Annotated in this window: 103 protein-coding genes and 1 pseudogene (2 of these 104 running past the window's edge); 33 read left to right on the forward strand and 71 right to left on the reverse strand. The window is 72.0% G+C overall.

Going from position 1 to position 113739, the window contains the following annotated elements; all coding sequences use genetic code 11:
* The 3 genes in view from ACH4SI_RS06145 to ACH4SI_RS06155 are tightly spaced (at most 14 nt apart) and all read left to right on the forward strand, a layout consistent with a single transcriptional unit that may run on beyond the window.
* On the forward strand, positions 1–64 hold the 3' portion of the coding sequence (locus ACH4SI_RS06145) for a ferric reductase-like transmembrane domain-containing protein (protein WP_398293121.1). 1307 nt of this gene lie to the left of the window's left edge; only the last 64 of its 1371 coding nucleotides appear in the window; its start codon lies off the left edge, out of view; it ends in the stop codon at positions 62–64.
* 14 nt (positions 65–78) lie between these two features.
* Entirely contained in the window at positions 79–522 is a 444-nt protein-coding gene (locus ACH4SI_RS06150; RefSeq protein ID WP_398293123.1) for an FMN-binding protein, read from the forward strand.
* Entirely contained in the window at positions 519–1307 is a 789-nt protein-coding gene (locus tag ACH4SI_RS06155) for an FAD:protein FMN transferase (protein ID WP_398293127.1), read from the forward strand. The genes ACH4SI_RS06150 and ACH4SI_RS06155 overlap by 4 nt, the downstream gene beginning before the upstream one ends.
* 39 nt (positions 1308–1346) lie before the next feature.
* Here the strand turns inward: ACH4SI_RS06155 and ACH4SI_RS06160 are convergent, their stop codons facing one another.
* The gene (locus ACH4SI_RS06160) at positions 1347–1733 is read right to left on the reverse strand and encodes a DUF488 domain-containing protein (RefSeq protein WP_398293129.1); all 387 of its coding nucleotides are present in this window, start codon (positions 1731–1733) and stop codon (positions 1347–1349) included.
* Between the two features lie 51 nt (positions 1734–1784).
* Here ACH4SI_RS06160 and ACH4SI_RS06165 point away from each other — a divergent pair, with 51 nt between their 5' ends.
* Together ACH4SI_RS06165 and ACH4SI_RS06170 are read left to right on the forward strand one after the other, a co-directional pair.
* Positions 1785–2375: a pyridoxamine 5'-phosphate oxidase family protein gene (locus ACH4SI_RS06165; RefSeq protein WP_398293131.1), complete on the forward strand. Its 591-nt coding sequence runs from the start codon at positions 1785–1787 to the stop codon at positions 2373–2375.
* A gap of 72 nt (positions 2376–2447) precedes the next feature.
* A complete protein-coding gene (locus ACH4SI_RS06170) occupies positions 2448–3446 on the forward strand; it encodes a bile acid:sodium symporter family protein (protein ID WP_398293133.1) in 999 nt (332 codons plus the stop codon).
* 453 nt (positions 3447–3899) lie between these two features.
* Here the strand turns inward: ACH4SI_RS06170 and ACH4SI_RS06175 are convergent, their stop codons facing one another.
* The 7 genes from ACH4SI_RS06175 to ACH4SI_RS06205 form a co-directional block, all read right to left on the reverse strand.
* Positions 3900–4460, reverse strand: a complete 561-nt coding sequence (locus tag ACH4SI_RS06175; RefSeq protein WP_398293136.1) for an arginine repressor — start codon at positions 4458–4460, stop codon at positions 3900–3902.
* Positions 4461–4482: 22 nt separating this feature from the next.
* Positions 4483–5670 carry an acetylornithine transaminase gene (locus ACH4SI_RS06180; protein ID WP_398293138.1) on the reverse strand — a complete coding sequence of 396 codons (1188 nt, stop codon included), beginning with the start codon at positions 5668–5670 and terminating at the stop codon, positions 4483–4485.
* Positions 5667–6611: an acetylglutamate kinase gene (gene argB, locus ACH4SI_RS06185; RefSeq protein WP_398293140.1), complete on the reverse strand. Its 945-nt coding sequence runs from the start codon at positions 6609–6611 to the stop codon at positions 5667–5669. The genes ACH4SI_RS06180 and argB overlap by 4 nt, the downstream gene beginning before the upstream one ends.
* Positions 6608–7765: a bifunctional glutamate N-acetyltransferase/amino-acid acetyltransferase ArgJ gene (gene argJ, locus ACH4SI_RS06190; RefSeq protein WP_398293142.1), complete on the reverse strand. Its 1158-nt coding sequence runs from the start codon at positions 7763–7765 to the stop codon at positions 6608–6610. The genes argB and argJ overlap by 4 nt, the downstream gene beginning before the upstream one ends.
* Entirely contained in the window at positions 7762–8790 is a 1029-nt protein-coding gene (argC, locus tag ACH4SI_RS06195) for an N-acetyl-gamma-glutamyl-phosphate reductase (protein WP_398293144.1), read from the reverse strand. Before argC ends, argJ begins: the two co-directional genes overlap by 4 nt.
* A gap of 80 nt (positions 8791–8870) precedes the next feature.
* On the reverse strand, positions 8871–10271 hold the full coding sequence (locus ACH4SI_RS06200) for an ATP-binding protein (RefSeq protein ID WP_398293146.1): 1401 nt from the start codon (positions 10269–10271) through the stop codon (positions 8871–8873).
* A complete protein-coding gene (locus ACH4SI_RS06205; RefSeq protein WP_398293148.1) occupies positions 10268–10939 on the reverse strand; it encodes a response regulator transcription factor in 672 nt (223 codons plus the stop codon). The genes ACH4SI_RS06200 and ACH4SI_RS06205 overlap by 4 nt, the downstream gene beginning before the upstream one ends.
* 184 nt (positions 10940–11123) lie before the next feature.
* Here ACH4SI_RS06205 and ACH4SI_RS06210 point away from each other — a divergent pair, with 184 nt between their 5' ends.
* From ACH4SI_RS06210 to ACH4SI_RS06220, 3 genes are read left to right on the forward strand one after another with little or no spacing between them, the layout of a single operon-like run.
* Positions 11124–11801 (forward strand): DUF4956 domain-containing protein, encoded by a 678-nt coding sequence (locus tag ACH4SI_RS06210; protein WP_398293151.1) that lies wholly within the window; start codon positions 11124–11126, stop codon positions 11799–11801.
* Positions 11798–12673 carry a VTC domain-containing protein gene (locus tag ACH4SI_RS06215; RefSeq protein WP_398293153.1) on the forward strand — a complete coding sequence of 292 codons (876 nt, stop codon included), beginning with the start codon at positions 11798–11800 and terminating at the stop codon, positions 12671–12673. Before ACH4SI_RS06210 ends, ACH4SI_RS06215 begins: the two co-directional genes overlap by 4 nt.
* Positions 12670–13548: a phosphatase PAP2 family protein gene (locus tag ACH4SI_RS06220; RefSeq protein ID WP_398293155.1), complete on the forward strand. Its 879-nt coding sequence runs from the start codon at positions 12670–12672 to the stop codon at positions 13546–13548. The genes ACH4SI_RS06215 and ACH4SI_RS06220 overlap by 4 nt, the downstream gene beginning before the upstream one ends.
* Before the next feature lie 74 nt (positions 13549–13622).
* Here ACH4SI_RS06220 and ACH4SI_RS06225 read toward each other — a convergent pair whose 3' ends face one another.
* Together ACH4SI_RS06225 and ACH4SI_RS06230 are read right to left on the reverse strand one after the other, a co-directional pair.
* A complete protein-coding gene (locus tag ACH4SI_RS06225) occupies positions 13623–14906 on the reverse strand; it encodes an MFS transporter (protein ID WP_398293157.1) in 1284 nt (427 codons plus the stop codon).
* 4 nt (positions 14907–14910) lie between these two features.
* Positions 14911–15900, reverse strand: coding sequence for a helix-turn-helix transcriptional regulator (locus ACH4SI_RS06230; RefSeq protein ID WP_398293159.1), 990 nt, complete (start codon positions 15898–15900; stop codon positions 14911–14913).
* A 109-nt stretch (positions 15901–16009) separates the two neighbouring features.
* Here ACH4SI_RS06230 and ACH4SI_RS06235 point away from each other — a divergent pair, with 109 nt between their 5' ends.
* From ACH4SI_RS06235 to ACH4SI_RS06245, 3 genes are all read left to right on the forward strand, one after another.
* Entirely contained in the window at positions 16010–17536 is a 1527-nt protein-coding gene (locus ACH4SI_RS06235) for an MFS transporter (protein ID WP_398293161.1), read from the forward strand.
* Positions 17537–17693: 157 nt separating this feature from the next.
* Positions 17694–18050 (forward strand): YciI family protein, encoded by a 357-nt coding sequence (locus tag ACH4SI_RS06240; protein ID WP_398293163.1) that lies wholly within the window; start codon positions 17694–17696, stop codon positions 18048–18050.
* A gap of 83 nt (positions 18051–18133) precedes the next feature.
* Positions 18134–19369, forward strand: a complete 1236-nt coding sequence (locus tag ACH4SI_RS06245; protein ID WP_398293164.1) for an RNA polymerase sigma factor — start codon at positions 18134–18136, stop codon at positions 19367–19369.
* A 177-nt stretch (positions 19370–19546) separates the two neighbouring features.
* On the opposite strand, the gene ACH4SI_RS06250 is transcribed toward ACH4SI_RS06245, so the two are convergent.
* Complete coding sequence (locus ACH4SI_RS06250; protein WP_398293165.1) at positions 19547–19840, reverse strand: hypothetical protein; 294 nt, start codon at positions 19838–19840, stop codon at positions 19547–19549.
* Positions 19841–20355: 515 nt separating this feature from the next.
* Here ACH4SI_RS06250 and ACH4SI_RS06255 point away from each other — a divergent pair.
* The 5 genes from ACH4SI_RS06255 (at position 20356) to ACH4SI_RS06275 (ending at position 26077) form a co-directional block, all read left to right on the forward strand.
* Positions 20356–23166 (forward strand): AMP-binding protein, encoded by a 2811-nt coding sequence (locus ACH4SI_RS06255; protein ID WP_398293914.1) that lies wholly within the window; start codon positions 20356–20358, stop codon positions 23164–23166.
* Positions 23167–23182: 16 nt separating this feature from the next.
* Entirely contained in the window at positions 23183–24121 is a 939-nt protein-coding gene (locus ACH4SI_RS06260; protein WP_398293167.1) for an NAD-dependent epimerase/dehydratase family protein, read from the forward strand.
* Positions 24118–24558, forward strand: a complete 441-nt coding sequence (locus ACH4SI_RS06265; RefSeq protein WP_398293169.1) for a nuclear transport factor 2 family protein — start codon at positions 24118–24120, stop codon at positions 24556–24558. Before ACH4SI_RS06260 ends, ACH4SI_RS06265 begins: the two co-directional genes overlap by 4 nt.
* 71 nt (positions 24559–24629) lie before the next feature.
* The gene (gene pheA / locus ACH4SI_RS06270) at positions 24630–25490 is read left to right on the forward strand and encodes a prephenate dehydratase (protein WP_398293172.1); all 861 of its coding nucleotides are present in this window, start codon (positions 24630–24632) and stop codon (positions 25488–25490) included.
* 89 nt (positions 25491–25579) lie between these two features.
* Positions 25580–26077, forward strand: a complete 498-nt coding sequence (locus tag ACH4SI_RS06275; RefSeq protein WP_398293174.1) for a nucleoside deaminase — start codon at positions 25580–25582, stop codon at positions 26075–26077.
* Positions 26078–26083: 6 nt separating this feature from the next.
* On the opposite strand, the gene ACH4SI_RS06280 is transcribed toward ACH4SI_RS06275, so the two are convergent.
* From ACH4SI_RS06280 to ACH4SI_RS06290, 3 genes are all read right to left on the reverse strand, one after another.
* A complete protein-coding gene (locus ACH4SI_RS06280; RefSeq protein WP_398293176.1) occupies positions 26084–26578 on the reverse strand; it encodes a hypothetical protein in 495 nt (164 codons plus the stop codon).
* Positions 26579–26675: 97 nt separating this feature from the next.
* Positions 26676–27257: a histidine phosphatase family protein gene (locus ACH4SI_RS06285; RefSeq protein WP_398293178.1), complete on the reverse strand. Its 582-nt coding sequence runs from the start codon at positions 27255–27257 to the stop codon at positions 26676–26678.
* Between the two features lie 60 nt (positions 27258–27317).
* On the reverse strand, positions 27318–28763 hold the full coding sequence (locus ACH4SI_RS06290) for a PLP-dependent aminotransferase family protein (RefSeq protein WP_398293180.1): 1446 nt from the start codon (positions 28761–28763) through the stop codon (positions 27318–27320).
* Here ACH4SI_RS06290 and ACH4SI_RS06295 point away from each other — a divergent pair.
* Both ACH4SI_RS06295 and ACH4SI_RS06300 read left to right on the forward strand, forming a co-directional pair.
* The gene (locus tag ACH4SI_RS06295) at positions 28762–29697 is read left to right on the forward strand and encodes a DMT family transporter (RefSeq protein ID WP_398293182.1); all 936 of its coding nucleotides are present in this window, start codon (positions 28762–28764) and stop codon (positions 29695–29697) included. The two genes, ACH4SI_RS06290 and ACH4SI_RS06295, sit on opposite strands and share 2 nt — an antisense overlap.
* A gap of 112 nt (positions 29698–29809) precedes the next feature.
* Positions 29810–30010 carry a DUF1918 domain-containing protein gene (locus ACH4SI_RS06300; RefSeq protein WP_398293184.1) on the forward strand — a complete coding sequence of 67 codons (201 nt, stop codon included), beginning with the start codon at positions 29810–29812 and terminating at the stop codon, positions 30008–30010.
* Positions 30011–30028: 18 nt separating this feature from the next.
* On the opposite strand, the gene ACH4SI_RS06305 is transcribed toward ACH4SI_RS06300, so the two are convergent.
* Positions 30029–31276, reverse strand: coding sequence for a glycoside hydrolase family 10 protein (locus tag ACH4SI_RS06305; protein ID WP_398293186.1), 1248 nt, complete (start codon positions 31274–31276; stop codon positions 30029–30031).
* Positions 31277–31460: 184 nt separating this feature from the next.
* Here ACH4SI_RS06305 and ACH4SI_RS06310 point away from each other — a divergent pair, with 184 nt between their 5' ends.
* From ACH4SI_RS06310 to ACH4SI_RS06320, 3 genes are all read left to right on the forward strand, one after another.
* A complete protein-coding gene (locus ACH4SI_RS06310; protein ID WP_398293188.1) occupies positions 31461–33776 on the forward strand; it encodes a xyloglucanase in 2316 nt (771 codons plus the stop codon).
* A gap of 140 nt (positions 33777–33916) precedes the next feature.
* Entirely contained in the window at positions 33917–34783 is an 867-nt protein-coding gene (locus ACH4SI_RS06315; RefSeq protein WP_398293191.1) for a 3-hydroxybutyryl-CoA dehydrogenase, read from the forward strand.
* Between the two features lie 169 nt (positions 34784–34952).
* The gene (locus ACH4SI_RS06320; protein WP_398293193.1) at positions 34953–35210 is read left to right on the forward strand and encodes a hypothetical protein; all 258 of its coding nucleotides are present in this window, start codon (positions 34953–34955) and stop codon (positions 35208–35210) included.
* 50 nt (positions 35211–35260) lie between these two features.
* Here ACH4SI_RS06320 and ACH4SI_RS06325 read toward each other — a convergent pair whose 3' ends face one another.
* From ACH4SI_RS06325 to infC, 9 genes are all read right to left on the reverse strand, one after another.
* A complete protein-coding gene (locus ACH4SI_RS06325; protein WP_398293195.1) occupies positions 35261–35791 on the reverse strand; it encodes an NUDIX hydrolase in 531 nt (176 codons plus the stop codon).
* 94 nt (positions 35792–35885) lie between these two features.
* The gene (locus tag ACH4SI_RS06330; protein WP_398293197.1) at positions 35886–37223 is read right to left on the reverse strand and encodes a transcriptional regulator; all 1338 of its coding nucleotides are present in this window, start codon (positions 37221–37223) and stop codon (positions 35886–35888) included.
* A gap of 169 nt (positions 37224–37392) precedes the next feature.
* Positions 37393–39903, reverse strand: coding sequence for a phenylalanine--tRNA ligase subunit beta (gene pheT / locus ACH4SI_RS06335; protein WP_398293199.1), 2511 nt, complete (start codon positions 39901–39903; stop codon positions 37393–37395).
* Positions 39903–41024 carry a phenylalanine--tRNA ligase subunit alpha gene (pheS, locus tag ACH4SI_RS06340; protein WP_398293201.1) on the reverse strand — a complete coding sequence of 374 codons (1122 nt, stop codon included), beginning with the start codon at positions 41022–41024 and terminating at the stop codon, positions 39903–39905. Before pheS ends, pheT begins: the two co-directional genes overlap by 1 nt.
* A 160-nt stretch (positions 41025–41184) precedes the next feature.
* Positions 41185–42399, reverse strand: a complete 1215-nt coding sequence (locus tag ACH4SI_RS06345; RefSeq protein WP_398293204.1) for an ATP-binding protein — start codon at positions 42397–42399, stop codon at positions 41185–41187.
* A gap of 41 nt (positions 42400–42440) precedes the next feature.
* On the reverse strand, positions 42441–43274 hold the full coding sequence (locus tag ACH4SI_RS06350) for a TrmH family RNA methyltransferase (RefSeq protein WP_398293917.1): 834 nt from the start codon (positions 43272–43274) through the stop codon (positions 42441–42443).
* A 974-nt stretch (positions 43275–44248) separates the two neighbouring features.
* Positions 44249–44632 carry a 50S ribosomal protein L20 gene (gene rplT, locus ACH4SI_RS06355; RefSeq protein ID WP_009713826.1) on the reverse strand — a complete coding sequence of 128 codons (384 nt, stop codon included), beginning with the start codon at positions 44630–44632 and terminating at the stop codon, positions 44249–44251.
* 105 nt (positions 44633–44737) lie between these two features.
* On the reverse strand, positions 44738–44932 hold the full coding sequence (gene rpmI / locus ACH4SI_RS06360; RefSeq protein ID WP_361479148.1) for a 50S ribosomal protein L35: 195 nt from the start codon (positions 44930–44932) through the stop codon (positions 44738–44740).
* 153 nt (positions 44933–45085) lie between these two features.
* The gene (infC, locus tag ACH4SI_RS06365; protein ID WP_398293919.1) at positions 45086–45715 is read right to left on the reverse strand and encodes a translation initiation factor IF-3; all 630 of its coding nucleotides are present in this window, start codon (positions 45713–45715) and stop codon (positions 45086–45088) included.
* A gap of 420 nt (positions 45716–46135) precedes the next feature.
* Between infC and ACH4SI_RS06370 the strand changes: the two genes are divergently transcribed.
* Positions 46136–46495 (forward strand): DUF1844 domain-containing protein, encoded by a 360-nt coding sequence (locus ACH4SI_RS06370; protein WP_009713829.1) that lies wholly within the window; start codon positions 46136–46138, stop codon positions 46493–46495.
* Between the two features lie 22 nt (positions 46496–46517).
* On the opposite strand, the gene ACH4SI_RS06375 is transcribed toward ACH4SI_RS06370, so the two are convergent.
* Together ACH4SI_RS06375 and ACH4SI_RS06380 are read right to left on the reverse strand one after the other, a co-directional pair.
* Positions 46518–47315 (reverse strand): aquaporin, encoded by a 798-nt coding sequence (locus ACH4SI_RS06375; protein ID WP_398293208.1) that lies wholly within the window; start codon positions 47313–47315, stop codon positions 46518–46520.
* A 120-nt stretch (positions 47316–47435) separates the two neighbouring features.
* Complete coding sequence (locus ACH4SI_RS06380) at positions 47436–48170, reverse strand: SseB family protein (RefSeq protein ID WP_398293210.1); 735 nt, start codon at positions 48168–48170, stop codon at positions 47436–47438.
* Positions 48171–48476: 306 nt separating this feature from the next.
* Between ACH4SI_RS06380 and ACH4SI_RS06385 the strand changes: the two genes are divergently transcribed.
* Positions 48477–49271, forward strand: a complete 795-nt coding sequence (locus ACH4SI_RS06385; protein WP_398293212.1) for a serine hydrolase — start codon at positions 48477–48479, stop codon at positions 49269–49271.
* Between the two features lie 16 nt (positions 49272–49287).
* On the opposite strand, the gene mycP is transcribed toward ACH4SI_RS06385, so the two are convergent.
* Together mycP and ACH4SI_RS06395 are read right to left on the reverse strand one after the other, a co-directional pair.
* On the reverse strand, positions 49288–50508 hold the full coding sequence (gene mycP, locus ACH4SI_RS06390) for a type VII secretion-associated serine protease mycosin (RefSeq protein ID WP_398293214.1): 1221 nt from the start codon (positions 50506–50508) through the stop codon (positions 49288–49290).
* Positions 50505–51464: a hypothetical protein gene (locus ACH4SI_RS06395; RefSeq protein ID WP_398293216.1), complete on the reverse strand. Its 960-nt coding sequence runs from the start codon at positions 51462–51464 to the stop codon at positions 50505–50507. The genes mycP and ACH4SI_RS06395 overlap by 4 nt, the downstream gene beginning before the upstream one ends.
* 381 nt (positions 51465–51845) lie before the next feature.
* On the opposite strand from ACH4SI_RS06395, the gene ACH4SI_RS06400 reads away from it, so the two are divergent.
* The gene (locus tag ACH4SI_RS06400; RefSeq protein WP_398293218.1) at positions 51846–53042 is read left to right on the forward strand and encodes an amino acid deaminase/aldolase; all 1197 of its coding nucleotides are present in this window, start codon (positions 51846–51848) and stop codon (positions 53040–53042) included.
* 12 nt (positions 53043–53054) lie between these two features.
* Here the strand turns inward: ACH4SI_RS06400 and ACH4SI_RS06405 are convergent, their stop codons facing one another.
* From ACH4SI_RS06405 to ACH4SI_RS06415, 3 genes are all read right to left on the reverse strand, one after another.
* Positions 53055–54017 carry a DUF2510 domain-containing protein gene (locus ACH4SI_RS06405; protein ID WP_398293220.1) on the reverse strand — a complete coding sequence of 321 codons (963 nt, stop codon included), beginning with the start codon at positions 54015–54017 and terminating at the stop codon, positions 53055–53057.
* A gap of 67 nt (positions 54018–54084) precedes the next feature.
* Positions 54085–56913 carry an AAA family ATPase gene (locus tag ACH4SI_RS06410; protein WP_398293222.1) on the reverse strand — a complete coding sequence of 943 codons (2829 nt, stop codon included), beginning with the start codon at positions 56911–56913 and terminating at the stop codon, positions 54085–54087.
* 52 nt (positions 56914–56965) lie between these two features.
* The gene (locus ACH4SI_RS06415; protein ID WP_398293224.1) at positions 56966–57634 is read right to left on the reverse strand and encodes a TetR/AcrR family transcriptional regulator; all 669 of its coding nucleotides are present in this window, start codon (positions 57632–57634) and stop codon (positions 56966–56968) included.
* Positions 57635–57703: 69 nt separating this feature from the next.
* On the opposite strand from ACH4SI_RS06415, the gene ACH4SI_RS06420 reads away from it, so the two are divergent.
* Positions 57704–59182 (forward strand): MFS transporter, encoded by a 1479-nt coding sequence (locus ACH4SI_RS06420; protein WP_398293226.1) that lies wholly within the window; start codon positions 57704–57706, stop codon positions 59180–59182.
* A gap of 56 nt (positions 59183–59238) precedes the next feature.
* Positions 59239–59841 (forward strand): NAD(P)H-dependent oxidoreductase, encoded by a 603-nt coding sequence (locus ACH4SI_RS06425; protein WP_398293228.1) that lies wholly within the window; start codon positions 59239–59241, stop codon positions 59839–59841.
* A gap of 96 nt (positions 59842–59937) precedes the next feature.
* Here the strand turns inward: ACH4SI_RS06425 and ACH4SI_RS06430 are convergent, their stop codons facing one another.
* From ACH4SI_RS06430 to ACH4SI_RS06475, 10 genes are all read right to left on the reverse strand, one after another.
* The gene (locus ACH4SI_RS06430) at positions 59938–60675 is read right to left on the reverse strand and encodes a class I SAM-dependent methyltransferase (protein ID WP_398293231.1); all 738 of its coding nucleotides are present in this window, start codon (positions 60673–60675) and stop codon (positions 59938–59940) included.
* Complete coding sequence (locus ACH4SI_RS06435) at positions 60656–61891, reverse strand: flavodoxin family protein (protein ID WP_398293233.1); 1236 nt, start codon at positions 61889–61891, stop codon at positions 60656–60658. Before ACH4SI_RS06435 ends, ACH4SI_RS06430 begins: the two co-directional genes overlap by 20 nt.
* Complete coding sequence (gene ribD / locus ACH4SI_RS06440; protein ID WP_398293921.1) at positions 61888–62994, reverse strand: bifunctional diaminohydroxyphosphoribosylaminopyrimidine deaminase/5-amino-6-(5-phosphoribosylamino)uracil reductase RibD; 1107 nt, start codon at positions 62992–62994, stop codon at positions 61888–61890. The genes ACH4SI_RS06435 and ribD overlap by 4 nt, the downstream gene beginning before the upstream one ends.
* Before the next feature lie 14 nt (positions 62995–63008).
* Positions 63009–63974, reverse strand: coding sequence for a formylglycine-generating enzyme family protein (locus tag ACH4SI_RS06445; RefSeq protein WP_398293923.1), 966 nt, complete (start codon positions 63972–63974; stop codon positions 63009–63011).
* Between the two features lie 199 nt (positions 63975–64173).
* The gene (locus ACH4SI_RS06450; protein ID WP_398293235.1) at positions 64174–64875 is read right to left on the reverse strand and encodes an SAM-dependent methyltransferase; all 702 of its coding nucleotides are present in this window, start codon (positions 64873–64875) and stop codon (positions 64174–64176) included.
* A gap of 132 nt (positions 64876–65007) precedes the next feature.
* Positions 65008–66696, reverse strand: coding sequence for a WD40 repeat domain-containing protein (locus ACH4SI_RS06455; RefSeq protein ID WP_398293237.1), 1689 nt, complete (start codon positions 66694–66696; stop codon positions 65008–65010).
* The gene (gene ribA / locus ACH4SI_RS06460) at positions 66693–67361 is read right to left on the reverse strand and encodes a GTP cyclohydrolase II (protein WP_398293925.1); all 669 of its coding nucleotides are present in this window, start codon (positions 67359–67361) and stop codon (positions 66693–66695) included. The genes ACH4SI_RS06455 and ribA overlap by 4 nt, the downstream gene beginning before the upstream one ends.
* A gap of 367 nt (positions 67362–67728) precedes the next feature.
* Positions 67729–68517: a 3-oxoacyl-ACP reductase gene (locus ACH4SI_RS06465; RefSeq protein WP_398293239.1), complete on the reverse strand. Its 789-nt coding sequence runs from the start codon at positions 68515–68517 to the stop codon at positions 67729–67731.
* 1 nt (position 68518) lies between these two features.
* Entirely contained in the window at positions 68519–69916 is a 1398-nt protein-coding gene (locus tag ACH4SI_RS06470; RefSeq protein ID WP_398293241.1) for an aldehyde dehydrogenase family protein, read from the reverse strand.
* An 11-nt stretch (positions 69917–69927) separates the two neighbouring features.
* Positions 69928–71295, reverse strand: coding sequence for a glutamine synthetase family protein (locus ACH4SI_RS06475; protein ID WP_398293243.1), 1368 nt, complete (start codon positions 71293–71295; stop codon positions 69928–69930).
* A gap of 105 nt (positions 71296–71400) precedes the next feature.
* Between ACH4SI_RS06475 and ACH4SI_RS06480 the strand changes: the two genes are divergently transcribed.
* From ACH4SI_RS06480 to ACH4SI_RS06490, 3 genes are all read left to right on the forward strand, one after another.
* A complete protein-coding gene (locus ACH4SI_RS06480; RefSeq protein ID WP_398293245.1) occupies positions 71401–72135 on the forward strand; it encodes a FadR/GntR family transcriptional regulator in 735 nt (244 codons plus the stop codon).
* A gap of 120 nt (positions 72136–72255) precedes the next feature.
* Complete coding sequence (eat, locus tag ACH4SI_RS06485; protein ID WP_398293927.1) at positions 72256–73728, forward strand: ethanolamine permease; 1473 nt, start codon at positions 72256–72258, stop codon at positions 73726–73728.
* Between the two features lie 16 nt (positions 73729–73744).
* Positions 73745–74440 carry a gamma-glutamyl-gamma-aminobutyrate hydrolase family protein gene (locus ACH4SI_RS06490; protein ID WP_398293247.1) on the forward strand — a complete coding sequence of 232 codons (696 nt, stop codon included), beginning with the start codon at positions 73745–73747 and terminating at the stop codon, positions 74438–74440.
* A gap of 112 nt (positions 74441–74552) precedes the next feature.
* Here the strand turns inward: ACH4SI_RS06490 and ACH4SI_RS06495 are convergent, their stop codons facing one another.
* The 5 genes from ACH4SI_RS06495 to ACH4SI_RS06515 all read right to left on the reverse strand — a co-directional run bounded on the left by ACH4SI_RS06495 (position 74553) and on the right by ACH4SI_RS06515 (position 79969).
* The gene (locus ACH4SI_RS06495; RefSeq protein ID WP_398293249.1) at positions 74553–76382 is read right to left on the reverse strand and encodes a trypsin-like peptidase domain-containing protein; all 1830 of its coding nucleotides are present in this window, start codon (positions 76380–76382) and stop codon (positions 74553–74555) included.
* A 9-nt stretch (positions 76383–76391) separates the two neighbouring features.
* Positions 76392–76700, reverse strand: coding sequence for a trypco2 family protein (locus ACH4SI_RS06500; protein ID WP_398293251.1), 309 nt, complete (start codon positions 76698–76700; stop codon positions 76392–76394).
* 65 nt (positions 76701–76765) lie between these two features.
* Positions 76766–77629 carry a chitosanase gene (locus ACH4SI_RS06505; RefSeq protein WP_398293253.1) on the reverse strand — a complete coding sequence of 288 codons (864 nt, stop codon included), beginning with the start codon at positions 77627–77629 and terminating at the stop codon, positions 76766–76768.
* Between the two features lie 99 nt (positions 77630–77728).
* Entirely contained in the window at positions 77729–78955 is a 1227-nt protein-coding gene (locus ACH4SI_RS06510) for an MBL fold metallo-hydrolase (protein WP_398293255.1), read from the reverse strand.
* Between the two features lie 162 nt (positions 78956–79117).
* Complete coding sequence (locus ACH4SI_RS06515) at positions 79118–79969, reverse strand: GNAT family N-acetyltransferase (RefSeq protein ID WP_398293257.1); 852 nt, start codon at positions 79967–79969, stop codon at positions 79118–79120.
* An 87-nt stretch (positions 79970–80056) separates the two neighbouring features.
* On the opposite strand from ACH4SI_RS06515, the gene ACH4SI_RS06520 reads away from it, so the two are divergent.
* On the forward strand, positions 80057–82867 hold the full coding sequence (locus ACH4SI_RS06520; RefSeq protein ID WP_398293259.1) for a SpoIIE family protein phosphatase: 2811 nt from the start codon (positions 80057–80059) through the stop codon (positions 82865–82867).
* A gap of 79 nt (positions 82868–82946) precedes the next feature.
* Here the strand turns inward: ACH4SI_RS06520 and ACH4SI_RS06525 are convergent, their stop codons facing one another.
* Both ACH4SI_RS06525 and ACH4SI_RS06530 read right to left on the reverse strand, forming a co-directional pair.
* Positions 82947–83852 carry a glycoside hydrolase family 19 protein gene (locus ACH4SI_RS06525; RefSeq protein WP_398293261.1) on the reverse strand — a complete coding sequence of 302 codons (906 nt, stop codon included), beginning with the start codon at positions 83850–83852 and terminating at the stop codon, positions 82947–82949.
* A gap of 100 nt (positions 83853–83952) precedes the next feature.
* Positions 83953–84984, reverse strand: a complete 1032-nt coding sequence (locus ACH4SI_RS06530) for a DUF6745 domain-containing protein (RefSeq protein ID WP_398293929.1) — start codon at positions 84982–84984, stop codon at positions 83953–83955.
* A 138-nt stretch (positions 84985–85122) separates the two neighbouring features.
* Here ACH4SI_RS06530 and ACH4SI_RS06535 point away from each other — a divergent pair.
* Positions 85123–86004: pseudogene (locus ACH4SI_RS06535) on the forward strand (STM4011 family radical SAM protein).
* On the opposite strand, the gene ACH4SI_RS06540 reads toward ACH4SI_RS06535, so the two are convergent.
* The 3 genes from ACH4SI_RS06540 to ACH4SI_RS06550 all read right to left on the reverse strand — a co-directional run bounded on the left by ACH4SI_RS06540 (position 85977) and on the right by ACH4SI_RS06550 (position 87996).
* The gene (locus ACH4SI_RS06540) at positions 85977–86720 is read right to left on the reverse strand and encodes an SAM-dependent methyltransferase (RefSeq protein ID WP_398293931.1); all 744 of its coding nucleotides are present in this window, start codon (positions 86718–86720) and stop codon (positions 85977–85979) included. The pseudogene ACH4SI_RS06535 and the gene ACH4SI_RS06540 sit on opposite strands and share 28 nt — an antisense overlap.
* A 154-nt stretch (positions 86721–86874) precedes the next feature.
* Positions 86875–87126, reverse strand: coding sequence for a DUF397 domain-containing protein (locus ACH4SI_RS06545; RefSeq protein WP_398293264.1), 252 nt, complete (start codon positions 87124–87126; stop codon positions 86875–86877).
* A gap of 3 nt (positions 87127–87129) precedes the next feature.
* On the reverse strand, positions 87130–87996 hold the full coding sequence (locus ACH4SI_RS06550) for a helix-turn-helix domain-containing protein (RefSeq protein ID WP_398293266.1): 867 nt from the start codon (positions 87994–87996) through the stop codon (positions 87130–87132).
* 137 nt (positions 87997–88133) lie between these two features.
* On the opposite strand from ACH4SI_RS06550, the gene ACH4SI_RS06555 reads away from it, so the two are divergent.
* Entirely contained in the window at positions 88134–88577 is a 444-nt protein-coding gene (locus ACH4SI_RS06555) for an ATP-binding protein (RefSeq protein ID WP_398293268.1), read from the forward strand.
* A 44-nt stretch (positions 88578–88621) separates the two neighbouring features.
* Here the strand turns inward: ACH4SI_RS06555 and ACH4SI_RS06560 are convergent, their stop codons facing one another.
* Complete coding sequence (locus ACH4SI_RS06560; protein WP_398293270.1) at positions 88622–89419, reverse strand: SGNH/GDSL hydrolase family protein; 798 nt, start codon at positions 89417–89419, stop codon at positions 88622–88624.
* A 66-nt stretch (positions 89420–89485) separates the two neighbouring features.
* Positions 89486–91597, reverse strand: a complete 2112-nt coding sequence (locus ACH4SI_RS06565) for an alpha-galactosidase (RefSeq protein WP_398293272.1) — start codon at positions 91595–91597, stop codon at positions 89486–89488.
* Between the two features lie 172 nt (positions 91598–91769).
* Between ACH4SI_RS06565 and ACH4SI_RS06570 the strand changes: the two genes are divergently transcribed.
* Positions 91770–92588, forward strand: coding sequence for a tyrosine-protein phosphatase (locus ACH4SI_RS06570; protein ID WP_398293274.1), 819 nt, complete (start codon positions 91770–91772; stop codon positions 92586–92588).
* 6 nt (positions 92589–92594) lie between these two features.
* On the opposite strand, the gene ACH4SI_RS06575 is transcribed toward ACH4SI_RS06570, so the two are convergent.
* The 18 genes from ACH4SI_RS06575 to ACH4SI_RS06660 form a co-directional block, all read right to left on the reverse strand.
* Complete coding sequence (locus ACH4SI_RS06575) at positions 92595–93809, reverse strand: serpin family protein (protein ID WP_398293276.1); 1215 nt, start codon at positions 93807–93809, stop codon at positions 92595–92597.
* 18 nt (positions 93810–93827) lie between these two features.
* Positions 93828–95228: an aspartate aminotransferase family protein gene (locus ACH4SI_RS06580; protein ID WP_398293278.1), complete on the reverse strand. Its 1401-nt coding sequence runs from the start codon at positions 95226–95228 to the stop codon at positions 93828–93830.
* Positions 95225–97132: a 1-deoxy-D-xylulose-5-phosphate synthase gene (gene dxs / locus ACH4SI_RS06585; protein WP_398293280.1), complete on the reverse strand. Its 1908-nt coding sequence runs from the start codon at positions 97130–97132 to the stop codon at positions 95225–95227. The genes ACH4SI_RS06580 and dxs overlap by 4 nt, the downstream gene beginning before the upstream one ends.
* Positions 97133–97154: 22 nt before the next feature.
* Positions 97155–98171: an adenosyl-hopene transferase HpnH gene (gene hpnH / locus ACH4SI_RS06590; RefSeq protein WP_398293282.1), complete on the reverse strand. Its 1017-nt coding sequence runs from the start codon at positions 98169–98171 to the stop codon at positions 97155–97157.
* Positions 98122–98868 (reverse strand): 1-hydroxy-2-methyl-2-butenyl 4-diphosphate reductase, encoded by a 747-nt coding sequence (locus tag ACH4SI_RS06595; protein ID WP_398293285.1) that lies wholly within the window; start codon positions 98866–98868, stop codon positions 98122–98124. The genes hpnH and ACH4SI_RS06595 overlap by 50 nt, the downstream gene beginning before the upstream one ends.
* Positions 98868–100811, reverse strand: coding sequence for a squalene--hopene cyclase (gene shc, locus ACH4SI_RS06600; protein ID WP_398293287.1), 1944 nt, complete (start codon positions 100809–100811; stop codon positions 98868–98870). The genes ACH4SI_RS06595 and shc overlap by 1 nt, the downstream gene beginning before the upstream one ends.
* A 183-nt stretch (positions 100812–100994) precedes the next feature.
* Positions 100995–102092, reverse strand: a complete 1098-nt coding sequence (locus tag ACH4SI_RS06605) for a polyprenyl synthetase family protein (RefSeq protein ID WP_398293289.1) — start codon at positions 102090–102092, stop codon at positions 100995–100997.
* A complete protein-coding gene (gene hpnE, locus ACH4SI_RS06610) occupies positions 102089–103627 on the reverse strand; it encodes a hydroxysqualene dehydroxylase HpnE (RefSeq protein ID WP_398293292.1) in 1539 nt (512 codons plus the stop codon). The genes ACH4SI_RS06605 and hpnE overlap by 4 nt, the downstream gene beginning before the upstream one ends.
* A gap of 55 nt (positions 103628–103682) precedes the next feature.
* Positions 103683–104633: a presqualene diphosphate synthase HpnD gene (hpnD, locus tag ACH4SI_RS06615; RefSeq protein WP_398293294.1), complete on the reverse strand. Its 951-nt coding sequence runs from the start codon at positions 104631–104633 to the stop codon at positions 103683–103685.
* Positions 104630–105538, reverse strand: a complete 909-nt coding sequence (hpnC, locus tag ACH4SI_RS06620) for a squalene synthase HpnC (protein WP_398293296.1) — start codon at positions 105536–105538, stop codon at positions 104630–104632. Before hpnC ends, hpnD begins: the two co-directional genes overlap by 4 nt.
* Before the next feature lie 354 nt (positions 105539–105892).
* Entirely contained in the window at positions 105893–106585 is a 693-nt protein-coding gene (locus ACH4SI_RS06625; protein WP_398293299.1) for a TetR/AcrR family transcriptional regulator, read from the reverse strand.
* Between the two features lie 546 nt (positions 106586–107131).
* The gene (locus ACH4SI_RS06630; RefSeq protein ID WP_398293933.1) at positions 107132–107902 is read right to left on the reverse strand and encodes an ABC transporter ATP-binding protein; all 771 of its coding nucleotides are present in this window, start codon (positions 107900–107902) and stop codon (positions 107132–107134) included.
* 28 nt (positions 107903–107930) lie between these two features.
* Positions 107931–108866: an ABC transporter permease gene (locus ACH4SI_RS06635; protein ID WP_398293301.1), complete on the reverse strand. Its 936-nt coding sequence runs from the start codon at positions 108864–108866 to the stop codon at positions 107931–107933.
* Between the two features lie 79 nt (positions 108867–108945).
* Positions 108946–109818 (reverse strand): glycosyltransferase family 2 protein, encoded by an 873-nt coding sequence (locus ACH4SI_RS06640; protein WP_398293935.1) that lies wholly within the window; start codon positions 109816–109818, stop codon positions 108946–108948.
* A gap of 11 nt (positions 109819–109829) precedes the next feature.
* Complete coding sequence (locus tag ACH4SI_RS06645) at positions 109830–110621, reverse strand: CDP-alcohol phosphatidyltransferase family protein (protein WP_398293304.1); 792 nt, start codon at positions 110619–110621, stop codon at positions 109830–109832.
* Complete coding sequence (locus ACH4SI_RS06650) at positions 110587–111660, reverse strand: iron-containing alcohol dehydrogenase family protein (protein ID WP_398293306.1); 1074 nt, start codon at positions 111658–111660, stop codon at positions 110587–110589. Before ACH4SI_RS06650 ends, ACH4SI_RS06645 begins: the two co-directional genes overlap by 35 nt.
* A complete protein-coding gene (locus ACH4SI_RS06655; RefSeq protein ID WP_398293308.1) occupies positions 111648–112385 on the reverse strand; it encodes a sugar phosphate nucleotidyltransferase in 738 nt (245 codons plus the stop codon). The genes ACH4SI_RS06650 and ACH4SI_RS06655 overlap by 13 nt, the downstream gene beginning before the upstream one ends.
* Positions 112382–113739, reverse strand: the 3' portion of a protein-coding gene (locus tag ACH4SI_RS06660) for a DUF5941 domain-containing protein (protein WP_398293937.1). The gene runs 565 nt beyond the window's last position; 1358 of the gene's 1923 nt are visible here — the last part of the coding sequence; the start codon falls outside the window, past its right edge; the stop codon is at positions 112382–112384. The genes ACH4SI_RS06655 and ACH4SI_RS06660 overlap by 4 nt, the downstream gene beginning before the upstream one ends.

Raw genomic sequence — 113739 nt, forward strand, 5'->3', positions numbered from 1 at the left:
CGAGGCGCTGCACGACGCGGGGGTCCCGGACCGCCGTATCCATCATGAATCCTTCGAGCTGTGACCTGAGGTGGAGCCATGAAGAGGAAGCATCCGCTGCGCCGCATTCTGCTGGGTACGGCCGCCACCGTCGCCAGTGTCGTGGCGCTGCTCGCGCTGAAGCAGCCCGCCGGTGGCCAGAACGTCGCCGGACCGCCGGCCGGGCAGGCGCCGCCCGTCGCGGCCACCGCGCCCTCGGGGGCCGCCGGGGGGCAGACCGTCACCGGTGATGTCGTCGACACGCAGTACGGGCCGGTGCAGGTAAGCGTCACCATGAGCGGCGGGAAGATCACCGCCGCGCAGGCCGTCAAGACGCCGAACTCCGGACCGCGCAGCGACCAGATCGCCAAGGACTCCATCCCGAAGCTCAACCAGCAGGCGGTGTCCGCCGCGAAGGTCGACACCGTGTCCGGTGCGACGTACACCAGCGAGGGCTACTCCAAGTCCCTGCAGAGCGCTCTCGACAAGGCGGGTGCCAAATGACGTACGGCGATGACCAGTCCCTGCGCCATGTCGAGCACGTCATGGGCACCGTCTTCTCCTTCGACCTGCGCGAGGTCCACGACGCCGACCGGCCCCGGGTGCTGGCCGCGCTGGACGGGGCCGTGGTGGGGCTGCACCGGGTGGACGAGCTGTTCTCCACGTACCGCCGGAACAGCCAGATCAGCCGTCTCGCGCGCGAGGAGCTGACGCTGTCGCAGTGCGATCCGGAGGTACGGGACGTGCTGGAGCTGTGCGAGGAGTTCTCGTACCGCAGCGACGGCTGGTTCACCGCGCACTACGCCGGCGGGCGGCCCGATCCGACCGGGCTGGTCAAGGGGTGGGCGGTCGAGCGTGCCGCCCGGATGCTGGCCTCGGCGGGCGCCGGTTCGGTGTGCGTCAACGGCGGCGGCGACGTGCAGGTGCACGGCGGTCCGTGGCGGGTGGGCATCGCCGATCCGATGCGGCGCGGTGAGCTGCTCGCCGTGGTGGAGGCGCACGGCGAGCTGGCTGTGGCCACCTCGGGCCCGGCCGAGCGCGGATGCCACATCCTGGACCCCCACACCGGCCGCCCCCCGGCGGACGGGCTCGCGTCCGTGACGGTGGTCGGCACCAGCCTGACGGAGGCGGACGCCTGGGCGACGGCGGCCTGCGCGATGGGCGCCGAGCGCGCCCGGCCGTGGCTGCAGCGGCAGCCGGGCGCGGAGGCGTTCGTGGTGACGGCGGAGGGGACGACGTGGCAGACCAGCGGTTTCGCCCGTTTTTCGGCTGAGCTGTGCGTGTCGTGAGACGTCCGCTGCTCAGCGGTGGCCGCGTACGGCCGCCGTTCAGCGGTGGCCGCGTACGGCGTCGGCCAGGAGGCCCGCGTGGCCGTGGCTCAGGTCCTTCACGGCCGTGAGGAGGGTGAGGGTGCCCTGCCCGGCCAGCTCGCACAAGTGGTCCACGGCCTCACGGCGCTCCGGGTCGGCCAGCTCCGCCCGGTAGCGCCGGGCGAACTCCGCGAACCGCTCGGGCTCGTGTCCGTACCAGCGGCGCAGCTCGGTCGAGGGCGCGGCGGCCTTGGCCCATTCGTCCAGATGGGCGTCGGCCTTCGCCAGGCCGCGCGGCCAGATCCGGTCCACCAGGACGCGGGTGCCGTCGTCCGGCTCCGGGGTGTCGTACACGCGGCGGACCCGGATCCCGGGACGGGCCCGCCGACCGTTCTTGTCTGCCATGTCTCCATCGAACCATCCCTGTGGCGTCGACCTCGGCGGATAATGCGCCACATGGGTCAAACGTACGAACGTATCGACGGCAGACTTCGCACATTCATCGAACAGCAGAAGATCTTCTTCACCGCCACCGCCCCGCTCGCCGGGGACGGCACCGTGAACCTGTCCCCCAAAGGAGTGGCCGGTTCGTTCGCCGTGCTCGACGAACTGACCGTGGCCTACCTGGACTTCTCCGGGAGCAACGCGGAGACCATCGCCCATCTGCGGGAAAACGGCCGCATCACGCTGATGTGGTGCGCCTTTGACGGACCGCCGAACATCGTGCGGGTGCATGGGCGGGGTGAGCCGGTGTTCCGCGACGATTCGCGCTTCGCCGAGCTGGTCAAGCACTTTCCCGGTGTCGAGGTGCACTCGCACGGGCTGCGGGCGGTCATCGTGGTGACGGCCGAGCTGATCCGGGACACGTGCGGGTACGCGGTGCCCTTCATGGACTACCGGGAGGAGCGGACGCTGCATGCGCAGCGGTTTCGGCGGGAGGACGACGAGGAGAAGCTGACCGCCTACTGCGAGCGGAAGGACCATGTCGCGCGTAGTTTGGACGGGCTTCCGGGGTTGCCGCTTCCGTTGCCGCCTTTGTCGTTGTAGCGGCTGTCGTTGTAGCGACCAGATATCGAGACGGTCTTGCGTGGTGGGGTCTGCGCAGCGTTCGATCACGCCGTGCGATCCGAACCCAAGAGCCCTGTGGCGTCCTCGTCGTCCTCCTCCGACCCTGGGCCCGCGCCCGATGACCGGGCGGCCCGGCGGGCCGTCACCGTCTTCCCCCTGCTCGTCCTCGCCGCCGGGGCAGCGGGTCTGAGCACGCCCGGCACCTTCAGTGGGTGGGCGCCGAATGTGCCCTATCTACTCGGGGTCGTCATGTTCTGCATGGGGCTGACCATGACCCCTTCTGACTTCACCGGCGTGCTGAAGCGACCCTGGGCTGTCGCGCTCGGGCTGGTCGCGCACTACGTGATCATGCCTGGTCTGGGGTGGCTGATCGCTGAGGGGCTCGGTCTGTCGCCGCAGTTGGCGGCCGGTGTCATCCTGGTCGGCTGCGCGCCGAGCGGGACGGCGTCGAATGTGGTGACGTATCTGGCGCGGGGTGATGTGGCGCTGTCCGTCTCGGTCGCCACCGTCTCGACGGTGGTCGCGCCGTTGGTGACCCCGCCGTTGACGCTGCTGCTGGCCGGGGAGTTCCTGCCGGTGGACGCGGGATCCATGGTGACCGACATCGTGAAGACGGTGCTGCTGCCGGTGATAGGCGGCCTGGTGGTGCGGTTGGTGGCCGGGCGGTGGATCGGGCGGCTGCTCGGGGTGCTGCCGTGGCTGTCGGCCGTGACGATCGGGGTGATTGTCGCGATCGTCGTCGCGGGCAGTGCGGAGGCGATTCGGTCGGCGGCGGCGTTGGTGCTGCTGGCCGTCGTTCTGCACAACGGGCTGGGGCTGGCACTGGGGTATGCGGCGGGGAAGGTCGCGCGGCTCGGCGCACCCGCGAGCCGGGCGATGGCCTTCGAGGTGGGCATGCAGAACTCCGGCCTGGCGGCCTCTCTTGCGGCCGCCCACTTCAGCCCCCTCGCCGCCCTTCCGGCGGCCGTTTTCTCGGTGTGGCACAACGTGTCGGGGTCGGTGGTGGCGGCGTGGATGGCGCGGCGGGGGCGGCGGGCGGAGGCGGAGTAAGCTCCACCCCGCCCCTCCTCGCTCCTATCGATATGCGGCTCCGCCGCGTGGCGGGGTCCGCCCCGGCCCCGCTGGGGCTCCGCCCCAGACCCCGTTGCGGGGGCTCCGCCCCCTGCACCCCCGCTCCTCAAACGCCGGAGGGGCTGGGAAGTGGGCCATCTCCGCCCCTGGACCCCGCTCCTCGAACGCCGGTGGGGCTGGGAAGTGGGCCATCTCCGCCCCAGGCCCCACACGGCGGAGTGGCTGGCTGGTGGGCCAGCGCCCCCTACGGGCTGGGTCTCACCCGCCGGGCTCGTGGACCGGGTTGTGGGCAATCGTCCCGCGAAGGCGGCACCTCCCAGCGGTAGCTGGGGGAGGGACGGGGGTCACAACCCGGCCACCGGGCCGCACCCGGCGACGAAACCCCAGGGGGCAACGCCCCGAGCCGCACCCGCGCCGCCCGCCGCTGAGGCGTCAGCGGGCCTTTTGGGCCAAGCGGAGGAGGTGGTCGGCCAGGGCCTGGCCGCCGGCCGGGTCTCGGCTGATGAGGAGCACCGTGTCGTCACCCGCGATCGAGCCGAGGATCACGTGCAGCTCCGCCGAGTCGATGGCCGAGGCCAGGAACTGGGCGGCACCGGGCGGGGTGCGGAGCACCACGAGGTTGGCGGAGGCCTCGGCCGAGATGAGGAGTTCGCCCGCCAGCCGCGCCATCCGCGCCTCGCTCGCCGATTCGCCGAGCGGGGCGCGCGGCGTGCGGTCGCCGCCCTCGCTCGGCACCGCGTAGATCAGCTCACCACCCGTGTTGCGGATCTTCACCGCGCCCAGTTCGTCCAGGTCGCGGGAGAGCGTCGCCTGGGTGACGGAGAGTCCGTCGTCGGCGAGGAGCTTCGCGAGCTGGCTCTGGGAGCGGACCGGCTGCCGGTTCAGGATGTCCACGATCCGGCGGTGGCGGGCGGTGCGGGTCTGCGGCACGGACGGGCCGTTGTGGTTCCCGTCCGCGTCGTTCGCCGCGTCGGTGTGCTGCGCCTCGGTCATCGTCTCGTCAGTCTCCGGATCGTCATTCCCCACCACCCTCTTGCGCGGCGGTCAGGACGGCGGGCAGCTCCCGGAGCAGCGTGTCCACCTCGTCGTCGCCGACGACGAGCGGCGGCGCGAGCCGGACCACGCCCGGCCCGGTCGCGTTCACCAGGAGTCCCGCTTCCTGAGCCGCCTGCTGCACCTGCGGCGCGAGGGACTCTGTGAGCACGATACCGAGCAGCAGCCCCGCGCCACGGACCTCGCCGATCAGCGCGTGGTTGAGCGATGCGATTCCGTCACCCAGCCGCTCCCCCGCCCGCTTGACGCGGTCGAGGATGCCGTCGGCTGCGATCGTGTCGAGGACGGCGACGGCGGCGGCGCAGGCGACGGGGTTTCCGCCGAAGGTGGACCCGTGCTGACCTGGGGTCAGCAGGTCGGCGGCGGGGCCGAAGGCGACGGTGGCGCCGATGGGGAGGCCGCCGCCGAGGCCCTTGGCGAGGGTGACGACATCGGGTTCGACGCCCTGCGCCTGGTGCTCGAACCAGTGTCCGGTACGGCCGATTCCGGTCTGTACCTCGTCGACGACGAGCAGCGTGCCGGTGGCGCGGGTGATCTCGCGGGCGGCGGCGAGGTAGCCCGTCGGGGGGACGATGACGCCGTTCTCGCCCTGGATCGGCTCGACGATGACCAGGGCGGTGTCGGTGGTGACGGCCGCGCGCAGCGCCTCGGTGTCGCCGTACGGCACATGGGTGACGTCGCCCGGCAGCGGAAGGAAAGGTTCCTGCTTGGCGGGCTGGCCGGTCAGGGCCAGGGAGCCCATGGTGCGGCCGTGGAAGCCGCCCTCGGTGGCGACCATGTGGGTGCGGCCGGTCCGCCGCCCGATCTTGAAGGCGGCCTCGACGGCCTCCGCGCCGGAGTTGGAGAAGTACACCCGCCCGGGGCGGCCGAAGAGCTGGAGCAGCCGCTCCGCGAGCGCCACCGGGGGCTCGGCGACGAAGAGGTTCGAGACGTGGCCGAGCGTGGCGACCTGGTCGGATACGGCCCGTACGACGGCGGGGTGGGCGTGGCCGAGGGAGTTGACGGCGATACCGCTGACGAAGTCGAGGTATTCCTTGCCGTCCGCGTCCCACACCGTGGCGCCCTCGCCGTGGGTGAGCGGCACGCGCGGGGTGCCGTAGTTGTCCATCATGGCGCCCTGCCAGCGCTGCGTCAGTTCCGTGTTGCTCACTGGTGCTCCCCCTCCTGCTTCGCGTCCGGCACGACCATCGTGCCGATGCCCTCGTCCGTGAAGATCTCCAGCAGGATCGAGTGCTGCACCCGCCCGTCGATGACGCGCGCGGTGGTGACACCGTTGCGTACGGCGTGCAGACAGCCCTGCATCTTGGGCACCATGCCGCTGGCCAGCTCCGGCAGCAGCTTCTCCAGCTCGCTCGCGCCGAGCTGGCTGATCACCTCGTCGCTGTTCGGCCAGTCGGCGTACAGGCCCTCGACGTCGGTGAGGACCATCAGCGTCTCGGCGTTCAGCGCGGCGGCGAGCGCGGCCGCCGCCGTGTCGGCGTTGACGTTGTAGACGTGGCCGTCGTCGGAGCTGCGCGCTATGGACGAGACGACCGGGATGCGGCCGTCGTCCAGCAGCGCCTTGATGGCGCCGGTGTCGATGTCGGTGATCTGCCCGACCCGGCCGATGTCCACCTGCTCGCCGTCGATCTCGGCGAAGTGCTTGGTCGCGGACATGAGGTGGGCGTCCTCGCCGGTCATGCCGACGGCGAGCGGGCCGTGCTGGTTGAGCAGCCCGACCAGCTCGCGCTGCACCTGCCCGGCCAGCACCATCCGTACGACGTCCATCGCGTCGTCGGTGGTGACCCGGAGGCCGGCCTTGAACTCGCTCACCAGGCCGTGCCGGTCGAGCTGCGCACTGATCTGCGGGCCGCCGCCATGGACGACGACCGGGCGCAGCCCGGCGTGCCGGAGGAAGACGACGTCCTGGGCGAAGGCCGCCTTCAGCTCCTCGTCCACCATCGCGTTGCCGCCGAACTTGATGACGACGGTCTTGCCGTGGTGGCGGGTCAGCCAGGGCAGCGCCTCGATGAGGATGCGCGCCTTGGGCTGGGCGGTGTGCTTGCGGGCGGTCGGCTGCTCCGTCTTGTCCGACGGGCTCGGCTGGCTCATGAGGAATACGCGCTGTTCTCGTGGACGTAATCGGCGGTCAGGTCGTTGGCCCAGATGACGGCGGATTCGCCGCCCGCGGCCAGGTCGGCGGTGATCCGCACCTCGCGGTAGCGCATGTCGACCAGCTCGCGGTCCTCGCCGACCGAACCGTTCTTGCAGACCCATACGTCGTTGATGGCGACGTTGAGCTGGTCGGGCTCGAAGGTGGCGGAGGTGGTGCCGATCGCGGACAGCACCCGGCCCCAGTTGGGGTCCTCGCCGTGGACGGCGCACTTGAGGAGGTTGTTACGGGCGATGGAGCGGCCCACCTCCACGGCGTCGTCCTCGGTGGCCGCGCCGATGACCTCGATACGGATGTCCTTGGAAGCGCCCTCGGCGTCCCCGATCAGCTGCCGCGCGAGGTCGGCGCAGACCGTACGGACCGCCTCGGCGAAGTCGTCCGCGGCCGGGGCGACCCCGGAGGCGCCGGAGGCCAGCAGCAGCACGGTGTCGTTGGTCGACATGCAGCCGTCGGAGTCGATCCGGTCGAAGGTGGTGCGGGTGGCCTCGCGCAGCGCGGTGTCCAGCGCGGGGGCGTCCACGTCGGCGTCGGTGGTGAGGACGACGAGCATGGTGGCGAGGCCGGGAGCCAGCATGCCCGCGCCCTTGGCCATGCCGCCGACGGTCCACGACCCGTCCGGGCCCTGGGCGACGGCCGTCTTGTGGACGGTGTCGGTGGTCTTGATGGCGATGGCGGCCTTCTCGCCGCCGTGCTCGGTGAGGGCGGCGGCGGCCGTCTCGATACCGGACAGCAGGGGGGCCATGGGCAGCCGGATGCCGATGAGCCCGGTGGAGGCGATGGCGACCTCGCCCGCGCTGTGCCCGAGGACGTCGGCGGCCTTCTCGGCGGTCGCGTGGGTGTCCTGGAAGCCGAGCGGGCCGGTGCAGGCGTTGGCGCCGCCGGAGTTGAGGACGACGGCGGAGACCTGACCGCCCTTGAGTACCTGCTCGGACCAGAGCACCGGGGCGGCCTTGACGCGGTTGGAGGTGAAGACGCCCGCGGCGGCCAGCCGTGGTCCGTTGTTGACGACGAGAGCGAGATCGGGGTTCCCGTTCTCCTTGATCCCTGCCGCGACGCCGGAGGCGGTGAAGCCCTTGGCTGCCGTCACACTCATGGAGCGACTCCGATCGTGGAAAGTCCCAGCTCCTCGGGGAGACCGAGGGCGATGTTCATGCTCTGGACCGCGCCGCCCGCGGTGCCCTTGGTGAGGTTGTCGATCGCGCTGATCACGATGACCCGGCCGGCCGCCTCGTCGAGGGCGACCTGGAGCAGGGCGCTGTTGGATCCGTACACGGCGGCGGTGGAGGGCCACTGCCCCTCCGGCAGGAGGTGGACGAACGGTTCGTCGCCCAGCGCCTTCTCGTACGCGGCCCGCAGCGTCTCCCCCGTCACGCCGGGCTTCGCCGGGGCGCTGCAGGTGGCGAGGATGCCGCGGGACATGGGGGCGAGAGTCGGGGTGAAGGAGACCGAGACCCGCTCCCCCGCCGCGGCCGACAGGTTCTGGATCATCTCCGGGGTGTGCCGGTGGCCGCCGCCCACGCCGTACGGGCTCATGGACCCCATGACCTCGCTGCCCAGCAGATGCGGCTTGGGCGACTTGCCCGCGCCCGACGTCCCGGTGGCGGCGACGATCACGGCCTCTGGCCCGACCAGGCCCGCCGCGTACGCCGGGAACAGCGCGAGCGAGACGGCCGTGGGGTAGCAGCCGGGAACCGCGACGCGCTTGGACCCCTCCAGCGCGGCGCGCGCCCCCGGCAGCTCGGGCAGGCCATACGGCCAGGTCCCGGCGTGCGGCGAACCGTAGAACTTCTCCCAGTCGGCCGCGTCCTCCAGCCGGAAGTCCGCACCGCAGTCGATCACCAGCACTTGGTCGCCCAGCTGCTCGGCGACGGCGGCGGACTGCCCGTGCGGCAGCGCGAGGAACACCACGTCATGCCCGGCCAGTGCCTCGGCCCCAGTCGGCGCGAGCACCCGGTCGGCCAGCGGGACCAGGTGCGGCTGGAGGGAGCCGAGCGGCTGTCCGGCGTTGGCGTTGCCGGTCAGCGCGCCGATCTCGACCTCGGGGTGCGCGAGCAGCAGCCGCAGCACCTCACCGCCCGCGTATCCGCTCGCTCCCGCCACCGCTGCGCGTATCGCCATTGCCATCCTCCCTCACGGATGGCATGACTATACGTTTGACGGCAGTTTTATGCAAAGGTCCCCGGAGGGTCAGGCGGGACTCAGCAGGGAAGGTCCAGGGTTACGGCAGAGCCGGTGGGGGTGTTCTCGGCGTGGGCCGTACCACCGTGGGCGGCGGCTATGGCTGCGGCAAAGGCCAGTCCGAGGCCGGATCCTTCGCTGGTGCGGCTGGCTTCGGCGCGGGTGAAGCGGTCGAACGCGCGGGGCAGGAACTCGGGCGGGAATCCGGGTCCTTCGTCGGTGACGGTCAGCCGGAGTCTGCCTTCGGTGGCGGTCGCCGTGACGTGGACATCCCCTTGTCCGTGGCGCAGGGCGTTGCTGATCAGGTTGCCGATGGCGGGGCGGAGCCAGCGTGCGTCCACGTTCACGGTGGTGGAGGCGGCGTCGACGGTGAGGGAGCGGCCGGCGTGTGCGGCGGCTTGCACGTCTGCGGAGATGGCGGTGTCGACCAGTTCGGCCAGGTCCTCCGGGGCGCGGGTGATGTGCTTGCTGCTGCCGAGCTCTTCGAGGTCCAGCAGAGCGTTGGAGAGGTCGATGAGTCGCTGGACTTCGGCGTCGACCGAGCGGAGGGTCTCGATGAGTTCGTCCGCGCTGCGCGGGCGGTGCAGGGCGACGTCCAGTTCGGCGCGCAGGAGAGACAGGGGCGTGCGCAGTTCGTGGCTGGCGTCGGCGACGAAGCGGCGTTCGCGTTCGGCGGATGCTTCGAGGCGGTCGAGCATCTGATTGAGGGTGTGCCCGAGCCGGGTGATCTCGTCATCGCGGTCTTCAGGTACGGGAAGGCGTATGCGAGGCGCGCCGTCGGCCAGGGTCGCGGCCCGGTGCCGGTATCGCTCCACCGGGTCCAGTGCCGCGCGGGCGGTGCGGTAGCCGACGTAGGAGGCGGCCAGCAGGGTGAGGCCGGCGGCGATGCCGAGCTGGGCCAGCAGCTCGCGCAGGGCTTCGTCGCGGTGGCCGCGGCGCAGGGCCGCGACGGCGATGACGGTGCGCTGGTGGGACGGGCGGACCCGTTCCGCCGTCAGCCGTAGCGTGTGCGGATCGAGCGGCAGCAGCCCTCCGATGTCGCGGTGGATCGTGGCACCGTCGGTGGCGGCCTTGATCTCGGCTGCGGTGAGCAGCCGTTCAGTCCGCACGAGGCCACTGGCCGCGACGATTCGCCCGCGCCGGTCCAGGATCTGGTAGGCGCTGCCGTCGGGGCCGCTCAGCGACCGGCCGGCGCGCAGATCGCGCACCAGGTCGTGGTGGTAGGTGGCCAGGTCCGCGTCCAGTTGCTGGTCAAGGGCAGTTTCGACGCGCCAGTACACCAGGGCGGCGGCCCCGCCGAGGACCAGTGACATGGCGGCGGCGACGGCGATGACCAGGCGCAGCACGATGGGCAGCCGTTGCAGCAGCCGGGGGCCGCCGAGACGGCGGCCGGGTTCGTCCTCGACGACGGCGGGTGTCACTGTCGCGTATCCAGACGGTAGCCCGTGCCACGCAGGGTGGTGATGCTGTTCCGCCCGAAAGCCTTGTCGATCTTCGCGCGCAGTTTGGAGATGTGGACGTCGATGGCGTTGCTGCGCGGGTCGGCCTCGCCGTCCCACACCTCGTCCAGCAGTCGCGCCCGGCTGACGACGCGGCCGGCGTTGTCCATGAGCACTTCGAGTACGGCGAACTCCCGCCGTGACAGCTCCAGTTCGACACCTGCCCGCCAGGCGCGTTGCTGTTCGGAGTCCAGGGCCAGGTCGCCGGCCTCCAGGCGGCCGCCGGTTGCGGGCTTGCGCCGGGAGATGGCCCGCAGACGGGCGTGCAGTTCCTCCATGGCGAAGGGCTTGACCAGGTAGTCGTCGGCCCCGGCATCCAGGCCGGCGACGCGTTCGCTGATCGTGCCGCGGGCGGTGAGCAGCACGATGGGGATGTCGTTGCCCTCCCGGCGCAGGGTGCGGCAGACCTCCGTGCCGTTCATGCCCGGGAGCATCACGTCCAGCACGACGGCATCGATCCGGGGGGCGCGGGCGGCTTCGAGCCCGGCGGGGCCGTCGTGGCGGGCCTCAGCGGCGTGCCCGGACTCCCGCAGGTAGCGGACGATCAGCTCGGCCAGGCGGGTTTCGTCCTCGACGACCAGGTAGTGCACGGCGGAAAGGGTAACCCCACCGATGCCGGCCCACGGGCCGGCGGGGTACTACGGGGAAGGATTCCAGGATGGGCAAGCTTCATGCTCTCTTCATGCGCTTGTCCTAGCGTGCGTCGCCATGCAGGTGGTAAGCGGCCTCAGGTGAGGGGTCCGCGGGTGCCGCCGGGAATGGAGATCGACAACCATGATGCACGCCGCGATCAGCCTCGCGGGCAAGGGGCTCGCCGAGCACCTGACGGCCGGGGACCTGGCCGCCCGCACCGGACTGGACGTGCTCGCCGTACTGATCCTGGTCGGCTGGCTCTACCGGCGCCGCCGCCCTCTGCCGGAGATGCCGCTCACCCTCACCGCGCTCAACATCGGGCTCTTCGCCGCCATGACCGCGATCAGCGCGGGGAAGTTCCCGACCGGGGTCGGATTCGGTCTCTTCGGCATCCTCTCCCTGGTCCGGCTGCGCAGCGCCGCCTTCACCGTCAAGGACGTCGCCTACACCTTCATCGCGCTCGTGATCGCCCTGGTCAACGGGCTGCCGCAGCGGGAGACCTGGTTGATCGTCTTCCTCGATGTCTTCCTCCTGGCCGCCGTCCTGGTCGTGGACGACCCCCGCGCCGCCCCCCAGCCCACCCGCGCCATGAAGATCACCCTCGACCGCGTGTGCAGCGGCGCCGAGGACGTGCGCGCCGAGGTGGCCGCCCGGCTCGGGGCCGAGCCGCTGTGGGCCGAGGTCGACGAGGTCGACTACGTCCGCGAGACCACCCGCGTCACCGCCGGCTACCCCGTGCAGGAGAACACCGCGGGCATTCCCCGGCAGCGAGACGGTGCGGAGGATGGCTCATCCCTGTCCGGCGGGAGGTCCGCGTGAGTGCCGGGGCGGGCGTGCTGACGGGCACCGCCGTGGACGTGGCCTCGGAAGCCGGGTTCGCCGACCAGCTGGGGTTGGCCGGTCTGCGGGGAGCGTCGCTGGCCGAGGTCGATGCCGCCGCGTCGTTGCAGCACCGGGTGGACCGGAAGTACCTGGTACCGACCGCGGCGGCGGCCCGGCTGGTCGACTCGCTGGCCGGTAGCCACCGGATCCTGGAGATCCACGGTCGCCGCACCACCGAGTACCGGAGCACCTACTTCGACACCGTCGGCCTGGCCGCTTGGCGCGCGCACGTCCAGGGACGACGCCGCCGGTGGAAGGTCCGTACCCGGCTCTACACCGAGGACCGGCTGTGCCGGGTCGAGGTGAAGACCAAGGACGGCCGTGGGGCCACGGTCAAGCACGCGCTCGGCGTCGACGCCGACGCCTACGGCCACCTGGATGACCACGCCGCCGCGTACGTCGACGGTGTGCTCCGCGACAACGAGATCGCTGTCGGCGTCGCGGAGCTGGCCCCGGCCGGAGAGGTCTGTTACGTCCGCGCCGCCCTCGCCGACCTCGAAGCCGGCGTCCGGGTCACCCTCGACAGCCTGCTCGCCACCCATCGCGACGGCCGCACCGCCGCGCTGGACCCCGGATACGTACTGGTCGAGACCAAGGGAGGCCCCCGCCCGGCCGCCGCCGACCGGCACCTGCTGGGCCTCGGCGCCCGCCCCGTGTCCATCAGCAAGTACATCGTCGGCCTGTCGCTGCTCGTGCCCGGCCTGCCCGACAACAACATCCGCCGCCTCGCCCGCACCCGTTTCCGCCTCGCACCACGCAGCGAGGCGCCCTCCGCCCCCGACACGAGCGTAAGGAACACCTCCACATGAGCCAGTACCGTCTGAAATGGCAGTATCCGGTCATCGGCACCGTCGCCGCCGGTGCCGCGGTCTTCGGTCTGCTGCATACCTCGGCCGCCCCAGCCGGCTCGGCCACCGCGGCTGCCTCGGCCAAGAAAAAGCCCGGCGCGACGCAAGCCATCAAGCAGAACCCCCCGCCGAAGCTGTTCCCCGACGCCGACATCGCCGCCGTCTCGAAACAGATAGAAGCGCAGAAGAAGACCGCCGACAGCCTGTTCGCGCAGTGGAAGAAGGATCACGGCGCCGCGCGCGACGACCGCGCGTTCGCCGCTTGGGTGGTGAAGCACGTCCCCGCGCCGCCGAGCAAGGCCAAGCGCACCGACGAACTCCACCAAGTGCAGAAGCTCGCCAAGACCCGTACCGCGGCGGGCGAGAAGGCCGCCACCTGGCTGGAGCTCCATGGCAAGAAGGACATCTGGAAGCTGTACCTGCACGACCAGCGCGAACTGATCCCCCGCAACGAGGGCACAGCGGAGAAGGCCGAGCTGAAGAACGCGCTCAAGCTCTCCAAGAAGATCACCGAGGAGCTCGCGGCACGCTACAAGCAGCCCGCACCGTATGTCCTCGATCCGTCCCTGCGGCCCGAGAAGCACCTCAAACCCGGCCAGAAGGGGCCCTTCTCGTACCCCTCCCGGCACGCCGCCAAGTCCGGCGCCGCCGCCACCTACCTCAGCGCGCTCGCCCCGCGCCGTGCCGAGGACTACCGGTGGATGGCGGCCCAGATCGCCTACTCCCGCCTCTACATGGCCGGCCACGTGCCCAGCGACCTCCTCGCCGGGGCGCTGGTCGGCGACCTCGTCGGCGACTACGTCCTGACCACCAACGGCCACACGATGCCGAGGTAGTCCCGTCGTGGGCACCGGCAACGGTCTCACGTCCTCATCGCCAGGTACCCGGGGCTGCAGGACGAGGTCCGGGTTCACGGCGTCCGCCCCAGGCGGGCGAGCGGGGACAGGGCCATCAGTGCCGGTGACAGCAGCATCCCCGCGGCTGTCGCCAGGAGGCTGGTGCGGGTCCCCCACGCTTCGGCCAGAAAGCCGCCGAGCAGCGAACCGAGCGGGGTCAGCCCCATGCCGACGAAGTTGATCGTCGCGGCCGCGCGGCCTTGCATCCCGTCCGGGGTGACGGCCTGCCGGACGGCCATGACCGTGACATTCACCAGCTGGCTGAAGGTCCCGAAGACGAAGTTGACCGTAAGGAGCGCCGGAACCGTCACCACCGACGAGCCGTGCAGTGCGGGCACGACCAGGAACACGCCGTCGCCGAGAGCTGCCGCGGACACGAGCACGGCGCCGTATCCGAAGCGGTCCGGCAGGCGGGCGGCCAGCAGCGAGCCCAGGAGCGCGCCCGGCCCCGTCGCCGCGAGTGCCAGCCCGACGGCGGTGCCCGAGAGGTGCAGGTCCCGTGGCAGGAACAGCAGATAGCCGGTCATCACCGCCGCGAAGGAGAAGTTGAAGGCGGCTGCCGCGAGACACACCGTCCGCAGCGAGGTGTCGCGGGCGACGAAGCGGAGGCCCTCATGGATCCGCCGCCAGACCCGAGGAGGACGTTCGAAGCGTTCCGGGACGGATTCGCGGCGGCCGATCCGCCGGATCGACAGGAAAGACAGCGCGAAGAACACCGCGCTGGGGGCGGCAGCGATCGGCGCCGACACCAACGCGCCGCCGAGGGCGGGGCCGCCGATCTGCGCGACGGACCGACTGCCCTCGAGCGCACTGTTGCCCCGCACCAGCTGATCGCGTTTCACCAGCCGTACCAAGGACGTCTGGTATGCCATGTCGAAGAACACCGACAGGGCCCCGACGGCGAAGGCGACCACGAGCAGCGCCGGCAGGCCGAGCACACCGAGCAGGCCGGCCACGGCGGTGGCGCCCAGCGCCAGGGCCCGGCCGGCGTCCGTCAGCACCATCACCGTACGGGTCCGCCATCTGTCCACCCACGCACCGACGAAGAGCGACAGCAGCAGGATCGGCGCCTGCCCCACCGCGCGCAGGGCGCCCAACTGGCCGGCGTCGGCGTCGAGCGTCAGGACGGCGAAGAGCGGCAGAACCACCAGACTCGCGTGTTCGCCCAGTTGGGAGGCCGTCTGGCCCACCCAGAGCCTGCGGAAGTCGCCGTCCCGCCACAGGCTCGACGGAACAGGCCGACCGGAATCGGGTACGGCGGAGGAAGAGGAAGAGGACGGCAAGCCGCTTTCCCGCATGCGGTCAGCCCTGCCGTCCGGCGGAGTAGAGGGCCGCGGTCTCGGCGGCGATGCGGGCCAGCTCCTCGCGGAGTTCCTTCGGCGAGGTCACCTCGACGTCGGCGCCGAAGGCGAGCAGGGGGCGGGCCGCGTCCGGGGTGCGGTAGCGCAAGGAGAACTCCACCCACTCCGGGGCGCCGTCCGCGTCGGGCTCCGCTTCGGCGGGTGGCGGGGCGGACAGATCGGCGTGGCAGATGCCCAGGAAGCGGCGTACGGACGGCCGTCGGACCTTCACCACCACGTCCAACCCGGTGGGGAGGTCGTCGATCCGCCTGCGCAGGGTGTCCCACACGTCGGCCAGCTCCGCCCCCTCGCGGCGGCGTACGGGTTCGTCGGCGACCGACGCCGTCAGGATGCGGTCCACGCGGAACAGCTGGGGCCGGCCGCGGTGATCGGCCACCAGGTACCAGACGCCCGCCTTGTCGACCAGGCCGTACGGATCGACGGTGTACGACGCCTCGCGGTCGTCGCGGCCGTGCCGGTACCGCAGCCGCAGCCGCCGGTCGGTGAAGACGGCGTCCTGGAGCACTCCCAGGTCGGCCACCGGCCGGGGCCCGCTGCGCCAGCGGACCGGGTCGACCAGGATGCGGCGGCGGGTCAGCGCGGCGGCGTCGCGGTGCGGCGGTGGCAGGGCGGCCATGACCTTGCGCAGCGCCGAGCCGATGGCCGGGCCGAGCCCCAGATCGGCGTGGGCCCGGTCGGCGACGAGCACGAACAGCGCCCGCGCCTCGTCGGCGGTCAGCCCGGTCACATCGGTGCGGTAGCCGGGCAGCAGGGCGATGCCGCCGTTGCGCCCTCGCTCGGCGTAGACGGGCACCCCGGCCGAGGAGAGCGCCTCGACGTCGCGGAAGATGGTGCGTACGGACACCTCCAGGCGCTCGGCCAGCTCGGTGGCGGGCACCCGTCCGCGGGTCTGCAACAGCAGCAGGATCGACAGCATCCGGTCGGATTTCATGGTCCGAAGGATCGCTGAAAAACATGACGGCGGATGTCATGTATTGCGGGGAGTCTGAGCGCGCAGGCCGACGCAGGCCGCATCTCTGCTCATTCTTTGGAGACTTTCGATGTCCGCTGACACCACTGCCGTCGCCCCCGTGCGGCCGAAGCCCGGAGGGAAACCGGATGGAGGCCGCCGTCTCCGGCTGGCCCTGTTCGTGATCGCCGCGGCGCAGCTGATGGTGGTACTCGACGCCACGATCACCAATATCGCCCTGCCCAGCATCCAGACCGATCTGAAGGTGTCCGACGGCAACCTGGCGTGGATCGTCAACGCGTACGCGCTGGCCTTCGGCGGGCTGCTGCTGCTCGGCGGCCGGGCCGGGGACCTGTTCGGGCGGCGGCGGATGTTCCGTACCGGGATCGCGGTCTTCACGCTGGCCTCGGTGCTGGGCGGACTGGCCCCGGAAGAGGGGATGTTGATCGGCGCCCGGGTGCTGCAGGGCGTGGGCGCCGCGATGGCCGCGCCCAGCGCGCTGGCCCTGATCGCCACGACGTTCCCGGCGGGCAGGGCGCGCAACACGGCGATGGGCGTGTACGCGGCCATGGGCGGCGTCGGCGCCACGGTCGGTCTGCTGCTGGGCGGCACGCTCACCGATGTTTTCGACTGGCGCTGGGTGTTCTTCGTCAACATCCCGATCGGGCTGACCGTCCTCGCCGGGACCCGGACCCTGGTCGAGGCCGGGCGCGCCCCCGGCCGCCTGGACATCCCCGGCGCGATCACCGGTACGGGCGGACTGATCGCCCTGGTCCACGGCATCACCCGCGGCGGCGACCACGGCTGGACCGATGGCCTGACCCTCGGCTCGTTCACCGCGGCGGCCGTGCTGCTGGTCACGTTCCTGCTGGTCCAGGCCCGGACCGGGCACCCGATGCTGCCGCTGCGGCTGTTCCGGGAGCGCAGCCGGTGGGGCAGTTACGCCACCATGCTGTGCATCGGCGCGGGCATGTTCGCCACCTTCTATTTCCTGACGCTCTACATGCAGCTGATCCTGGGCTACAGCCCGGTGCGGACCGGCTTCGCGTATCTGCCCTTCAGCCTCGGCGTGGCCATGGCCGCAGGGCTGAGCTCCAGGTTGGCCGCCCATCTCGCCCCGCGGCTGATAGCCGGGCCGGGCCTGGCGGTCGCGGCGGCGGGCATGGTGTGGTTCTCGACCCTGGAGCCGGACTCCTCGTACACCGGGCATCTGATGCCCGCGATGTTCGTCACCGCGCTGGGCCTGGGCATGGGCTTCGTGCCGATGACGCTGGGCGCGGTCAGCGGGGTGCGGCCCGAGGACACCGGCATCGCCTCCGCGCTGCTGAACACCGCGCAGCAGGTCGGCGGCGCGCTCGGCCTCGCGGTCATGTCGACCCTCTCCACCTCGGCGGCCGACGACCGGCTGCCCGGGGCGGCCGCCGCCCTCTACCGGGGGCTGGCCACGAAGGACACCGCCCTGGTGGCGCGGGCCGGTGAGGCGCTGACCCACGGCTACACCCGGGCCTTCGCCGCCGCGGCCGTGATGTTCCTGGCCGGGCTGACGGTCACCGCGATCGCCATCAACGCGCGGAAGCAGCAGCACACCGAGGGCGCGGGCGCCGTGCACACGGGCTGACCGCACATAGGGGCTGACCAGCGCATATGGGCCCACGACACCCCCCCGGAAAAGTTGCTCGAAGATTTTTCCGGGGAGCTGTCGATCCGGGCGTCTCCCGTTCGACGTAAGGGTGAGAGGCGGGGAACGGCCCCGCCCCGGCGACCGAGGAGTCACCATGCCGCGCTTTCTCACCCTGATCCGCGTCGACGAGAAGAACGCCCCCGCCGAGGGCCCCAGCCCCGAGCTGATGGAGCGCATGGGCGCCCTGCTGGAAGAGATCACCAAGGCGGGCGTCATGCTCGACACGGCCGGGCTCAAGCCCACCTCCGAGGGCACCCGGGTCACCTGGTCCGGCGGCAAGATCAGCTACACCGACGGTACGTTCACCGAGAGCAAGGAGGTCATCGGCGGCTACTCGCTCATCCAGGCCAAGGACAAGGCCGAGGCGCTGGAGTGGACGAAGCGGTTCCTGGAGACCCACGAGGACTACTGGACCATCACCGCCGAGGTCCGCCAGATCGACGAGGGCTGAGCCGCCCTTCCGGACGGAACCGGATCCCGCACCGATCCGGTTCCGCTTGCCGCACCACCGGGCGGCTGCTCTGATGGGTGGCCGTGACGGCAGCAAACGCGACCGAAACGGTCGAAGCGGTCTTCAGGATCGAATCCGCGCGCATCATCGCCGGTGTCGCCCGCATCGTGCGGGACGTCGGCATCGCCGAGGAGCTGGCGCAGGATGCCCTGATCGCCGCGCTGGAGCAGTGGCCGGAGTCGGGCGTCCCGGACAAGCCGGGAGCCTGGCTCATGGCCACCGCCAAGCACCGCGCGATCGACCTCGTACGCCGCAAGGAGACGTACGCGCGCAAGCTGGCCGAGGTCGGGCGGGCGCTGGAGGACGTACCGCCGCCCGATCCGGCGGATCTCGGCGACCCCGAGGACATCGACGACGACCTGCTGCGGCTGATCTTCACCGCCTGCCATCCGGTGCTGTCGCCGGAGGCCCGGATCGCCCTGACCCTGCGGCTGCTGGGCGGGCTGACGACGGAGGAGATCGCCCGCGCGTTCCTGGCCTCGGAGGCGGCCGTCGCCCAGCGCATCGTCCGTGCGAAGCGGTCGCTGGCGAAGGCGCGGGTGCCCTTCGAGGTGCCGTACGGGGAGGACCGGGCCGCCCGGCTCTCCTCGGTCCTGGAGGTCATCTACCTGATCTTCAACGAGGGCTACTCGGCGACGGCCGGGGACGATCTGGTGCGCCCGGCCCTGTGCGAGGACGCGCTGCGCCTGGCGCGGGTGCTGGCGGCGCTCATGCCCAAGGAGCCCGAGGTGCACGGGCTGGCCGCGCTCCTGGAGTTCCAGGGCTCCCGCATCCCGGCCCGCACCGGCCCGGACGGCGCGCCAGTGCTGCTCGCCGACCAGAACCGGGCCAGGTGGAACCGGTTGCTGATCCGCCGCGGCGTCGAGGCCCTGCAGCACGCGGGCCACGGCCCGTACGCCCTCCAGGCGGCGATCGCCGCGTGCCATGCGCGGGCGGTCCGCTACGAGGAGACGGACTGGAGGACCATCGCCGCCCTCTACGACCGGCTGGCCGCCCTCACCCCGTCCCCGGTGGTGGAGCTGAACCGGGCGGTCGCCGTGTCGATGGCGGAGGGCCCGGCGGCCGCGCTGGAACTGGTCGACGCCCTGGTGGCGGACCCCGCGCTGCGCGACTATCACCTGCTGCCGAGCGTCCGCGGCGATCTGCTGGAGCGGCTGGGGCGGCGGGAGGAGGCCCGCGCCGAATACGAGCGCGCCGCCTCTCTGACCCGCAACGCCCCGGAGCGCCGGTTGCTGCGGGAGCGGGCCGAGCGGGTCTGAGAGGGCGGCTTCGACTTCAACGCATTCGCACCATGTCCTTGCGCATGTGCCAGCCTTGTTCTGTTCTGGTCAGCGTTGACGTGATGGCATGCGACATCAGGTTTCCGCGTCGGCGGGCCCCGACTGCCCGGGACCCGCCGACGTCACAACCGGTTTCCCGCCCGTGGCGGCGAAAACCTAGCCGCCGAGGGCCCCGGTGCCTGCCTCGACGATCGGAGACAGGGTGTCGTCCATCATCTTGCCGTGCACCTTGAGGTTCCCGGTGGGGTCGGTGAGCATGCTGGTCACCTCCCACGACGGGTCACTCAGGTGGTACATCTCGGTGTGGTGCCACAGTGCGCCCACCGACTCGCCCACGGGGCTGGTGAGGCTGGACACGGGTGCCGTCGCGTGGCCCGCGTGCGCGGTCGTCGTCGTTGCCGCCGAAGCCGTACCGGCACCGCCGACGCCCATGACCGCCACCGCAGCCACCAACGTTCCGGCATAGCCCACCCACCGCCGGCGTCCCGTCACACCTGATGCAGCGACAGAATCCTGGCCGACTCGGTTCTTGTGGCGGTAAACCTTCACGAATTATCCCTTCCTTGCAGCAAAGCAATCAGCCTGACGGCCTGATGCCCTTGGGTTGCGAGGAAAACCTCAACACGATCCCAACCCGACCTGGTTTCTCTCCGGTTGCCGACCTGATAACGGTGACTCACCGTCAAAGGGCCTGGGCTATCAGACCGATTTAACCGCTGAATGACTCACTGGAAATGACGGAGCAACTGGGACGACGTCTGATCTCAGCGCGGCACCGCAATTCCCTCGCCACCTGCTGGAGACGCTTCGCTCCGATGCCTTGCGAAGCGTTCGGGGAAACCGGATAAGTGAAGTTCGCGTTCTTTGCGGGCGTTCAGTACCTGCTCGCCCTGGGGCGGCCCCGCCGCCCCAGGGATCGCCTCGCCCGGTGCGGGTCTTTCCGTATATTCAGGAGAGGGACGATGATGACGATTCAGGAATCCGTGCCCACCACCTTCCGGACGGCTCCTCGGTCCCGGCCGGAGGCCACCCACCTCGCTGACCTGCTGCTCCAGGCCGCCGAACAGTACCCGGACAACGGGCTGCGGTACTGCAGGGCGGACGACGTGGCAGAGAGCCGGCTCCAGCGGTACCCCGAACTGCTGGGCGAAGCCTTCCGGATACTGGCGGGACTGCGCGCCCGTGGCGCGGAAGCAGGCCGCACAATCGCTCTGCTGCTGGAAAGGCCGGAGGACTTCCTGCCCACCTTCTGGGCATGTCTGCTCGGTGGTATGACCGCCTGCCCCCTTGTTCCCCTACGCAATGATCCGGAGCGGTGGAGCGCTCAGCTCGCGCACGTCGACGCCCTGCTCGACGGTCCCCTGCTGGTCACCACAGCCCGGCTGCGTGACGATATGCCGGAGGTCCCGGGCCTGGAGGTGGCGGTCCTCGACCACCTCACCCCCGATGCGTGCGATATCGCCCCCGCGGACGTGACGATCTCCCATGCCCGGCCCACGGACGTCGCCCTGCTGGTCCTCACCTCGGGGTCCACGGGCAGCTCCAAGGCCGTCATGCTCACCCACGCGAACCTGCTGGCCTCCATGGCGGCCAAGGCCGAGATGCAGGGCCTCACCTCGACGGACATCACGCTCAACTGGATCTCGTACGATCACGTCGCTGCCCTGCTGGAGGCACATCTGCTGCCGCTGTCGGTCGGCGCGAACCAGCTGCAGACCACCCCGGATACCATCCTGGGTGACCCGGTGCGCTTCCTCCGGCTCATCGACGCGCACCGCGTGACGATGACCTTCACGCCCAACTTCCTGCTCGGCCTGATCAACCAGGCCCTGGCGGAGATGCCCGGCGAACTGACCCTGGATCTGTCCGGACTGCGGCACATCGTCTCCGGTGGCGAGGCCAATCCGGTGGCCACCGGCGTGACCTTCCTGGACAACCTCGCTCCGTACGGACTCGACCGCAACGCGCTGTGGCCGGCGTTCGGCATGACGGAGACCTGCGCCGGCAGCATCTACAATCGCGACTTCCCCGACCAGGACCTCGACGCGGAGTTCGCGGCGGTGGGTCGCTCGGTGACGGGCCTGACCATCCGGATAACCGAGGACGGCGGGGACCGGGTGCTGGCCGACGGCGAGATCGGCGAGGTCCAGCTGAACGGACCGATGGTTACCAGCGGCTACTTCAACAACGCGCAGGCCACCAAGGACGCGTTCACCACCGACGGCTGGTTCCGCACCGGCGACCTCGGGTGCCTCCTCGACGGCAGGCTCACCCTCGTCGGGCGCAGCAAGGACAGCATCATCGTCAACGGCGTGAACTATTTCAGCCATGAGCTGGAAGCGCTCCTGGAAGACCTCGACGGGGTGTGCACATCGTACGTCGCAGCCTTCCCGACTCGCCCGGAGGGCAACGACACCGAGCAGCTGGTGGTGGCCTTCGCGACCACCCTGGACCCCGATGACGAGGCCGGTCTGCACCGCCTGCTGATCGCGGTACGCAACAGCACCGTCATGGCCTGGGGCTTCCGCCCGGCGCTGCTGCTGCCGCTGCCCAAGGACGCCTTCCCCAAGACCAGCCTCGGCAAGATCCAGCGTTCACTCATGCGAAAGCGCTTGGAGGCCGGCGACTACGCCGCGCACCGGGCAGCCATCGACGAACTGGTCACCCGCCACCTCGGCGGATACGACGCCCCCGCGGGCGAGACCGAGCAGGCCCTGGCCGGGATCTACGCCGAACTGTTCGACATGGCGCCCGAGACGGTCAGCGCCACGGCCAGTTTCTTCGACCTGGGCGGCACCTCGTTGGACATCCTGCGCATGAAGAGGCTGGTGGGCACCCGGCTCGGTGCCGCGGACCTGCCGGTTCTCGCCATCCTCACCGCGCCGAGCGTCCGCGAGCTCGCCAAGCGGCTCACGGTGGGCGAGGAGGAAGGTCCGGCCGGGTACGACCCGATCGTCCCTCTGCAGACCAGTGGCGACAAGACGCCGCTGTTCTGCGTCCACCCGGGAGTCGGCGAGGTCCTCGTCTTCGTCAACCTGGCCAAGTACTTCGTACAGGAGCGCCCCTTCTACGCGTTGCGGGCGCGCGGCTTCAACCCCGGCGAGAAGCCCTTCGAGTCCTTCGACGAAATGGCCCGTAGGTACGCCGCCGCCATCCGCGAGAGGCAACCGCACGGCCCGTACGCACTGGCCGGCTACTCCTTCGGCTCGGCGGTGGCATTCGAGATCGCCAAGATCCTGGAGGCCGAGGGCGAGCGGGTCGACTTCCTCGGCAGCTTCAACCTGCCGCCACACATCAAGTACCGCATGGACGAACTCGACTACATCGAGACCGCCGTCAACCTGGCGATGTTCCTGGAGCTGATTTCGAAGCAACAGGCTCTCGAGCTGCCCGCCCAGCTGCGTCCGCTCAGCAAGGACGAGCAGCTCAAGCACTTGATCGAGATCGCCCCGCCGGACCGGCTCGCCGAACTGGACCTCGATCTGCCCCGGTTCACGGCCTGGGCCGACCTCGCCGACGGCCTGACCGGTCTCGGCCGCACCTACCACCCGAGCGGCACCGCGCGCTCGATGAGCGTGTTCTACGCGATCCCGCTGCGCGGAACCAAGGAGGACTGGCTCAACAACGAGCTCCGACGCTGGGACGAGCACACCCGCGAGGAGAACCGCTACCTCGACGTGCCCGGTGAGCACTACACGCTCATGGGTCCCAAGCACGTCGCCACCTTCCAGGCCATCCTCCGGACCGAGCTCGACCGGTCCCTCAACGGCAAGTAATCGCAGGAGAAAAGCTGTGACACGCGGTAAGAAGATTCTGATCACCGGTGGCACCGGCCAGGCGGCCCGCCCGGTCGCCGAGGCCCTCGCCGCCGACAACGAGGTCTGGTGCCTCGGCCGCTTCGCCACCCCCGGCGTCGAGGACGAACTGCGTACCCAGGGCATCACGACGTATCGCTGGGACATGGGCGAGGACACCCTCGACTCGCTGCCCGACGACTTCACTCATGTCATGCACTCCGCGGTGCACCGGGGCCACGACGGCGACTTCGACACCGCCATCGAGGTCAACTCGGTCGCCGTCGGAAGGCTCATGACCCACTGCCGCAAGGCGGATGCCTTCCTGCACGTGTCGACCGGCGCCTTCTACAAGCGCCAGACACTCGACCACCAGTACAAGGAGACCGACCCGCTGGACGGCGTGGCCGACTGGCTGCCGGCGTACCCCATCTGCAAGATCGCGGCGGAGGGCGCCGCCCGCGCGTACGCCCGCACGCTCGGCCTGCCCACCACCATCGCGCGCCTGAACATCTCGTACGGCCCCGCCTCCTACGGTGGCGTGCCCGTCATGTACTTCAAGAAGATGCTGGCCGGCGAGCCCCTCCCGATCCCGCTCGAAGGCCAGAACTGGGCATCGCTGATCCACACCGACGACCTCGTGCACCAGGTCCCGCTCCTGTGGGGCATCGCGAGCACGCCCGCGACAGTCGTCAACTGGGGCGGTGACGAGCCGGTCGGCATGACCGACTGCGCCGAGTACATGGCCGCGATCACAGGTGTCGAGGCGAAGTTCGAGAAAACCGCCGTCACCCGTGAGACATACGCCTTCGACAGCTCCAAGCGGCGTTCCCTGATCGGCGACTGCACCGTCGAGTGGCACGACGGCATCCGCCGCACGCTACGGGCGCACTTCCCCGACATTCCTCTGAAGGACGCGCAGAAGGTTTCCGTATGAGCGCCACCCACGTGGAGAAGCGGATACGGGCCGCGTACGAGGCCTTCCACCGCCGTGACATCGACGCCCTCCTGTCGTGCTTCGCCCCCGAGGTCGTCTGGGTGCACCCCGACGGCATGCGCGAGGTGGGCCTCGGCGGACCCAAGCACGGACACGACGGTATGCGGAAGTTCCTCGCCCGAGTGCCCCAGGTACTGGGTGGGATGACCCTCGCCCCGCACGAGTTCCTGGTCGACGGCGACCGGGTGATGGTGCTCGGGGAACGGGAGGTCACCTCCCGCGACGGGCGGAAGGCGACCCTGCGGTTCGTCCACTCCTGGACGCTCGGCAAGGACGGCCTGGCCGTGCACTTCGAGGACTACTTCGACACCGTGGAGATGTTCCGACTGATCGACCCGGGCTCGGTCCGCAGCCCGCAGCCCCAAGCCGGTGCATGACGCCACGGTGTTTGCCCGGGGCCTCCTGGCCGGACCCATGGGATTCACCAACACCAAGGAGACTCCGTCCGATGACCACCGCCTATCTCGGCCCGTCCGGTTCGTTCACCGAAGCCGCGCTCGCCGGCCTGGGGGTACGGTCTGGCGCGGCCGCACCGTACCCGAGCGTCCGCCAGGCGCTCGACGCCGTTCGCGGCGGGACGGCGGAGGCCGCGGTAGTGCCCTGGGAGAACTCCGTCGAGGGGGCCGTCAACGCCTCCGTCGACGCGCTCACCCACAGCGAGAACCTGTGTATCACCGGCGAAACGCTGCTTCCCGTCCAATTCGCACTCGCCGTACCGCCGGGCGGCTCACTCTCCTCGGTACGCCAGGTGCTGACGCATCCGCACGCCCACGCACAATGCCGCACCTGGACCGACATCCACCTCCCGCACGCTGATTTCGTCGCGTCCTCCTCGACCGCGCAGGCCGCCCGCGAGGTGGGAACGTCACGTGCTCCGAGTAGTGCCGCCATCGCCTCGCCGAAGACGCTCGCGAGGTACGGACTTGATGTCGTCGCCCAGAGCATAGGAGCCCGGCCGGACGCGGTGACCCGATTCGTGAAGATCGCCCGACGCAAAAGGCCGTCCTTGCCGACGGGGTCGGACCGCAGCACCCTCGTCGTGCCATTGGCGGGCAAGGTGAGCGACCTCCACGACGTGCTACATGAGTTCGTCCGCACCTCCGTGCCTCTGACATCGGTGCTGTCCAGACCCAGCGGTGCCGGCTTCGGCGGCTATTCCTTCCTCCTCGAATGCGAGGGCCATATAGACGAGCCCCCCGTCGGATCGGTCGTCGCGGCCTTGCGCCGCCGCAACAGCCGGATCGTTTTTCTCGGCAGCTACCCCCGTGCTGAATCCGATAATTATCCTGCACGAGGCAAAACGCTTTGACTTCCGTGACGTCACTGCTCGCCCCCGGCGCGCAGGACCCTCTCTTCACCGATTTAAGATGCGGGCCTGATCACCACCGGGGAGGCATCGTGGCCGACAACGCGACCGAGGACGATCTGCGGCACCTGCGCCGCTGTGTGGAGCTGGCGGCCGAGGCGCTGGAGGCGGGTGACGAGCCCTTCGGCTCGGTACTCGTCGCCGCGGACGGGACCGTCCTCGCCGAGGACCACAACCGGGTGGCGGGCGGCGACCACACCCGCCATCCGGAGTTGGCGCTGGCCCGCTGGGCGGCGGCGCGGCTGACGCCCGCGGAGCGGGCCGCGGCGACCGTCTACACCTCGGGCGAGCACTGCCCGATGTGCGCGGCCGCGCACGGCTGGGTCGGGCTCGGCCGCATCGTGTACGCCAGCTCGTCGGAGCAGCTGTCGGGCTGGCTCGCCGAACTCGGCGTGGCCGCGCCGCCGGTGCGGACCCTGCCGATCCGGGAGGTCGTGCCCGGCGCGGTGGTGGAGGGGCCGTACGCCGGGCTCGCCGAGGAGGTCCGTACGCTGCACCGCCGCTTTCACGGGGTGACGGGCGCGGCCTGAGCGGGCTCAGAGGATGAGGTGCACGGTGAGGTCCGTGTCCGTCTCGCTGATGTTGTCGGCGTGGATGAATCCGTGGGCGGTGCGGTAGCGGCCCGTGCCCCCGGTGATCGCGACGTTGATGTCACCCGGACCGGCGGCGGTGATGGAGATCAGCCCCTGGAAGGTGATGTCGCCGCCGGGAAGGACGAGCGTGCCCACGCACTGCTGGTTGAAGGAGTCGGGGTCGGGGCCGACGCGGGTCAGCGTGCAGACCTCGTCGAACGTCCCGACGGTGGCGCTGTCCTTGAGGAGGTCCCCGGCGATGACGAACTCGTCCCCCTGACTGGCCCCGGGCGTGCCCACGTCAATAAAACTGGCCTGTGTCTCGTGTGCGACGAGTTCGAAGACTTGCTCCCGCCCGGTATGGTCCCCCGGATGTCCGGCGGCCGACGCGGGAGTGGCGCAGACGAGTGCGGTGGTCAAAGCGGCGGCGGTGAGGCCGAGGGTGGAGACGCGACGCATGACGGAGAGTCCTATCGGTGAGGAACGACTTCGGCATCAGCCTTGCGCCACGCGCCCGTCGCCGCGACCGGACAAGATCATCCGGGTGACGTCCCACTCACTTCGGCGCGTCCCCCTCCACCCGCAACCGCCACTGCCCGGCGCGGCCGGTGAGGGCGACGGTGGACAGCGGGGCCACGTCGACGTTCCAGTAGCAGTGCGGCGGCGCCTTGATGGCGTACGTCAGGGCGGCGCGTACCACCCAGGGGTCGGCCACCGCGAGCACCTTGGTGTGCTCCTCGACCGGCCGGGTGTCCAGCCAGCGGCCGACCCGGGTGATGAACGCCACCAGCGGTTCGCCGCCGTGCGGTGCCGAGCGGGGATCGGCGAGCCACGCGTCGGCCTGGCGCGGCTCGCGCGCCATCACATCGGCGAGGGTACGGCCGCTCCAGCGGCCCATGTCCCAGTCGCGCAGGGCGAGCTGGGCGAGCGGGGTGAAGCCGAGCGCGAGGCCGGTCTCCCGGCTGCGCGGCGACGGCGAGCAGTAGCGCAGCTCGGCCGCGGCCAGCGGCAGCAGGCCGGGCGCGGCGCGCTCGGCGGCGAGGCGGCCCGACGGGTCCAGCGGCCGGTCGTCGCCGAAGCGTTCCCCGAGCCGCCCGGAGGTCGCGGCGGCGACGACCAGCGTCAGCCGAAACGTCATTGGCGCATCGTACGGTTTGCCGGGCTCCCGGGGTGGGCTCCTGTATGAGAAGGGTGTCCGTTATCCGAGCACCTCGTCGCACGCGGTACGCAACCGCCGGGCGCCCTCGGCGAGTTCGCCGGTGCCCGCGACGGAGGCGAAACTCAGCCGGACATGGGGTGCGGGCGGCTCCGCGCTGAAGTACGGGCGGCCGGGGGCCACGGCGACCCCGGCGCGCAGCGCGGCGGAGGCGAGCGCGCCCTCGTCGGTGCCGTGCGGCAGGCGCAGCCACAGGTGGTAGCCGCCGGGCGGCACATGCGGCGGGGGCAGGTCGGGAAGCTCCCGCCGCACCGCCGTGACCAGCGCCTCGCGGCGGGTGCGCAGTCCGGCGGCGACGGTGCGCAGATGGCGGGGCCAGGAGGGCGCGCCGACCAGTTCCAGCGCGGCTTCCTGGAGCGGGCGGGGGACGAAGAAGCTGTCCACGACCTGGATCGCGCGCAGCCGCTCCAGCGCCGGGCCGCGGGCGGCGAGCGCGCCCACCCGGAGGCTGGGCGAGGTGACCTTGGTGAGGGAGCGGACGTGGACCACCACGCCGTCGGGGTCGTCCGCGGCGAGGGCCGGGGGCAGCGGGGGCGCGTCCTCGTGGACGAGGTTGCGCGCGAAGTCGTCCTCGATCACGAACGCGCCCGCCTCGCGCGCGATCCGGATCACCTCGCGGCGCCGCTCGGCGGAGAGCACGGCGCCGGTCGGGTTCTGGAACAGCGGCTGGCAGACGACGACGCGGGCGCCGCCCGCCCGCAGCGCCTCGGCGAGCAGATCGGTGCGGATGCCGTCGGCGTCGGCCGGGACGGGGACCGGGCGCAGCCCGGAGGCGCGGGCGGCGGCGAGCATGCCGGGGTAGGTGGGCGATTCGACCAGGACGGGCGCACCGGGCGGGGCGAGGGCGCGCAGCGCGCAGGTCAGCGCGGACTGGCCGCCCGCGGTGACCAGGACGTCGGCGGCGGCGACGGCACCGCCGCGGCCGCCGATCTCATGCGCGAACCAGGCGCGCAGCTCGGGCAGGCCCTCCATCGGCGGGCGGCCCCAGGCCCCCGGCCGGCGGCCGGCCCTGGCCAGGGCGGCTGCCAGGGCCCGTTCGGGCTGGAGCGAGGGGTGCAGATAGCCGGCGTTCAGCTCCAGGATTCCCGGCGGCGGGACGGCGAGGGTGGCCAGGACGCCCGAGGCGTCGACCGAGCGCGGGACCGATTCGCCCGGCGTCTCGACGCTCAGCGCGACCTCCTGCCAGGAGGTGTCCCCGGCCCGCGGTGCCTCGACGCGCGGCGCGGCCCGGAAGGCACCGGCGCCGGGCCGGGTGACGACCAGTCCCTCGGCGGCGAGCGCGGCCAGCGCGCGGGAGACGGTGACCGGACTCACCCGGTGGCGTTCGACCAGGGCACGACTGGAGGGCAGCTTCTCACCGGGAGAGTAGCGGTTCAGCTCGCGCCGGAGCGCTTCTGCCAGGTCGGCCACACTGCTACGCTCTTGCATGAGAGCACAGGATAGCGCTACCGCAGACGACACGATAGCGGTGAGCGGTGCCACCACCGCACCGACCGCTCCCGCCTCCGGCGCCGCCCTGAGCGGCGCGCTGCCGGCCGCCCTCGGGGTGGTCGCCTTCTCCCTCACCTTCCCCGGCACCGCCTGGGCGCTGGAGGGGCTCGGCCCCTGGTCGGTGGTCACCTGCCGGGTGGTGCTCGCCGCGCTGGTGGCCGGGGGCGCGCTGCTGGCGCTGCGGGTGGTGCCGCCGCAGCGGTGCCACTGGCCCGGGCTGCTGGTGGTCGCGGCCGGGGTGGTGGTCGGGTTTCCGCTGCTGACCACGCTCGCGCTGGAGACCGCCACCACCTCGCACGCCGCCGTGGTCGTCGGACTGTTGCCGCTCACCACGGCCGTGGTCTCCGCGTGGCGCACCGGGGCGCGGCCCTCGCGCAGGTTCTGGGCGGCGGCGCTCACCGGGGCCGCGGTGGTGATCGGCTTCGCGGTGCAGCAGAGCGGTGGCGCGCCGACCACCGGCGACCTGTATCTGTTCGGCGCGCTGCTGGTGTGTGCGGCGGGCTACGCCGAGGGCGGGCGGCTGGCCCGCAGCATGCCGGGCTGGCAGGTGATCGGCTGGGCGCTGGTGGCCTGTGTGCCGCTGGCCGTCCCGGGCGCGGCGTTCGCGCTGTACGCCGAGCCCGTCCGGCTCGGCGGCCACGCCGTGGCCGGGCTGCTGTGGCTGGCGGTGGGCTCGCAGTTCGTGGGTCTCGTGGTCTGGTACCGCGGCATGGCCGCCATCGGCGTGGCCCGGGCCAGCCAGCTCCAGCTGGCCCAGCCGCTGCTGACCCTGGTGTGGTCGGTGCTGCTGCTCGGCGAACACATCGGCCCCGCCGCGCCGGTCGCCGCCGTGGCGGTCCTGGTGTGCATCGGGGTGACGCAGCGCGGGTGACGGCCGATGTACGCGGCGAAGCCCGGCGGGCGCGATCCGGGTGGACCGGCCATAGACTGGCCACAGGGATCGCATCGCCCTCCGGGTAGCCGTACTACAGGAGGTCACGCAGATGGAGGCGACCGTAGGCGACAAGCTGCTGGTGCACGGCAGGGTTGTCGGAGTTCACGACCGGACCGCAGAGATCATCGAAGTGCTCGGGGACCACGGTGAACCGCCGTACCGCGTCCGTTACGAGGACGACGGTCATGAATGCCTGTTCTCCCCGGGACCCGACTCCGTCGTACGTCACCTGCCCGCCGGACGCCGGTAGCGGTAACGCGGGCCGGGCTCAGCGGGGCGGACGTACCCGGCACGGATAGTGGTCGGCGACCACGCGCGCCATGGCGCCGTTGCGGTCGGCGGCCACTTCCTTCGCCGAGAAGTACACGTTCCCCCGCACCTGCGGATGGTCGGCGCACAGGGTGAGGTGCCGGGACAGCTCCGCCGGGTCCTGCCAGGGCGCGGGCTGCGCCGGATCGCCCGCCTTGTAGAGGGCCTCGCCGATGAAGAGGTCGACGCCGGTGCCCCGCACCACCTCCGCCCACCAGGGCACGAGCGTGGCGTAGTCGGCGGCCGCGAAGCCGATGTTCCAGTAGACCTGCGGGACGACGTAGGAAATCCAGCCCTCCCGCACCCAGCGCCGGGTGTCCGCGTACAGATCGTCGTACGTCTGCACCCCGGCCCGGGTGTCGGAGCCGAGCGGGTCGGTGGCGCGGTTGCGCCACACGCCGAAGGGGCTGATGCCGAACCGCACACCGCGCCGCAGCTTCTTGACGCGTACGGCGGTCTCCCGCACCAGCAGGTCGATGTTGTTCCGCCGCCAGGCGGCCCGGTCGGGGAAGCCCGCGCCGTGGCGCGCGTACGCCGCGTCGTCGTCGAAGACCTGGCCCGCCACCGGATACGGATAGAAGTAGTCGTCCCAGTGGACGGCGTCGATGTCGTAGCGCGCGACCGCGTGCAGCATCGCGTCCTGGACGAAGCGGCGGACCTCGGGCAGCCCGGGGTTGTAGTACAGCTTGCCGCCGTAACTCACGACCCAGTCGGGGTGCAGCCGGGCCGGATGGGTGGGGAGCAGCCTGGTCGGGTCGGCGTGGTTCGCGACGCGGTACGGGTTGAACCAGGCGTGCAGCTCCAGACCGCGCCGGTGCGCCTCGCGCACCGCGGTGCCCAGCGGATCCCAGCCCGGGTCCTGGCCCTGCGTCCCGGTCAGCCACTCGGACCAGGGCTCGTACGGGGACGGCCACAGCGCGTCGGCGGTGGGCCGGACCTGGAAGACGACCGCGTTGAGCCGGCGCTCGACGGCGGTGTCGAGGAAGGCGAGCAGCGAGGCCCGCTGTTCGGCGGCGGGGAGGCCGGTGCGCGCGGGCCAGTCGCGGTTGGCGACCGTGGCCAGCCACATCCCCCGGAACTGTCTGCGGCGCGCCGGCCCGTCCCCTGACGCCTCGGCCGCCGCCTCGCCCGGCCAGGCGGCCGTGGCCAGCGCCCCGGCGGCCGCGGCCGTCAGACTTCGCCGTGTGATGCCCATGATCCGACCCATGCTCACTCCTCACTCAGGCGCAACTCCCGCCGATGATGGGCTCCTTGGGGGCGGGGCGGCAATGGGTTACCCCGTGACTTCACTCTTCTCGCACGGCCATCCGGCCGTTAGCATCGAATGCACGCACGCATGGGAGCGCTCCCAATACCCATCCCGCACCCCCACGCCCGGAGAGGAAGTTCCCGTGCGCAGCAGAGGCAGGAGAACACCGCTCGGCGCGCTCATGGCCGCGCTGGCACTCGTCGGCGGATTACTGACCGCGGCCGCCGCCCCCGCCGCGGCCCGCCCCGACGACTCCCCCACCCCACAGCACGTGGCGGAAAGCTACACCTGGAAGAACGTCCGCATCGACGGCGGCGGTTTCGTCCCCGGCATCGTCTTCAACCGCAAGGAGAAGAACCTCGCCTACGCCCGCACCGACATCGGCGGCGCGTACCGCTGGGACCAGTCCGGCAAGCGGTGGGTGCCGCTGCTGGACTCGGTGGGCTGGGACCACTGGGGCTGGACCGGTGTGGTCAGCCTGGCCAGCGACCCGGTCGCGCCGGACAAGGTGTACGTGGCCGCCGGTACGTACACCAACAGCTGGGACCCGGGCAACGGCGCGATCCTGCGCTCCTCCGACCGGGGCGCCACCTGGCAGTCGACCGCACTCCCCTTCAAGCTCGGCGGCAACATGCCGGGCCGCGGTATGGGCGAACGGCTGGCGGTCGACCCGAACCGGAACAGCGTGCTGTACCTCGGCGCGCCCAGCGGCAACGGCCTGTGGCGCTCCACCGACTCCGGGGTCACCTGGTCGAAGGTGACGGCCTTCCCGAACCCCGGCAACTACGTCCAGGACCCGAGCGACACCAGCGGCTACGCGAGCGACAATCAGGGCGTGGTGTGGGTGACGTTCGACGAGCGGACCGGCTCGGCGGGCAGCGCCACGAAGACCATCTATGTGGGCGTGGCCGACAAGGACAACACGGTCTACCGCTCGACCGACGCGGGCGCCACCTGGTCGCGCCTCGCCGGGCAGCCCACCGGCTACCTCTCCCACAAGGGCGTCCTGGACGCGAAGAACGGCTACCTGTACCTCACCACGAGCGACAAGGGCGGCCCGTACGACGGCGGCAAGGGCCAGGTGTGGCGGTACGCGACCGCGACCGGCGAGTGGAAGAACATCAGCCCCATGGCGGACGCCGACACCTCCTTCGGCTACAGCGGGCTCACGGTGGACCGCCAGAAGCCCGGCACCCTCATGGTGACCGGCTACAGCTCCTGGTGGCCGGACACCCAGATCTTCCGCTCCACCGACTCCGGCGCCACCTGGACCCGGGCCTGGGACTACACCAGCTACCCGAACCGGTCCTTCCGCTACACCCAGGACATCTCCTCCGTCCCCTGGCTGTCCTTCGGCACCAACCCGACCCCGCCGGAGGTCACCCCGAAGCTGGGCTGGATGACCGAGGCGCTGGAGATCGACCCGTTCGACTCCAACCGGATGATGTACGGCACCGGAGCGACGGTCTACGGCACCGAGAACCTGACCGCGTGGGACTCCGGCGGCCAGGCGAAGATCACGCCGATGGTGAAGGGCCTGGAGGAGACCGCGGTCAACGACCTGGCCAGCCCGCCGTCCGGCGCCCCGCTGCTGAGCGCGCTCGGCGACATCGGCGGCTTCCGCCACACCGATCTCGACACGGTGCCCGCGAAGATGTACGCCTCGCCGTCGTTCACCACGGCCACCAGCCTGGACTACGCCGAGGGCAGCCCGAACACCGTGGTGCGGGTGGGCAACAACGACACCGCCCCGCGCATCGCCTTCTCGACCGACAACGGCGCCAACTGGTTCCAGGGCACCGAGCCGCCCGGCGTCACCGGCGGCGGCACGGTGGCCGCGGCGGCGGACGGCAGCGGCTTCGTCTGGAGCCCCGACGGCGCGTCGTCCGTCTACCGCACCACCGGCTTCGGCAACTCCTGGACGGCGTCGAGCGGCATCCCGGCCGGGGCGGCGGTCGAGTCCGACCGCAAGAACCCCAAGACGTTCTACGGCTACAAGTCCGGCACCTTCTACGTGAGCACCGACGGCGGCGCGACCTTCACCGCGAAGGCGTCGTCCGGGCTGCCCGCCGAGAGCGTCCGCTTCAAGGCCGTACCGGGCGCGAAGGGCGACATCTGGCTCGCGGGCGGCACCGCGAGCGGCGCGTACGGGCTGTGGCACTCCACGGACTCCGGCGCGACCTTCACCAGGCTGCCGGGCGTCCAGCAGGCCGACACCATCGGCTTCGGCAAGGCCGCCCCCGGCGCCTCGTACCAGACGCTCTACACCAGCGCGAAGATCGGCGGGGTGCGCGGCATCTTCCGCTCCACCGACGCCGGGAAGAGCTGGACCCGGATCAACGACGACACCCACCAGTGGGGCTGGACCGGAACCACCATCACCGGCGATCCACGGGTCTACGGCCGGGTCTACGTCGGCACGAACGGCCGCGGGATCCTGCGCGGAGACGTGTCGTAACGGCTCGGTCGGCACACCGTGAGCACCGGGCGGCCGGGGCGCGACGATGCGGCCCCGGCCCGTCCGCCGTGCCCAACCGGGGGGTAACGTCTGGGCGACAGGGGGATCACACAGACAGCTAGCTCAGCGAAAGGCACGATGTGACCGACATCGAACGCGTCGGAGTAGTGGGCTGCGGCCAGATGGGAGCGGGCATCGCGGAGGTGTGCGCGCGGTCCGGCCTGGAGGTCAAGGTCGCCGAGACCACCGGCGAGGCCCTGGAGATCGGCCGCACCCGCCTGACCACCTCCCTCGACAAGGCCGCCGCGCGCGGCAAGATCACCGAGGAGGAGCGGGACGCGACGCTGGAGCGGCTGAGCTTCACCACCGACCTCGGGGAGTTCGCCGACCGCGATCTGGTCATCGAGGCCGTCGTCGAGAGCGAGCAGATCAAGACGGAGATCTTCCAGGTCCTGGACCAGGTGGTGACCCGCCCGGACGCGATCCTCGCCTCGAACACCTCGTCCATCCCGCTGGTCAAGCTGGCCGTCGCGACCTCCCGCCCGGACCAGGTCATCGGCATCCACTTCTTCAACCCGGCCCCGGTGCAGTCGCTGGTCGAGCTGATCCCGGCGCTCACCACCGGCGAGGAGACCATCAAGCGGTCCGAGGCGCTGGTCCAGGGCGTGCTCGGCAAGCACGCGATCCACGCCCTGGACCGGGCCGGTTTCGTCGTCAACGCGCTGCTGATCCCGTATCTGCTGTCCGCCATCCGGATGTTCGCGTCCGGTGTGGCCACCCGCGAGGACATCGACAACGGCATGGAGATGGGCTGCGCCCATCCGATGGGCCCGCTCAAGCTGTCCGACCTGATCGGCCTGGACACCATCGCGGCGATCGCCGACTCGATGTACTCCGAGTACAAGGAGCCGCTGTACGCCGCTCCCCCGCTGCTGCTGCGCATGGTCGACGCGGGCCGGCTGGGCCGCAAGACGGGCTCGGGCTTCTACGAGTACGACTACGCGTAAAGCTGTAGGCGTACGCCGGGGGCACACGGCGGCGTCCGCTGTTCGCACGGGGTGTGCGCCGGTGACTCACACACAATCCCCACACACTCTCCCGCGCCGTCCCGTCACGCGGTTGACTCGGAGCGTGAACAGTGCAGCACGGACGTACAGCCGGAAGGGGAGCAAACCCGTGACCACCGAGCCCGAGCAGACCGCGTTAGCCGTGGAGCTCGCGGAACTCCGCCGGAGCGTCGAAGTGGGCTTCGCCCGCGTCGACGGCCGGCTCATCCTGCACGACCACCGCGGAGAGCAGTCGGAGGAGGAGCTGGACCAGCTTGCCGGGCGCGTCCGCGTCCTGGAGCACGGACGCTGGCCGCTGCCCTCCATCGCCGCTCTGACGGGGGTATCCGCGCTGGCGCTGGCGGTGTGGCAGGCGGCGGGACACTAGCCGTTCGCGGCCAGTCGCCCCGTCACCTGCCGTGACCCGCGCGGTGGGGTTCAGCCCAGGCGGATGTGGTGGAGCAGCAACAGGGCAGCCGCCATGTTCGCCGCGGGCACCTCACCGCGCGCGACCAGGTCGGGCACCAGCTTGAGCGGAACCCATTCGCGGCGGTCCGACTCGAAGTCGTCCTCCGGGGGGCCTACGTACTCGGCGTCCTCGGCCCAGTAGATGTGGTGCCGGGCGTCGGTGAGCCCGTTGGACGGCTCCACGGAGAGCAGATGGCGCAGCGGGCCGGGGCGCCAGCCGGTCTCCTCCTCCATCTCGCGCGCCGCCGCGCCCTCGATGTCCTCACCGTCCTCGACGACGCCCGCGGCCAGTTCCCAGCCCCAGTTGTCGGTGATGAAACGGTGCCGCCACAGCAGCAGTACTTCGTTCGCCTCGTTGACGGCCGTCGCCACGGCCACCGGCCGCAGGCGGATCAGATAGTGGTCCAGATGACGGCCGTCGGGGAGTCTGACGTCAGCGAGGTTGACCCGGAACCATCGGTTCTCGTACACGGTCTGCTCCGTGAGATTCTTCCATCGCATTGGTCGGCCACCTTCCGTCGGAGAGATGGCAATCCTCGCGGCCAACCGCTGACGAGGGTGCGGCCACGATGCGGGGCCGCGGTGGCGGCCGCGGTCAGAACGGAACGCGCAGGGCTCCGTCGATGAGTTCGGCGGCCTCGGACGTCGCGGCGCACCCGCTGGTTGCCAGGTGCTCGCGTACCGCGCGGAGCCGGTCGCGTAACCGCTGGGATTCCATGCCGCGGGCCCGTTCGGTCATCTCGACCGCCGTGGCGCCCGCCCGGTCCGCGTCTCCCTGCCGCAGTTCGATGTGGGTGAGCATGGCGAGCCGGTGCACCCGGCCCCGGTCGTGGGCGGGCGTGCCGACCGCGGCGGTGGCGTGCTCCCGGGCGGCGCCGAGGTCGCCGAGGCTGAGCAGCGCCTCCGCGACCTGGATGTTGACCAGGCCCGGCTGCACATAGCCGGTCTCGTCGGGTTCCTGGCCGGGTCTGATCCGGTCGGCGGCCGTCTCGGCCCGCCGGATGCAGGCCAGCGCGCTGTGCCCGTCGCCGAGCCGCGCGTACGACTTGGCCTGCATCGCGTACAGGTCGGCGGCGAGCGCCGGGGTGATCTGGGACCCCGCGGCGCGCAGCGCCGATTCGGCGAACGCGACGGCCTGCCGGTGCTCCTTCATGAACAGGGACTGGGTGACGAGCAGCGCTATCACATACGCGCCCAGGCCCCGGTCGCCGCTGGCCTTGGCGAGCCGCAGCGCCTGGTGGAAGTAGCGCTGGGCCAGGCCGTGGGCGTTGGAGTCGTACGCGCAGATCCCGGCGATGGCGACCAGCCCGCCGGTCGCCCGGTGCAGCTGGCGGCCCATGTCGTCGCCGTAGCTGCCGCGCAGCAGGGGCGCGGTCTCGGAGTTGAGGAACCCGACGACCCGGGCTCTGGTCGCGATGCCGCCGGCCTTGCGGTACATCTGCTCGTAGTGGGCGCGGGCGGCGCGCAGCATCTCGATGTCGGTCATGGACACGCGCGTGAGGCCGTGGCGGGAGACGTCCGAGTCCTCGGGCGGGTTCTCCCATTCCCACACCGGGATCACGGCGGGTGTGCCGGTGACCGCGGGGGCTCCTATGACGTGCGGACGCTGCTGTTCGTCGGAGCGCCACAGCGCGGTGGCGCGCTCCACGAAGCCGGACAGCGGGGTGGCGGGGGCGCGCGGGGTGCCGGGGGTGCCGAGGCCGATGTCGTCGAGGGTGAGGGCACGGTGCAGCCGCTCGCCGAGCACCTCGCAGATGAGGTCCGGCACTTGGCCGCGCGGCCGCTGTCCCTTCAGCCAGCGGGCCACCGCGGTGTGTTCGTACCGCAGCTTCATGCCCCGCGCCCGGCCCGCCTCGTTGATGTGCGCGGCCAGTCCGGCGTGGGAGATTCCGGCCTCGTCGAGTACGGAGTCGAGCAGTGTGTTGGGCTCCATGTCGCCCTCCCGGTGGACTCTGCGCCTATGAGCGTAGTGAAGTCCGTTTCACACGGGGTGTGAAGCTCACGAGTTCAACCCGACCATCGGCCCGCACCCGCCGACGAAACCCCAGGTGGCAGCGCGAAGGGGCGCACCCCGGCGATGGGTGCGCCCCTTCGTGGGGTGGTCAGGCGCCGCGCAGCGTGGCGCCCGTGCGCTCCGCCGCCGCGGCCACCGCCGCGTCGCGGGCGACGGCGACCTCGTCGGCGGTCAGCGTGCGGTCCGGGGCGCGGAAGCGGAGCGCGTACGCCAGGGACTTCTTGCCCTCGCCCAGCTGCTCGCCGGTGAAGACGTCGAACAGGCGCAGCGATTCGAGCAGTTCGCCCGCCCCGTCCCGCAGCGCCTTCTCGACGTCGGCCGCGGCGGCCGAGTCGTCCACCACGAGGGCGACGTCCTGGGTGGCCACCGGGAAGGCGGAGACGTGCGGGGACGTCACCGCGCCACCGCCCGCCCGCTCCAGGCGGTCCAGCTCGATCTCCATCGCGCAGGTGCGCTCCGGGAGGCCGAGCGCCTTGGTGACGCGCGGGTGCAGCTCGCCCGCGTTGCCGACCAGGATCTCCTCGCCGTCGACGACGGCGAGGAGCGCGGCGCAGCGGCCCGGGTGCCAGGGGTCCTGCTGGTCCTGGCGGACGATCAGCTCGACGCCCGCCTCGCGGGCCACGACGCGGCCCGCCTCGACGGCGTCGGCCCAGCTGACCGGGATGCCGGGGCCCCACCAGCCGGCCTGCTGCCGGTCGCCCGCGAGGACGGCGGCGGCGCGCCGCGGCTGGCTGGGGAGGGCGGCGTCGAGCTGGGCGATCTCCTCGTCCGTCGGCCGGTGGTCGACGGGGAGGCGGACGGCCGGGGGCTCGTCACCGGTGGCGCGGAAGACCAGCCCGGTCTCGAAGAGCGCGAGGTCGTGCTCACCGCGCCCGGCGTTGCGGCGCAGGGCGGCGAGGAGTCCGGGCAGCAGGGTGGTGCGCAGCGCGGGCTCGGTGTCGGAGAGGGGGTTGACCAGACGGACCAGGTCGCGCCGCGGGTCGTCGGCGGCGAGGCCGAACTGGTTCAGCACCTCCTCGCCGATGAACGGGTAGTTCAGCGCCTCGACGTAGCCGGCCCCGGCCAGCGCGCGGCCGACGCGGCGGTGCAGCCGCTGACGCTCGGTCAGCCCGCGGCCGGAGGGCGGCTGCGGCAGGGTGGAAGGCAGGTTCTCGTAGCCCTCCAGCCGGATGACCTCCTCGGCGAGGTCGTTCGGGTCGCGCAGGTCGGGCCGCCAGCTGGGCACGGTGACGGTGAGGTCGTCCGCGCCGTAGACGTCGCAGCCGATCTGCTGGAGGCGCCGCACCACGGTCTCGCGGCCGTAGGCCACGCCCGCGACCCGGTCCGGGTGGTCGGCGCGCAGCGTGATGGTGTGCGGGGCGCTGGGCGAGATGATCTCGGTGACGCCCGCCTCGGCGGTGCCGCCCGCGAGCAGCACCAGCAGGTCGACGGTGCGCTGCGCGGCCGCGGAGGTGGCCTGCGGGTCGACGCCGCGCTCGAACCGCTTGGACGCCTCGGAGGACAGCTTGTGGCGGCGGGCGGTGCGGGCGATCGAGACGGGGGCGAAGTGGGCTGCCTCGATGACGACCTCAGTGGTGCCCGCCGCCTCGGCGGCGTCCGCGATCTCGGTGTTGGCGCCGCCCATGACTCCGGCGAGGCCGATCGGCCCGCTGTCGTCGGTGATGAGCAGGTCCTCGGCGTCCAGGACGCGCTGGGTGCCGTCGAGGGTGGTGAGCTTCTCGCCTGGCTCGGCGCGGCGCACGCCGATCGCGCCGGTCACCCGGGCGCGGTCGTAGGCGTGCAGCGGCTGGCCGATCTCCAGCATCACGTAGTTGGTGATGTCGACGGTGAGCGAGACGGGCCGCACGCCCGCCTTCTGGAGCCGGCGCCGGAGCCAGATCGGGGAGTGCGCCTCGGGGTCGATCCCGGTGACCGTGCGGGCGGTGAAGCGGTCGCAGCCGAGCGGGTCGGCGACCTTGACCGGGTAGCCGTGGCTGTTGGGCGCGGGCACGTCCAGCAGGGCCGGGTCGCGCAGCGGCAGCCCGTAGGCGGTGCCGACCTCGCGGGCGATGCCGCGCATCGACAGGCAGTAGCTGCGGTCGGGGGTGACCGCGATGTCCAGGACCTCGTCGACGAGCTGCAGCAGCTCGATCGCGTCGGTGCCGACCTCGTGCTCCGGCGGCAGCACGATGATGCCGCCGCTGCCGTCGTCGCCCATCCCCAGCTCTTCCCCGGAGCAGATCATGCCCTCGGAGGTCTTGCCGTAGGTCTTGCGCGCGGAGATCGCGAAGCCGCCGGGCAGTTCGGCGCCGGGCAGTACGACGACGACCTTGTCGCCGACGGCGAAGTTCCGGGCGCCGCAGACGATGTTCTGCGGCTCGCCGGTGCCGTTGGCCTGAGCGACATCCACCTGGCAGTAGCGGATGGGCTTCTTGAACCCCTCCAGCTCCTCGATGGCCAGCACCTGGCCGACCACCAGCGGGCCCTTGAGGCCGGCGCCGAGCTGCTCGACCGTCTCGACCTCCAGGCCGGCGGCGACAAGTTTGGCCTGCACGTCGCGGCCGGTCTCACCGGCCGGCAGGTCGACGTACTCCCGCAGCCACGAAAGCGGGACCCGCATCAGATCTCCATCCCGAAGGGCCGGGTGAAGCGCACGTCACCCTCGACCATGTCTCGCATGTCTTCCACGTTGTGCCGGAACATCAGCATCCGCTCGATGCCGAAGCCGAAGGCGAACCCGCTGTACTTCTCCGGGTCGAGACCGCAGGCGATGAGCACCCGCGGGTTGACCATGCCGCAGCCGCCCAGCTCGATCCAGCCCTCGCTGGAGCAGGTGCGGCACGGGCGGTCCGGGTTGCCGACGGACTCGCCGCGGCACACGTAGCACCGCATGTCCATCTCGGCGGACGGCTCGGTGAACGGGAAGAAGTTCGGCCGCAGCCGGGTGGTCATGCCCTCGCCGAACAGCGCCCGCACCATGTGGTCGAGCGTGCCCTTGAGGTCGGCCATGGTCAGGCCCTCGTCGATGGCCAGCAGCTCGACCTGGCTGAAGACGGGGGTGTGGGTGGCGTCCAGCTCGTCCGTGCGGAACGTACGCCCCGGGCAGATCACATAGATGGGCGGCTCCCGGTCGATCATCGACCGGATCTGCACCGGCGAGGTGTGCGTACGCAGCACCACGCCGGACGGCTCACCCTCCTCGGCCCCCTGGACGAAGAACGTGTCCTGCATCTCCCGGGCGGGGTGGTCCGGCGGAAAGTTGAGCGCGTCGAAGTTGAACCACTCCGCCTCGACCTCCGGGCCCTCGGCCACCTCGTAGCCCATGGCCACGAAGACGTCCTCGATGCGCTCGGAGAGCGTGGTGATCGGGTGGCGGGCGCCGGCCGGGATGCGGTCGTACGGCAGCGTGACGTCCACCGCCTCCTCGACCAGCACCCGGGCGTCGCGCTCCGCCTCCAGCTCCGCCTGCCGGCCCTTGAGTGCCTGGGTGACCTGGCCGCGCGCCTGGCCGACGCGCTTGCCCGCGTCCGCCTTGGCGTGCGGCGGCAGGGCGCCGATCTCGCGGTTGGCGAGGGCGAGCGGGGAGCGGTCGCCGGTGTGGGCGACCTTCACCTCGCGCAGCGCTTCGAGGTCCCCCGCGGCGGCGATGGCGTCCAGCGCCTCGTCCCGCATCCGGGCGATCTCTTCCGGTTTCAGTGCCTCGACCTCGACAGGGTCGTACGACTTATTGGGTGCCGACATCTCTTCCCGTGTTTCCGTTCGCTGGCTGCGCGACCCCGCTCGAAACGGCTGCGACGCTTGCGACCACAAAGCGACCGCATGCATGGACGCCAAAGGTGCCAAAGCCCGAGTCTAAGGGGCGCAGGGGGTCTGCTGTTCCGGGGGAAGCCCGTGGGGACCGTCAGGCCAGATAGGCCGGGGTGCCCACGGGCAGCGTAAATCGGAACTCGGCGCCGCCCCCGGCGGCCCGTCCGACGGTGATCGTCCCGCCGTGCGCCTCGACGATGCCCTTGACGATGTAGAGCCCGAGGCCGGTGCCGCCGCGCTTGCTGCCCCGCCAGAAGCGGGTGAAGACGCGGCTCATCGACTCCTCCGGGATGCCTGCGCCCTCGTCGCTCACGGTGATCGCGGTCCTTTCGACAACGGGGCCGTCCGCCGCGGGCCGGTGCGATGCGGGGGCCACCTCGATGGTGACGGTTCCCTCGCCGTGGCGCACCGCGTTTTCCAGCAGGTTGCCCAGCACCTGATCGATCTTGTCCGGATCGGCCCACAGGCCGGGCAGCGGACCCCGCACCTTGATCATGAAGCGTTCGGCGGTGTGCCCGGCCGTGCTGAGCGCCTGCACATGGCGGCGCACGGCGGCCGCGACGTCCACCGGCTGACGGCGCACCTCCAGCCGGCCGGAGTCGATCCGGGAGATGTCCAGCAGTTCGGCGATCAGGCGGGTGACGCGGTTGGCGTCGGAGTCGACCGTCTCCAGCATCAGCCGCTTCTGGTCGTCGGTGAACCGCTCCCACTTGGCCAGCAGGGTGGCCGTGAAACCTTTCACGGAGGTCAGCGGGGAGCGCAGCTCGTGCGCCACGGTCGCGATCAGCTCGGCGTGGCTGCGCTCGGTGCGCCGCCGGGCCTCGGTGCCCCGCAGGGAAACGACGAGGCGGCGCACGGGGCCGGTCGGCCGCTCGCGTACGTAGCGGGCCGAGACCAGGACCTCGTGGCCGCCGGGCAGCAGGAGATTGCGCTCGGGCTGGCCGACGCGGGTGGCCAGCCCTCCGTACGGATCGGTCAGCGCCCACCAGCGCCGGCCGTCCAGGTCCTCTAACGGAAGCGCGCGCTCCAGCCGCTGGCCGATGGCGTCCGCGGGGCGGATGGCGGTGATGCGGCCCGCCGCCGCGTTGAAGCAGGTGACCCGGCCCGTCTCGTCGGCCACCACCAGGCCGTCCGGCAGATCGTCCGGGTGCAGGCCGAGCGCGGCCAGCGCCTCGTACGGGTCGTGCGCCTGGTGCGGCCGGTGTCCGCCGTCGTGTCCGCCGTCGTATGCGCCGGGGCCCGGCAGCTTCCGTCCGGGCGCGTGGGCATCGGCCGCGGCCGCCCTGGCGCCGGAGGTCCTCACGTCCATCCCCACACCCCCTCCTGGGCCTCGTGTGGGGGCAAACCCTACTAGGTTCCGGTCACGGAACGGCACCCTGTGGGAGCGCGCTGCGCACGAGCGGAGGCGTAGAGGCACACGGCGGCGGCCGTCGCGAGGTTGAGGCTCTCGGCTCTGCCGTGGATCGGAACGCGCACCACCTCGTCCGCGAGTGCGCGGGTAGCCTCCGGCAGCCCCCAGGCCTCGTTGCCGAAGATCCAGGCGGTGGGTGCGCCGAGCACCCCGTCGTCCAGCTCCGCGTCCAGATCCCGCTCCCCCGCCCCGTCAGCGGCGAGGACCCGTGCCCCGGCCGTGCGGAGGCCGTCGACGGCCTGCTCGACGGGTACGCCGGTGGCCACCGGGAGGTGGAAGAGCGAGCCCACGGAGGCGCGGACCGCCTTGGGGTTGTACGGGTCCACGGAGGCGTCCGTGAACACGACCGCGTCCGCCCCGGCGGCGTCCGCGCACCGCAGCACGGTCCCGGCGTTGCCGGGGTCGCGGACGTTCGCGAGGACGGCGACCAGCCGGGGGCGGGTCCGCAGGATCTCCTCGAACGGCGAGTCCAGGAAGCGGCAGAGGCCCACGATGCCCTGGGGGGTGACCGTGTCGGACATCTCCGCGATCACGTCGTCGGACGCGGTGAGGACCGGGATGCGGGCGGCGCGGGCGGCCTCGACGATGCCGGTGTGCCGGGCGGCGGCGTCGGGCGTCGCGTACACCTCGACCAGGTGCGTGATCGCCTCGCGGACGGCCTGCGGGCCCTCCACGATGAACCGGCGCTCCTTGCCGCGGAAGCTGCGCTTGGCGAGCCGTCTGGCCGCGGTGACGCGCGGCGATCGCAGGGACGTCAGCTCGGGGGTCGCCATGGGGTGCGCCTTCTTCTTGTGCGGTGTGGTGGTGGGCGCGGGCTGGTTCTTCCCCACCCCGCCCCTACCCGAACCCGGGGCAAGCCCCGGACCCCGGGGGTCGGCCCCGGGTGCGTCGCCCCGCGACGCGGGGCAGCTGCCCCCGGCTGAGCAGGGCGCATCGCGGCTCCGCCGCCGACGCCGTAGCCGCCGGGCTGCGGGACCCGCCGCGCCGAGGGTACGACGGCATGACCGGGCAGGCGGCGCCTGGTTGCGGAACCCACGGCGCTGACGCGTCGCGGCTCCGCCGCCGGCGCCGGTTGCGGAGCCCGCCGCCCTGAACGCATCGCGGCACCGCCGCTAGCGCCAGGTTGCGGGCCCCCGCGGCCCGCGCCAGGCTGTGCGGCCCGCCCCAGCAGGTTGCGCGGCCCCACCCCGCCAGGCTGCGGAGCCCGCGCCGCGCCAGGTTGCGGCGCCCGCCGCGCCGCTGCGCCTGGCCGGGCGGGCGGCGCGTCGCGGCTCCGCCGCTGGCACCTGGTTGCGGAGCCCGCTGCCCTGAGCGCATCGCGGCTCCGCCGCTGGCGCCTGGTTGTGCGGCCCACCCCACCAGGCTGTGCGGCCCGCCCCGCCAGGCTGCGGGACCTGCCGCGCCAAGCGCATCGCGGCTGCGCCGCTAGCGCCCGGTCGTGGGCAAGGCCCGTCGGACGCAATCGCCCGGCAGGTTGTGGGAAATCGACGCGGAGGGGGCACCTCCCAGCGGTAGCTGGGGGAGGAACGGGTGGGCACAACCCGGCCACCGGGCCGCACCCGGCAGCGCGCCCCCGAGGGGCACAGCCGGACGCCGGGGCGCGCCCGGCAACGACACCCCGAGGGGTACGGCCGACGCCGAACCGGCCACCGGGCAGCACCCGGCCACGCGCCCCCCGAGGGGGCACGGCCGATGCGCGCGGACCCGCAGGTGAGGATCCACCTGCGGGTCCGGCTCAGGTCGAGCGTCAGGCGGCCTTCGGCGCGTTGACATCGCTCGGCAGCGCCTTCTGCGCCGCCTCGACCAGCGCGGCGAACGCGTTGGCGTCGTTGACCGCGAGGTCGGCGAGGATCTTGCGGTCCACCTCGATGTTGGCGGCCTTCAGACCCTGGATGAAGCGGTTGTACGTCATGCCGTTGGCGCGGGCAGCAGCGTTGATGCGCTGGATCCACAGCTGGCGGAAGTCGCCCTTGCGCTTCTTGCGGTCGTTGTAGTTGTAGACCAGGGAGTGGGTGACCTGCTCCTTGGCCTTGCGGTACAGGCGGGAGCGCTGGCCCCGGTAGCCGCTGGCCTGCTCGAGGATCGCCCGGCGCTTCTTGTGGGCGTTGACTGCCCGCTTGACGCGTGCCACTTGGTTAACTCCTTGTACGGGGCCGCGGGTGACTCACGCGGCCCGGAAACGAATAGGTCCGGGTCGGCCTGGCGCGCGCCCCGCCGGTTCGGCGGGGCGGGTGCGTCACTTGCCGAGAAGCTTCTTGATCTTCTTGGCGTCGGCCGGGGCCATCTCGACCTTGCCCTCCAGGCGGCGCGTCAGCGTGGACGGCTTGTGCTCGAGAAGGTGGCGGCGACCGGCGCGCTGGCGCATGACCTTGCCGGAGCCGGTGACCTTGAAACGCTTGCTGGCACCGCTGTGCGTCTTGTTCTTCGGCATGTCGCCGTTCACTCCTCGTCGGGGGGGCGCGTCCGGGCGGGCGGGGCGCGGCGGAGACCGCGATCCGGCGTACGGAAGCGTCATGTGTTTCGGTTGATGTCCGGAACCACACGGTCCCGGGCGGGGTCGGCGGTCGAGGCTCGCGCCTCGAGGTCACGCCTCGGCGGGCTCCTCGGCGGGTGCCTCGGCGGGCTCCTCCGCGTGGCCGACGCCCTGGCGCTCGGCCTTACGGGCGGCCTGAGCCTCGCGGGCTTCGGCCATCGCCTCGGTCTTCTTCTTGTGCGGACCGAGAACCATGATCATGTTTCGGCCGTCCTGCTTGGGGTTGGACTCCACGAAGCCCAGATCCTGGACGTCCTCGGCGAGCCGCTGCAACAGCCGGAAGCCCAGTTCGGGCCGGGACTGCTCACGGCCACGGAACATGATCGTGATCTTGACCTTGTCGCCCTGCTTGAGGAACCGGACGACGTGACCCTTCTTGGTGTCATAGTCGTGCGGGTCGATCTTCGGCCGGAGCTTCATCTCCTTGATGACCGTGTGCGCCTGGTTCTTGCGCGCCTCACGGGCCTTCATGGCCGACTCGTACTTGAACTTTCCGTAGTCCATGAGCTTGCAGACCGGCGGGCGAGCGTTCGCCGCCACCTCGACGAGGTCGAGGTCGTACTCCTGCGCAAGCTCCAGGGCCTTGGCAAGCGGCACAATGCCGACCTGCTCGCCACTGGGACCGACGAGTCGCACCTCGGGGACGCGAATCCGGTCGTTGATGCGGGGCTCGGCGCTGATGGATCCTCCTCGGTTGCACCACGCGACCGCCTGGCGGACTGCCGCGTTACGTCTGTATAGAGACCACCGAGCCGAGAAGCACAAAACACCCCGGACGGTACACAGGCGGGGCTCCTCACTGACCGGGAGCACCGCCGCGATGTCACCGCGGGGCGCAGCCTGACCGATGACCTGTCGGCCGGAAGCCGAGAGGTGGGAGTGCGGAGCCTCCACTTGTGGGCCGGACACGCGAGTGACCGGCCGGTCGTTTACCTACGATACCAGGACCAGCACGGGATGCTCACCGGGCGTACGGCGGCCGGGTACCGGGGCCCGTCGCCCATGTCACACACCTGGTTTCCCCCGACCGGTACGAGCGGCCCTCCAGCGGCGTCCTAGGGTGGAGCCCATCATCCACCAGGAAGCGAGCCATCCACCACCATGAGCGACGCCAACAGCGGGCAGCCGGCCCCCGACTTCGACCGTATGACCCGTGACATCGCGGACGTACCCGCGGTCGAGGTGATCACGACGGTCGCGGTGCACCTGATGAGCGCCGCGGCGGTGAACCTGGGGCTGGCCGAGGAGGGCCCGCAGCACAAGGACCTGGACGAGGCGCGCAAGCTGATCAGCGCGCTCGCCGGTCTGATCACGGCGAGCGCCACCGAGATCAGTTCCTTCCACGCGGCCCCGCTCCGGGACGGCCTCAAGTCGCTCCAGCTCGCCTTCCGTGAGGCATCGGCCGTCCCGGACGAACCGGGCCAGGGTCCGGGCGAGAAGTTCACCGGCCCGGTCTTCTGACGGAAGACTCGGCGGCCCCGGGTCACGCCGCCTCCGGCCCCTTCGCCTCGGGTCCGCCCGCCTCGGGGCGGTGCCCGCCGCGCTTCCGCCCCCACGGGCCGGGCCGCGGCGTCGTGGCCTGCTCCTCCTCGGCCTGGCCCGCCGGGTGCAGGTGCGTGAACCGGTGGACGACGGCCGCGAGCACCCCGCCGACCATCGGCGCGACCAGGAACAGCCACAGCTGCGAGAGCGCCCCGCCGCCCGCGAACACCGCCGGGCCGAGGCTGCGCGCCGGGTTCACGGAGGTCCAGGTCAGCGGGATGCCGACCAGGTTGACGGCGGCGAGCGCGAGCCCCACAGGCACCGGTTCGACGCCGGTCATCGTCACCCGCTGGGTCACCGTGAGGAAGACGAAGACCAGCAGGAACGTGAGCAGGACTTCGGCGAGGAAGGCCCCGCCCGCGCCGATGCCCACCGGGGACCGGCCGCCGTAGCCGTTGCTGCCGAACGCCTCGTACGTGCGCAGCCTCGGCACCTGCTTGGCGAGCAGGTAGAGCACGGCGGCGCCGACGATCCCGCCGACCAGCTGCGCGACCCAGTACTCGGCGGCCCTGCGGACGTGGATCCGCCCGGCCAGCAGCATCCCCAGGGTGACCGCCGGGTTGATGTGGCAGCCCGAGATGCGGCCGAACACGTAGGCGATCGCGATGAAGAGGAAGCCGAAGGCGAGCGAGATGCCGACGGCGTTGATGTAGTCGCCCGCCAGAACCAGGGAACCGACCCCGAAGAGGACCAGCAGCGCGGTTCCGGTGAACTCCGATACGACCGTTCTCGTCTCCATGGCGTTCTCCTCGCATCGCTCGGACCGCCAGTTGCCCTATGCATTGTGGGGCGTATCGGGGGATTTCGCCTGCCGGTGACCGCTGCGTCGCAGGTCAGCGGCGGTTTGACGGGGCCGGGGTCAGCGGCTGAAGAGGGGGTCCCCGGGCACCGCCGCGTCCGGCGGCAGCAGCGCCAGGGTCAGCCCGCGCACCAACCGGGCCCGCAGCGTCTCATCGGCGGCGAGCCGCCCCGCCACCCGCTGCGCCGTCTCGCGCGCCGGGGCGTGCGGGGCCAGGGCGAGCGCCAGCATGCCGTCGGCGTCCGCGGCCGGGGCCAGATGGGCGCGCACCACCTCCGGTTCGGCGGCCAGCACGGTACGTACCGCCTCGGCGACCGCGGGGTCGGCCAGCGGATCGGTGCTGGTACGGCCCTCGGCCAGGGCGAGCAGGGCGGGTCCGGTGAGCTGGTACGGCACCGGCCCGGCGAGGTCCAGCACCACGGTGTCCGCCTTCTCGTGCGCGGCCGCTTCCAGCGCCTGCCGCAGCGGTACGGCGACGGGCCGGGCGTCCGGGCGCCAACGGGCCAGGGACTCCAGGGACGTGAACGCGGGCAGGGCGCGGCGGCCGCCGGGCGCCTCCAGCGTGGGCACGGCCATGTCGCTCGTCTTCTCGCGGCGCAGCCCCTCGGGCCCCTCCTCGACCTCGCCGAGCAGGGCGACCACGGGCACGAGCAGCCGCGCCTCGGCGAGCGCGGACAGCACCTCGGGTTCGGCGGTGCGGTCGTCGGCCCAGGCGGCGAGCGCCGCGGTCAGGCGGGCGTCGGCGGAGCCGTCGTCGTCGGAGAAGCCGGGGTCGGGAATGTTCTTGAGCGCCACTCCATGAGGGTATCGGGGCCGCCGTGAGGTCTTTCTCATGGGTTGTTCATCACCTTGTGTCCCATCGCGCGGCGGGGGCGTCTAGCCTCCCCCTCCATGGAGACCGACACGTCAGGGGGGCTGACCCGGGGCCGCGGCCCCGGTAGAAGAGCGCGCCGCCCGGCCGTGATCGCGACCGTGGCGGCGCTGTCGCTGCCCCTGCTGGGGTGTGGGGCGCCCGCCGGTTCACCCAGTTCACCGGCGAGGACCCAGCTGCGGCCGAGCGCCGGCCCGCGGTGTGCGGCGGGCAGCATCCAGGGAGGCGGCATGGAGCGGGTGACCGGGGTCGGGGCGCCCTCGACGGCATCGGCGGCGCCGCCCGCCACGTCGGCCCGTACGCTGCGCGCGGCGCTTGACGACGCGCTGGCCCCGGTGACGCGCGCGTGCGACGGGGAGTTCGCGGTGGCCCTCCTGGACATCCGGTCGGGGGCGAGCGCGACGTACGGCAACCGCCTGTACGACACGGCGAGCATCGTCAAGGTCGGCATCCTCGCGGCGCTGCTGCTCAAGACGCAGGACGAGCGGCGCGGGCTGACCGCGAAGGAGCGCGACACCGCCACCGTGATGATCGAGCACAGCGACAACGACGCGGCGAGCGCGCTGTGGAAGGCGATCGGCGGCGCCGACGGGCTCGACGCGGCGCAGCACCGGCTGGGGCTCACCCAGACCCGCGGCGGCCGGGCGGGGCTGTGGGGGCTGACCCGGACCACCGCCGCCGATCAGCTGCGGCTGCTGCGCGCGGTGTTCGGCCGCGGCTCGGCGCTGAACGCGGACTCCCAGGCGTACATCCGTACTCTGATGGGGCGGATAACCACCGGCCAGGACTGGGGTGTCTCGGCCGCCGCCGACGCGGGCGCCGGGACGCCGTTGAAGAACGGCTGGCTGCCGCGCAGCACCACCGGGCTGTGGGACGTCAACAGCATCGGCCAGGTCACCGCGAGCGGGCGGACCTATCTGGTGGCGGTGCTCTCCGACGGCAGCAGGAACATGAACACCGGCGTGGCCCTGGTCGAGCAGGCCGCACGGGCCGCCGTGGGGGCGGCCGGCGCGCTCGGCGCGTAAGCGCGTTAGGGGGCGCTCAGCGCTGAGGGGGCGTACGGGGCGTCATCAGGCGCCGCAGGGCGCGCGGGGCGCGCAGCGGTCCCGAGCCGCGCCACAGAACGATCGCGGCGGCCACCAGGCCCGCCCCGGCGAGGGTGGCGAACAGCGCCGTCTCGTTGACCCCGCCCTCGTCGCCCGAGGCGCGGGTCCGGCCGGGTCCGTCGCCGAAGAAGCGCCGTGACGACGCCGCGGCGGCGGGCTGCTGGGGCTCGGGTTTCATCGTCGCCGCGGCCTTGAGGGCCGCCGCCGCGTCCACCACGCCCGCGCCCAGCTCATCGCTGTGGCCGCCGGCCGGGCGGCTGCGGGCGGTCCGCTCCAGCACCTGCCGGACCTGGCGCGGGCTCAGATCGGGGTGGGCGGAGCGGACGAGGGCGGCGGCGCCGGAGACGAAGGCGGAGGCCGCGCTGGTCCCCCAGCCCTCGTAGTAGCGCTTGTCGGGGTCGGCGATGACCACGTCGACGCCGGGCGCGGAGATGCCGGCGTACCAGCGGCGGGTGGAGAAGGCGGCGCGGTTGCCGTAGCGGTCGACGGCGGTCACGGCGATCACGCCGGGGTAGGCGGCCGGATAGGAGACGCGGTCGCCCTTGTCGCCGCCGTTGCCCGCGGAGGCGACCACGACGGCGCCCTTGCGCAGCGCGTACTGGACGGCGGCGTCCTCGGCGGGCTCGGGGTGGGCGGACGCGCTGTCGTCGCCCAGGGACAGGTTGATCACGTCGGCGCCGTGGTCGGCGGCCCAGCGGATGCCCTTCGCGAGCGCGTCGCCCCGGGAGCTGCGCGCCTTGGCGCGTTTCGGGTCGCCGTCCTCCAGGATCACCCGCACCGGCAGGATCTCGGCCTTGGGTGCGACGCCCAGCACGCCTTCGCCGCCGCCCGCGCCGTGTCCGCTTCCGGCGATGATGCCCGCCATCGCGGTGCCGTGCCGGGCCCAGGGGCAGTCGCCGCGCTCGGCGCCGAAGCCGATGAGGTCCTTGCCGGGCAGCACCTGCCCCTTGAGGTCGGGGTGCTGGTCGTCGACGCCGGTGTCCAGGACGGCGACGGTCGTGCCGTCGCCCTTGGTGGTCTGCCACGCCTGGCGGGTGTGGATGGCGTCGAGCGCCCACTCCTGGGCCTGGATGCCATCGGCTTGGGCGGGGGCGACGGGCACCAGGGTCAGCCCGGCCGCGGCGAGGCTCACGGCGATGCGCCGCGCGGTCTTCATGAGGCGGTCCCCGGCTTCAACGTCTCTTCCGGTGTCTCCGGCGCCCCCGGGGCCTCGGACAGGGCGCGACGGAAGGCGTCCTCGGCCGCGTCCGTGACGCCGCGAGCGTCGTTGCCCAGGCCGGACTGGGCGGGGGCGGAGGTCGCGCCGCGCCGGGTGGCCTCGCCCGCCGACTCCGGGTCGGTGACCTTGCGGCCGTCCGCGAAGCCGGAGACCGCGTAGAGGACGGCGGGCGCGTCGGTGAGGATCCGGATCCGCCAGCTCGCGCGCTGGTCGTCGCCGAAGCGGGCCGCGGCGGTGCCCTTCCTGGCGTACGGACGGGGCATCAGGTCGGCGCGCTCGGCGAGCCTGTCCTCGGTGAAGCGCTGCCGGAGGGCCTTCATCCCGGCGGTGTCCGCCGAGGTGATCAGCAGGCCGACGGTGGTCACGCTGGTGCTGGTGGCGTCGGTGTAGGTGGCGCGCAGCAGGCGTTCGCAGCCCACCGGGGAGAGCGCCTTGGTGAGCAGCGGATCGAAGCCGCCGCCGCAGCTGCTGTCGGGGGCGACCGCGATCCGGGTCCAGAGGCGGTCGGCGCCGCCGGGGCCGTCGCCCTTGCCGCGCAGGGTGCGGGGGAAGAGGTCGTCCACCGGGACGCTGTGCCAGGCGGCGCGCGCCTTGGCGTAGCTGTCGGCGGTCGAGGGCGCCGCGCCGGCGCTGTCGCCCAGCCAGCTGCCGGCCGCGGCGCCGACGAGCAGTCCGAGGCCGAGGACGAGGGAGACGGCGGCGGCCACCGTACGGCTGCGCGGGCGGTAGTGGCCCGTTCCGGCACTGGGTGGGGTGAGAGGGCGCGGCGGTATGCGCGGTATGTCGGCGGTGAACGCATTCCGGCCGGAGTTCCGGCCGCCGCGGGTGGCGCCCCGGAGGAAGGGCACCTTCGCCGGGACGCCGAGCACAGGGGTGTCCGGGTCCGGGACCACGCCGGGCGGACCGAATACCGGTGGGCCGAAACCCGGCGGGGCGCTGGGTGGCGTGACGTTGCGCGGTGGGGGCGCGGACCGGGGCGTGGGCGCGGTGCGCGGGGGGTGCGCAGGGCGAAGTGGGGGCGTACGAGGAGAAGAGTGCGCCTGTTCCGCGTCCGCGTTCACCGGCACCCCCTCGCGCCCATCGAGACCTGGTTCACGTCGCTCCGACCGGTTCGCCGCGCCGCCCCACCGCCTTTCGGGCAGGCGGCCCGAATACGGACATCACGCCGCTGACCTGCCGGTCGTGGCGTGCGCGACACTCTACGGGGCACCGGGCACCCTCCGCACCGGCCGCCCTCTACCCAGCGGTAATCGCGGTCTGGCAAGCTTCACGACATGTCCTCTTCCGCCGCTGACCGGGCCCGTTACGACCGGGCCACCGCCCATCTCGAAGCACCCGTGGCGATTGTCGACCTGAGGGCCTTCGACGACAACGCACGGGACCTGGTGCGCCGGGCCGGAGGCAAACCGATCCGGGTGGCCAGCAAGTCGGTGCGGTGCCGGGCGCTGCTGGAACGGGCCCTGGCGCTGGACGGCTTCGCGGGCATCATGAGCTTCACCCTCGCCGAGTCCCTGTGGCTGGCCCGCGAGGGATTCGACGACGTCCTGCTCGCCTATCCGTCCACCGACCGGGACCGCTACGCCACGCTGACCAGCGACCCCAAGCTCGCCGCCGCCGTGACCGTGATGGTGGACGACATCGCCCAGCTCGACCTGATCGAGAGTGTGCGCGCCGGGACCGAAGAGGTCCGGGTCTGCCTGGAGTTGGACACCTCGCTGCGGATGCTGGGCGGCCGGATCCGCGTCGGCGCCCTGCGCTCCCCGCTGCGCACCCCCGAGCAGCTGGCCGGGCTGGCGCGGGCGATCGAGCGCCGCCCCGGCTTCCGGGTGGTCGGGCTGATGGGCTACGAGGGCCATGTGGCAGGGGTGGGCGACGCGGTGACCGGCCGTCCGCTGCGCTCCCGCGCGATCCGGCTGATGCAGAGCACCGCGCGCCGGGAGCTGGCGGCCCGCCGGGCGGCGGCGGTCCGGGCGGTACGGGAGGTGGCGGACCTGGAGTTCGTCAACGGCGGCGGCACGGGCAGCGTGCAGCACACCGCCGCCGAGGACGCGGTGACGGAGATCGCCGCCGGGTCCGGGCTCTACCAGCCGCGGCTGTTCGACAACTACACGTCCTTCCGCGGGCGTCCGGCCGCCCTTTTCGCCCAGCCGGTGGTGCGCCGGCCGGGCGTGGGCGTGGTGACCGTGCTGGGCGGCGGATATCCGGCGTCCGGGGCGGCGGGCCGGGACCGGCTGCCGGTGCCGTATCTGCCGGCGGGGCTGGCGTACGACCCGCAGGAGGGCCCGGGCGAGGTCCAGACCCCGCTGCTGGGTACGGCCGCCGACGATCTGCTGATCGGCGACCGGGTGTGGTTCCGGCACGCCAAGGCCGGTGAGCTGTGCGAGCGTTTCGCGACGCTGCACCTCGTCGAGGACGACCGGGTGGTGGACTCCGTGCCGACGTACCGGGGCGAGGGCCACACGTTCCTGTAGCCCTCCCCCGGGCTATATGGACCGGCCGTCGCCCGCCAGCGCCTCTATGCCGTCGACGATCTTGTCCATGTCGCCGATCGGCGGCGCCTTGTCGCTCGCGTCGAAGCCGAAGCGCACCAGGACCATGGTGTCGGGGATGGTGGGCGACGGGAAGGCGAGGGACTGGACGTAGCCGTCGTCGCCCTTCTTCGTCATCACCTTCCAGCGCACCAGAAAGCCCTTCTCCCCCGCGACGTCGACCGCCTCCTCCTTGAGCCGCTGGTGCGAGGAGATCCCGCCGTACGCCTTGCGGTCGGTGTCCTCGTCCGTGCCGTAGGACTCCTCGGCGTTCTTGGCTATGTCCTCCTCGGCGATGCCCTTGGCGGTGTCCGCCTTGAAGCCGCTCGCGGTCCCGGAGAAGGCGCCGCCGCGCACGCAGTCGGTGGACGGGTCGCCCGGGCACGGGTAGCGCGAGGTGGTCACGCCCGCGCCGCCGGAGCTGCTGCGGCCCGCCTGCCAGCCCGTCAGCACGGGCAGGCTGATGCCGCTGGCGGCGTCCGGGGCGGTGCTGGGATCGTCGGTGGGCGGCGCGCTGGGGCCGTCGGTGGGCAGGTCGGACGGGGCGTCCGACGGCGCGTCACCGCCGCCCCCGGGCGGGGCGGGGGCGGTCGGCAGCGGGTTCGCCCGGTCGCCGTCACCGCCGTCACCACTGTCGCCCAGCAGCACGATGCCGCCGATGATCGCGGCGACCACGGCCCCCACGGACAGCGCGAGCACCGCGACCCGGGGGCCGCGGCCGAGCGCCCGGCCGCCGTCCTGGCCGGGCAGATGGCCGGGCAGATGGCCGGGCGCGGGCGGCGGGCCGAAGGGCGGGTCCGCCGGGGCGGTGGCGTCGCGCGTGTACTCGGTCCAGGCGGACCCGTCCCACCACCGATGCAGGGCGGGGCCGTGACCTGTGTAACCGGGATCGGGATACCAGCCCGGGGGCGTGTTCATGCTCACGCCGTCACCTTATGGCCACGGGTCGGGTCCGTACACCGCATACCGCCGGACCCGACAGGCATCATCTCGCCCTCGGGATGAGGGGCCGTACGACCGCCGACGGCGCCAGTGCCGGAGCGGGTGCCGGCGGTGGACAGGCCTCGTCGGAGTCCACCACGGACAGATCGCGCCGGTCCGAGATCGAGAGCTTCCGGTACACCCTGCTCAGATGCATCTCCACCGTGCGGCGCGTCACGTACAGCCGGTTCGCGATCTCCCTGTTGGTCAGCCCCCGGGCGGCGAGCAGCGCGGTCCGGTGTTCGGCCGGGGTCAGGGACTCCAGCCCGACCTCGGTACCGCGACGCGGTCTCGCGCCCGCCTCCGCCAGGTCCCGGCCCAAGGTGTCCACCAGCCCGTCCGCCCCGCACTTCTGGGCCAGGCCCAGGGCTGCCCGCAGCTCGGCCCTGGCCTGCCGGGACTTGCCGGTCCGCAGGAGTTCACGGCCGAGGTCGCGCACGGCGCGCGCCTCCTCGAGCGGGGCTTCGGCCCCCCGGAGCACTTCGACGGCCTCTCCCAGGAGGGGGGCCCGCTGGTCGCCACGGGCCAGCAGGCCGAGTGCCCGCAAGGCGACGCCGATGGCCGTCGGCGCCCCCCACTCGCGGGCGAGGTCGAGTTCCTCGCGGGCCAGCCGGTCGGCGGCGGCGGGGTCGCCGAGGCGGGCGTGGGCGAGGGCGGCCTCGGAACGCCAGGGAAACACCGCCGGGTTCAGGCACCCCCGCCGCAACAGCCGCCGACCGCACTCCTCCAGGTCGGCCAGGCCCGCGGCGGTCCACCCGATTTCGATCTGGAGCCTCCCCCGGTGGAACAGCAGCGTGGGCATCAGCACCTCCGGGGTGCTGTTCAGGGCCCGGTCGCCGGCGAGCAGTTCCTGGGCCTGGTCGACATCGCCCGATTCGAGGAGGATGCCGCCCAGCCAGCAGCGGGCCTGCGCGGACCCCAGCCACGCCCCTCCGCGGCCGTACTCCAGCGCTCTGCGCGCCTCCGCCGCGGCCTCCTCGATGCGGCCCGCCCGGAAGGCGCACTCGGCCAGCACCGACCGTGCCAGCGCCGCCATGGTGCTGGAACCCGCGGCGGTCGCCTGGGCCACGATCGTCTGGCACTTCTCCACCGCCTCCGCCTGTTCGCCCGCGTAGAAGAGGGCGAGGACGAGCCACAGCCGCGGCAGCACGTGAACGTGGCCCTGGACGGAGGTCTGACCGAGCCCCAGATGCGCGCAGCGCACGGCCTCGGCGCGCCCCCTGCCGCTCCACTGGGCGCTCAGGGCCGACCAGGCCGCCTCGAGGCGTGTCACCCAGGGGGTGCGGGAGGCATCGGTACTCGCCCCCGGAGGCGTCGGCTGCGTCCCGCCTTCGTGCAGAAGGGCCAGGACACCGGACGCGGCGGCGACGGCCCGGTGCGACTCCACGTCGGCGTCGCGCTCGAACTCCGGCAGGGCGGCCTCCGCGACGCGCGACGCCTCGGCGATGTCGCCGGTCAGCACGAACGCCTGGAGGAGATCGAGGAGTACCAGGACCCGTGTCTCGCTCGTCCCCTCGAGGAGCCGCAGGCTGCTGCGGAGCGAGGCGATGGCCGCGTCGGGGTCGTCGATGAGGACGACGTGGCCCAGCCGCCTCAGCAGTACGGCCTGCTCCGCCTGCCCGCACTCGTCCAGGGCACGTTCCAGGCAGATCCTGGTCTTCTTCAGATCGGCGTCGGCCTGGGCGGAGTCGGCCGCGCCGACGAGGAGCTGACAGGCCCAGGGTTCGCCGATCGGCCCGGCGGCGACCAGATGCGCGATGATCTCGTCGCTGGGCGCGGCCTCCGCGTGCAGCACCCTGGCGGCCTCCGCGTGCAGCCGCGCCCGTTCGCTGGGTGGCATGGCCACCAGGAACGAAGCCCGGATCATGGGCTGACCGAAGCCGACGCCCGCCGGGGTCCTCACCAGGATGCCGCAGCGGACGAACGCGTACAGCATGTCGTCGGCCTCCTCGGAGGTGACGCCGATGAGCCGGGCCACTGCGGCGCAGTGCCCGACCGGGCCCATGACGGCGACGGCCTCGAGGACCCGGCGGGCCTCGGGGAACCACGGCTCGATACGGGCGGTGAGCGTCTCCGCCACCTCCACCGAACCGATGTCGGCGACGCACTCGGCGGACAGCTCGGCCAGGCCGCGGTTGCTCCGCCGCAGTTCGCGCTGGAGCGACTGGACGAGCAGGGGGTTCCCGCCGGTGGCCGCGCGACAGGCCCGGGCGATGTCCGTGCTCACCGGCTCGTGGAAGGTACGAGCGAGGAGGTAGCCGACGCAGTCGGCGTTGAGACCCTGCAACAGGAAGCGCTGGTGGAAACCGGAAACGGCATCGGTCAGCGTGGCCGTGCCCGGGGTCCGCTGCTCGGCGTCCCTCGGGCGCGCGCTGTCAGCCCCCAGTGCGCAGAGCAGCACGATGGGCAGTCCTTCGAGCCGTGCCATGAGGTGGTCGAGCCAGTGCAGCGATTCGGAGTCGGTCCACTGCAGGTCGTCCACGCACACCAGCAGCGGTGTCCGGTCGGTGAGCGCCACGACCAGCCGGTGCGTGGCGACCGAGGCGGAGGCGGAGGCGGAGACCGCCGTACCGGAGCCGGTGCCACCGACGAGCGAGAGAAGCTGCTCACGCACCTGGTACAGCACGCCGCCCGGCAACGCCCGTTCGGGCTGCCGGGCACGGGCGGAGATCACCTCGAAGTCCTTGCCCCGTGCGAACCTTAATGCGGTTCGCAACATATGGGACTTGCCGATACCGATGTCCCCTTCCAGCAGAAGGCTGACTCCCATCCCGGAAGCCGCCGACGCCAGGGCCCCCTCCAGGGCTGACACTTCGCATTCTCGGCCCAGCAAAGCAATCCCTCACCTTCGCGGTCAGGACGCTCCGGCGCACCCCGGCACATAGTCATGTGCGGAGGCCCCTATGGCGCCCATGCCGGATGTGCCACTGATCAGTCGCTACCCCGGCGAGAACGACTTCGACCACATCGTCGGCCAGCGTGACCGTGACGGGCAGGTGTCCGAAGAGCATCCGGTAGTACGTGGTCGAGGCAAGCATGTCCAAAAGCAAATCGATATCGACATCGGCCCGGATGTCCCCCCGATTGATCCCCCGTCGCAGGGCCTCGGCCGTGGACGCGCGGCGGGGGGAGAAGAACTTGTCGAGGAAGGCCGCCTCCAGCTCCGGGTCCCCGGCGAGATCGGCCACCAGGGCCGGCAGGACGCGCCGCCCCAGCGCGGCGGTGGTGGCCGCGTGCCCGAGGGTACTCACGCCGGCGATGAGGTCGCAGTGCGTACAGCCGGTGTCGGGGGTGGGCTCGGTGCCGATGTGCTCGGCGAGCGCGTCCACCACGAGGTGCTGGCGGGACCGCCATCGGCGGCGCAGGGCGGGCTTGCTCGTACCGGCACGGGCCGCGACCGCTTCCAGGGTCAGGTTCGCGTAGCCCACCTCGCCCAGGATCTCCATCACCGCGCTGGGCACGGCCATGTCGATGCGGGCGTCGCGCGGCCTGCCGGAGCGCTGGCCGACGGCTGATTCCTCGGCGGGGGCCGGTGCTTGTGGGGGTTTCGCCATGGCAGCAGTATAGATATGGTTCACTTCCGTTCCGGAACGGAATGTAAATACTGGCGAGGAGTGAAGGACATGTCCCAGCAGGCCGGCAAGACGACGGACGCCGCCGAGGAGCCCCTCGCGCCACCGGGCACGGCGGAACCCCAGCCCGCGGAGAGCGTCTTCGCGGGTTCGTACCGGGCTCTGACGCTCGGCGTGATCCTCTCGGTCAGCATGGTCGCCTTCGAATCGCTCGGCGTGGCCACCGTGCTGCCGGGCATCGCCCGGGATCTGGACGGCCTCGGGGCCTACGGCTGGGGCCTGTCCGCGCTGATGCTGGCCAACATCATCGGCACCGTCCTCGCGGGCCGCTCCGCCGACCGGCGAGGCCCCTGGTGGCCCGCGGCGAGCGGCATGCTCGTCTTCGCGGCGGGGTGCGCGGTGGCGGGAGCGGCCACCTCCTGGCCGCTGTTCCTGCTCGGCCGGTTCGGCCAGGGGCTCGGGGTCGGCGCCGTCATGGCGATGGCGTACACGGTCATCGGACTCGCCTATCCGGCGCACCTGCGGGCCCGCATGTTCGCGCTGCTCTCCTCCGCGTGGACCATCCCGTCCCTCATCGGCCCCGTCATCACCGGCACGCTGGCGGACCAGACCACCTGGCGCGCGGTGTTCCTGCTCATGCTGCCGATCATCGCCGTCGCCGCGCTGCTGACCCTTCCTGGCCTGCGCCGCCTGAACCGCACCGGGGACGAGACGGCCGCGGACGCCGCCCCGGCCCTGCCGTGGTGGAAGGGGCCGCTGGCCGGCGCCGTCGTGCTCACCGCGGGCACCGGTCTGCTGCTCCAGGCGCTCCTGCTGAAGAACCTCGCCCTGCTGATCCCGCTCTCCCTGCTCGGCGTGGCCATCGCGCTGCCCGCGCTGCGCCAGGTGACCCCGGAGGGCACCCTGACCGCACGCGCCGGGCTCGGCGCCGGCACCGTCATCCGCGGCCTGCTGTGCGGCGCGTACTTCGGCAGCGAGGCGTACCTGCCGCTCGGCCTCCAGGAGCTGCACGGGATGAGCTCCGCCACGGCGGGCCTGGGACTGTCCGCGGGCGCGATCACCTGGGTGCTGGGTTCCGCGCTCCAGGCGAAGCGGGACGGCAAGGGGCAGGGCAGCCGCGCCGGTGGCGTCGCGCTCGGGTTCGCCGTCCTGCTGGCCGGTGTGGCGATCATCGCGCTGGTCATCCTCACCCCCGCGATCCCGGGCTGGATCGCCATCGTGGGATGGGGAATCGGCGGCATCGGCATGGGCATCGGGTTCAACGCCTCCACCACCGAAACCCTGGAGCAGGCACCGGCGGAGCGGCAGGGCGAGATCAGTGGCGCGCTGCAACTCGCCCAGACCCTCGCCACCGGTGTGATCGCGGGGCTCGGCGGGGCGGCCATCGCCATCGCCCAGCACTACGACGTCGGCACCCGTGCGGCGCTGTTCGGCCTCTTCGGGCTCACCGCGGCCCTCTCGCTGATCGGCGTGCTCCTGTCCCGGCGGCTCCGGGCGACGCCCGCCCCGGCCGGGTCCGGAGCGTCCTGAAGGACTCCCGGCCACCCTCATACGACGGCACAACCGGGGAAGACCAGGAGGCGACCGTGAACCTCATTCACCTGCTGGGGCTCTGCGCGGGTACGGAGACGGACCCGTTGGGCGAGCCGCTGCTGCGAGCGCTCGCGGGGCCCGACTGCGACGGCCTGCGATGGGACGTGTGCCCGGTCCGGGACGGGCTGCCGCCGCACGGCGACCACACCGGCGACGCGCTGCCCACCGAGGTCCGGGCCCTGCGCGCACGGGCGGCCGCCGCGGACGCGGTGGTGCTCGCCGTACCGGAGTCGGCGGCCATGCCGCCCGGCACCCTGCTCAACGCCCTGAACTGGCTCGTGTGGCCCAGGCCCGGATCCCCGCTGGCCGACAAGCCGGTGGCCGTGCTGACCACGGCCGAGGGCGACGCCCCCGATCCCGCACCGTTCACCGAGGCCGAGCAGTTGCTGCTCGGCTCGGCGTGCCGGAGCGTGGGGCCGCGCACCATCGTCCGGAGTGCCGGGCGGGTGCTGCGGGAGGAGCCCGGGGGCAGGGTGTTCATCACCGACCCCACCGTGGCCATGCGGCTGCTGCTCCACATCCGGCAGACCGAGACCGCGGCCCGCGCCGACGCGGACCCGCGACAGTCCGGGGAGGACTTCCTGCCCTGGCTGTGAACGCGGACCCCGCGCGGGGCCTGACGGCCCGCGCCCCGCCGCTCGACAGCGGCGGGGCGCGGGCGCGTTGCGGAGCGGGTCTCGCGTGTCTCGTCGTCAGGCGCGGCAGCGCAGCATGGCCAGCGGCGGGTTGTCCAGGAAGTCCTTCCAGAATGCCTTCCCCAGGGCCGCCTCGCCCTCCTCGGGCACCGTCAGCGGCACCCACTCCACCGGGCCGAAGCCGGCCGCGCGCAGAGCGCGCTCGTAGACCTCGTGGCGCGGGCAGCCGGCGACGAACTCGACCGGCGGGTCGAGAAGTGCCGTGATGCGCATCCGCGGCCCGTTCTCGTTCACTCCCTCCGGCCGGTACCGGAAGCCGTACTTGTCCGTGGGCGGCCCGTCGAAGCGGAAGTCCGGGGCCTGGGTGAGCGCGTAGAAGTGGCCCCCGGGCACCAGGCTCCGGTGCGCCGCGCGGCACATCCGCTCCATCGCGGCCGCGTCCTCGGCGTAATTGAGCAGATAGACGGCCGTGACCGCGTCGAAGGGCCGCTCGGGGGAGGGCAGTTCGGCGACGTCGCACACCTCGTAGCGCACCCCGAGCGGGCCGCGCTCCTCGATGCTCCGGGCAGCGGCCACCATCTCCCCCGAGATGTCGACCCCCAGCACGTCCGCGGCACCGAGCCGCTTGAGCTGCCGGGCGTAGAAGCCCGTTCCGCAGGCCAGGTCGAGCACGGACCTGCCCCGGATGTCGCCGAGCATCCCGAGGACGCTCGCCCGCTCCGGGTACCGCGCCAGCGGCAGCGACTTGACCCCCTCGTACTCCTCACCGATCTCGTCATATTGCAGCGTGGTCATCCCGCAGTCCTTCCAGGGTTCCGGTGTTCTCGTCGCTCCCGGCCCGCTCGCCCGGGATGGGGGAAGGGGCCGTGGCCGGGCGGCGCAACAGGTCGCCCGCCATCGCCGCGCGTTGCCCCTGGTACGCGACGGCCGCGAGGGCCGCCCCGGTCGGTACCGCGCTCGCGCTCCGCACATCGCAGCTGCCGTACGGGTTGCCGCCCGCCTCGAAGACGGCCTGGTCGGTGAAGCCCGGCGGGACCACCACCGCACCGCTGTTCAACAGCAGGTGGTGGAAGGCGAGCAGCGCCGACTCGCTGCCCGTGTGCGCCAGCGCGGTCGTGACGAACCCGCTCGCGGGCTTGCCCCACAGCGGCCCCCGCCCGTCGGCGGACGCCAGCGACTGGACGAAATCCAGCAGTGGCGCCGCCATGCAGCCCAGCCGGGCCGGGGCGCCGAAGACCACCGCGTCCGCCCAGGCAACGTCCTCCCGGGTGACGATGGCGGCGTTGGGTCCCCGCCGCGCGCTCGCGACCCGCCGCAGCCGCACCCGCGCGCCCACGGAGCGGGCACCGGCCGCGCATTCCCGCGCCATGAGCCGCGCGCGACCGTCGTCCGCGCAGTGCACCACGGTCACGTTGACGGGGCCGGACGCGGTGGAGCCGACCGGCCTTGCGGCGGACGGGCGCACCCGGGCGGTGATGTCCGCCAGCCGGTGGCCCAGGCTCAGAGCCGCGCCGCGCGTATCGGCGCCCGCCACTTCCGGGCGGCTGTCCGCGGACACGCCGTACGGATTTCCGCCCGCGGACCCGAAGAGCGGGTCGGCCGGGTCCGCGCCGAGCACCCAGGAACCCCAGTGGAAGGCGGTCTGGTAGAGCGCCAGCAGCGTGGCCTCACGGCCCGCGTGGGTGCAGGTGGAGGCGGTCATGCCGGTCACGACGCGGTCGGCCAGCAGCCCCTGGCGCCACAGCGGGCTGGTGGTCTCCAGGAACTGCTTGAAAGCCGCCGACACGTTTCCGAAGTACGTCGGGGTCGCCAGCACCAGGCCGTCCGCCCACAGCACGTCCCCCGGTTCCGCGACGCGCTCGGGCCACGCCATGGCGTCCGGGCCGTCCTCCGCCACCCGCAGCAGCCGCACCGCCGCGCCGCGGGCCCGGGCGCCCTCGGCGGCCAGTGTGGCCAGGGCGCGCATGGTGCCGCGCCGGCTGTGGTGGACGACCGCGATCCGGGGGCTCATCCGGCCTCCCCGGGCAGGGACTCGGCGCGGAGCACGAGCCGTACGTCGTCGCCCATCCGGCGTGCCTCGTCGAGATGCAGCCGCAGCCCCTCGCTCAGCGTCTCCGCGCCGAAGCCGTCGAGCACCGGGCGCCCGCCGGAGCCGAGCAGCAGGGGTGCGAGATAGGCGACCACCCGGTCGAGCAGGCCCCGCGCGGCGAAGGCCGCCGCCAGCCCGGCACCGCCCTCCAGGAGCAGCGAGCGCAAGCCGCGCTCGTACAACTCGCCGATCAGCACCGCGATGTCGAGCCCGGTATCGGTGACGGGCACCTCCAGCACCTCGTGGGGGGCCGGCAGTCGCGGGTGCGGTGTGCCGTGGCCGATGACCACGAGGCTGGGCGCCGCGTCGTCGAGCACGCGCGCGTCGGGCCGGATGGCGCCCGTGCGGTCCAGCACCACCCGCAGCGGCGGGTCGCCCCGCACCGCGTGGCGCAGGCCCAGATGGGGATCGTCGGCGCGCAGCGTTCCGGATCCCACCAGGACCGCGTCGTGCGCGGCGCGCAGGACGTGCACGTCCTCGCGCGCGGACTGCCCGGTGATCCACCGGGAGGTTCCGTCCGGGGCCGCCGATCTGCCGTCGAGCGTGCCGCCGAACTTCCAGGTGACGCAGGGCCGGGCCCGGCGGACCGCGGTGAGCCACAGCTCGTTGACCCGCTCGGCGTCCGTGCGCAGCACGCCGGGAACGACCTCCACCCCGGCCTCGCGCAGCCGGTGCGCGCCGCCCGCGGCCCCGGGGGTCGGGTCGGGCACCGCGTACAGGACTCGGGCGATCCCCGCGTTCAGCAGGGCTTCGGCGCACGGTCCGGTGCGTCCCCGGTGGTTGCAGGGTTCGAGGGTGACGACGGCGGTGGCGCCCCGCGCCCGCCCGCCCGCGGCGGTGAGCGCCTCGACCTCCGCGTGCGGCTGTCCGGCGCCGCGGTGGAAGCCCTCCGCGACCGGGCGTCCGTCCGGGTCGAGGACGACGCAGCCGACGACGGGGTTGGGGCTGGTGCGGCCCAGCGCGGTGGCGGCCAGCTCGACGGCCCGGCGCATGGCGGTCTCCTCGGCGTGCGATGCGCGCGCCATGATGTCGCCGGCCGTCACGGCGTCTCCGCGAGCCGGAAGCCCATGGCGTAGATGTCGCGCTCGTACCATCCGTGCCGCCGGCGGCAGCGGGCGAGATCGCCGAAGCGGGTGAAGCTGCCGCCGCGGGCGATGCGATAGGTGCCGCGGGTGAGCGCCAGGTCGTCGTCGACGACGGCGCCTCCGGGGTACGGGCGGTAGTCGTCGGCGGTGAACTCCTCGACGTTGCCCGCCATGTCGTGCACGCCGAACGGCGAGCGGCCGGCCGGGTGCACCCCGATGGGGGTGGTGGTCAGCGGGCCGTGTTCGACGGTGTTGGCCCGGTCGGCGGTGAACTCCTCGCCCCAGGGGAACTCCGCTCCCTCGGGGCCGGCGGCCGCGTACTCCCACTCCGCCTCCGTCGGCAGCCGGAACGCCCGGCCGGTGCGGTGCGCGAGCCAGGCCGCGTAGGCGTCGGCGGCCTCGGCCGGCACGGTCCACACCGGGTGGTTGCCGAGCGCGTCCGGGTAGCTGCCGAACCGCCAGGACGTGGGCAGCAGGGTGCCGCCGGTGTCTTCGAGGAACCGGCGGTACTCGGCGTTGGTGACCGGGTGGAGCGCGATGCGGAAGGCCGCCAGGTCCGTCTCGTGGACGGGGCACTCCTTGGCGATCCAGTCCTCCTGCACACCCGCGTGGCGCCAGCGGCGGGTGACGTCCCCCACCAGCTCCGGCGCCAGGCCGAGCCGGGCGCGGGCCGCGGGGATCTCGGCCATCGGCGGATCGTCGGGACGTATGCGCGGGTCGCCGATGAGCCCGAGGACGGTCCCGGCGGCGTACCGGCGCGGGAAGGACTGGCCGGGGTCCTCCGCGACCGTGACGAGCAGGTCGGCGGGGGCGGCGAGCAGGTCGCGGTGGTCGCTCAGCGGGCAGGGGCCGAGACGGGCCGCGAAGGTGTCGGGAAGGCCCATGGCGGCCCGGTCGGACAGGGTGTTGGGGTTGGCCATGACCGCGGACGAGGCGGTGGGGGGCGGGCTGAGGGTCACGGGAGTCTCCGGTGCGTGATCGGGGAGGTGCCTGGGGCGTGTCCGCAAAGTCCGCGCCGGATCAGGCCGCGGCGTCCGGGGGGCACCTCCCAGCGGTCGCTGGGGGAGCGTGCCAGGCGTCGCGGGCCCGGCGGGACTGTGCGGATGCGGCCTACGGTCGTCACGGCGCCTGGCCGGGCTCCGTGGCGCGGAAGGTGCCCACCAGGTAGTTGCGGCCGGGCGTCGTGCGCGGCACCAGGTGCGAGGTGACCGGTTCGAAGCCGTGTCCGGTGACGAGGTCGGTCAGTTCACCGGTGGTGAATTCCTGGTAGAGGCGGCTGGCCCCGTTGACGAAGAGCCGGCCCCGCTCGTCCGCCGACTGGAACACCGAAACCGTGTAGAGCCCGCCCGGCCGCAGCAGGGCGCGGATCCGCCGCAGATAGGCGGGGTAGTCGTCCGGGTGCTGGTGGTGCAGACAGCCGTTGTCCAGGGCGGCGTCGTACTCCGCCGACCCCTCCAGCTCCAGCACCGAGCTGGTGAGGAAACGTGCCCGGTCGGGCCGGCCGGCGGTGAGGACCGGCCACTCGGGCGAGGTGACGATGTCGATCCCGGTGACCCGGTGCCCGTGGTCGAGCAGGATGGCGGCGTCGCGGCCGTGTCCGGTGCCGATGTCGAGAACGTGAGCGGACTCGGTTCCGCCGAGCGCTCTCATCAACAGCAGCGGCGTTTCCCGCATGGCCCGCTCGGCGGTCCACACATCGCGTCCGTCGGCGTAGTGGCCCTGGAAGTCGGAGTGGAGCACGTCGTGGTAGGCCGACCGGTCGGGCGGCGGCGTCTGTGCGGGGGCGATCGTGTACTGGTCGGCTATCTCGTACCTGTCCATGGTGGTGCGCAGTCCTGTCCTGTGGGGATACGGCCACTGACTGGAGGTGCCGCGGCAGCGCGCGGGCGTGGGGCGGGCCGGGGAAGGCGGGGCGGACCCGCTCTTCCCCGGCACGCCTCGGACGTCCGTGGTTCAGATGCCGATCGTGTACACCTGACCGTCGTAGGACGAGGCGGCGAACGCCTTGTTCACCGCGTCGTACGCGAGGGAGGAGATGCCGGCCGTGGTGGGCTTGGCCTTCTCCCGCCAGGTGCGGTCCGTACGGTCGTACAGCGCGATCACACCGTTGTAGCTGCCGGTGGCCACCACGCGGCCGTCGTCGGAGGCGGCCACGCACTTGATGGAGTGGGTGTGCGGCGTCGGAAGGGCCTCCGCGCGCAGCTCCGGGTCCCAGATGCGCAGCTTCAGGTCGCGGCTGACACTGGCGAACCAGCCCTCGCCCAGCCCCGCACAGCCGTTGGCGATCTTCTCGTGCACGTCGTCGAGGGTGGCGGCCCGCTCCAGGGTGGAGATCCGGTACCAGGTGGCGGAGGCGTCGGCGGCGACGGAGAAGAGGTAGTCCCCCGACACCGCGATGCCCTTGACGGCATTGGTATGCAGCGGCAGGTCCATGACATGCTCGACACCGCCGTCGCCGTCGAGTTTCAGCAACAGCCCCTCGCCCGTGTACGCGCCCACGACCGCGTACCGCTCACCGTCGCGTTCGAAGGCGACCCCGCAGTTCAGCGGGGACCGGTGCTGGTACAGCTCACGCCCCGTCAAGGCGTCGAACACCTTGCCGAGCTGCCCGCCGGAGAGGACCAGTCCGCCCAGCGGGGTCAGGAAGTTGCAGAGGCTGCCCGTCTCGGCAACGGGCCTTCCGTCGTCGCGCACCATCCCCGCGTCGCCGACCGTGAGCATGCTGCCGTCGCCGGTGGGCAGGACGGCGTTGACCCCGCCGGTGGGCGGGACCACTCCGGTGTCCCAGGTCCGCGCCTCGTAGTCGTACCCGCGGTACCGCGCCCCGAAGGTGGCGAAGACCAGCCGCGAGCCGCCGGCGAACGCGCAGGAGCGCGGCCATACGTCGTCGGGCAGATCCGTGGTGTCGCGCAGTTCGGGAAGGCCGGAGGAGACGCTCCACAGCCGCATGGTGCGGTCGTAACTGAGGCTCACCAGCAGGCCGCGGGCATCGTCGAGCACGAGGCGCTTGATGCCGGCGTCGTGGGCGGGCATCACGGTCCGCTCCTTCGGCCCCACGACGATGATCTGGCCGTCGTCGTTGCCCGCGAAGATGACCCCGTCGGAGGAAATGGCGACCGTGTCGGTCTCCACCCCGTCCATGTCGAGGTCGGTGACCATCCCGCCGGTCTCCAGCGACCAGCGCTTGATGGTGCCGTCGTCGCTGGAGGAGATCAGCTCATCGGCGTCACGCGCCCATTCGACGGAGATGACGTCCGCGGTGTGACCGGTGAAGGTGGTGACGAGGCGACCGGAGAAGTCGTACACCCGCACCCGGTGATCGCGGGAGGCGGTGGCGACCAGTTCCCGCGAGGGGTGGAACACCGACATCTCCACGTCGTCCTCCTGGTCGGCGAAGACCGCCACCAGGCGCAGGTCCGGCACGGTCCACAGCCGGGCCGTGTAGTCGCTGGACGACGTGAGCAGATAGCGGCCGTCCGGCGAGAAGACGCACTGGTTGGCCAGGTGGTCGTGGCAGGCCCGGCCGAGGGCCCGGCCGTTGCTCTGGTCCCAGCAGATGACCTGGTTGTCGTAGCCGGCGGTTGCCACGTACTCGGCCTGCCAGGCGGCAATGCCGCTGATCGGACCTCGATGCTGGATCATATGGACTCCCCTACGAGGGCGATGGTGTGCCCGGTGTGTTCGACTTTGGCGCGCAGATAGCCGTGATTGCGCTCGGTCTCGAAGATCCCGGTCGGGAGGACTTCCTCGATTTTGATCCCATGCGCGATTAGCTGCTGTGCTTTGTCCGGGTTGTTGGTGCGAAGCCGGATACGGGTCGCGCCCAGGGTGCGGAGCATCTGAACGGCGGCACCGTAATCGCGCGGGTCATCCGAGAAGTTCAGCTCGCGATTGGCGGCGTACGTGTCGAGACCCAGCTCGTCCTGGACGCGGTAGGCGTCGAGCTTGTTGTAGAGCCCGATACCGCGCCCCTCCTGACGGAGGTAGAGCACGATGCCCCCCGACTCGGCGGCCAGTTGCAGCGACTCGGCGAGCTGTGGCCCGCAGTCGCAGCGGCCGGAACCGAAGACATCACCCGTCAGGCACTCCGAATGGAGCCTCACCAGCGGGATGTCCGCCACGGGAGCGAAGGACACCGCGATGTGTTCCTGCCCGTCGCCGAGGCCGGAGAATGTGATCGCTTCGGCGGTGTGCCATTCACCGTTGGCCAAACGCACCGGGACTTGGACCCGGGCGCGGATCCGCGCTGCTGAATGTGATGGATCAAATTTCTCGGGCGAGTTCTCACCGGTTGACGTGATGGACAAAGCTTCGTCCCTCTCGTTGAAACGACGCGCCGTGAGTTCAGGCGGCGCCACGCAGTGGACAGCATGCACACCGCCAACTGCCACGCACGACCCGGGACGCACCGATACGGAGACCGAAACTCTTTGTGTCAGCCACCGAACACCCGCCGCCGCATTCCCTGCGCAGACCACCATCCGGAACAGATCTCACCGGGCCCGAGCGACGATGCGGATCGCATGAACAAACGGTGAAGAAACCACACTCCGCATTTCCGTTTCTTGCCGGGGGCATATTCAGGAAAAAAAATAACCGGCGCGCCGGACTATTCGGCGCGCCGGTTAACGGGATATGGCCGTGCGGCAATGGTGCGGCCGCCGTCCCCCATGACTAGAGGGGAGTGACGTACGCCCCCGCGATACCGCCGTCCACCAGGAACTCGGCCGCGTTGATGAACGACGAATCGTCGCTGGCCAGAAAGGCGACCGCGGACGCGATCTCCTCGGGCTCGGCGAACCGCCCCACCGGTACGTGCACCAGCCGCCGCGCCGCCCGCTCCGGGTCCTTGGCGAACAGCTCCTTCAGCAGCGGGGTGTTGACCGGCCCCGGGCACAGCGCGTTGACCCGGATGCCCTCGCGCGCGAACTGCACGCCCAGCTCGCGCGACATCGCCAGCACCCCGCCCTTGGAGGCGGTGTAGCTGATCTGCGAGGTCGCGGCGCCCATGACGGCCACGAAGGACGCCGTGTTGATGATGGAGCCCCTGCCCTGGCGCTGCATATAGGGGAGCGCGGCCTTGCAGCACAGGTAGACGGAGGTGAGGTTGACCTCCTGGACCCGCTTCCAGGCGTCGAGGCCGGTGGTGAGGATCGAGTCGTCGTCGGGCGGCGAGATGCCCGCGTTGTTGAACGCCACGTCGACCGAGCCGTAGGTGTCGTACGCGGCCTTGAACAGCGCCTCGACCTGCTCCGGGTCGGTGACGTCCACCTGGACGTAGAGCCCGCCGACCTCATCGGCGGCGGCCTTGCCCGCGGACTCGTCGATGTCGGCGCACACGACGCGCGCGCCCTCGGAGGCGAAACGGCGCGCGGTGGCCAGGCCGATGCCGCTGCCCGCTCCGGTGATGACGGCGGTACGGCCCACCAGGCGGCGGCACACAGGGGTCTCGGTCTCGCTCACGTCACTGCTCCTCGGTGCTGATGAACACGTTCTTGGTCTCGGTGAAGGCGGTCAGGGCGTCGGGCCCCAGCTCCCGGCCGAGGCCGGACTGCTTGTAGCCGCCGAACGGGGTCGCGTAGCGCACGCTGCTGTGCGAGTTGACGGACAGGTTTCCGGCGGCGACGGCGCGCGAGACGCGCAGCGCGCGGCCCACGTCGCGGGTCCAGATCGAGCCGGACAGGCCGTAGTCGGTCGCGTTCGCGAGCCGCACGGCGTCGACCTCGTCCTCGAAGGGGAGGACGACGGCCACCGGTCCGAAGATCTCCTCCACGGCGGTGCGGTCCCCGGGCGCGGTGGCCTCCAGGACCGTCGCCGGGTACCAGAAGCCCTTGCCGCCGGGGGCCTCGCCGCGGATGGCGGCGGGCGCGTCCTCGGGGACGTAGGACCGTACGCGCTCGCGCTGCGCGGCCGAGATCAGCGGGCCCATGGCGGTGGCGGGGTCGGCCGGGTCGCCGGCCGTGAAGGACCGCACGGCGGGCTCCAGCAGCTCCATGAACCGGTCGTAGACGCCGCGCTGGACCAGGATCCGGCTGCGGGCGCAGCAGTCCTGGCCGGTGTTGTCGAGGAACGAGCCGGGCGCGGCGCTCGCCGCCGCCTCGATGTCGGCGTCGGCAAAGACGATGTTGGGGCTCTTGCCGCCGAGTTCGAGCGTCACGCGCTTCACGCCCGCCGCGCACTTCGCCATGATCTCCTTGCCGACGGGCGTCGACCCGGTGAAGACGACCTTGGCCACGTTCCTGTGCTCGACCAGCGCGGCCCCGGCCACCGGCCCGGCGCCGGGCAGCACCTGGAACAGCCCCTCGGGCAGCCCGGCCTCCAGGGCGAGTTCGGCGAGCCGGAGGGCGGTCAGCGGGGTGGTCTCGGCGGGCTTGAGGAGGACGGCGTTGCCCGCGGCGAGGGCGGGCGCGGTGCCCCAGCCGGCGATCGGCATGGGGAAGTTCCACGGCGCGATGACGGCGACCACGCCGAGCGGTTCGTGGAAGGTGACGTTCAGCCCGCCGGCCACCGGGATCTGGGCGCCGCTCAGCCGCTCCACTCCCCCGGCCGCGTACTCCAGCAGATCGCGGACGTTGCCCGCCTCCCAGCGGGCGTTGCCGATGGGGTGGCCCGCCTCGCGGACCTCCAGCGCGGCCAGTTCCTCGATGTGGTCGTCCACGGTGGCGGCGAAGCGGCGCAGCAGCCGGGCCCGGTCGGCGGGGGCCAGGGCGGCCCAGCCGCGCTGGGCGGTGGCGGCGCGGGCGACGGCGGCGTCCACGTCCCCCGGGGTGGCGGCCGGGACGGTGGCGATGACCTCCTCGGTCGCGGGGTTGAGGATGTGGTGTTCGGCGGGGTGGTGGTCGTGGGGGTGTTCGGTGCTCACTCGGTGGTTCCTCACATGCGCTCGAAGGACCGGAAGCGTTCCCAGTCGGTGACGGCGGTGTCGTACGCCTCCTGCTCGACGCGGGCCATGTTGAGGTAGTGCTCGACCACCTCGTCGCCGAACGCGGCCCGCGCTATGGGGCTGGCCCGCCACAGGTCGGCGGCGTCGCGCAGCGAGGTCGGCACGTGTTCGGCGTCGCCCGTGTAGGCGTTGCCGGTACAGGCCTCGGGCAGCTCCAGCTCCTGCTCGATCCCGTACAGCCCGGCGGCCACCATTCCGGCGACGGCGAGATACGGGTTGACGTCGCCGCCGGGGAGCCGGTTCTCCAGCCGGTGCGCCTGGCCGTGGCCGATGACGCGCAGCGCACAGGTGCGGTTGTCCGGGCCCCAGGCGACGGCGGTGGGCGCGAAGGAACCGGGCCGGAACCGCTTGTACGAGTTGATGTTGGGTGCGTAGAGGAGGGTGAAGTCGCGCATCGCGGCGACCTGCCCGGCCAGGAAGTGGCGCATGGTCTTCGACATGCCGTACGGGCCGTCGTCGTCCGCGAGCACGGGCTGTCCGGCCTCGTCACGCAGCGAGAGGTGGATGTGGCAGGAGTTGCCCTCGCGCTCGTCGTACTTGGCCATGAAGGTGAGCGCCATGTCCTCCTGGGCGGCGATCTCCTTGGCGCCGGTCTTGTAGATGACGTGCTGGTCGCAGGTGGTCAGCGCGTCGTCGTAGCGGAAGGCGATCTCATGCTGGCCGAGGTTGCATTCGCCCTTGGCCGACTCGACGGTCATTCCGGCGGCGCCCATCTCGTTGCGGATGCGGCGCAGCAGGGGCTCGACGCGGCCGGTGCCGAGGATGGAGTAGTCGACGTTGTACTGGTTGGCGGGGGTGAGCCCGCGGTAGCCGCTGTCCCACGCCTGTTCGTAGGTGTTGCGGAAGACCATGAACTCCAGCTCGGTCCCGGCGTACGCGGTCCAGCCGCGCTCCGCGAGCCGGTCGAGCTGGCGGCGCAGGATCTGCCGCGGGGAGGCGACCACGGGCGAGCCGTCGTGCCACCCGAGGTCCGCGGTGAGCATGGCGGTGCCGGGGTTCCAGGGGGTGCGGCGCAGGGTGGCGGTGTCGCCGTGGAGGGCGAAGTCGCCGTAGCCGCGCTCCCAGGAGGACATGGCATAGCCGCCGACGGTGTTCATGTCGGCGTCGACGGCGAGCAGGTAGTTGCAGCCCTCGGTGCCGTGCTCCAGGGCGTCGTCCAGGAAGAAGCGGGCGGCGAACCGCTTGCCCTGGAGTCTGCCCTGCATGTCGGTGAAGGCCAGGACGACGGTGTCGATCTCCCCTGCGGCGACGAGCCTGGTCAGCTCGTCGACCGAGAGCGGGGGTGTGCGGTCTGCCACGGTGGTGCCTCCTGGCTTCCGGACTTTCGGACGGGTGTGGGGGCGTGGAGTGGCCTTAAGGTAATACCGCAGACCATTGATTGGGAAGGAGGTGCGGACGGTTCGATGGACGAGACCCATGGCGGTGGGGACCGGCTGGCGCCGGTGCTGCGCCCGGTGCGCGCCGGAAACGGCTTCGAGGAGGCGCTGGAGCAGATACTCCAGGTCGTACGGCTGGGGCTGGTTCCCGACGGCGGCCGCCTCCCGGCCGAGCGCGAGCTGGCGGAGCGGCTGCGGATCAGCCGGGTGACCCTGCGCGAGGTGCTGAAGGTCCTCCAGGACCAGGGGATCGTGGAGAGCCGCCGCGGCCGGTACGGCGGCACCTTCGTGCGGGCCCGGCCGGAGCCCGCCGCGGGCGGCGAGGACGAGCTGCGGCGGCGGGTCGAAGCGGTGGACGTCGAGGACACGCTGCGCTTCCGGGAGGTCCTGGAGGTCGGCGCGGCCGGGTTGTGCGCCGCGCACGGCCTGGACGACGCCCAGGCGGCGCGGCTGCGCGCCGCCCTCGACGCGACGCGCGACGCCCCGCTGGCCGACTACCGGCGCCTGGACACGATGCTGCATCTGACCCTGGCCGAGCTGGCGGGCTCACCGTCGCTGGCCGCCCAGTACGCGGCCGTCCGGGCCACCGTCAACGACCTGCTGGACTGCATCCCGCTGCTGGTACGAAACCTGGAGCACTCCCAGGCCCAGCACGGTGCGCTGGTCGAGGCGGTGCTGGACGGGGACGCGGACGGGGCGCGCGAGGTGATGCGGGAGCACTGCGAGGGCACGGCGGCGCTGCTGCGCGGATTCCTGCCGTAGCCCTGTTTTTACGCGGAGGGTCTTGCGCGGACCCTCCGCCTGCGGCAAAGGTATGCCCCCACACCAATCCCCTCCCCACCGCCGTCCCCTTGTGCGAAGCCAGGAGTGCCCATGGCTGACATGGCCGAAGGAACCGAGACCGCCCGCACCCCCTCCCCCGATCCCAGCGACACCGGCTCACCCGGCGAATCCAGCTATCTGGAGCGGCGCACCCTGCGACGCGGCAGCGCGGGTCCGCTGCTGCTGACCGGCCTCGGCGTCGCCTACGTGGTCTCCGGCGACTTCTCCGGCTGGAACTTCGGCCTCGCGGAGGGCGGCTTCGGCGGGCTGGCCATCGCCGCCGTGCTCATGGGCCTGATGTACACCTGCATGGTCTTCGCCCTCGCCGAACTGGCCGCGATCCTCCCCACCGCGGGCGGCGGCTACGGCTTCGCGCGGCGCGCCCTCGGCCCCTGGGGCGGGTTCCTCACCGGCACGGCGATCCTCATCGAATACGTCCTGGCGCCCGCCGCCATCTCCATCTTCATCGGCGACTACGTCGAATCGCTCGGCCTCTTCGGCCTGGAATCCGGCTGGCCGGTCTATCTCGCCTGCTTCGTGATCTTCATCGGGATCCATCTGTGGGGCGTGGGCGAGGCCCTGCGGTTCAGCCTCGTCGTGACCGCCATCGCCGTCGCCGCGCTGCTGATCTTCGCGATCGCCGCCTTCACCGACTTCGACTCGGGCTCGCTGAACGACATCGCGGTCGACCACTCGGCGTTCGGCTCCAGCTCCTGGCTGCCGTTCGGCCTGCTCGGCATCTGGTCGGCGTTCCCCTTCGGCATGTGGTTCTTCCTGGGAGTGGAGGGCGTCCCGCTCGCGGCCGAGGAGACCCGCGAACCGGCCCGCACCCTGCCCAAGGCCATGGCCTGCTCGATGGGCATCCTGCTGCTCCTGGCCCTGCTCACCTTCCTCGCCGCCACCGGCGCCCGCGGCCCGGACGCCGTGCAGGACGCGGGCAACCCGCTGGTCGAGGCGCTTCAGCCGGACGGCAAGGCCACCGCGCTGTCCCGCGTCGTCAACTACGCGGGGCTCGCAGGTCTGGTCGCCTCCTTCTTCTCCCTGATCTTCGCCGGTTCGCGGCAGCTGTTCGCCCTGTCCCGGGCCGGATACCTGCCCCGCTTCCTCTCCCTGACCAGCCGCCGCAAGGCCCCCTACCTGGGCCTGCTCGTCCCTGGCGCCATCGGCTTCGGCCTCGCCGCCTGGTCGGGCGACGGCGCCCGGATGCTGAACGTCGCGGTCTTCGGCGCCACCATCTCGTACGCGCTGATGTCGCTCTCCCACATCGTCCTCCGCCGCCGCGAGCCGGGGCTCGACCGTCCCTACCGCACCCCCGGCGGCATCGTCACCTCGTCCGTCGCCTTCCTCCTGGCCTGCTCGGCGCTGGTGGCCACGTTCCTGGTGGACAAGGACGCGGCGTTCATCGCCCTCGGTGTCTACGCCGTGGCGCTCGCCTACTTCGCCTTCTACAGCCGCCACCGTCTGGTCGCGTCGGCGCCGGAGGAGGAGTTCGCGGCACTGGCGGAGGCCGAGGCGGAACTGTCCCGCGACTGAGAGATTGGACCCGTCCGTGCCCCCTCTGCCTCTGATCGGCATCAGCACCTACCTCGAAGCCTCGGCGCAGTGGGGCGTCTGGAACCTCCCGGCCGCCCTGCTCCCCGCCGGGTATCACCAACTCGTCCAGCGCGCCGGGGGCCTGGCCGCGATGCTGCCCCCGGACCCCGCCGCCGGATCGGCCGCCGCCGTCGTCTCCCGCCTCGACGCCGTCGTGATCTCCGGCGGCCCCGATGTGGAGCCCGTACGGTACGGAGCCAATTCCGATCCCCGCACGGGCCCGCCCGCGCGGGAGCGCGACGCCTGGGAACTGGCCCTGATCGAGGCAGCGCTGTCCTCGGGCGTCCCCCTGCTGGGCATCTGCCGCGGCATGCAGCTCCTGAACGTCGCTCTGGGCGGCACCCTCGTCCAGCACCTGGACGGCCACGCGGGCCCGCCGGGCGTCTTCGACCGGCACGAGGTCAAGCCGGTCCCGGGCACGCGGCTGGCCGAGGCGCTGCCGGAGCCCCTGTCCGTGCCGACCTTCCACCACCAAGCGGTGGACCGCCTGGCCGACGGTCTGGTCGTCGGCGCGTACGCGTCCGACGACGGGACGGTGGAGGCGGTGGAGATGCCCGGCGCGGAGGGCTTCGTGCTGGGCGTGCAGTGGCATCCGGAGGCGGGCGACGACCTGCGGGTCATGCGGGCGCTGGTTGCGGCGGCTGGTCGTTGACGTCCAGCCCGAGGTGGGCCACCAGGAGTTCGTCGGCCCGCCAGGACTCGCCACGCACCGCGTGGACCAAGGCACGCGGGCCCGACCACTCGGTGCGGCCGGTGCTACTGCGTTACGGCCCGTCGGGCGGGGCACGCTCGACCGCCGTGGCCACGGTGTCGATCTCCACCGGCGCGGCGCTGTCGCTGCCGGTCTCCTCGCGGATCCGGTCCTGGCGGCGGGGGTCGGCCGCCAGGCTGGTCGCCCGCCCGAGGTCGCCGAGCGCGGCCACCATGCGTCCGTACGGCTGGAGCAAATACGGCGGCGTGCTCTCCGGCCAGCCCCGGTCACGGTATCCGGACGCCCAGGCGTGAAGACGCTCCCGATACGGCTCCACGTCCGGGCCCAGCATCTCCACCGCCGCCGCGAACAGCGTCTCGTGCGCGAACAGATACCCCCGCTCGCCAGGGTGGCCATGCGGATCACCACGCATACGCAGAATCCGCCCGAACACCCCGCCCACCCGGTGCAGCACCGTATACCGCCGCTCGCCCGTCAGCTCGCGCAGATCGTCCGCCCGCAGGCTGCCTCGCGCCGCCGCCAACAGGCCGATGATGTCCTTCTCCACATCGTCCCCGGCGAGCGCCCGCGACAGTTCGAACCGCGCCGCGTGCTCCAAGTTCATCGCGTGGTCGGTCCTGCGCAGCCACAGCACCACGGCCCCCCGCAACGGATGGCCGGACGCGACGTCCAGCGGAAGGTCGGGGCTGGGGCGGCTGGTGACGAGGACTCGGAGATTGGGCGGCGGGCGTTCGGGGAGGAGGGAGGCGATGCTGGGGCCGGTGGCCCCGTCGCGCGCGGACTGGTCCTCGTCCAGGCCGTCCACGACGAGCAGCAGCGTGGCGCCATCCTCCGCCACCCGCTCGGCGGCTTCGGTCAGCAGCGCGCGGCGCTCGGCCTCGCGGACGCCGGGCGAGGCGTGCGGGGACGGCTCGCGGCCGACGATCGTGGCCAGTTGGTGGACCACCGCCTCGGTGTAGGCCGCGCTGTCGGCCTGGCCCGCCATCCGGGAGGTGATGAAGAACGACACCGGGACCACCCCGCGCGGCGGGTGCAGCGCGAACCATGACACCAGCGCCGTCTTGCCCGTCCATGGGCGGCCCTGGATCCAGCGGTACGTCTCGGGACCCGCGCAGAAGTCGACCAGCTCGCGTAGTTCCTCGGCCCGCCCCAGCAGCTCGGGCGGGGCGATGTCCCGCAGCAGGGCCTGATACCCCGCCTCGATCTGGCCGAGCCGCGACGGCGGGAGGACGTCCGGGAGGTGGGCGAGGGCGGTGCTCAGCTCCCTTTCGAGGGCGGACAGTTCACCGTCCGGCAGCCGCTCCGCCCACCGGTCCGCCCGGCTCACCGCCAGCCGGCCCGCGCCGTCGGCGTGGTGATGGGCGGCCACCACCCCCACGATCCGGCCGCCGCTGAAGACCGCCGCGCCCGACATGCCGTCCCAACTGCCGCCCGGCGGCGGCACGCTCAAGTCGAGGGTGCCCTCGCGGCGGTTGGACAGGACCGCACACGTGCCGTGCACATGCTCCGCGTCGCGGTACGGGCGCCCGTCCTCGCCCTCCCGCATCTTGAAGGCCGGGAAGCCCACGGCGCTGCACCGCAGCACCGCGTCCTGCTCACCGACCCGGCCGAAGCGGGCGGCCGGGACCTCCTCCGGTGCGGAGGGAACGGCCAGGACGGCGACATCAGTGGGCCGGTGCTCGAAGCTCACCTCCGCTTCGAGCACCCGCTCCCCCGGCCGGTCCGCCTCGAACCGCACCCGCACCGACACCGCCGACGCCACCACATGGGCCGCCGTCAGCACCCTGCCGGGCGCGACGAGATAGCCCGAGCCGCGGCGGCGGTCACCCGACGCCGCCTCGACGATGATCTCGGCCACCCGCTCGGCCGTCAGCCCCGCCACCGCTCGGCCTCAGCGCTCCCCGGCCACCTCGGCCCCGGAGATCCTGGCCGTCCCACGGGTGCCGTCGGGGCGCGGGGTGGTGGGCTGGAGGGTGAGGGTGATGCGCTGGGTCTCGGACGAGGTGTACTTCCCGTCACCACCGGCCTCGACCACCCAGAAGCGGACCTTTCCACTACCGCCCGCCTCCTTGGTGACCGCGACCGTGGCCTCGATCTCGATCGGGCCGACGTCGAACTGGAGCGCCTCCCCCGCGCCCTCGCCCGCCGCGGCCGTGAGCTGCGCCCGCAACTCGCGGATCATCTCGGACAGTTCCACCATGGTGCTGAGCCCCCCCTCGTAATCACGCGAGACAAAACTCTACTAGGGGGCACCGACACCGGCGGTCAGCTGTTGATTTCGAAGGACTCGCCGTACACCTTCCACTTCAGCGGCGGGTTCAGGTCGAAGTTCTTCGCGTTGAGGAAGACGCGCTGCGCCGTGTCGACCCGGCTGGTGTCGCTGTGCGCCTCCTCGCTCTGCATGGCCTTCTTGCGGGCGTCGAGGAAGGCGTTGAGGTACGTGGTCTGGTTGCCGCCCTGCGCCGGGGTCTTGGCCTTGGACATGGCCGTCTTGCGGATGCCGCCGAAGCTGTACTTGCTGTCGCCGGGGCCGTGCATGACGATCGCGTCGTAGTAGATGAACTGGCCGAGCGCGCCGAGGCCGTCGTCCTTGCCCTGCTTGACCGACGGGTTGAAGTAGACGCGGTCGCGCTCGTGCTCCTGGGCGTCCTGGAACGCCTTGTCCGCGGCGGCCTTCTTCCAGTCCTTGGTGAAGTTGGGGTCGAGGCCGCTGTGGGAGTCGCTGCCGTTGACCCTGCGCAGGGCTGGGAGGTACTTGGCGAGGACATTGTCCGGCTTCTGCTCGGTGTAGTACTCGACCAGCTCCAGCATGTCGCCGGTGCCGGAGCAGAAGCCGATGATGCCGGCGGTGTAGCCGCGGCCGTCGCCGATGTCCTCGATGTACTTGAACTGGCCGCGCCAGTCCAGCGAGGAGTTCTCGGCGCTGGAGACCAGCTTCATGGCGATCTCCTTCTTGGCCGGATCGTCCAGGTTGGCCGCCGCGCCGGACTGGTGAGCCGGGGACGGGGACTGGACGGAGGTGGCGGCCGGGTGGGCGGCGGCCTGGCCCACCCCGACTCCGACGCCGGTGAACACGAGCGCGGCGGGTAACGCCACGGCCGCCGCCGTGCGGCCGATCCTTCTGGACATGGGGGACTCCGTTCGCTTGAGCCATCCGTTAGGAAGCTTTCCTAACCATTCAAGCGAGCGCGCCACACCGCCCACAAGGCCTTCGGCTCAACTCGCGCACTACGCCTGCGGAATGGGCACCGCCGGATCGGTGCCGTCGGCCGTACCGGCCGGGCCCGCGGGCTGGGGAACGTCCCGGGCCGCGACCGAGGCGACATCCGGGTAGGCCGTCGCCGACGGCACCGCCACCGCCCGCCACCACGTCTCCAGCGGCAGTCCGCGGCCCGGCTCGAAGGGCTGCCCGGGGCGCGGCATGGCCACGCTCGCCCCCGCGGCGCGGGCCGCGGCGACGGTGCCCTCGGCGGGCTCCTCCCACGGGTGCGGGGCCAGATTGAAGGTGCCCCAGTGGATCGGCAGCATGATCCCCTGGGTGGGCTCGCCGCCCTGGAGGTCGAGGTGGGCGCGCATGCCCTCCTCGGGGGTCATGTGGATGTCCCTCCAGAACTCGCTGTACGCGCCGATCTGGATCATGGTCGCGTCGAACGGCCCGTACGACTTCCCGATCTCCGCGAAACCGGAGAAGTACCCGGTGTCCCCGCTGTGGTAGATCCGGTGCTCGGGCCCGGCCACCACCCAGGAGGCCCACAGGGTGTGCTGGGTGTTGCGCAGCGCGCGGCCGCAGAAGTGGCGGGCGGGGGTGGCGGTGAGCAACAGCCCGGCCACCTCGGTGGACTCGTGCCAGTCCAGCTCCGTCATCCGGTCCGCCGGTACGCCCCAGTGCTCCAGGTGCGCGCCGACCCCGAGCGGCACGACGAACGTGGTGCCGGTGCGCACCAGCGCGCGGATCGTGGGCATGTCCAGGTGGTCGTAGTGGTCATGGGAGATGACCACCGCGTCCACCGGACCCAGCTCCCGGAGCGGCACCGGGACGGGGTGCAGCCGCTTGGGCCCGAGGGACGCGAAGGGCGAACAGCGCTGCCCCCACACCGGGTCGAACAGCACCCGCCGCCCGTCGATCTCGGCGAGCACGCTGGAGTGGCCCATCCAGGTCAGCCGCAGCCCGGAGGCGGGTGGCGTGGCCAGCTCGGCGAGGGTGGTGGGGTGCACCGGCACGGTCCCGGCCGGGGCCCGGCGTATCCGGTTCTCCTTGCGGAAGTACGTGGGCAGGAACTTCAGCATCGAGCCGGAGGGGGCGGCGCCGCCGCCCCCGGGGTTGGTGAACACACCGTTCGCGAAGTTCGGGGACCGCCGGATGCGCTCCATCCGCTCCCCGGCCGGATCCGCCCCGAAGGCGGCGGGACGCAGAGCTGTGGCGAGCCGGGCACGCTGGGGGCTGGAACCGGACACGGCACCTCCTGGGTGAAGGGGAGCTACGGGGCACCCCGTGGCCTGTGCAGTTGTGCTGCTGCACTGTCACAACTCTCGCGACCGGTGAGCTTGTTCCGGAAGAGGGTTCCGGATCTGCTCAGGCCGTTCTCCAGGGACTCAAGGGGGCTCAGGGTCAGGGGCTCAGGGGGTGAACGTCAGCTTCAGGTGATCCTCGACCGGGCGGTAGCCGATCCGCTGGTAGAGGGCGTTGCTGGTGGGGTTGGCGAGGTCGGCGAAGAGCAGCACCCGCTCGGCTCCCGCGGTACGCGCCGCCCGGCTCACGGCGGCAGTGACCGCGCCCGCGTAACCGCGTCCCCGCAGCTCGGGCGGGGTGTAGACGAGCGAGACGCGGACGGTGGCCGCGACCGCGCGGCTCACCGCGGCGGTGGCCACCGGCTTGCCGTCCACCTCCCACAGCGTGGCGCCGTGGTGGCTGAGCCGGTCGTCCACCGTGCGTGCGACCTCGGCCTCGGGCAGCGCCCCGGTGTCGCGGCCGAACGCTCCGTACCAGCTCAGCAGCAGGTCGCGGTCGGCGGTGGTGGCCGTCCGGGCCCGCCCCCGTGCGGGCCCGGACGGGGTCAGGGTGTCCAGCCGGTACAGCCGCTGGACGTCGCCGGCCCCGCGGGTCTCCCCGGTGTGCCGCTCCCAGGCGTCCGCGAACGCCTCGGCGACCGGGCGCGCGCCGTTCACCCCGCCGATCCGCGGCCGGTCCGCCCCGGCGAGGGTGCGGGCCAGCGCGTCCGCCGCCTCCGCGGGCATGGCGGAGAGCAGCGGCGGACGGGGCGGGGTGCACACGAAACCACCGTCGACGGCGCCCGAGGGCGCCCGCCACCAGCCGAAGACCGGCGGCTGGTCGCCGTAACGGCCGCTACCCGCCGCTTCCAGCGAGGAGACGACGCTGAGCAGCAGGGTGTTCCGGACCGGGCGGGCGCGCAGGTACGCTCCCGCGACGGCCTGGAACGCATCGAGGTCGTACGTCGTCGTCCACGCCATGCGCTCCAGGCTGGCGCGCCCGGCCCGCCCGGCGCACCTCATTTATCGCCGGGGAGGGCGCGGCGAAGTGGGGATAATACTAAAAACATGCGGATACGAGATTCTTTCTGTACATGGCGGACACCGGGTCGGCGTGCGGGGCCGCGTGGGGGAGATGCGGCCCGCGACCGGCCGGGAGGCCACACACGGTCGCAGGAGCGGCGCCTGCGCTCCCTGCTGAGCGTGCGAAGCGTCGCCGGTCAGGTGTTTCTCCTCCAGCTGGTGGTCATCATCGTCCTCGTGGCCGCGACGGTGGCGGCTCTGGTGCTCCAGGCACGGCGCGAGGGCACGCAGGCAGCCCGTAACGAGGTCCTGGCCACCGGCGAGGTGTTCGCGCACTCTCCGGGCGTCGTGAAGGCCCTGGACAGCTCCGACCCGACCGCGGCACTACAGCCGTACACCGAGGCGGCCCGGAAGCAGTCCGGCCTCGACAACATCGTGGTGGCGACGACGCACGGGATCCGGTACACCCACCGTGACCCGAGCCTGATCGGGAAGCACTACGTCGGTCCGTACAAGAAGGCGGTCCACGGCAAGGCCTTCACGCACATCGTCAGGGACCCCCTGGGCCTGTCCGTGTACGCGGCCGTCCCGGTGTTCCGGCCCGACGGCTCGGTCGCCGGAATCGTGAGCCCCGAGATCACGGTCAACAACGTGAACGAAGAGGCGGGGCGGCAACTCCCGGTGCTCTTCGGCGCCGCCAGTGGCGCGCTCGTTCTGGCCGCGGGCGGGTCGGCGCTGGTGAGCGGGCGGCTGCGGCGCCAGACCCGCGGGCTCGGCCCGGTCGAGATGACGCGCATGTACGAGCACCATGACGCGGTGCTGCACGCGGTCCGGGAAGGAGTGCTGATCGTCGGGGGTGACGGGCGGCTGCTGCTGGCCAATGACGAGGCACGGCGGCTGCTGGACCTGCCCGCGGGCGCGGAACAGCGCCACGTCACGGAGCTCGGCCTGGCGGAGGCCACCGCCGAGCTGCTGGCCTCCGGCCGCACCGTCACCGACGAGGTGCTTCTGGCCGGGGACCGGCTGCTGGCCGTCAACCTGCGGTCCGTCGAGGACGGGGGTACGGCGGGCAGCGTGGCCACCCTGCGCGACACCACCGAACTGCGCGATCTGGCGGGCCGGGCGGCAGTGGCACGGGAGCGCCTGCGGCTGCTGTACGACGCCGGGGTGCGCATCGGCACCACCTTGGACGTGGTGCGCACGGCCGAGGAGCTGACGGAGGTCGCGGTGCCGCGATTCGCCGACTTCGTCACCGTCGAGCTGCTGGACCCGGTCCTGCGCGGCGAGGAGCCGGACGGGGCGAGCACCGAAATGCGTCGCACCGCCGTCCACGGCATCCGCGACGACCAGCCCCTCCTCCCGGTGGGCGAGCTGATCCGTTTCGTCCCCGCCAGCCCCGTGTCCGCCGGGGTGGCCACCGGCCGCGCCGTACTCGAGCCGGATCTGACCACTTCCCACGGCTGGCGCGAGCAGAGTCCGGAACGCGCCCGGAGCGTCCTGGACTACGGAATCCATTCGCTGGTCTCGGTGCCGCTGCAGGCGCGTGGCATCGTGCTCGGGATGGCCAACTTCTGGCGTTCGGAGAACGAGCCCTTCGAGGCGGAACACCTCTCCTTCGCCGAGGAGTTGGCCGCGCGGGCGGCGGTGTGCATAGACAACGCCCGGCGTTTCACCCGGGAGCACGCGATGGCGGTCACCCTGCAACGCAGCCTGTTGCCCAGCGAACTGCCAGAGCAGTCCGCCGTCGAGGCGGCCTTCCGCTACCTGCCCGCGCAGGCCGGAGTGGGCGGGGACTGGTTCGACGTCATCCCGCTGCCCGGCGCCCGGGTGGCCCTGGTGGTCGGTGACGTGGTGGGCCACGGCCTGCACGCCGCCGCCACCATGGGCCGACTGCGCACCGCCGTCCACAACTTCTCCGCCCTCGACCTGTCGCCCGACGAGCTCCTCGGACACCTCGACGAACTCGTCGCCCGCATCGACCAGGAGCACGACGCCGAGGGCGACGGCACGCCGATCACCGGAGCCACCTGCCTGTACGCGATCTACGACCCGATCTCAGGGCAGGCCACCATCGCCCGGGCCGGTCACCTCGGCCCCGCCCTCATCGACCCCGACGGCGTCGTCACCTTCCCCGACGTCCCCGTCTCCCCGCCGCTCGGCCTCAGCGCCGGCCTGCCCTTCGAGACCGCCGAGCTGCGCCTGCCCGCGGACAGCCGGCTGGCCCTCTACACCGACGGACTCGTCGAGAGCCGCGACCGGGACCTCGACACCGGCCTGGAGCTGCTGCGAGAGGCCCTGGCCCGCTCCGGCCGGAGCCCGGAGCGGACCTGTCAGGCGGTGATCGACGCGCTGCTGCCCGCCCGCCCCGGCGACGATGTCGCTCTGCTGGTGGCCCGCACCCGAAGGCTCGACCCCGGCCAGGTCGCCGAATGGGACGTGCCGGAGGACCCCACCGCGGTCGCCCCCGTCCGCGCCGCCTGTGCCGGCAGAATGGCGAGCTGGGGCCTGGAGCACCTTGCCTTCACCACCGAGCTGATCGTCAGCGAACTGGTCACCAACGCCATCCGCTACGGCGCCGCGCCCATCCGGCTCCGTCTGCTGCACGAGGGCCGCAGCCTGATCTGCGAGGTCTCCGACAGCAGCAACACATCTCCTCATCTGCGACGCGCGGCCACCACCGACGAGGGCGGGCGCGGGCTGTTCCTCGTCGCCCAGTTCGCCCAGCGCTGGGGCACCCGGTACACCGCCCGCGGCAAGGTCATCTGGACCGAGCAGTCCCTGTCCCACAGCACGGCGGAACCCAGCGGCGCCACGGGCGAGGACCTGCTGGAGCAGTGGGACGACACGGCCTTCTGACGGTCCGTCGCCGGGCGGGCGCGCGGGAACGCGCCCTCCGCGGCCCGGACTCATCGCGGTCGTACCATCCCCTGGAGCCTCAGCAGCTCAGGTTCGAGCCCGGGGTGGTGCCGAGTATCTGGACGAACCTCTGGTACGCGTCGATCCGGCTCTGCACCTGGCCGGGGTTGGCCCCGTTGCACTCCAGGCTGCCGTTGATGCTGCGGATGGTCTCGCCGAAGCCGCGCTGGTTGACCATGGCGTTGTGCGGGGTCATGGTGCCCGGGCCGGTCTGGGTGTTCCAGTACCAGAGGGCGGTCTTCCAGGACACCGCGGAGTCGTTCTGCACCAGCCAGGGGTTGTTGAGCAGGTCGATGCCGAGGGCGTCACCCGCGGCCTTGTAGTTGAAGTTCCAGCTGAGCTGGATCGGGCCGCGACCGTAGTACGCCGACTGGCCCGCGGGGCAGCCGTAGGGCCGGTTCCAGTCGCAGTAGTGCGGGTAGTTCGCCTGGTTCTGCTCGACGATGTAGACGAGACCGCCGGTCTCATGGCTGACGTTGGCGAGGAAGGCGGCGGCCTCCTGCCGCTTCACGGTGTCGCTGCCGGTGTTCGCGAAGCCGGGGTAGGCGCCGAGGGCGGCGGTCAGGCCCTGGTAGCTGTAGAAGCCGTTCCGGTTCGGGAACATCTGGTTGAACTGGGCCTCGCTCACGACGAAGCCGGAGTTCCCGCCCCCGCCGCAGTCGTACGGCTCCCAGTACCAGGTGCTGATCACCGGGTCGTAGCCCGGGTTGTCGTGCTCGGCCCGGTAGTACCGGCCGTCGGTGTACCGGACGATGTCACCGGTCACGTACCACTTGCCCGCCACCCAGTTCGGGTAGCTACAGGCCGCGCGCGAGTCCGCGGTGCCCGCCGCATCCGCCGATGCGGAGGCCATGGGCATGCCAAACAGTAAGGCGCACGCCGCCGCCAGTGCGGCGAACCATGCCGTGGCGCGTCTTCTCCACATGAGACCACCCCAATCCTCGTGTTGTCGGAGGACACTCAATCGGCTTGGTCTATACCAGTCAAGGTTCAGACCAAGCCGATGTGGGGTGTGACCATCCGTCTCAGGTCTCGCGCTCCGGCACATAGGTCTCGGCGTCCAGACCGAACGTCCAGGCCACGCCCTCGCGGGCGGTCCGGGTGCGGGGCGGTACGCGCAGCCAATACGTGCGGTGCGTACCGTCCGGCTCCGGCGTGGAGTTGACCACCTCGACCATCACCACCGGCTCGTCGGCGGCCAGGTCGATGCGCCACAGCACACCCGTCTCGTCCCGGTGCACGGGCTGCGCCCCGGACTCGTCGAGATAGCGGTCGTAGCCGTAGTGCTCCAGCATCACCCGGCGCGGCTCCGCGTTCTCCTCCGCGCGGATCCGGTCCGGGGTCAGCCCGCCCAGTTGGCCGAGGAAGTCCGCGGGCACCGGCATACCGCGCCAGGCGTACAGCGCGAAGCCGTCCGGGAAGGCCAGCGCGGGGCCGTCGCCGCGGTCGAGACGGCCCGCTTCGTCGCGGTACAGCTCGACCGGGCGCTCCGCGATCACCACGGCCTTCTCGTACGGCCACCACCACCCGGCGGCGCGGGCGACCGCGGCCGGTCCGGCGAGCCCGTCGTCGGGACCGTCGGGAACGTCGGTGACGGAGGCCGGCCAGGGCGCGTCATGCTGGCCCAGCACCGCGTCCAGCAGGGCGAGCCGGACGGCCGTCTCCCGATCCGCCCGCTCCGCGCCCGTCCCTTCCGTCAGGGACTCGATGACACCGGTGCGGACGCGCTCGGTCAGCGCCCGGGTGATGTCCCACAGCGGCGCCCCCGCCAGCGCCCAGCGCTCGGCCCACCCGGCCGGGCCCAGCGCGGTGTGCGCCCGCTGCCGGGCGCGCGCCCAGGGGCGGGTGCGCACCGCCTCCCGTACCGAGGCGCCCGCGGCACCCGCCACCGGCTCGATCCCGGCGTCCGCCAGCGTGTCGGCGGCCCGCTCGGCGACCTCGCCCGGCAACCCCTCCGCCTGCCCGGTGAGCAGCAGCGCGGCCGCCGTGCCCGCCAGCGGGGAGCCGGTCCACACGATCCGCTCCGGCGGCTCCAGCCCGGCCTCCTCGTAGGCCAGCGGCCGCGGAGCCCGGCCGGCTGCGGCTGTCGGCGGAGGGCCTGGCGCACTCCGACGCGCTCGGCCCCGAGCTGTTCTCGCCCGCCGTGCGCGCCGCGATGGCCGCGTACGAGGCGAAGTGAGCGGGTGGGCGGCGCCGTGGACCTGACGATCCTGTACCGGGGCCCGCTGGCCTCCTGCGACTACGACTGTCCGTACTGCCCGTTCGCCAAGCGGCGCGACAGCCGGGAGGCGCTGCGCGCCGACCGGGCCGCGCTGGAGCGCTTCACGGCATGGGCCGGCGAGCAGTCGGGCGACCGGCTGTCGGTGCTGTTCACGCCGTGGGGCGAGGGGCTGACGCGCTCCTGGTACCGGCGTGCGCTCATCGAGCTGAGCCGTCTTCCGCACATCGAGCGGGTGGCGATCCAGACCAATCTGAGCTGCCGCACCGACTGGACGGCCGAGGCCGACCGCGACACGCTCGCGCTGTGATGCACGTACCACCCGGGCCAGACGCCGTACGACCGGTTCCTGGCCAAATCCCGGGAGCTGACCGCGCGCGGGGTGCGCCACAGCGTGGGGATCGTCGGTCTTCCCGACCACCTGGACCAGGCCCGCAGGCTGCGCGCCGAGCTGCCCGAGCGGGTCTATCTGTGGGTGAACGCGGCGGAGGGCCACGCCTATACGGACGCCGAGGCCGCCGACTGGACGGCGCTCGATCCGCTCTTCGGCCACAGCCGCCACCCGCACCGAAGCGCCGGTCTGCCGTGCCGGACCGGCGCCTCGGTGATCTCGGTGGACGGTGACGGCACGGTGCGCCGCTGTCACTTCGTCGCCGAGGAGCTGGGCAATCTGTACGACGGTTCGTACCGCCCGGCGCTGCGGCCCCGGGCCTGTCCGCTCTCGACGTGCGACTGCCACATCGGCTACGTCCATCTGGAGTTGCTGCCGCTCTACGACGTGTTCGCGGGCGGGGTTCTGGAGCGGATCCCCGCCGCGCGTACCGGACCGCTTCAGCTCTTGCGGCCGACCCCGCCGTAGATACCTACGGTCGCCAGCGCCCCCGCGTCCGGTGGCGGTCCGTCCGGGCGCCACAACGGCGCCCGGACCAGCCCGGGATCGAGCATCGTGAACCCGTCGAAGAACGGGACGATCTCGGCGTGGCGGCGCAGGCTCAGCTCGGCGGTGGACTTCCGGTACACCTCGTCGGCCACCTGGTCGGGGCCGTGGAAGTCCAGCGTGCCGTGGCTGATCACCAGATGGCTGCCGGGAACCATCTGCTCGGTCAGGGTGGCGATGATGCCCGCCGGGTCCTCCGCGTCCGAGACGAAGTGGAGGACCGCGACCAGCAGCAGCGCCACCGGTTCGGAGAAGTCGATGCCGTCGCGCACCGCCGGATGCGCCAGGATGTCGGCGGTTCTGCGCGCGTCGGCCAACGCGAAGTGCGTACCGGGGGTGTTGGTCAGCTTGGCGTCCGCGTGCGCGGCGACGATCGGGTCGTTGTCGATGTAGACCACCCGGGTCTCCGGGGCGATCTCCCGGGCCACTTCATGGGTGTTGGGCGAGGTCGGTATGCCCGTCCCGATGTCGATGATCTGCCGTACGCCTCCGGCCACCACCGCACGGACGGCGCGCAGCAGGAACTCGCGGTTGGCGCGGGCGCTGTCGAGGATGTCGGGTGACTGCTCGATGATGCGCTCGGCGGCCTCGCGGTCGATCTCGTAGTTGTCCTTTCCCCCCAGGTAGTAGTCGTACATCCGGGCCGGATGCGGTCTGCTGGTGTCGATGTCCTGGCCGGACACCCGTGGGCCGGGTATGCGCGACGCGGATAATCGCCGGCCGGATAATCGCTGGTCGGTCACTCCATGTCCCCTTGTCAGTCCCCCTCGTTCCCCCTTGGACGCCCGGGCGTCACAGGAGCAGGAAATCGGCCTCGCCGGCCTTCGCCCCCTGGATGAAGCTCTTCATCTCCAGGCTGGTGTAGATCAGGGCCGGTCCGTCCGGGTCGGTCGACTGGCGCAGCGCCACCCGGCCGTCCTTCAACCTCATCGCCTCGACGCAGCTTCCCCCATTGCCACCGCTCCACGGCTTGTGCCAGCCCTCGGAACCGAGGTCCCTGGCCGGCATGCCGCTGTAGACGCGGCTCCCGCATATGCGATCCATTGTTCAGATCTCCTTGCGAATGCCACTCAGAATGGCCTGAGTGGTCTGTGCAGGCGCGGCCTGCGCGCACATCCGGTCCAGGGCCTCCAGGAACGCCGATACGTCATCGCGCTGGTCGAAGTAGGAGCCGCTCACGAGCGTCTCCGTATACGCGATATCGGGCAGCTCCGGGATCGGGAACCGGAAGATATGGAAGGGGCCGTACATCGCCGGGTGCGGGCCGGCGTCGAACGGCATGACCTGCAGTCTGATCTGGGGTGAGTCGGCGACCTCGATCAGCTTGCCGATCTGGGCCCGCATGATCTCGGGCCCGCCGATGGGACGGCGCAGCACCGTCTCGTCCATCACCACCCACAGCATCGGGGGATCGGGGCGGCGCAGCAGGGCCTGCCGCTCCATCCGCAGCGCGACGTTGCGCTCGATCTCGGACTCGGGGGCGTGCGCCATGCCCGCGCGGAGCACCGCGCGGGCGTAGTCCTCGGTCTGGAGCAGCCCGGGGATGTAGTGGGGCTCGTAGGCGCGGATGAGGTTGGCTTCCACCTCGAGGCTCACGAACGTGTTGAACCAGTCGGGCAGAACGTCCCGGAACCGGTGCCACCAGCCGTTCTTGTTGGCCTCCTTCGCGAGGGAGAGGAATGCCTCGACCTCTTCGGGGTCGGTGACGCCGTACGTGCGCAGCAGCTTCTCGACGTACGGGAGCTTCAGGCCGACCTCGGCCTTCTCCATGCGCCGGATCGTGGCATGGGTGACGTCGAGGGCCCGCCCGGCCTGTTCGAAGGACAGCCCGGACTTCTCGCGAAGGTCCTGGAGTCGCTTGCCGAGCACGACCCGCAGGACGGTCGGGGCACCACCCGACCGCGCATCCGCCACTATCGTCCCCCTCCACTTACTGTCACAGCACAGCAGTCTGGCACGGGCTCAGCTTTCGGAACAGTCTGTCCTTCCGATTCTGTAATTTACAGACTGAACCTTGTCACAAGCGATCGTGACAGAGCATAGTTACGACTGTGGCTCCTTCCTACGAGGCTCTCCGGTTAGGGCACAGCGACTCGACGGTCGCTGCGTGCCTTCAGGACGCGTTTCGTCTCCCGGCGCTGAGCACGTCCGTCGCGGAGGCGAGAAGGCATGTCGTCCTGCGGCTGCGCTCGTGGGGTGTCGACCAGGACACCCGCGACAGCGCCGAATTGGTGGTATCCGAGCTGTTCACCAACGCGGTCCGGCACACCTCCAGCGACGAGGTGCGCTGCTCGCTGCAGCTCATGGGGACCCGGCTGCGCCTCGAAGTGGCCGACAAGGGCTGTGCGCGCACGGTGCCGCAGGCGCGGTCGTCGGTGAGCGTGGACCAGGAGGGCGGACGGGGGCTGATGCTGGTGGAGGCCCTGTCCCAGGCGTGGGGCGTACGACCCCACACGGGCGGCACGGGCCGCGCCGTATGGGCCTACCTGGCCTGAAAGGGCTGAAGGTCTGAAAGTCTCAAAGGGCTGAACGGGCCGGCTCAGTGACGTAGCGGCAGCAAGTCCGGGCGCTTGGGCTCCACGTGGTCCCCCGAGGACACCCCGCGCAGCCGTCTGCCGATCCAGGGCACCAGATACTCGCGCGCCCAGTGAATATTGTCCCGGCGCACCTCGGCAGGGGTGCGCTGTCCGTCGTCCGGCCACGGCTGGTCGGGGTCGGCGGGCACCTCGAGCCCGAGGACCTGACCGGCCCGCAGCGCGACCCGGGTGTGCCCGTCGGCAGACAGATGGAGCCGGTCGTCGTCCCAGGCCCGCCGGTCCTGCACCGAGCGCAGCGACCACAGGTCGAGCACCGGGCAGTCGTAGCGATCGGCGATCGCCCGCACATGGGCCGTATACGTGGCGATCTTGCCCCGCAGATGACGGAGCACCGGGATCCCCCGGGTGTCGAAGCCCGTGCACAGCAGCACGGTGGGCACCCGGGAGGTGAGGTCCGCGACGGCGGCCTCGTAGCGCCGGGCGACGTCGTCGGGGTCGCTTCCGGGCCGCAGGATGTCGTTGCCGCCCGCGCAGAAGGTGACCAGGTCGGGACCGAGGTCGATCGCCCGCTCCACCTGCTCCTCGACGATCTGGTCCAGGAGCCGGCCGCGCACGGCGAGGTTGGCGTAGCGGAATTCGTGTTCGGGCCGCCGGTCGGAGAGGAGGACGGCGAGCCGATCGGCCCACCCGATGAAGACGCCGTCCGGACCGGGATCGCCGACGCCTTCGGTGAAGCTGTCCCCGATGGCTGCGTACGACCCGATCACTGCGCGCTTGAGTCTTTGCGAATCGTCTGCCACATCCGGACATGATTCACCCCGGCACGTGACCTACGCCACCGTAACCAGCCCTTGACCAGGGGTGAGTTATCCCACCTGTTCAGTTCGGCGTAGGTGGAATACGGCGGCGTCCAGGTCGCCGCGGAGCCCGGTGCGCAGGCCGTGATGGCTGAGCACCGCGCCGCGGTGGACGGTCCCGGTGGCCAGGTCCTCGTACGCCGAGTCCGGGTCCAGGCCGCGCAGCCGCAGCGGGGGCTGGGGTTCGCCGTAGCTTTGCGCGTGCAGCCACGCCAGCACCACGGTCTCCTCGCCGCGCACGTACTGCACCGCGCTGAGCCCGCCGCCGCCCGGCGGCCGCAGCCGGTACTGCTCGCCGTGCTGGACGACGGGCCGGATCCGCTTGTAGAGCGCCACCCAGTCACGGGCCTCGGTGAGTTCGGCCTCGCTCCACTTCGTCAGGTCACCGCCGATGCCCAGCACCCCGGCCATCGCGCTGACGAAGCGGAAGCCGAGCCCGCTCGTGCGCTGGTTGCCCATGACGTTGGGGCTGTCGGTGACCCAGGCGGCCATCACCCGGGCCGGGTGCAGCTGGCTGAAACCGTGCTGGATGGCGAGGCGGTCCAGCGGGTCGGTGTTGTCCGAGGTCCACACCTGGTCGGTGAGGCCGAGGATGCCCAGGTCGATCCGGCCGCCGCCGCCCGAGCAGGACTCGAAGGCGACACCGGGGTGGGCGGCGCGCAGCCGCCCCAGCAGGTCGTACAGCCCGCGGACGTGCTCGATGCCCAGCCGCTGCGGATACGGGTCGCCGGGCCAGCCGGGGTCGGTGAAGGAGCGGTTGAAGTCCCACTTCACATAGTCGATGGGGGCGCTGCTCAGCAGGGTGTCCAGCCGCTCCCACAGATACGCGCGGACGTCGGGCCGGGCGAGGTTGAGGACCAGCTGGTTGCGGAACTCGGTGCGGGTACGGCCGGGGTGGTGCTGCACCCAGTCGGGGTGGGCGCGGTAGAGGTCGCTGTCGGCGTTGACCATCTCCGGTTCGACCCAGATCCCGAACCGCATGCCCAGCCCGTGCACCTCGTCGGCCAGCGGCTTCAGCCCCTGCGGGAAGCGGTCCGGGTTGGGGGTCCAGTCGCCGAGCCCGGCCCGGTCGCTGGTGCGGGACCCGAACCAGCCGTCGTCCACGACGAACAGCTCGACGCCGAGACCGGCGGCGAGCCGGGCGAGTGAGCGCTGCTGCTCCTCGCTCACCTCGAACTCGGTCGCCTCCCAGGAGTTGTAGAGGACGGGCCGCTCCTGGTGGGCGCCGGGGATGACGTGGGCGAGCTGCCAGGCGTGCCATCCGCGGCTGGCGGCCCCGAAGCCGCGTTGAGTCCACAGGCCCGCGAAGACGGGGGTGGTGAAGGACTCGCCGGGGGCGAGGAGCAGCAGCCCCGCCTCATCGTGACCGGCGCCGCCGACGGTCTGTACGGTGCCGTCGGCGAGCCGCTGGACGGCGATCCGCCAGGACCCGGACCAGGCGAGCGCGCAGCTGTGCACCTCGCCGCTCTCCTCGGTGGCGGTGCCGTCGTCGATCGCGATCCACGGCAGATGCTGATGGCTGGTGTGGCCGCGGCGGCTGCCGATCACCTTCTCGCCGGGGGTGAGGTCGGTGCGGGCGAGCCGGCTCTCGGCGGCCCAGCGCCCGTACAGATGGCTCAGCCGGTGGCGCTCGCCGGCCGGAAGCGACCAGGCGGCGGAGTCGGCGCGCAGCAGCTCCAGCGGGGCGTCGTCCGGGGTGCCGGTGTGGGTGAGGGTGGTCCAGCGCTCGATGACATCGCCGTCGTCCCGCATCCGGTAGTGGAGGGTGATGTCGAGGTGGTGGAGCGGGTCGTGGAAGCGCAGCCGCAGCTCGTCGCCGCTGACGGCACTTTCCTGGAAGCGCCACTCGGTGCCCCGCACCCCCGCCGCACGGACCGACAGGGCGGGGCGTACGAAGCGCGGGCCGCCCTCCACCGGGTACTCCTCGCGCCCGTCCAGCGGCGATTCGAACCCCCGCTCAGCGGGCAGAGGTTCGGCGGCGAGGGCCTCGGCGTCCGGGACCGTGAGGCGCGGGCCCCAGTGGAGGTGGAGCAGGGCGTCCTCGTCGGTGAGGTGCAGGGCGTAGCTGCTGCGCCGCCCCGAGAGCAGCCAGAGCCGACCGTTTCCGCCGATTTCAATCATCACGCATCCCCAATTTCCCACAGGTCCCAACATCATCGGGCAGGTTCTCACGCACGGCAATGGCCCAGCTCACGGTCGGCAGAACTGATTGCAGCAGGAACCCAGTGTCGTATGGTCAGCAGAGCCCGCCTCGTCGACGAGCGGCGCGGCGGCCGACCGTGAAGGAGCGCCCGTGACGCAGCCGTCGCCGCAGGTCCCGCAGGCCGAACCCCAGCTGGTGGGGGTACGCAACTTTCGCGACGTCGGCGGTCTGCCGACCACCGACGGCCGGCGCGTACGGTCCGGCGTGCTGTTCCGCAGCGGCCACCTCGCCCATGCCACCGACAGCGACGCGGCGTTCCTCGACTCGCTCGGCCTCCACACCGTCTTCGACTTCCGCAACGCGGCCGACATCAAGCTGGAGGGCCCGGACGTCTCCCTCTCCGGCGTGCGGAACGTGAACCTCCCGCTGTCCGACCCGGCCGACGGCGCCGGGTTCTGGACCATGGTGCGCGAGGGCGACCTCAACACCCTGCGCGAGCTGCTGGACGACGGGCGCGCCGAGCGGCGGATGATCAACGCGTACCGGGCCATCATCACCAGCCGCATCGTCGAGCACGGCCGGGTGCTCGGCGCCATGGCGGAGGACAGCTCGCCCGTGCTGATGCACTGTTCCGCGGGCAAGGACCGGGCCGGTCTGTCGATCGCGGTGACGCTGCTCGCGCTCGGGGTCGAGCGGGAGGCCATCGAGGCCGACTATCTGGAGTCGGCCGCCGCCCACCGCCGCTACAAGATCTGGCGCAAGGGCAATCCCGCGGACGGGTCCGACCCCATGTCGCCGGAGGTGCTGGAGCTGCTGAGCCCGCTCTTCGACGCGCGCTCCGCCTATCTGGCGGCGGCCTTCGAGACGATAGAGGAGACCTGGGGCGGCACCGAGCGCTATCTCACCGAGGGCCTGGGGCTGGCCGCCCCGCAGCGGATGAGGCTGCGGGACCGGCTGCTCACCGGCTGACGGGGCTCACCGCCCGACCGAGCCGGGCCCCCACGGGCTGTCGGCCCCGGGCTCGGGCTCGGTGACCCAGCCCGCCGTGAGCACCAGGCCGGTGGCGCGGTGTACGGCCAGGAAGCCGAAGGGGCGGTCGTACATCACGCTGATCAGCTTCGCCTTCTGCTGCGGCACCCCGGCCGCGTCCATGGAGAACGCGGTCACGGCCGCGGCCCAGAACCCCTCGGCGCTGAACGACGCGGTCATGGACTGCTGCCCGGAGGAGATCGCCAGCGGGCTCGGGCTGATCCCCGGGAAGTGGCCGCGGGAGGTGTCCTGCGCGGTGCGCAGCCCGAACAGTTCCGCGTACCGCAGCAGATCGTGGTGGGCGTTCACCGTGAACTGGGGGGTGGTGAGGACGACCGAGGACGTGGCGTCCCAGCTCGTGATCTCCCCGACCCGGACACCGGGCCCGGCCTCGCCCAGCGGCAGCGCCGGCCCCGGCAGCCCCTCGTACTTCCCGGCCACCGCGCCGATCCCCGCCTCCAGCACCTCGCCGCCCACGGCGTCCTCGGCTCCGAGGACCAGGTGCACGTCCAGCCCGTTGTCACCCGCGACGCCCGAGAGGGTGAGCGGCCCGGCCGGGGTGTCGGGGACGACCCGCAGCACCCCGTCCAGGTCGTCCGTCCTCCGGGTGAGACCGGCCAGCGACCGGTCCCGCCACGGGCCGCCTTGCGGCCGCAGCCACCCCGGCCGGAACGGCTGCTGCCAGGCCGTCTTCACCGTGAGCGCCCCGGCCAGCACCAGCCGGGTGACGGACGTCAGCGGCACCGGCATCTCGGCGATCGCGCCGCCGGTGCGCCGGGAGGCCCACGCGTCCAGCTCCTTGCCGTCGCGCTCGGTGTCGCCGGTCAGCACCCCGCGCACACCCCGCGGAAGCTCCGCCTCCCACGCGGGCCGCACCGGCAGGTCGTGACGGGTCCACAGTCCGGTGGCCGCCGCCACGCCGTCCATCGCGTCCAGCGCCTCGACGATCTCGCGGCCGAGCGCCGTGGCACCGTCCGCGCCCACGCCGAGCGCGTCCTCCAGCTCGCCACGGGCCGGGCCGCCGGCCGCGCCCGCGAGCAGGGCGAGCAGCGGCCAGGCCCCGGCGCCGGTGAGGACGGTGGACTCCTCGCCGCTCACGGCGGCCCGCGCCCATCGTCCGGTCAGTGCGTTGACGGCCCCCACCGCGGTCGCGTCGGTCATCGCCGGTCCCCCATCTCGTCAGCGGTTGGCCACCGCCTGCTTGACGAGAGTCCGGCCGAACTCCCACATCAGGCCGCCGCCCCCGTGTGCGTCATCCATGACCGCTGTGAACGCCTCGACGAAGCGGTCCACTTCCCGCTCGCCGATGATCAACGGCGGAATCAGCTTAATGACCTCCAGGTGGTCGCCGGAGACCTGGGTGAGGATGCGATGGCGCTGGAGCAGCGGCGCCACGACCATCTGCGCGAACAGGCCCTTGCGCGCGGCCTGGAGCATCGCCCAGCGGCTGCGCAGCCCGAGCGAGGCCGGCTTGCCGAACTCGATGCCGATCATCAGCCCGCGGCCGCGTACGTCGTGCAGCAGCTCGTAGCGGTCGATGAGCGCGGTGAGCCGGTCGCGCAGCAGCTCGCCGGTGCGGCGGGCGTTTGCGACGGTCTGTTCGTCCTCCATGACGGTGAGGACGGCGAGCCCCGCCGCCATGGCCTGGGCATTGGCGCCGAAGCTCGCCGAGTGCACCAGTACCCGGTCCATCGAGGAGTAGACCCGTTTGAAGATCCAGTCCTTGCCGAGGGTCGCGCCGACGGGTACGTAGCCGCCGGAGAGCGCCTTGGCCACGCACACCAGGTCCGGTTCGACGCCGTCCTCGTGTTGGTAGGCGAAGAAGTCCCCGGTGCGGCCGAGGCCCGTCTGCACCTCGTCGGCGATGAGCAGCGCCTTGTGGCGGCGCAGCAACTCCTGCGCGGCCCGCAGGAAGCCCGGCGGCGCCTCGTGCACCCCCTTGCCCTGGATCGGTTCGACGACGAACCCGGCGACGTCCCCGCGTCTCAGCTCCCGCTCCAGCGAGTCCAGGTCTCCCATCGCGATGGCGGTGTCGGGCAGCAGCGGTGCGAACCCGTCGCGGAAGCCGTCCTCGCCGTTGACCGACAGCGAGCCGGTGGTGAGCCCGTGGAAGGCGTGCTCGCAGTAGAGGATGCGCGGCTTGCGGGTCGCGTAGCGGGCGAACTTGAGCGCGGTCTCGACGGACTCCGTACCGCTGTTGCCGAAGAAGACCCGGTCCAGGTGCGGGGCATGGCCGAGCAGCTTCTCGGCGAGCAGTCCGGGCAGCGGCTGGCAGTCGAAGCGGGTCAGATCGGCGAGCGAGGCATCCAGGACATCGTGCAGCGCCTTGCGGACGACGGGATGGTGACGGCCCAGGCCCATCACCCCGAAACCGGCGAGCATGTCCAGGTAGTCCTGGCCCTCGTCGTCCCAGAAGTACGCGCCCTCGGCGCGCTCGTAGACCTTGTCGAAGCCGATGGTGTGCAGCATCCGGGGCAGTTGATGGTTGAGGTACCGGGTGTGCAGGTCGTACCGCTCGGACCCGCGCCCGGCCAGGAGCTTGCCCAGGTCGAAACCCGAGCGCTGCTCGGCTGCTGTCATGCGTCCCTCTCCTTGGCGGCGGCCCCGGCGGGGTTGCGCACATCGATACGGGCCAGGGCCGCACCGATCCGGCCCGCGATCTCGGCCGGGGTGAGTCCGATGTCGGCGAGCACTTCGCCACGCTTGGCGTGCGGCAGGAACGCCTCGGGAATGCCGAAGGTCCGCAGCGGCAGATCGACACCGGCGTCCCGCAGCGCCTGGCCGATGGCCGCGCCCACCCCGGCGCTGCGCACGTTGTCCTCGACGACGGCCACCGCGCGGTGGCGGGCGGCGAGCGAGGGCAGTTCGGGGTCGACGGGCTTGACCCAGCGCGGGTCGACGACCGTGCAGCCGATGCCGCGCTCGGCCAGCAGCTCGGCGGCGCGCAGGCCCACCGGCGCCATGACCCCGGCCACCACGAGCAGCACATCGTCGCCCTCGCGCAGCACATCCATCCCGCCGACCCGATCGAGCGCCGGAATGGCCGGCCCCACCGATTCCTTGGGGAAGCGGACGACGGTCGGCGCGTCGTCCACGGCGATCGCCTCCCGGAGCTGGGCGCGCAGCTGGTCCGCGTCGCGCGGGGCGGCGATCCGCAGGCCCGGCACCACCTGGAGGACGGACATGTCCCACATGCCGTTGTGGCTGGCCCCGTCGGTGCCGGTGACTCCGGCCCGGTCGAGGACGAACGTCACTCCGCACTTGTGCAGGGCGACGTCCATCAGCAGCTGGTCGAAGGCGCGGTTCAGGAACGTCGCGTAGACGGCGAAGACGGGATGCAGTCCGCCGGTGGCGAGCCCGGCCGCCGAGACCGCGGCGTGCTGCTCGGCGATGCCGACGTCCCACACCCGGTCCGGGTACGCCTCGGCGAAGCCCGCGAGGCCAACGGGATCGAGCATCGCGGCGGTGAGGGCCACCACATCGGGCCGCTCGGCCCCGATCCGCACCATCTCCTCGCCGAACACCGACGTCCACGACCGGCCGCCGGAGGGGATGAGGGGGGCGCAGGTGAGCGGGTCCATCGCGGCGACGGTGTGGAAGCGGTCGGCCTCGTCCTCCAGGGCGGGCCGGTAGCCGCGGCCCTTTTCGGTGATGCAGTGGACGAGGACGGGGCCGTGGAACCGCTTGGCGCGGCGCAGCGCCCCCTCGACGGCCTCCGTGTCGTGCCCGTCGATCGGGCCCACGTACTTCAGTCCCAGGTCCTCGAACATGCCCTGGGGCGCGAAGGTCTCCTTGAACCCCTTCTTCGCGCCGTGCAGCGATCCGTACAGCGGCTGGCCGACGACGGGGGTGCGCTGGAGGACGTCCTTGCCCCAGGCGAGGAAGCGTTCGTAGCCGTCGGTGGTGCGGAGGGTGGAGAGATGGCCGGCGAGGCCGCCGATGGTGGGGGCGTAGGAGCGTTCGTTGTCGTTGACGACGATGATCAGCGGGCGGTCGCGGGCGGCGGCGATGTTGTTGAGCGCCTCCCAGGCCATGCCGCCGGTGAGCGCGCCGTCGCCGATGACCGCGACCACGTGATCGGTGCGGCCGCGGATCTCGTTGGCCTTGGCGAGGCCGTCGGCCCAGCCCAGCACGGTGGAGGCGTGGCTGTTCTCGATGACATCGTGGCTTGACTCGGCGCGCGACGGATAGCCGGAGAGCCCGCCCTTGCCGCGGAGCTTGGAGAAGTCCTGACGGCCGGTGAGCAGTTTGTGGACATAGGACTGGTGGCCGGTGTCCCACAGGATGCGGTCCACCGGCGAGTCGAAGACGCGGTGCAGGGCTATGGACAGCTCGACGACGCCCAGGTTGGGGCCCAGATGGCCGCCGGTCCTGGCGACCGCGGTGATCAGGAACTCCCTGATCTCCTGGGCGAGTGCGGCAAGCTCCTCCCTGGTCAGCGCCTTGAGGTCGTGCGGGCCCCGGATGTTCTCCAGCAGTGGCATGCTCGGTTCCCCTCCTCGTGTGTCAGCCCACGGCGCTCTCGCGGGCCGCGCGCAGCGACTCCTTGAGCGAGCCCATGGTGGCCAGGACGGCCGTGGGCTCGTAGCCGCAGTGGGCCATGCAGTTGTCGCAGCGCGGGTCCTTGCCCCGGCCGTACTTGTCCCAGTCGGTCTCCTCGATCAGCTGGCGGTAGGTGGGGACGTATCCGTCGCTCATCAGGTAGCAGGGCCGCTGCCAGCCGAAGAGCGAGTAGTTCGGGATGCCCCAGGCGGTGCACGGGAAGTCGGTCCTGCCCTCCAGGAAGTCCAGGAAGAGCGGGCTGTGGTTGAGCCGCCACCGCCTGCGGTTGCCGCCGGCGAACGCCTTCCGGAACAGCTCGCGGGTCTGCTCGACCCCCAGGAAGTGCTCCTGGTCGGGCGCCTTCTCGTAGGCGTAGGCGGGCGAGATCATCATCTCGTCCACCTTGAGGTCGTCATTGAGGAAGTCGAGCACTTCGACAACGGTCTGCGGGGTGTCGGTATTGAAGAAGGTGGAGTTGGTGGTGACCCGGAAGCCACGCCGCTTGGCCTCTCTGATCGCTTCCACCGCTTCGTCGAACACCCCCTCCTTCGCCACCGACGCGTCATGGCGCTCGCGCAGCCCGTCGATGTGCACGGCAAAGGCGAAGTACGGGGAGGGAGTGAAATTGTCCATCTTCTTCCGCAGCAGCATCGCGTTGGTGCACAGGAAGACGTACTTCCTCCGCTGCACCAGCTGTCGGACGATCTCGTCGATCTGCGGGTGCATCAGGGGCTCGCCGCCCGCGATGGAGACCATCGGAGCGCCCGACTCCAGCACCGCGCCGACCGCCTGCGCCACCGGCATGCGCTGTTTGAGCACCCCCGCCGGATGCTGGATCTTGCCGCAGCCCTCGCACTTGAGATTGCAGGCGAACAGCGGCTCCAACTCCACGATCAGCGGGAACTTGTCCCGGCGCTTGATCACCTTCTGGTCAAAGAGATACGTCGCGACCCGGATGGTCTGGCGGAGCGGCATGGCCATCTAGCTCACCTCCTGGGAGAAGAGAGGAACGGTGCCAGTCGAAAAAAGCGGGAAGAACAGTTCGTAGTACCCGGAAAGCCGATATTCCACCGCGCAGTGTCCCGATGCGGACCAGCTCATGTTCAGGAGCGTCCACGATCACCCGGACGGCCGCAACCGGGCGTGCCCCGGCGCGCACCGCGCTGCGCAGGGTGGCGGCGGACTCCATGTCCACCGCGATGGCCCCCGTGGCGTGCAGGTCGGCCCGCTCCGCACCCCGCACCACATGGTTGGAGCCGACGACGGGCCCGATATGGACCGTGCCGGTGCCGGTGCGCCCGGCACCGCCGGCCCGCCGGGCGTGGCGGGCCAGTGCCTCGGCGAGGATCCGGCTGCCGTGGCACGGGGTGTGACCGGCCGGGTCACGGGTCTCGTCGGCCACCACCAGGTCCCCCGGGTGCATCCCCGGCGCCAGCCCGGCGCAGAAGCCGGTGGCGACGACGGCGGTACGGACCCCCTGGGCCCGGTCAGGACCCGCGGCCAGCGCACGGCTCACCGCCCGCTCGGCCGCCTGCGGTCCCATGCCGGTGCGCAGCACCGTCACCGGCCCGGCGGCGCCGCCGGGACCGGCCCCCCGCAGTGCGAACCGCTCGATGCCGAGCGCGCAGGCGATCAGCAGCGGGGCACCGCCGGTGTCCGGGGCCGGGCCGGAGGCCATCAGGTCCTCCGCGGCCGCGCCCCGGTGACCTCACCGCTCACGTAGCGCCCGAGTGCGGTGAGCGGGAAGACCAGCCGGTACAGGTGGTAGTTGATGGAGAAGTCCCAGGGGAAGCCGGTGCCGGTGAAGTACGGCTCGTCCCAGGAACCGTCCTGGCCCTGGGTGGCCGCGAGCCAGCCGACCGCGCGCTCGACCGCCTTGCTCTCCCGCTCCCCCGCCGCCAGCAGCGCCAGCAGCGCCCACGCGGTCTGCGAGGCGGTGGAGGCGCCGCGCCCCATCCACTCGGGGTCGGGGTACGAGCGCTGGTCCTCGCCCCAGCCGCCGTCCTCGTTCTGCACGCTCTCCAGCCAGCGCACGGCCCGGCGGACGGCCGGATGGGAGGCCGGGATCCCGGCGGCGACCAGGGCGGGGACGACGGAGCCGGTCCCGTACACATAGTTGGTGCCCCACCGGCCGAACCAGGCGCCGCTGGGCTCCTGCTCGGCCAGCAGCCAGCTGACGGCGCGCCGGGTGCGCGGATCGCGGGCGCCGCCCTCGTGGGACAGCATCTCGACGACATGGGCGGTGACGTCGGCCGACGGCGGGTCGATGACCTCGCCGAAGTCGCAGAACGGCAGCCGGTTGGGCAGCGGGCTGGTGTTGTCGACGTCGAAGGCGCCCCACGCCCCGTTCCGGGACTGCATGCCCAGCGTCCAGCGCACCCCGCGCCGCACGGCCGCCGCGAGCCGCTCCGGCTGGGGGTGGTCGACGCGGCGCAGCGCGAGGATGACCTCGGCGGTGTCGTCGATGTCGGGGTAGTTGTCGTTGTGGAACTCGAACGCCCAGCCGCCGGGGGCGAGCCGGGGCCGCTTGACGGACCAGTCGCCGGGCCGGTCGATCTGCTCGGCGAGCATCCAGTCGGCGCTCTTGACCAGGGCGGGGTGGTCGGGGGCGAGCCCGGCGTCGGCGAGCGCGATGACGGCCAGACAGGTGTCCCAGACCGGGGACTGACAGGCCTCGATCATGCGGCTGCCGTCCTCGCGCCAGACGGCGAAGCGGTCCAGCGAGTCGAGCCCGGCGCGCATCACCGGGTGGTCGAGGTCGTAGCCGAGGAGGTGGAGCGCGATCAGGGAGTAGACGGCGGGCGGCTGGATCCCGCCCCAGCAGCCGTCGTTCTCCTGCCGCTCCACGATCCAGCGGGCGCAGGAGCGCAGCGCGGCCCGGCGCAGCGGGCGCAGGGCCACCTTGCGGTACAGGTGCAGGGCCCGGTCCAGCCGCTGGAAGGCGCCGTCCCAGGAGGCGAGGGGCCCGGCCGGGCGCGGCGGATTCGGGCTCCGCGGGTCGGCGTGCAGCTCGTCGAGGGAGAACGGGGCGGGGCGCACCGGGCGCTTCGCGGAGACGACGGTGAGCGGCACGATGGTCTGCCGCGCCCAGCAGCCGAAGTCGTAGAGGTTGAGCGGCAGCCAGCTCGGGAAGTAGATGATCTCCGGTGGCAGCTCGGGCAGGTCCTCCCACCGCCACCAGCCGAAGAGTGCCAGCCAGATGCGGGTGAAGACCCGGCTGTTCGCCACCCCGCCCTGGTCGCGCACCCACGCCGAGGCGGCCGCCATATGGGGTGCGTCGGGCGCGTCACCGGCCAGCCGGAGGGCGACGTACGCCTCGATCGTGGCGGACAGCTCCGGCGGGCCGCCGTGGAAGGTCGCCCAGGTGCCGTCCGCGTTCTGCTGCGAACGGATGTGGCGGCCCGCGGCGTCGAGCACGTCGGGTTTCTGGATGCCGAGGAACTGCCGGAGCATCAGGTCCTCGGCGTCCATGGTGACGTTGGTCTCCAGGTCGCCCTTCCACCAGCCCTGCTCGTCCTGGCGGGCGAGTAGATGCCGGACCGCGCGGGCCGTCGCCTCACGGGCGACCACTAACGTCTCGGACTCGGATGACTCGGACGGTTGGACGGTTGTCGCTGTCATGGCTTCCCCTCTGCAGTGTGATCTGCCGTCGTTGGGGCCTGCTGTCGGCCGGCACCGGGTCTGGTGCCGGCCGGCACGACTGCGAGCCTGGTCTTAGGGGGTGTATTGCCGATCATCCCGGGCTCGCTGATCCGGCCTGATCGACAAGACACCCCCTGCGGGCCTAGACACGGTCGGTAGTGATCATCTCTCCCGGACGACGACGAAGTCGGCGAGCGCCACGAACTGATCTCGTACGTCGCCGGGCATGTCCACCTCGTCGAGGGCCTCGATGGCCCTCGCGTACTGCCTGCGGGCCTCCTGCGAGGTCCAGTCCCGGCCGCCCGCCTCCTCGATCAGCGCGGCGCGGGTCGCGAACTCCTCCTCGCTGAAGTCGGCGAACTCCTCCATCGGCTTGTGCGCGTCGGCCGCGAGGATCTGCGCCAGGTCCTCGGAGGCCCGGCCCCCGGCGGACAGGGCGGCGACCACCGGCAGGGACTTCTTGCGCTGCCGCAGATCGCTCCAGGTCTGCTTGCCGGTGGAGACCGGGTCGCCCCAGATGCCGAGCACGTCGTCCACGGCCTGGAAGGCGAGCCCCAGGTGGTAGCCGTACCGCTCCAGGGTGTCGGCGGCACGGTCGTCGGCGCCGCCGAGCACGGCCCCGATGGAGGCGGCGCAGGCGAGCAGCGCGCCCGTCTTGTTGCCCTCCATCTCCAGGCACTCCTCGACGGTGACCCGCTCCCGGTGCTCGTAGGAGATGTCCTGCGCCTGGCCGTCGATCAGCTTGCGGGTCGCGGAGGTGAGCCGGCGGGTGGCCCGGCCCGCCTCCGCGGTGCCCAGCTCCAGCAGTATTTCGCCGGCGAGGGCGAAGAGCGCGTCCCCGACCAGGATCGCCTGGGCCGGCCCGTGCACCTTCCACACCGTGTCGCGGTGGCGGCGCTGCTCGTCACCGTCCATCAGGTCGTCGTGCAGCAGGGAGAAGTTGTGGACCAGCTCGACCGCGACCGCGCCGGGCACCCCGATCTCCGGGGCCGCGCCGGCCGCCTGCGCGGACAGCAGCGCGAGTGCCGGGCGCACGGCCTTGCCGCCGTCCCCTGCGGCGGGCCGGCCGTCGGCGTCGATCCAGCCGAAGTGGTAGGCGGCGACGGTGTCCATGGGCGGAGCCAGCCGGTCCACCGCCGCGCGCAGCACCGGCGTGGCAAGCGTACGGCCGCGCTCCAGCAGCGCGGCCACGCCTGCGGAGTCGACAGCTGGGGTCGCCGGGGTCACGGGCTCTCCTCTGGTTTCTGTGGTGGTGCTCATGCCGCCTCCTTGGGCGTCCCCCCGCCGACGGCGGGAAGCGGAATCGAATGCGGGCGGCCGTCGGAGAGGGCGGCACGGGCAGCGGTGAGCCCGCTGCGCACGGCGCCCTCCATGGTCGCGGGCCAGCCGGTGGCGGTCCACGAACCGGCCAGGTACAGGCCGGGCGCGTTGGTGGGGGCGTCCGGCCGCAGCCGGCCGACGCCGGGGACCGGGGCGAACGTCGCGGTGCGCTCCCGGGTGACGAAGAAGTCCCGTACCCGCGCGCCGCGGGCGGCCGGCAGCAGCCGCTCCAGCTCCGGCAGATAGCGGGCGCGCAGCTCGGCCACCGGACGGTCGATGTCGTCCCTCGCGGCGGACTGCGACACCGCCAGGTACTGGCTGTCCCCGGCCCCCGGCGCGTCCCGCAGCCCCGAGGCGTCCGTACGGTCGAAGACCCACTGGACGGGGCTGCCGAGCGCGGCGAAGAACGGGCGGCGCAGCACGGTGCGGTCGTAGACGACGTGCAGGTTGAGGATGGGCGCGGTGCCGATCCGCAGCAGCCGGTCCGGATCGTCGAGGGCGCCGTCGGGCAGCAGGGCGTGCGCGTCCCGCTGCGGTACGGCGAGGACCACGGTGTCCACCGGCTCGTGGAGCGGGCCGCGGTCGGTGTGCGCGGTCCAGCGGCCCCCGGCGGCGGTGACGGCGGTGACGCGGGTGCGCAGCTCGGTCGTCACGCCCGCCGCGTCCAGGGCGGCGCGGGCGAGGGTGTCGTGCAGCTCGCCGAGCGGGGCCCGGGCCCAGCCGATGTCGGCGGCCCCGGCCTCGGAGAGCAGCCCGGTCTTGAAGACCATCGCGGCCAGGCCCAGTGAGGCGTCCTCGGCGGTGGCGTTGAGCGTGGCCACGCCCACCAGGTCCCACAGCGCCTCGACGGCGCGCGGCGACTGGCCGTGGCGGCGCAGCCAGCCCGCGAAGTCCTCCGCGTCCAGCGCCGGGTCCAGCGGGTCGAGCCGCCCCAGGGCGAGCGCGGCGCGGCCCACTCCGGCGCGCTCGGCGAGCGAGAGGTGCGGATAGGTGGCAAGGCTCGCGGCCAGGTGCAGCGGCACCGGCAGGCCGGTGCGGCGCAGCCGGCCGAGCCGCCGTCCGGGCCGCGCGGCGGCGTCCACGACGGGTACGTCCAGCCGGCCCTGGAGCGGGGCGAGCGCGGTGGCGCCGACCCGGTCCAGGAACCACTGGTATGCGGTGCAGCAGCGCAGGTGGACGTGCTGCCCGTTGTCGACGGTCAGCTCACCGGCCGGTGAGGGGCGGCGGAACGAGAAGGCGAGCCCGCCGAGCCGGGGGCGCCCCTCGAGCAGCGTGACGCGCACACCGGCGTCGGCGAGCGCGAGCGCCGCGGTCGTCCCCGCGAGCCCCCCGCCGATCACCACCGCCGTCCGCGGCGCACCCTGCTCCTCGCTCACCTGTGCGTACGGGTCACGGACGAGCGCGGCCGCCCCCTCGGGGCGGCCTGCCGGGTCCGGGTTCGGCCGGTCGGCGGAGTGTGCGGTGCCGGTTGTCATGTGTTCACCCCCTCGGGTGGACACGACGCGAGGCCGGGCGCGAAGGTTGCGTCGATCACCGGAGCCCCCCGGGCCCGCGGCGGACGGCGGTGCGGGCGTCGAGCCCGGCGAGGCCGCGCACCGCGACATACGCCTTCTCGTGGCCCGGAAGCGAAACGCGGCCGCGCAGGACGGCCGCGGGGTCCTGGGCGATCCGCTCCAGAAGTCTGCGGTAGATGCCCGCCATGGCGGCCACGCACGCCCCGCTGCGCCGGTCCAGCATGGGCAGCAGCCGGTATCCCTCGGCGAAGAGCGCCCTGGCCCGCCGGACCTCGAACTGCACAAGACCGGTGAAGTCGGCGTCGGACGGGGCGACCGAGGCGTGGAAGGCAGCGGTGCAGCCGAACTTGGCGATGTCGTCGGCGGGCAGATAGGTGCGCCCGGTCGCGGCGTCCTCACGGACGTCGCGCAGGATGTTGGTCAGCTGGAGCGCGAGACCGAGCGTATCGGCGTATTCGGGGGCGCGATCGGCGTCGCGCGCGCCGGGCACGGTGCCGAACACGCCCAGCGAGAGGCGCCCGATGGCGCCCGCCACACAGCGGCAGTAGGCCCTGAGGTCGTCCCAGGTCTCGTACGTCTCCCCGGCCACGTCCTTCAGCACGCCGTCGATCAGCTCGTCGAGCCCGCCGAGCGGGATCGGGAAGCGCCGGGCGGCGTGGCTGAGCGCGACGGCCACCGGGTCGGTGTCGTCCTCCTCGATCGCGCCGCCGCGGATCCGGTCGAGCAGTCCGCGGGTCTCCCCGAGCCGGGTCCGCTTGGCGTCGGGGGCCAGCGCGCCATCGCCGATGTCGTCGATGCGGCGCGAGAAGGCGTAGAGCGCGGACATCGCCCGGCGCTTCTCGGTGGGCAGCAGCCGGATGCCGTAGGCGAAGTTGCGGGCCTGGTGCCCGGTCACGGCCTCGCAGTAGCGGTATGCCGCGAGCACTGGCGCGGACGCGTGCGGAGATCCGTCCACGGTCCGGCTCACCCCTCTCTTCGCAGTGTCGCCCCCACCTCGCGCAGCAGGCTGAGCTTGGTGGGCCTGGGCGGTCCAGGGAGTACGTCATGTCCCGCGGCCGCGACCGCCCGCAAGGCGGCCCGCCCCCCGGCCACGAATCCGGCGAGCAGCACCTTCAGCCTGCCGTGGACGCTACCCACCAGGGGGGTGCCTTCATTCAGCAGGTCTCGGGCGCGTTCCGCCTCGTACGCGACCAGGGCACACACCGATGCACCGCCCTTCGGGGCGGCGAGGTCGGCCTCGGACACCCCGAAGCGTTTCATGTCCTCTTCCGGGAGGTAGACGCGGTCCCTGCGGAGGTCCTCGGAGACGTCCTGGAGGTGCTCGATGATCTGCAGGGCGGTGCAGATCGCGTCGGAGCGGCGGACCCGCTCAGGGGTGGCGGTGCCGGTGATGCCGAGGACGAGCCGCCCCACCGGATTGGCCGACAGCTCGCAGTAGTCCAGCAGCTCCTGGAAGGACGCGTACCGCCGGACCCGCTGGTCCTGGCGGTTGGCCTCGATCAGGCCGTGGAAGGGCCCCGGGGTGAGACCGTGGCGGCGGACGGTGGGGCGCAGCGCGCGCAGCAGCGGATGGCGGGGCGCGGCGGAGCCGGCGTCGAAGACGCGGCCGAGATCGGCCTCGAAGGCGTCGAGCATCGCTACGGAGTCGTCGGCGAGGGACCGGTCGAGGCCCAGCAGCTCGGCGTCGGCGCCGCCGGGCGGCAGATCGCCGTCGCCGATGTCGTCGACCAGCCGGGCGTAGCCGTAGACGGCCATGAGGTCGGCGCGCCAGGCACGGGGGACGAAGAAGGGGGCCACGGGGAAATTCTCGTGGGCGGCCTTGTCGAGCACGGCGCGCGCGGCTTCCTGTCCGCCGCTCAGGCTGCCCGACATGGTGGAGGATCCGCTGCTGCGCTCGTCCTCCGCGGTCACCGTGGACAGCCAGGCGTACGGGCGAGGGCCACGACGCCGCGCGGATCCCGGTGACCGGGGCCCGTGGGCGTACTGAAGATGGGCCGTGGAGCCAATGCCGTCACATCCCCCGTTCTACACCGGTTACCAGGGTCGGCACGATCCGGACACGCCGCGCCGATACGTGGGCGGCGTGCGGCCGCGCACCCCGGAACAGAGGGCAGCCGCACACGTCCGACATGATCCGGTTGGGCATTGCTACAGCTTACGCCTCCCACGCACACACGTACGGGGCCACACCCCGGCGACGCCCCCGGCCCCCGCACGGCAGCCTGGTCAGGCGGCCTCGTCGTAGAACTCGGTGATGTCCAGCATGGCGCACAGGTCGCGCAGCTCGAACTCGAAGAAGCACTTCCCCTCCGAGAGCCCGAACGACATGTGCCCCAGCGCCTCCATCGAGATCACCCCGTACAACCGCGCCCAGCAGCGCAGCATGACGGCGATGGCGCCCGGCGGCATGTCGACGCCCTGGTCCTCGCTGAGCGCCCCCAGCTGACGGGCGAGAGCCGGTTCCAGCTCGTCCTCCTCGGGAGCGGGGAAGCCCCGCACCCGCCACAGGTCGGAGACCAGGTCGGAGAAGACGGACCCGAAGACCCAGCCCATCGTGCGCTCAGGCTTGGTCTCCTCACGCCCGAGGCCCGGGGCCCAGGGTCCGAGGATGAGCCCGAACTCATGCGGGTGCTTGATGGCCCAGACGCGCAGCGCCCGGGCGCCCCCGATCAGTCTGCGACCGGGCTCGCCCTCGGGGAGCTGCCCGATGACCCCGCGCATATAGCGGGCCATCTCCGCGAAGATGTCCACCCGCAGCTGCAGGATCAGCGCGTCCCGGCTGCTGAAGTAGCGATAGACGGCCGGCGCGGTCATGCCCATCTCACGCGCGATGGCCCGGATGGTCACATTTTCCGGGCCCTCCTGAACCAGGAGCGTCCGGGCGACGTCCTTGATTTCGCGGATGGTCGCGATGCGCAACCGCTCACGCCGTGAGTACGGTGCTACGTGCGCTTCCCCTGGCGACACGCGTCCCCCTCCCTCATACCCCGCCGCTCGGCAACCCGGCGTACACGCACACGATACAGCGCCTCCGTTTAGTGAACAGCGGCAGCGGCGGTACCTCTCCGTCACCTCCGGTCCGCAGGCGGCCCGTACGGAGACCGCGCGAGCGCGGCCGAAACCGAGGGACGGCCGGTCGGCGGCCTGCCGCGGTGCCCAGAGACGCCCTGGACGGCCCGCCCGCACCCTGACGGGAAGGCGAAATTCCACCTGGTGGACGTGTGTTCACCAGGTCCCTCCCCCGATGCGGAACCCAGCTTCCGCTTACCCCGCGCCGAACGGTCGATTCGTCGCGGTTCCCCATCCCCGGCAGCACGCGCACGCGTCACCCCCCCCGTAAGCCCGATGGACCCTTCTGACCACCACCCTAATGGGGCGGGGTGACAGTGCGTGAGCTTTTCCACAGGACGGGTGCACGCGGAGGCCGGGACCGCCGCGCGGCCCCGGCCCCTGGCGGGTTTTCGGCTACTTGCCGGTTTCCTTCTCGTAGGCCTTGATGACCTCGTCCGTCGGACCGTCCATCAGCAGCTCGCCCTTCTCCAGCCACAGCACCCGGTCACAGGTGTCCCGGATGGACTTGTTGTTGTGGCTGACGAGGAAGACCGTTCCGGCATCCTTCCGCAGCTCCCGGATGCGGGCCTCGGAGCGCTTCTGGAACTTCCGGTCACCGGTCGCCAGGGCCTCGTCGATCATCAGGACGTCGTGGTCCTTGGCCGCCGCGATGGAGAAGCGGAGGCGGGCCGCCATGCCGGAGGAGTAGGTGCGCATGGGGAGGGTGATGAAGTCACCCTTCTCATTGATGCCCGAGAAGTCGACGATGTCCGCATATCGCTCGCGGATCTGCTCGCGCGACATCCCCATGGCCAGACCGCCCAGTATGACGTTCCGCTCACCGGTGAGGTCGTTCATCAGGGCCGCGTTCACGCCGAGCAGCGACGGCTGGCCGTCGGTGTAGACGCTGCCGCGCTCGGTGGGCAGCAGGCCCGCCACGGCCTTCAGGAGCGTCGACTTGCCGGACCCGTTGGAGCCGATCAGGCCGATCGACTCACCGCGATAGGCCACAAAGGTGACGCCGCGCACGGCGTGCACCTCGCGCATACCGGGGGCGCCCTTGCGGCGCATGATGCGGCTCAGCGCGGCAGTGGCGCTGCCCTTGCCCTTGGGGCCGCCGTTGACGCGGTAGACGATGTGGACGTCGTCCGCGATGACGGTGGGCACGCGCGCCTCGGCGGGCATGGCCTGCTCGACGGTCTCGAGAGTCTGTTCAGCCACGGCCGTACTGCTCCTCTGCCTTCCAGAAGTACACGAAACCCCCGACGCCGAAGAGCACAGCCCAGCCCACCGCGAACGCCCAAACGTGCGGTGGCAGGTTGGCCCCGGTGTAGTCGTCGATCAGCGCGAACCGCATCAGGTCCATGTAGACCGCCGCCGGATTCGACAGCATGGAGTCCGCGAGCCAGCTACTCGCCCCCGCGTGCTGCAGGGTACGGGCCAGCGGGAACATCACGCCCGAGGCGTACATCCAGGTACGCAGGATGAACGGCAGCAACTGGGCGAGGTCCGGGGTCTTGGCCCCCAGCCGCGCCATGATCAGCGAAAGGCCGGTGTTGAAGACGAACTGCAGCGTCAGCGTGGGGAGGACCAGCAGCCAGGAGAAGCCCGGGAAGTGGCCGAAGCCCACCAGCACAACGACCAGCACGATCATCGAGAACAGCAGTTGCTGGAGCTGCTGGAGCGCGAACGAGATGGGCAGCGAGGCCCGCGGGAAGTGCAGGGCCCGCACCAGCCCGAGGTTCCCGGAAATCGCGCGCACCCCGGCCATGGCCGAGGACTGGGTGAAGGTGAAGACGAACACACCCGTCACCAGGAACGGGATGTACATGTCGTTCGGCATGCCCCGGCTGCTCTTCAGCAGCATGCCGAAGATGAAGAAGTACACCGCCGCGTTGAGCAGCGGGGTCGCCACCTGCCACACCTGGCCCAGCTTGGCCTGGCTGTACTGAGCAGTGAGCTTGGCCGACGAGAAGGCCAGGATGAAGTGGCGCCGACCCCAGATCTGGCGGATGTACTCGCCGAGGCCCACCCGGGCGCCGCTGACCGACAGGCCGTACTTCTCCGCCAGCTCGGCCGGGGTCAGGCCGTCGTCGGGTGATGGCGGGGCACTCACGGCGACCGCACTGTCGTGCGTAGTCTCGCTCACAGTTGACACTTTCGTCTTCAGGGTGCGCTGAGCGGGGCCGCGCCCCGGTAGCGCTCGATGCGTATCTGATACGAGCTTGTCAGATGACAGGAGGTCGGCCCAGTCGGGTCAGGCGCCATACCGTACGCCACTTCATGGGCCGCCGTGGACCGCAAGGGGTCTTCCAGCCTTCGCGGAACCCTCCCAACCAGGCACGAAGCGCGGTTTTGGAGGGACGCCTGGCCAGTGTGAGCAGCAGCCAGACGCCGAGATACACGGGTACGAGCAGGGCCGGAAGGTTTCGCCGGGCCAGCCAGACCCGGTTGCGCGCGACCATGCGGTGGTAGACCGCGTGCCGGCTGGGTGCGGTGGTCGGGTGGTACAGCACCATGTCCGACCGGTAGTCGATCATCCACCCGGCATCCAGCGCCCGCCAGGCCAGATCGGTCTCCTCATGGGCGTAGAAGAAGTCGTCCGGCAACCCTCCGACCTGCTCGAACACCTCGGTGCGGACCGCGTTGGCACCACCGAGGAAGGTGGTGACCCGCGAGGACCGCATCGGGTCCGCGGCGCGCAGCCGGGGCACGTGGCGGCGCTGGGTGACGCCCGTGTCCGGGTCGGCGATGCGGAAGGAGATGATGCCCAGCTTCGGGTCGGCGGCGAACGCCGCACGGCACAGCTCGGCCGTGTCGGTGCCCGGCAGCAGCCCGTCGTCGTCCAGGAACAGCAGGACGTCGACGTCACGGCCGCCCGGTCCGAACGCCTCGATGCCGACGTTGCGCCCCGCCGGGATGCCCACGTTCTCGGGCAGCTCGATGGTCCGTACGCCCTCGGGGAGCGCCGGAAGCGGGGAGCCGTTGCCCACGACGACGACCTCGATCGCGTCGCCCTCCTGTTTGGCGACCGAGTCGAGCAGCGCGCGCAGCTCTTCGGGGCGGTTGCCCATCGTGAGGACAACCGCTCCGACCTTCATCGTGCCGCCCGTCACTTGAGCCTGCTCGACGCGAGGATGGACACGAGATGAAGCAGAGTTTGCAGAAGGGCGATACCCGCCAGCACCGCTACGCCCAGCCGGGTGAAGAAGAGGTCGCCGCGCACCTGGTCCACGACCGCCAGCACGAGGATGAGCAGCGATGCCTCGATCCCGAGGATCAGCCGGTGGAACTGCAGTGCCGCGGCCGCCTTCCGGGCCAGCGCCATACCGGACGAGCGCGGCTCGGAGGCCGCTTCCTTGACCGGCGGAAGACCGCCCTGGTGCCGGGCGACCCCGACGAGGTCGGTCTCGGCCTTGATCAGGATGGCGCCGAGCGCGGCGAGAGTGCCGAGGAACGCCCACAGCCAGTCGATCCGCCCGGAGCCCCACAGGTCGGCGGCGCGCAGGCCGAAGCCGACGAGCACCGCGGCGTCGGTCAGGTAGGCGCCGACCCGGTCCAGGTACACGCCGCCCAGCGAGAACTGCTGCCTCCAACGGGCTATCTCGCCGTCGACACAGTCCAGCAGCAGGTAGAGCTGGACCATCAGCACACCGAGCACGGCGCCCGCGATCCCCGGCACCAGCAGGGCCGGGGCGGCGAGTACGCCGAAGACGGTCATCAGATACGTCAGCTGGTTGGGCGTGACCCGCGTGTTCACCAGGTGCCGGTCGCAGCGCAGCGAGATCTCCCGCATGTACAGGCGCCCGGCCCAGTGCTCACCGCTCCGCCGGTCCTTCACCCCCGCGGGGTGAACGACCGGTCGGAGTTCAGCCACTGATGGCTTGACTGACTGCTTTGGCATAGTCGGCGTATGCGTCCCTGATCGCGTCGGAAGAGAGGTCGAGGTGCTCGAGGATCGTGTAGCGCCCGGGGCGGGTCTTCGGCGCGTAGTCCACGACCTGGACGAACTCGTCCACGGTGAAGCCGATCTCCTCGGGCAGCACCGGAAGACCGTGCCGGTGCAGCACTTCGGCCATGAACGCCGACTGCTCGTGCTCCCCGCGCAGGTACATCGCGAACGCCCCGCCAAGACCGCACTGCTCGCCGTGGCTCGCCGCGCGCTTGGGGAACATGAGGTCGAAGGCGTGGTTGATCTCGTGACAGGCGCCGGACGCCGGACGGGAGTCGCCCGCGACCGACATCGAGATACCGGTGAGGACCAGGCCCTCGGCCAGCACCTGGAGGAAGCCGTCGTCGCCGACGCCGCCGGGGTGGCGCAGCACGGCCTCGCCCGCCTGGCGCGCCATGGCGGCGGCCAGCCCGTCGATCTGCTCGCCCGTCTCACGGTGGGACAGCTCCCAGTCCGCGACCGCGGAGATGTTGGAGAGCGCGTCGCCGATGCCGGAGCGGACGAAGCGGACAGGGGCCTCACGGATCACATCGAGGTCGATGACCACGGCGATCGGGTTCGGCACACCGTACGAGCCGCGGCCCGCGTCGTTGTCGAGGGTCGCGACCGGTGAGCACAGACCGTCGTGCGAGAGGTTCGTGGCGACGGCGACCAGCGGAAGGCCGATGCGCGCCGCGGCGAACTTCGCACAGTCGATGATCTTGCCACCGCCGAGCCCCACGACCGCGTCGTAGTGCCCGGACTTCATCCGGTCGGCGAGCTTGATCGCGTCATCGAGAGTGCCGCCGCCCACCTCGTACCAGCTCGCGCCGGGCAGCGCCGGGGCCAGCCGCTCGCGCAGCAGGGCCCCGGAGCCGCCGCTGATCGCGACGGCGAGCTTGCCGGAGGATGAGATCCGCTGGTCGGCGAGGACGTCCGCCAGGTCGTCCAGGGCGCCCGCTCGGATGTCGACGACGAGCGGCGAGGGGATGAGCCTCGTCAGTACTGGCACGCGATCTCACGGCCCTTCGCCAGATCGTCGTGGTTGTCGATCTCGACCCACTTGATGTCGCCGATGGGCTCCACGTCGACCTTGAAGCCGCGGTTGACCAGCTCCTGGTAGCCGTCCTCGTAGTAGAGGTCGGGGTCGCGCTCGAAGGTGGTCTTCAGCGCGTCGGCGAGATCGGCGGCGGCCTCGCCCTCGATGAGGGTGACGCCGATGTACTCACCGGTGGCCTCGGTCGGGTCCATCAGCTTGGTGATCTTCCGGACGCCCTTGCCCGGCTCGCTGACGACCTTCATCTCCTCGTCGGCGAGCTGCTTCACCGTGTCGAGGGCGAGGATGATCTTCTGCCCGTTGCCGCGCGCGGCGAGCAGGGTCTTCTCGACGGAGACCGGGTGCACGGTGTCACCGTTGGCGAGGATCACGCTGTGCTTGATCGCGTCACGGGCGCACCACAGGGAGTAGGCGTTGTTCCACTCCTCGGCCTTGTCGTTGTCGATCAGGGTGAGCTTGAGGCCGTACTTCTGCTCCAGGGCCTCCTTGCGCTCGTACACCGCCTCCTTGCGGTAGCCGACCACGATCGCGACCTCGGTCAGGCCGACCTCCGCGAAGTTGCCGAGGGTGAGGTCGAGGACGGTGGTCTCACCGTCGACCGGCACCAGGGCCTTGGGGAGGGTGTCGGTGTAGGGGCGCAGACGCCGTCCGGCGCCGGCCGCCAGCACGAGGCCGATCATGCGGGTTCTCCTGTTTCGTCGTGGACAGCGGGTGCTCCGGAGGACACCCAGAAGCGGATGCTCTCGATGAGCACCGTCAGCGCGATGACCACGGCGAGCGCGGTCAGCGCGATGGTGAAACCTTGGTTCGGGTCGCCCTGGCTCAGGCCGTGCAGCAGTGCGGCGATGGCCGTGACCACCAGGATCCGCCCCTCGTGCCCGCCGATCGCCCGCACCAGCCCGTGCGGGGGCGCCCCGGTGCCGCCGCGGATGCGGTACACCGTGTCGTAGTGATGGTAGGCGACGGCCGCCACCAGCCCGAAAGCAGCGGGCAATGCTCCGTTCACCTGCGAGCGGGCGGCGAGGATGAGGACGGTCCCGTACTCGGCGGCCCGGAAGAGGGGCGGCACCAGCCAGTCGAGCGGGCCCTTCAGCGGTGCGGCGACGGCGCAGCCCGCGAGGACGGCGTAGAGCGCGGCGCCTCCGACGGCCGCCCAGGAGCCGTACGGCAGCGCGGCGGCGCCCGCGACGAGGAGCGCGGCGCCGAGGGCGGCCACGACCGGGGCCAGGTAGCTGTGGGGCTTACGGGCGGCCGCCTTGGCGACCAGCTCGGCGAGCGGGCCCGAGTCCGCGAGGTCGGCGAGGGCCTGCGCGGCCCGGTCGGTGCGCCGCGCCTTGCGGGTGAGCGAGCGCAGCACCCGGCCCGCGGTGGTGTAGCAGGCGGCCAGTGCGCAGCCGATGAGCAGGACGTAGAAGGTGATGCGGGGCGTGGTGAGCGCGGTCAGCACGGCGATCATCGCCCAGCGCTCGCCGATCGGCAGCACGATCATGCGCCGCACCCAGACCGTCCAGCCGACGCTGTTGAGGCGGTCGGAGAGGGCGGCGGTGGGGCTGGAGTTGCCGGTGGCGTCGTGATTGGCCTCGTTGAACGAGAAGTCCACGACATGGCGGCAGGTCTGGAGCACCATCGCGCCCAGCGCGAGCGCCCATACGTCGTCGCCGCCCGGGGCGTTGGCCGCGCCGAGGGCGAGGCCCGCGTAGTACGCGTACTCCTTGGCCCGGTCGAACGTCGCGTCCAGCCAGGCGCCGAGGGTCGAGTACTGGAGCGAGTAGCGGGCCAGCTGCCCGTCGGTGCAGTCGAGGACGAACGAGGCGATCAGCAGCACCCCGGCCGCGACGAACCCGGGCCGGGTGCCGGTGGCGGCGCAGCCGGCCGCGATGAGAGCGGTGAGGAGGGAGGCGGTGGTGACCTGGTTGGGTGTCAGCCCGCGGCGGGCACACCAGCGGGCGATATAGCGGGAGTAGGGGCTGATGCAGAAGGTCGTGAAGAAGCCGTCCCGGGCCTTCACGGCGGTGCGCAGCCGCACCTTCTCGT

It is taken from the genome of Streptomyces sp. NPDC021212 (genome assembly GCF_044332925.1).
Classification (GTDB): Bacteria; Actinomycetota; Actinomycetes; order Streptomycetales; family Streptomycetaceae; genus Streptomyces.

Bases quoted from the DNA above. Each gene is read 5' to 3' on its own strand.
- ACH4SI_RS06160 (WP_398293129.1), bottom strand. From the start codon at position 1,733: ATGGCAGACAAGAACGGTCGGCGGGCCCGTCCCGGGATCCGGGTCCGC.
- ACH4SI_RS06545 (WP_398293264.1), bottom strand. From the start codon at position 87,126: ATGGATCGCATATGCGGGAGCCGCGTCTACAGCGGCATGCCGGCCAGG.
- dxs (WP_398293280.1), bottom strand. From the start codon at position 97,132: ATGCCACTGCTGGAGAACATCCGGGGCCCGCACGACCTCAAGGCGCTG.
- ACH4SI_RS06290 (WP_398293180.1), bottom strand. From the start codon at position 28,763: ATGCAAGAGCGTAGCAGTGTGGCCGACCTGGCAGAAGCGCTCCGGCGC.
- ACH4SI_RS06220 (WP_398293155.1), top strand. From the start codon at position 12,670: ATGAGCCAGTACCGTCTGAAATGGCAGTATCCGGTCATCGGCACCGTC.
- ACH4SI_RS06265 (WP_398293169.1), top strand. From the start codon at position 24,118: ATGAGCGCCACCCACGTGGAGAAGCGGATACGGGCCGCGTACGAGGCC.
- hpnE (WP_398293292.1), bottom strand. From the start codon at position 103,627: ATGACAACCGGCACCGCACACTCCGCCGACCGGCCGAACCCGGACCCG.
- ACH4SI_RS06445 (WP_398293923.1), bottom strand. From the start codon at position 63,974: ATGGCCAACCCCAACACCCTGTCCGACCGGGCCGCCATGGGCCTTCCC.
- ACH4SI_RS06165 (WP_398293131.1), top strand. From the start codon at position 1,785: ATGGGTCAAACGTACGAACGTATCGACGGCAGACTTCGCACATTCATC.
- ACH4SI_RS06505 (WP_398293253.1), bottom strand. From the start codon at position 77,629: ATGTCCAGAAGGATCGGCCGCACGGCGGCGGCCGTGGCGTTACCCGCC.
- ACH4SI_RS06565 (WP_398293272.1), bottom strand. From the start codon at position 91,597: ATGATTGAAATCGGCGGAAACGGTCGGCTCTGGCTGCTCTCGGGGCGG.
- ACH4SI_RS06285 (WP_398293178.1), bottom strand. From the start codon at position 27,257: ATGACGTTTCGGCTGACGCTGGTCGTCGCCGCCGCGACCTCCGGGCGG.
- ACH4SI_RS06405 (WP_398293220.1), bottom strand. From the start codon at position 54,017: ATGAACACGCCCCCGGGCTGGTATCCCGATCCCGGTTACACAGGTCAC.
- ACH4SI_RS06435 (WP_398293233.1), bottom strand. From the start codon at position 61,891: ATGAGCCCCCGGATCGCGGTCGTCCACCACAGCCGGCGCGGCACCATG.
- ACH4SI_RS06385 (WP_398293212.1), top strand. From the start codon at position 48,477: ATGGAGCGGGTGACCGGGGTCGGGGCGCCCTCGACGGCATCGGCGGCG.
- rpmI (WP_361479148.1), bottom strand. From the start codon at position 44,932: ATGCCGAAGAACAAGACGCACAGCGGTGCCAGCAAGCGTTTCAAGGTC.
- ACH4SI_RS06370 (WP_009713829.1), top strand. From the start codon at position 46,136: ATGAGCGACGCCAACAGCGGGCAGCCGGCCCCCGACTTCGACCGTATG.
- ACH4SI_RS06430 (WP_398293231.1), bottom strand. From the start codon at position 60,675: ATGACCACGCTGCAATATGACGAGATCGGTGAGGAGTACGAGGGGGTC.
- ACH4SI_RS06230 (WP_398293159.1), bottom strand. From the start codon at position 15,900: ATGAAATCCGACCGGATGCTGTCGATCCTGCTGCTGTTGCAGACCCGC.
- shc (WP_398293287.1), bottom strand. From the start codon at position 100,811: ATGACAGCGACAACCGTCCAACCGTCCGAGTCATCCGAGTCCGAGACG.
- ACH4SI_RS06575 (WP_398293276.1), bottom strand. From the start codon at position 93,809: ATGACCGACGCGACCGCGGTGGGGGCCGTCAACGCACTGACCGGACGA.
- ACH4SI_RS06515 (WP_398293257.1), bottom strand. From the start codon at position 79,969: ATGGCGTGGACGACGACGTACGACCTCGATGCGTTCCAGGCCGTCGCG.
- ACH4SI_RS06305 (WP_398293186.1), bottom strand. From the start codon at position 31,276: ATGGGTCGGATCATGGGCATCACACGGCGAAGTCTGACGGCCGCGGCC.
- ACH4SI_RS06150 (WP_398293123.1), top strand. From the start codon at position 79: ATGAAGAGGAAGCATCCGCTGCGCCGCATTCTGCTGGGTACGGCCGCC.
- ACH4SI_RS06415 (WP_398293224.1), bottom strand. From the start codon at position 57,634: ATGGCGAAACCCCCACAAGCACCGGCCCCCGCCGAGGAATCAGCCGTC.
- ACH4SI_RS06175 (WP_398293136.1), bottom strand. From the start codon at position 4,460: ATGACCGAGGCGCAGCACACCGACGCGGCGAACGACGCGGACGGGAAC.
- eat (WP_398293927.1), top strand. From the start codon at position 72,256: ATGGCCGAAGGAACCGAGACCGCCCGCACCCCCTCCCCCGATCCCAGC.
- ACH4SI_RS06640 (WP_398293935.1), bottom strand. From the start codon at position 109,818: ATGAAGGTCGGAGCGGTTGTCCTCACGATGGGCAACCGCCCCGAAGAG.
- ACH4SI_RS06325 (WP_398293195.1), bottom strand. From the start codon at position 35,791: ATGCGATGGAAGAATCTCACGGAGCAGACCGTGTACGAGAACCGATGG.
- argC (WP_398293144.1), bottom strand. From the start codon at position 8,790: ATGGCGATACGCGCAGCGGTGGCGGGAGCGAGCGGATACGCGGGCGGT.
- ACH4SI_RS06155 (WP_398293127.1), top strand. From the start codon at position 519: ATGACGTACGGCGATGACCAGTCCCTGCGCCATGTCGAGCACGTCATG.
- ACH4SI_RS06280 (WP_398293176.1), bottom strand. From the start codon at position 26,578: ATGCGTCGCGTCTCCACCCTCGGCCTCACCGCCGCCGCTTTGACCACC.
- ACH4SI_RS06480 (WP_398293245.1), top strand. From the start codon at position 71,401: ATGGACGAGACCCATGGCGGTGGGGACCGGCTGGCGCCGGTGCTGCGC.
- hpnH (WP_398293282.1), bottom strand. From the start codon at position 98,171: ATGGCCATGCCGCTCCGCCAGACCATCCGGGTCGCGACGTATCTCTTT.
- ACH4SI_RS06375 (WP_398293208.1), bottom strand. From the start codon at position 47,315: ATGGAGACGAGAACGGTCGTATCGGAGTTCACCGGAACCGCGCTGCTG.
- ACH4SI_RS06350 (WP_398293917.1), bottom strand. From the start codon at position 43,274: ATGGCGACCCCCGAGCTGACGTCCCTGCGATCGCCGCGCGTCACCGCG.
- pheT (WP_398293199.1), bottom strand. From the start codon at position 39,903: ATGCGGGTCCCGCTTTCGTGGCTGCGGGAGTACGTCGACCTGCCGGCC.
- ACH4SI_RS06330 (WP_398293197.1), bottom strand. From the start codon at position 37,223: ATGGAGCCCAACACACTGCTCGACTCCGTACTCGACGAGGCCGGAATC.
- ACH4SI_RS06540 (WP_398293931.1), bottom strand. From the start codon at position 86,720: ATGTACGACTACTACCTGGGGGGAAAGGACAACTACGAGATCGACCGC.
- ACH4SI_RS06345 (WP_398293204.1), bottom strand. From the start codon at position 42,399: ATGGACGTGAGGACCTCCGGCGCCAGGGCGGCCGCGGCCGATGCCCAC.
- ACH4SI_RS06240 (WP_398293163.1), top strand. From the start codon at position 17,694: ATGCCGCGCTTTCTCACCCTGATCCGCGTCGACGAGAAGAACGCCCCC.
- ACH4SI_RS06520 (WP_398293259.1), top strand. From the start codon at position 80,057: ATGCGGATACGAGATTCTTTCTGTACATGGCGGACACCGGGTCGGCGT.
- ACH4SI_RS06300 (WP_398293184.1), top strand. From the start codon at position 29,810: ATGGAGGCGACCGTAGGCGACAAGCTGCTGGTGCACGGCAGGGTTGTC.
- ACH4SI_RS06210 (WP_398293151.1), top strand. From the start codon at position 11,124: ATGATGCACGCCGCGATCAGCCTCGCGGGCAAGGGGCTCGCCGAGCAC.
- ACH4SI_RS06255 (WP_398293914.1), top strand. From the start codon at position 20,356: ATGACGATTCAGGAATCCGTGCCCACCACCTTCCGGACGGCTCCTCGG.
- argB (WP_398293140.1), bottom strand. From the start codon at position 6,611: ATGAGCCAGCCGAGCCCGTCGGACAAGACGGAGCAGCCGACCGCCCGC.
- ACH4SI_RS06420 (WP_398293226.1), top strand. From the start codon at position 57,704: ATGTCCCAGCAGGCCGGCAAGACGACGGACGCCGCCGAGGAGCCCCTC.
- ACH4SI_RS06525 (WP_398293261.1), bottom strand. From the start codon at position 83,852: ATGTGGAGAAGACGCGCCACGGCATGGTTCGCCGCACTGGCGGCGGCG.
- ribD (WP_398293921.1), bottom strand. From the start codon at position 62,994: ATGGCGCGCGCATCGCACGCCGAGGAGACCGCCATGCGCCGGGCCGTC.
- ACH4SI_RS06655 (WP_398293308.1), bottom strand. From the start codon at position 112,385: ATGATCGGCCTCGTGCTGGCGGCCGGCGCCGGACGGCGTCTGCGCCCC.
- ACH4SI_RS06225 (WP_398293157.1), bottom strand. From the start codon at position 14,906: ATGCGGGAAAGCGGCTTGCCGTCCTCTTCCTCTTCCTCCGCCGTACCC.
- pheA (WP_398293172.1), top strand. From the start codon at position 24,630: ATGACCACCGCCTATCTCGGCCCGTCCGGTTCGTTCACCGAAGCCGCG.
- ACH4SI_RS06455 (WP_398293237.1), bottom strand. From the start codon at position 66,696: ATGATCCAGCATCGAGGTCCGATCAGCGGCATTGCCGCCTGGCAGGCC.
- ACH4SI_RS06605 (WP_398293289.1), bottom strand. From the start codon at position 102,092: ATGAGCACCACCACAGAAACCAGAGGAGAGCCCGTGACCCCGGCGACC.
- mycP (WP_398293214.1), bottom strand. From the start codon at position 50,508: ATGAAGACCGCGCGGCGCATCGCCGTGAGCCTCGCCGCGGCCGGGCTG.
- ACH4SI_RS06595 (WP_398293285.1), bottom strand. From the start codon at position 98,868: ATGGCCTCCGGCCCGGCCCCGGACACCGGCGGTGCCCCGCTGCTGATC.
- pheS (WP_398293201.1), bottom strand. From the start codon at position 41,024: ATGTCGGCACCCAATAAGTCGTACGACCCTGTCGAGGTCGAGGCACTG.
- hpnC (WP_398293296.1), bottom strand. From the start codon at position 105,538: ATGTCGGGCAGCCTGAGCGGCGGACAGGAAGCCGCGCGCGCCGTGCTC.
- ACH4SI_RS06235 (WP_398293161.1), top strand. From the start codon at position 16,010: ATGTCCGCTGACACCACTGCCGTCGCCCCCGTGCGGCCGAAGCCCGGA.
- argJ (WP_398293142.1), bottom strand. From the start codon at position 7,765: ATGAGTGTGACGGCAGCCAAGGGCTTCACCGCCTCCGGCGTCGCGGCA.
- ACH4SI_RS06645 (WP_398293304.1), bottom strand. From the start codon at position 110,621: ATGCCAAAGCAGTCAGTCAAGCCATCAGTGGCTGAACTCCGACCGGTC.
- ACH4SI_RS06500 (WP_398293251.1), bottom strand. From the start codon at position 76,700: ATGGTGGAACTGTCCGAGATGATCCGCGAGTTGCGGGCGCAGCTCACG.
- ACH4SI_RS06450 (WP_398293235.1), bottom strand. From the start codon at position 64,875: ATGGACAGGTACGAGATAGCCGACCAGTACACGATCGCCCCCGCACAG.
- ACH4SI_RS06295 (WP_398293182.1), top strand. From the start codon at position 28,762: ATGAGAGCACAGGATAGCGCTACCGCAGACGACACGATAGCGGTGAGC.
- ACH4SI_RS06630 (WP_398293933.1), bottom strand. From the start codon at position 107,902: ATGCCCGCCGAGGCGCGCGTGCCCACCGTCATCGCGGACGACGTCCAC.
- ACH4SI_RS06580 (WP_398293278.1), bottom strand. From the start codon at position 95,228: ATGACAGCAGCCGAGCAGCGCTCGGGTTTCGACCTGGGCAAGCTCCTG.
- ACH4SI_RS06400 (WP_398293218.1), top strand. From the start codon at position 51,846: ATGTCCTCTTCCGCCGCTGACCGGGCCCGTTACGACCGGGCCACCGCC.